Source organism: Salinispora pacifica DSM 45544, assembly GCF_000378845.1.
Lineage (GTDB): Bacteria > Actinomycetota > Actinomycetes > Mycobacteriales > Micromonosporaceae > Micromonospora > Micromonospora pacifica.
Genome location: NZ_KB905359.1, coordinates 4,535,956 through 4,651,298, shown reverse-complemented (window position 1 = coordinate 4,651,298; position 115,343 = coordinate 4,535,956). Strand labels below are relative to the sequence as shown.

100 protein-coding genes, 1 other RNA gene and 3 pseudogenes (2 of these 104 only partly in view) are annotated in these 115,343 nt (G+C 70.4%); 50 read left to right on the top strand and 54 right to left on the bottom strand.

Going from position 1 to position 115,343, the window contains the following annotated elements:
- Both SALPAC3_RS0121405 and SALPAC3_RS0121400 read right to left on the bottom strand, forming a co-directional pair.
- Positions 1–674, bottom strand: the 5' portion of a protein-coding gene (locus SALPAC3_RS0121405; protein WP_026185791.1) for a carbohydrate ABC transporter permease. It extends 223 nt beyond the left edge of the window; only the first 674 of its 897 coding nucleotides appear in the window; it begins with the start codon at positions 672–674; its stop codon lies off the left edge, out of view.
- Between the two features lie 103 nt (positions 675–777).
- The gene (locus SALPAC3_RS0121400; RefSeq protein WP_018223216.1) at positions 778–2,019 is read right to left on the bottom strand and encodes an ABC transporter substrate-binding protein; all 1,242 of its coding nucleotides are present in this window, start codon (positions 2,017–2,019) and stop codon (positions 778–780) included.
- A 305-nt stretch (positions 2,020–2,324) separates the two neighbouring features.
- Between SALPAC3_RS0121400 and SALPAC3_RS0121395 the strand changes: the two genes are divergently transcribed.
- The gene (locus SALPAC3_RS0121395; RefSeq protein WP_026185790.1) at positions 2,325–6,608 is read left to right on the top strand and encodes a GH92 family glycosyl hydrolase; all 4,284 of its coding nucleotides are present in this window, start codon (positions 2,325–2,327) and stop codon (positions 6,606–6,608) included.
- A gap of 80 nt (positions 6,609–6,688) precedes the next feature.
- Here SALPAC3_RS0121395 and proC read toward each other — a convergent pair whose 3' ends face one another.
- The 3 genes from proC to SALPAC3_RS0121380 form a co-directional block, all read right to left on the bottom strand.
- Positions 6,689–7,507: a pyrroline-5-carboxylate reductase gene (gene proC, locus SALPAC3_RS0121390; protein ID WP_018223214.1), complete on the bottom strand. Its 819-nt coding sequence runs from the start codon at positions 7,505–7,507 to the stop codon at positions 6,689–6,691.
- Positions 7,508–7,575: 68 nt separating this feature from the next.
- On the bottom strand, positions 7,576–8,604 hold the full coding sequence (locus tag SALPAC3_RS0121385) for a 6-phosphofructokinase (RefSeq protein WP_012014478.1): 1,029 nt from the start codon (positions 8,602–8,604) through the stop codon (positions 7,576–7,578).
- A gap of 189 nt (positions 8,605–8,793) precedes the next feature.
- Positions 8,794–9,315 (bottom strand): polyadenylate-specific 3'-exoribonuclease AS, encoded by a 522-nt coding sequence (locus SALPAC3_RS0121380; protein ID WP_026185789.1) that lies wholly within the window; start codon positions 9,313–9,315, stop codon positions 8,794–8,796.
- 260 nt (positions 9,316–9,575) lie between these two features.
- Here SALPAC3_RS0121380 and SALPAC3_RS0121375 point away from each other — a divergent pair, with 260 nt between their 5' ends.
- The 3 genes from SALPAC3_RS0121375 to SALPAC3_RS0121365 all read left to right on the top strand — a co-directional run bounded on the left by SALPAC3_RS0121375 (position 9,576) and on the right by SALPAC3_RS0121365 (position 12,968).
- A complete protein-coding gene (locus SALPAC3_RS0121375; RefSeq protein ID WP_018216422.1) occupies positions 9,576–10,268 on the top strand; it encodes a Crp/Fnr family transcriptional regulator in 693 nt (230 codons plus the stop codon).
- Positions 10,269–10,462: 194 nt separating this feature from the next.
- Positions 10,463–11,266, top strand: coding sequence for a hypothetical protein (locus SALPAC3_RS0121370; RefSeq protein ID WP_018223212.1), 804 nt, complete (start codon positions 10,463–10,465; stop codon positions 11,264–11,266).
- A 283-nt stretch (positions 11,267–11,549) separates the two neighbouring features.
- Positions 11,550–12,968 carry an alpha,alpha-trehalose-phosphate synthase (UDP-forming) gene (locus tag SALPAC3_RS0121365; RefSeq protein ID WP_018223211.1) on the top strand — a complete coding sequence of 473 codons (1,419 nt, stop codon included), beginning with the start codon at positions 11,550–11,552 and terminating at the stop codon, positions 12,966–12,968.
- An 11-nt stretch (positions 12,969–12,979) separates the two neighbouring features.
- On the opposite strand, the gene SALPAC3_RS0121360 is transcribed toward SALPAC3_RS0121365, so the two are convergent.
- From SALPAC3_RS0121360 to SALPAC3_RS0121340, 5 genes are all read right to left on the bottom strand, one after another.
- Positions 12,980–13,795, bottom strand: a complete 816-nt coding sequence (locus SALPAC3_RS0121360; protein WP_018223210.1) for an alpha/beta hydrolase — start codon at positions 13,793–13,795, stop codon at positions 12,980–12,982.
- Between the two features lie 108 nt (positions 13,796–13,903).
- Positions 13,904–15,310, bottom strand: a complete 1,407-nt coding sequence (locus SALPAC3_RS0121355; RefSeq protein ID WP_018223209.1) for a flavin-containing monooxygenase — start codon at positions 15,308–15,310, stop codon at positions 13,904–13,906.
- Between the two features lie 189 nt (positions 15,311–15,499).
- Complete coding sequence (locus SALPAC3_RS0121350) at positions 15,500–16,471, bottom strand: ROK family glucokinase (protein ID WP_018810860.1); 972 nt, start codon at positions 16,469–16,471, stop codon at positions 15,500–15,502.
- 58 nt (positions 16,472–16,529) lie between these two features.
- Complete coding sequence (locus SALPAC3_RS0121345) at positions 16,530–17,150, bottom strand: hypothetical protein (RefSeq protein WP_018223207.1); 621 nt, start codon at positions 17,148–17,150, stop codon at positions 16,530–16,532.
- A gap of 42 nt (positions 17,151–17,192) precedes the next feature.
- Complete coding sequence (locus SALPAC3_RS0121340; RefSeq protein WP_018223206.1) at positions 17,193–17,636, bottom strand: SRPBCC family protein; 444 nt, start codon at positions 17,634–17,636, stop codon at positions 17,193–17,195.
- 126 nt (positions 17,637–17,762) lie between these two features.
- Between SALPAC3_RS0121340 and SALPAC3_RS0121335 the strand changes: the two genes are divergently transcribed.
- The 5 genes from SALPAC3_RS0121335 to SALPAC3_RS0121315 all read left to right on the top strand — a co-directional run bounded on the left by SALPAC3_RS0121335 (position 17,763) and on the right by SALPAC3_RS0121315 (position 24,633).
- Complete coding sequence (locus SALPAC3_RS0121335) at positions 17,763–19,562, top strand: AMP-dependent synthetase/ligase (RefSeq protein WP_033671507.1); 1,800 nt, start codon at positions 17,763–17,765, stop codon at positions 19,560–19,562.
- Between the two features lie 14 nt (positions 19,563–19,576).
- Positions 19,577–21,268 (top strand): sensor histidine kinase, encoded by a 1,692-nt coding sequence (locus tag SALPAC3_RS0121330; protein WP_033660472.1) that lies wholly within the window; start codon positions 19,577–19,579, stop codon positions 21,266–21,268.
- Positions 21,269–21,275: 7 nt separating this feature from the next.
- On the top strand, positions 21,276–21,941 hold the full coding sequence (locus SALPAC3_RS0121325) for a response regulator transcription factor (protein ID WP_012014490.1): 666 nt from the start codon (positions 21,276–21,278) through the stop codon (positions 21,939–21,941).
- 132 nt (positions 21,942–22,073) lie between these two features.
- Positions 22,074–22,883, top strand: coding sequence for an SAM-dependent methyltransferase (locus SALPAC3_RS0121320; protein ID WP_018223202.1), 810 nt, complete (start codon positions 22,074–22,076; stop codon positions 22,881–22,883).
- 40 nt (positions 22,884–22,923) lie between these two features.
- On the top strand, positions 22,924–24,633 hold the full coding sequence (locus tag SALPAC3_RS0121315) for a putative bifunctional diguanylate cyclase/phosphodiesterase (protein ID WP_018810855.1): 1,710 nt from the start codon (positions 22,924–22,926) through the stop codon (positions 24,631–24,633).
- 89 nt (positions 24,634–24,722) lie between these two features.
- On the opposite strand, the gene SALPAC3_RS0121310 is transcribed toward SALPAC3_RS0121315, so the two are convergent.
- The 4 genes from SALPAC3_RS0121310 to SALPAC3_RS0121290 all read right to left on the bottom strand — a co-directional run bounded on the left by SALPAC3_RS0121310 (position 24,723) and on the right by SALPAC3_RS0121290 (position 29,363).
- The gene (locus SALPAC3_RS0121310) at positions 24,723–25,853 is read right to left on the bottom strand and encodes a glycosyltransferase family 4 protein (protein ID WP_026185788.1); all 1,131 of its coding nucleotides are present in this window, start codon (positions 25,851–25,853) and stop codon (positions 24,723–24,725) included.
- A complete protein-coding gene (locus SALPAC3_RS0121305; RefSeq protein ID WP_018223199.1) occupies positions 25,850–27,109 on the bottom strand; it encodes a M48 family metallopeptidase in 1,260 nt (419 codons plus the stop codon). Before SALPAC3_RS0121305 ends, SALPAC3_RS0121310 begins: the two co-directional genes overlap by 4 nt.
- 254 nt (positions 27,110–27,363) lie before the next feature.
- Positions 27,364–27,573 (bottom strand): hypothetical protein, encoded by a 210-nt coding sequence (locus SALPAC3_RS0121295; RefSeq protein ID WP_026185787.1) that lies wholly within the window; start codon positions 27,571–27,573, stop codon positions 27,364–27,366.
- A gap of 182 nt (positions 27,574–27,755) precedes the next feature.
- The gene (locus SALPAC3_RS0121290; RefSeq protein ID WP_018223196.1) at positions 27,756–29,363 is read right to left on the bottom strand and encodes an NYN domain-containing protein; all 1,608 of its coding nucleotides are present in this window, start codon (positions 29,361–29,363) and stop codon (positions 27,756–27,758) included.
- Between the two features lie 171 nt (positions 29,364–29,534).
- Between SALPAC3_RS0121290 and SALPAC3_RS0121285 the strand changes: the two genes are divergently transcribed.
- The 5 genes from SALPAC3_RS0121285 (at position 29,535) to SALPAC3_RS0121265 (ending at position 34,987) form a co-directional block, all read left to right on the top strand.
- Entirely contained in the window at positions 29,535–31,304 is a 1,770-nt protein-coding gene (locus SALPAC3_RS0121285; RefSeq protein WP_018223195.1) for a DEDD exonuclease domain-containing protein, read from the top strand.
- Positions 31,305–31,415: 111 nt separating this feature from the next.
- Positions 31,416–33,203, top strand: coding sequence for a RelA/SpoT family protein (locus SALPAC3_RS0121280; RefSeq protein ID WP_018223194.1), 1,788 nt, complete (start codon positions 31,416–31,418; stop codon positions 33,201–33,203).
- Positions 33,204–33,256: 53 nt separating this feature from the next.
- Entirely contained in the window at positions 33,257–33,799 is a 543-nt protein-coding gene (locus SALPAC3_RS0121275) for an NUDIX hydrolase (RefSeq protein WP_018223193.1), read from the top strand.
- Positions 33,796–34,668, top strand: coding sequence for a nucleotidyltransferase family protein (locus SALPAC3_RS0121270; protein WP_018223192.1), 873 nt, complete (start codon positions 33,796–33,798; stop codon positions 34,666–34,668). The genes SALPAC3_RS0121275 and SALPAC3_RS0121270 overlap by 4 nt, the downstream gene beginning before the upstream one ends.
- A gap of 31 nt (positions 34,669–34,699) precedes the next feature.
- Positions 34,700–34,987 carry an Lrp/AsnC family transcriptional regulator gene (locus SALPAC3_RS0121265; protein WP_018223191.1) on the top strand — a complete coding sequence of 96 codons (288 nt, stop codon included), beginning with the start codon at positions 34,700–34,702 and terminating at the stop codon, positions 34,985–34,987.
- A gap of 108 nt (positions 34,988–35,095) precedes the next feature.
- Here SALPAC3_RS0121265 and SALPAC3_RS26080 read toward each other — a convergent pair.
- The 5 genes and pseudogenes from SALPAC3_RS26080 to ctaE all read right to left on the bottom strand — a co-directional run bounded on the left by SALPAC3_RS26080 (position 35,096) and on the right by ctaE (position 40,175).
- Positions 35,096–35,774, bottom strand: a pseudogene (locus SALPAC3_RS26080) (DUF4142 domain-containing protein).
- 140 nt (positions 35,775–35,914) lie between these two features.
- The gene (gene qcrB, locus SALPAC3_RS0121255) at positions 35,915–37,522 is read right to left on the bottom strand and encodes a cytochrome bc1 complex cytochrome b subunit (protein WP_018223190.1); all 1,608 of its coding nucleotides are present in this window, start codon (positions 37,520–37,522) and stop codon (positions 35,915–35,917) included.
- Positions 37,519–38,604: a cytochrome bc1 complex Rieske iron-sulfur subunit gene (gene qcrA / locus SALPAC3_RS0121250; RefSeq protein WP_018223189.1), complete on the bottom strand. Its 1,086-nt coding sequence runs from the start codon at positions 38,602–38,604 to the stop codon at positions 37,519–37,521. Before qcrA ends, qcrB begins: the two co-directional genes overlap by 4 nt.
- A 67-nt stretch (positions 38,605–38,671) precedes the next feature.
- The gene (gene qcrC, locus SALPAC3_RS0121245; protein WP_018223188.1) at positions 38,672–39,505 is read right to left on the bottom strand and encodes a cytochrome bc1 complex diheme cytochrome c subunit; all 834 of its coding nucleotides are present in this window, start codon (positions 39,503–39,505) and stop codon (positions 38,672–38,674) included.
- Between the two features lie 70 nt (positions 39,506–39,575).
- Positions 39,576–40,175, bottom strand: coding sequence for an aa3-type cytochrome oxidase subunit III (gene ctaE, locus SALPAC3_RS0121240; protein WP_018223187.1), 600 nt, complete (start codon positions 40,173–40,175; stop codon positions 39,576–39,578).
- Between the two features lie 107 nt (positions 40,176–40,282).
- On the opposite strand from ctaE, the gene SALPAC3_RS0121235 reads away from it, so the two are divergent.
- The 3 genes from SALPAC3_RS0121235 to trpD all read left to right on the top strand — a co-directional run bounded on the left by SALPAC3_RS0121235 (position 40,283) and on the right by trpD (position 42,880).
- Positions 40,283–41,251: a cytochrome c oxidase assembly protein gene (locus SALPAC3_RS0121235; RefSeq protein WP_018223186.1), complete on the top strand. Its 969-nt coding sequence runs from the start codon at positions 40,283–40,285 to the stop codon at positions 41,249–41,251.
- A gap of 93 nt (positions 41,252–41,344) precedes the next feature.
- A complete protein-coding gene (locus tag SALPAC3_RS0121230) occupies positions 41,345–41,740 on the top strand; it encodes a response regulator (RefSeq protein WP_018223185.1) in 396 nt (131 codons plus the stop codon).
- A gap of 78 nt (positions 41,741–41,818) precedes the next feature.
- Positions 41,819–42,880, top strand: a complete 1,062-nt coding sequence (trpD, locus tag SALPAC3_RS0121225; protein WP_018223184.1) for an anthranilate phosphoribosyltransferase — start codon at positions 41,819–41,821, stop codon at positions 42,878–42,880.
- Positions 42,881–43,077: 197 nt separating this feature from the next.
- Here the strand turns inward: trpD and SALPAC3_RS0121220 are convergent, their stop codons facing one another.
- Both SALPAC3_RS0121220 and ctaC read right to left on the bottom strand, forming a co-directional pair.
- Positions 43,078–43,503, bottom strand: a complete 426-nt coding sequence (locus SALPAC3_RS0121220) for a cytochrome c oxidase subunit 4 (RefSeq protein WP_018223183.1) — start codon at positions 43,501–43,503, stop codon at positions 43,078–43,080.
- Positions 43,504–43,513: 10 nt separating this feature from the next.
- Complete coding sequence (gene ctaC, locus SALPAC3_RS0121215; RefSeq protein ID WP_026185786.1) at positions 43,514–44,485, bottom strand: aa3-type cytochrome oxidase subunit II; 972 nt, start codon at positions 44,483–44,485, stop codon at positions 43,514–43,516.
- Positions 44,486–44,679: 194 nt separating this feature from the next.
- On the opposite strand from ctaC, the gene SALPAC3_RS0121210 reads away from it, so the two are divergent.
- Both SALPAC3_RS0121210 and SALPAC3_RS0121205 read left to right on the top strand, forming a co-directional pair.
- A complete protein-coding gene (locus tag SALPAC3_RS0121210; RefSeq protein ID WP_018223181.1) occupies positions 44,680–45,831 on the top strand; it encodes a cysteine desulfurase family protein in 1,152 nt (383 codons plus the stop codon).
- On the top strand, positions 45,828–46,058 hold the full coding sequence (locus tag SALPAC3_RS0121205) for a sulfurtransferase TusA family protein (protein ID WP_018223180.1): 231 nt from the start codon (positions 45,828–45,830) through the stop codon (positions 46,056–46,058). Before SALPAC3_RS0121210 ends, SALPAC3_RS0121205 begins: the two co-directional genes overlap by 4 nt.
- Positions 46,059–46,094: 36 nt before the next feature.
- On the opposite strand, the gene SALPAC3_RS0121200 is transcribed toward SALPAC3_RS0121205, so the two are convergent.
- From SALPAC3_RS0121200 to SALPAC3_RS0121190, 3 genes are all read right to left on the bottom strand, one after another.
- Positions 46,095–47,072 carry a carbohydrate kinase family protein gene (locus tag SALPAC3_RS0121200; protein WP_018223179.1) on the bottom strand — a complete coding sequence of 326 codons (978 nt, stop codon included), beginning with the start codon at positions 47,070–47,072 and terminating at the stop codon, positions 46,095–46,097.
- A gap of 158 nt (positions 47,073–47,230) precedes the next feature.
- Positions 47,231–47,593, bottom strand: coding sequence for an iron-sulfur cluster insertion protein ErpA (gene erpA / locus SALPAC3_RS0121195; protein ID WP_018216456.1), 363 nt, complete (start codon positions 47,591–47,593; stop codon positions 47,231–47,233).
- Between the two features lie 137 nt (positions 47,594–47,730).
- On the bottom strand, positions 47,731–48,867 hold the full coding sequence (locus SALPAC3_RS0121190) for a glycerate kinase family protein (protein ID WP_033774895.1): 1,137 nt from the start codon (positions 48,865–48,867) through the stop codon (positions 47,731–47,733).
- 68 nt (positions 48,868–48,935) lie between these two features.
- Here SALPAC3_RS0121190 and nadA point away from each other — a divergent pair, with 68 nt between their 5' ends.
- The 5 genes from nadA (at position 48,936) to SALPAC3_RS0121160 (ending at position 57,351) form a co-directional block, all read left to right on the top strand.
- The gene (gene nadA, locus SALPAC3_RS0121185; RefSeq protein ID WP_018223177.1) at positions 48,936–50,135 is read left to right on the top strand and encodes a quinolinate synthase NadA; all 1,200 of its coding nucleotides are present in this window, start codon (positions 48,936–48,938) and stop codon (positions 50,133–50,135) included.
- A gap of 118 nt (positions 50,136–50,253) precedes the next feature.
- Positions 50,254–51,702: a UDP-N-acetylglucosamine 1-carboxyvinyltransferase gene (murA, locus tag SALPAC3_RS0121180; RefSeq protein ID WP_026185785.1), complete on the top strand. Its 1,449-nt coding sequence runs from the start codon at positions 50,254–50,256 to the stop codon at positions 51,700–51,702.
- Positions 51,703–51,797: 95 nt separating this feature from the next.
- On the top strand, positions 51,798–52,394 hold the full coding sequence (locus SALPAC3_RS0121175; protein WP_018223175.1) for a DUF3043 domain-containing protein: 597 nt from the start codon (positions 51,798–51,800) through the stop codon (positions 52,392–52,394).
- A gap of 451 nt (positions 52,395–52,845) precedes the next feature.
- Positions 52,846–56,238: a WG repeat-containing protein gene (locus SALPAC3_RS27460; RefSeq protein WP_080635213.1), complete on the top strand. Its 3,393-nt coding sequence runs from the start codon at positions 52,846–52,848 to the stop codon at positions 56,236–56,238.
- A 114-nt stretch (positions 56,239–56,352) separates the two neighbouring features.
- The gene (locus SALPAC3_RS0121160) at positions 56,353–57,351 is read left to right on the top strand and encodes an aldo/keto reductase family protein (RefSeq protein WP_018223172.1); all 999 of its coding nucleotides are present in this window, start codon (positions 56,353–56,355) and stop codon (positions 57,349–57,351) included.
- 142 nt (positions 57,352–57,493) lie between these two features.
- Here SALPAC3_RS0121160 and SALPAC3_RS0121155 read toward each other — a convergent pair whose 3' ends face one another.
- Together SALPAC3_RS0121155 and SALPAC3_RS0121150 are read right to left on the bottom strand one after the other, a co-directional pair.
- Entirely contained in the window at positions 57,494–58,291 is a 798-nt protein-coding gene (locus tag SALPAC3_RS0121155) for a site-2 protease family protein (protein ID WP_018223171.1), read from the bottom strand.
- Entirely contained in the window at positions 58,291–58,491 is a 201-nt protein-coding gene (locus SALPAC3_RS0121150; protein WP_018216464.1) for a hypothetical protein, read from the bottom strand. The genes SALPAC3_RS0121155 and SALPAC3_RS0121150 overlap by 1 nt, the downstream gene beginning before the upstream one ends.
- 163 nt (positions 58,492–58,654) lie before the next feature.
- On the opposite strand from SALPAC3_RS0121150, the gene SALPAC3_RS0121145 reads away from it, so the two are divergent.
- The 3 genes from SALPAC3_RS0121145 (at position 58,655) to SALPAC3_RS0121135 (ending at position 62,751) form a co-directional block, all read left to right on the top strand.
- Positions 58,655–60,628 carry a bifunctional adenosylcobinamide kinase/adenosylcobinamide-phosphate guanylyltransferase gene (locus SALPAC3_RS0121145; protein ID WP_018223170.1) on the top strand — a complete coding sequence of 658 codons (1,974 nt, stop codon included), beginning with the start codon at positions 58,655–58,657 and terminating at the stop codon, positions 60,626–60,628.
- Positions 60,618–61,391 (top strand): adenosylcobinamide-GDP ribazoletransferase, encoded by a 774-nt coding sequence (locus SALPAC3_RS0121140; protein ID WP_018223169.1) that lies wholly within the window; start codon positions 60,618–60,620, stop codon positions 61,389–61,391. Before SALPAC3_RS0121145 ends, SALPAC3_RS0121140 begins: the two co-directional genes overlap by 11 nt.
- 64 nt (positions 61,392–61,455) lie before the next feature.
- Positions 61,456–62,751 carry a hypothetical protein gene (locus SALPAC3_RS0121135; protein ID WP_018223168.1) on the top strand — a complete coding sequence of 432 codons (1,296 nt, stop codon included), beginning with the start codon at positions 61,456–61,458 and terminating at the stop codon, positions 62,749–62,751.
- Between the two features lie 59 nt (positions 62,752–62,810).
- On the opposite strand, the gene gcvT is transcribed toward SALPAC3_RS0121135, so the two are convergent.
- Positions 62,811–63,935 (bottom strand): glycine cleavage system aminomethyltransferase GcvT, encoded by a 1,125-nt coding sequence (gene gcvT / locus SALPAC3_RS0121130; RefSeq protein WP_018223167.1) that lies wholly within the window; start codon positions 63,933–63,935, stop codon positions 62,811–62,813.
- Positions 63,936–64,096: 161 nt separating this feature from the next.
- On the opposite strand from gcvT, the gene SALPAC3_RS0121125 reads away from it, so the two are divergent.
- Positions 64,097–65,662, top strand: coding sequence for a leucyl aminopeptidase (locus tag SALPAC3_RS0121125; RefSeq protein WP_018223166.1), 1,566 nt, complete (start codon positions 64,097–64,099; stop codon positions 65,660–65,662).
- A 79-nt stretch (positions 65,663–65,741) separates the two neighbouring features.
- On the opposite strand, the gene SALPAC3_RS0121120 is transcribed toward SALPAC3_RS0121125, so the two are convergent.
- Entirely contained in the window at positions 65,742–66,068 is a 327-nt protein-coding gene (locus SALPAC3_RS0121120) for a hypothetical protein (protein WP_018810838.1), read from the bottom strand.
- A 140-nt stretch (positions 66,069–66,208) separates the two neighbouring features.
- Between SALPAC3_RS0121120 and lpdA the strand changes: the two genes are divergently transcribed.
- Together lpdA and sucB are read left to right on the top strand one after the other, a co-directional pair.
- Positions 66,209–67,636: a dihydrolipoyl dehydrogenase gene (gene lpdA / locus SALPAC3_RS0121115; RefSeq protein WP_018223164.1), complete on the top strand. Its 1,428-nt coding sequence runs from the start codon at positions 66,209–66,211 to the stop codon at positions 67,634–67,636.
- Between the two features lie 66 nt (positions 67,637–67,702).
- Positions 67,703–69,520, top strand: a complete 1,818-nt coding sequence (gene sucB / locus SALPAC3_RS0121110; protein ID WP_018223163.1) for a 2-oxoglutarate dehydrogenase, E2 component, dihydrolipoamide succinyltransferase — start codon at positions 67,703–67,705, stop codon at positions 69,518–69,520.
- Positions 69,521–69,586: 66 nt separating this feature from the next.
- Here sucB and SALPAC3_RS0121105 read toward each other — a convergent pair whose 3' ends face one another.
- Both SALPAC3_RS0121105 and SALPAC3_RS0121100 read right to left on the bottom strand, forming a co-directional pair.
- Positions 69,587–69,808 carry a GntR family transcriptional regulator gene (locus SALPAC3_RS0121105; RefSeq protein ID WP_018223162.1) on the bottom strand — a complete coding sequence of 74 codons (222 nt, stop codon included), beginning with the start codon at positions 69,806–69,808 and terminating at the stop codon, positions 69,587–69,589.
- A 121-nt stretch (positions 69,809–69,929) separates the two neighbouring features.
- Positions 69,930–70,196 (bottom strand): winged helix-turn-helix domain-containing protein, encoded by a 267-nt coding sequence (locus SALPAC3_RS0121100; protein ID WP_018223161.1) that lies wholly within the window; start codon positions 70,194–70,196, stop codon positions 69,930–69,932.
- A gap of 620 nt (positions 70,197–70,816) precedes the next feature.
- Here SALPAC3_RS0121100 and SALPAC3_RS26075 point away from each other — a divergent pair.
- Both SALPAC3_RS26075 and SALPAC3_RS0121090 read left to right on the top strand, forming a co-directional pair.
- The gene (locus SALPAC3_RS26075; RefSeq protein WP_018223160.1) at positions 70,817–71,065 is read left to right on the top strand and encodes a hypothetical protein; all 249 of its coding nucleotides are present in this window, start codon (positions 70,817–70,819) and stop codon (positions 71,063–71,065) included.
- A gap of 21 nt (positions 71,066–71,086) precedes the next feature.
- Positions 71,087–73,276 carry an FUSC family protein gene (locus SALPAC3_RS0121090; RefSeq protein WP_018223159.1) on the top strand — a complete coding sequence of 730 codons (2,190 nt, stop codon included), beginning with the start codon at positions 71,087–71,089 and terminating at the stop codon, positions 73,274–73,276.
- Here the strand turns inward: SALPAC3_RS0121090 and SALPAC3_RS26070 are convergent.
- A pseudogene (locus tag SALPAC3_RS26070) lies at positions 73,273–73,640 on the bottom strand (MerR family transcriptional regulator). The gene SALPAC3_RS0121090 and the pseudogene SALPAC3_RS26070 overlap by 4 nt on opposite strands.
- A gap of 70 nt (positions 73,641–73,710) precedes the next feature.
- Entirely contained in the window at positions 73,711–74,832 is a 1,122-nt protein-coding gene (locus tag SALPAC3_RS0121080; RefSeq protein WP_018223157.1) for a CapA family protein, read from the bottom strand.
- A 267-nt stretch (positions 74,833–75,099) separates the two neighbouring features.
- Here SALPAC3_RS0121080 and SALPAC3_RS26065 point away from each other — a divergent pair.
- The 4 genes and pseudogenes from SALPAC3_RS26065 (at position 75,100) to lipB (ending at position 79,478) form a co-directional block, all read left to right on the top strand.
- Positions 75,100–75,842 (top strand): annotated as a pseudogene (locus SALPAC3_RS26065) (aldo/keto reductase).
- A 45-nt stretch (positions 75,843–75,887) separates the two neighbouring features.
- A complete protein-coding gene (locus SALPAC3_RS0121070) occupies positions 75,888–76,799 on the top strand; it encodes a TIGR01777 family oxidoreductase (protein ID WP_026185782.1) in 912 nt (303 codons plus the stop codon).
- Between the two features lie 126 nt (positions 76,800–76,925).
- On the top strand, positions 76,926–78,746 hold the full coding sequence (locus SALPAC3_RS0121065; protein ID WP_018223155.1) for a DUF6311 domain-containing protein: 1,821 nt from the start codon (positions 76,926–76,928) through the stop codon (positions 78,744–78,746).
- A gap of 90 nt (positions 78,747–78,836) precedes the next feature.
- On the top strand, positions 78,837–79,478 hold the full coding sequence (gene lipB, locus SALPAC3_RS0121060) for a lipoyl(octanoyl) transferase LipB (RefSeq protein WP_018223154.1): 642 nt from the start codon (positions 78,837–78,839) through the stop codon (positions 79,476–79,478).
- A 94-nt stretch (positions 79,479–79,572) separates the two neighbouring features.
- On the opposite strand, the gene SALPAC3_RS0121055 is transcribed toward lipB, so the two are convergent.
- The 3 genes from SALPAC3_RS0121055 to SALPAC3_RS0121045 are packed head-to-tail and all read right to left on the bottom strand — an operon-like array spanning position 79,573 to position 81,850.
- The gene (locus tag SALPAC3_RS0121055; protein WP_018223153.1) at positions 79,573–80,580 is read right to left on the bottom strand and encodes an ABC transporter permease subunit; all 1,008 of its coding nucleotides are present in this window, start codon (positions 80,578–80,580) and stop codon (positions 79,573–79,575) included.
- Positions 80,577–81,464 (bottom strand): ABC transporter ATP-binding protein, encoded by an 888-nt coding sequence (locus SALPAC3_RS0121050; RefSeq protein WP_018223152.1) that lies wholly within the window; start codon positions 81,462–81,464, stop codon positions 80,577–80,579. Before SALPAC3_RS0121050 ends, SALPAC3_RS0121055 begins: the two co-directional genes overlap by 4 nt.
- On the bottom strand, positions 81,461–81,850 hold the full coding sequence (locus SALPAC3_RS0121045) for a GntR family transcriptional regulator (RefSeq protein ID WP_018223151.1): 390 nt from the start codon (positions 81,848–81,850) through the stop codon (positions 81,461–81,463). The genes SALPAC3_RS0121050 and SALPAC3_RS0121045 overlap by 4 nt, the downstream gene beginning before the upstream one ends.
- A gap of 220 nt (positions 81,851–82,070) precedes the next feature.
- Between SALPAC3_RS0121045 and lipA the strand changes: the two genes are divergently transcribed.
- Together lipA and SALPAC3_RS0121035 are read left to right on the top strand one after the other, a co-directional pair.
- The gene (gene lipA, locus SALPAC3_RS0121040) at positions 82,071–83,120 is read left to right on the top strand and encodes a lipoyl synthase (RefSeq protein WP_018223150.1); all 1,050 of its coding nucleotides are present in this window, start codon (positions 82,071–82,073) and stop codon (positions 83,118–83,120) included.
- Positions 83,121–83,275: 155 nt separating this feature from the next.
- The gene (locus SALPAC3_RS0121035) at positions 83,276–83,965 is read left to right on the top strand and encodes a DUF4191 domain-containing protein (RefSeq protein WP_018223149.1); all 690 of its coding nucleotides are present in this window, start codon (positions 83,276–83,278) and stop codon (positions 83,963–83,965) included.
- 73 nt (positions 83,966–84,038) lie between these two features.
- Here the strand turns inward: SALPAC3_RS0121035 and SALPAC3_RS0121030 are convergent, their stop codons facing one another.
- Positions 84,039–84,434 carry an RDD family protein gene (locus tag SALPAC3_RS0121030; protein WP_018223148.1) on the bottom strand — a complete coding sequence of 132 codons (396 nt, stop codon included), beginning with the start codon at positions 84,432–84,434 and terminating at the stop codon, positions 84,039–84,041.
- A gap of 262 nt (positions 84,435–84,696) precedes the next feature.
- Here SALPAC3_RS0121030 and glnA (SALPAC3_RS0121025) point away from each other — a divergent pair, with 262 nt between their 5' ends.
- Positions 84,697–86,121: a type I glutamate--ammonia ligase gene (gene glnA, locus SALPAC3_RS0121025; protein WP_018223147.1), complete on the top strand. Its 1,425-nt coding sequence runs from the start codon at positions 84,697–84,699 to the stop codon at positions 86,119–86,121.
- 106 nt (positions 86,122–86,227) lie between these two features.
- On the opposite strand, the gene mptB is transcribed toward glnA (SALPAC3_RS0121025), so the two are convergent.
- A complete protein-coding gene (gene mptB / locus SALPAC3_RS0121020; protein WP_018223146.1) occupies positions 86,228–87,730 on the bottom strand; it encodes a polyprenol phosphomannose-dependent alpha 1,6 mannosyltransferase MptB in 1,503 nt (500 codons plus the stop codon).
- 108 nt (positions 87,731–87,838) lie between these two features.
- On the opposite strand from mptB, the gene SALPAC3_RS0121015 reads away from it, so the two are divergent.
- The gene (locus tag SALPAC3_RS0121015; protein ID WP_018223145.1) at positions 87,839–89,464 is read left to right on the top strand and encodes a hypothetical protein; all 1,626 of its coding nucleotides are present in this window, start codon (positions 87,839–87,841) and stop codon (positions 89,462–89,464) included.
- 82 nt (positions 89,465–89,546) lie between these two features.
- Here SALPAC3_RS0121015 and SALPAC3_RS0121010 read toward each other — a convergent pair whose 3' ends face one another.
- Positions 89,547–92,594: a bifunctional [glutamine synthetase] adenylyltransferase/[glutamine synthetase]-adenylyl-L-tyrosine phosphorylase gene (locus SALPAC3_RS0121010; protein WP_018223144.1), complete on the bottom strand. Its 3,048-nt coding sequence runs from the start codon at positions 92,592–92,594 to the stop codon at positions 89,547–89,549.
- Positions 92,591–93,382, bottom strand: a complete 792-nt coding sequence (locus SALPAC3_RS0121005) for a type 1 glutamine amidotransferase (protein ID WP_018223143.1) — start codon at positions 93,380–93,382, stop codon at positions 92,591–92,593. The genes SALPAC3_RS0121010 and SALPAC3_RS0121005 overlap by 4 nt, the downstream gene beginning before the upstream one ends.
- 29 nt (positions 93,383–93,411) lie before the next feature.
- Here SALPAC3_RS0121005 and SALPAC3_RS0121000 point away from each other — a divergent pair, with 29 nt between their 5' ends.
- Both SALPAC3_RS0121000 and SALPAC3_RS0120995 read left to right on the top strand, forming a co-directional pair.
- On the top strand, positions 93,412–94,344 hold the full coding sequence (locus SALPAC3_RS0121000; RefSeq protein ID WP_018223142.1) for a S66 peptidase family protein: 933 nt from the start codon (positions 93,412–93,414) through the stop codon (positions 94,342–94,344).
- A 176-nt stretch (positions 94,345–94,520) separates the two neighbouring features.
- Positions 94,521–95,024 carry a hypothetical protein gene (locus SALPAC3_RS0120995; RefSeq protein WP_018223141.1) on the top strand — a complete coding sequence of 168 codons (504 nt, stop codon included), beginning with the start codon at positions 94,521–94,523 and terminating at the stop codon, positions 95,022–95,024.
- A 224-nt stretch (positions 95,025–95,248) separates the two neighbouring features.
- Here the strand turns inward: SALPAC3_RS0120995 and glnA (SALPAC3_RS0120990) are convergent, their stop codons facing one another.
- Positions 95,249–96,598, bottom strand: coding sequence for a type I glutamate--ammonia ligase (glnA, locus tag SALPAC3_RS0120990; RefSeq protein ID WP_018223140.1), 1,350 nt, complete (start codon positions 96,596–96,598; stop codon positions 95,249–95,251).
- A 203-nt stretch (positions 96,599–96,801) separates the two neighbouring features.
- Between glnA (SALPAC3_RS0120990) and SALPAC3_RS0120985 the strand changes: the two genes are divergently transcribed.
- From SALPAC3_RS0120985 to SALPAC3_RS0120970, 4 genes are all read left to right on the top strand, one after another.
- Positions 96,802–98,595: an NAD+ synthase gene (locus SALPAC3_RS0120985; protein ID WP_018223139.1), complete on the top strand. Its 1,794-nt coding sequence runs from the start codon at positions 96,802–96,804 to the stop codon at positions 98,593–98,595.
- A 96-nt stretch (positions 98,596–98,691) separates the two neighbouring features.
- Complete coding sequence (panB, locus tag SALPAC3_RS0120980; protein ID WP_018223138.1) at positions 98,692–99,537, top strand: 3-methyl-2-oxobutanoate hydroxymethyltransferase; 846 nt, start codon at positions 98,692–98,694, stop codon at positions 99,535–99,537.
- A gap of 78 nt (positions 99,538–99,615) precedes the next feature.
- The gene (locus SALPAC3_RS0120975; protein ID WP_018223137.1) at positions 99,616–100,107 is read left to right on the top strand and encodes a hypothetical protein; all 492 of its coding nucleotides are present in this window, start codon (positions 99,616–99,618) and stop codon (positions 100,105–100,107) included.
- A gap of 236 nt (positions 100,108–100,343) precedes the next feature.
- Positions 100,344–100,829 carry a hypothetical protein gene (locus tag SALPAC3_RS0120970; protein WP_026185779.1) on the top strand — a complete coding sequence of 162 codons (486 nt, stop codon included), beginning with the start codon at positions 100,344–100,346 and terminating at the stop codon, positions 100,827–100,829.
- Positions 100,830–100,988: 159 nt separating this feature from the next.
- Here SALPAC3_RS0120970 and npdG read toward each other — a convergent pair whose 3' ends face one another.
- The 3 genes from npdG to SALPAC3_RS0120955 all read right to left on the bottom strand — a co-directional run bounded on the left by npdG (position 100,989) and on the right by SALPAC3_RS0120955 (position 103,134).
- Positions 100,989–101,687, bottom strand: a complete 699-nt coding sequence (gene npdG / locus SALPAC3_RS0120965) for an NADPH-dependent F420 reductase (RefSeq protein WP_018223135.1) — start codon at positions 101,685–101,687, stop codon at positions 100,989–100,991.
- Between the two features lie 65 nt (positions 101,688–101,752).
- Positions 101,753–102,613, bottom strand: a complete 861-nt coding sequence (locus SALPAC3_RS0120960; RefSeq protein ID WP_018223134.1) for an AraC family transcriptional regulator — start codon at positions 102,611–102,613, stop codon at positions 101,753–101,755.
- 101 nt (positions 102,614–102,714) lie between these two features.
- Positions 102,715–103,134, bottom strand: coding sequence for a VOC family protein (locus SALPAC3_RS0120955; protein WP_018223133.1), 420 nt, complete (start codon positions 103,132–103,134; stop codon positions 102,715–102,717).
- A gap of 86 nt (positions 103,135–103,220) precedes the next feature.
- Between SALPAC3_RS0120955 and SALPAC3_RS0120950 the strand changes: the two genes are divergently transcribed.
- Complete coding sequence (locus SALPAC3_RS0120950) at positions 103,221–103,997, top strand: TetR/AcrR family transcriptional regulator (protein WP_018223132.1); 777 nt, start codon at positions 103,221–103,223, stop codon at positions 103,995–103,997.
- Between the two features lie 54 nt (positions 103,998–104,051).
- Here SALPAC3_RS0120950 and SALPAC3_RS0120945 read toward each other — a convergent pair whose 3' ends face one another.
- The 6 genes from SALPAC3_RS0120945 to SALPAC3_RS0120920 all read right to left on the bottom strand — a co-directional run bounded on the left by SALPAC3_RS0120945 (position 104,052) and on the right by SALPAC3_RS0120920 (position 109,368).
- The gene (locus SALPAC3_RS0120945) at positions 104,052–104,657 is read right to left on the bottom strand and encodes a class I SAM-dependent methyltransferase (protein WP_018223131.1); all 606 of its coding nucleotides are present in this window, start codon (positions 104,655–104,657) and stop codon (positions 104,052–104,054) included.
- Positions 104,658–104,870: 213 nt separating this feature from the next.
- Complete coding sequence (locus SALPAC3_RS0120940; RefSeq protein WP_026185778.1) at positions 104,871–105,449, bottom strand: hypothetical protein; 579 nt, start codon at positions 105,447–105,449, stop codon at positions 104,871–104,873.
- 707 nt (positions 105,450–106,156) lie between these two features.
- Positions 106,157–106,687 carry a DUF6036 family nucleotidyltransferase gene (locus SALPAC3_RS0120935; protein WP_232430571.1) on the bottom strand — a complete coding sequence of 177 codons (531 nt, stop codon included), beginning with the start codon at positions 106,685–106,687 and terminating at the stop codon, positions 106,157–106,159.
- A gap of 20 nt (positions 106,688–106,707) precedes the next feature.
- A complete protein-coding gene (locus SALPAC3_RS0120930; RefSeq protein ID WP_232430530.1) occupies positions 106,708–107,286 on the bottom strand; it encodes a helix-turn-helix domain-containing protein in 579 nt (192 codons plus the stop codon).
- Between the two features lie 912 nt (positions 107,287–108,198).
- On the bottom strand, positions 108,199–108,549 hold the full coding sequence (locus tag SALPAC3_RS26060; protein ID WP_033660581.1) for a hypothetical protein: 351 nt from the start codon (positions 108,547–108,549) through the stop codon (positions 108,199–108,201).
- Positions 108,550–109,086: 537 nt separating this feature from the next.
- Positions 109,087–109,368 carry a hypothetical protein gene (locus SALPAC3_RS0120920; protein ID WP_080635212.1) on the bottom strand — a complete coding sequence of 94 codons (282 nt, stop codon included), beginning with the start codon at positions 109,366–109,368 and terminating at the stop codon, positions 109,087–109,089.
- 190 nt (positions 109,369–109,558) lie between these two features.
- On the opposite strand from SALPAC3_RS0120920, the gene SALPAC3_RS0120915 reads away from it, so the two are divergent.
- Together SALPAC3_RS0120915 and SALPAC3_RS0120910 are read left to right on the top strand one after the other, a co-directional pair.
- Complete coding sequence (locus SALPAC3_RS0120915; RefSeq protein WP_018223125.1) at positions 109,559–109,753, top strand: hypothetical protein; 195 nt, start codon at positions 109,559–109,561, stop codon at positions 109,751–109,753.
- 226 nt (positions 109,754–109,979) lie between these two features.
- Positions 109,980–110,276 (top strand): hypothetical protein, encoded by a 297-nt coding sequence (locus SALPAC3_RS0120910; protein WP_027658193.1) that lies wholly within the window; start codon positions 109,980–109,982, stop codon positions 110,274–110,276.
- On the opposite strand, the gene SALPAC3_RS0120905 is transcribed toward SALPAC3_RS0120910, so the two are convergent.
- Both SALPAC3_RS0120905 and rnpB read right to left on the bottom strand, forming a co-directional pair.
- On the bottom strand, positions 110,257–111,285 hold the full coding sequence (locus SALPAC3_RS0120905; RefSeq protein WP_080635265.1) for a CehA/McbA family metallohydrolase: 1,029 nt from the start codon (positions 111,283–111,285) through the stop codon (positions 110,257–110,259). The genes SALPAC3_RS0120910 and SALPAC3_RS0120905 overlap by 20 nt on opposite strands.
- Positions 111,286–111,650: 365 nt before the next feature.
- Positions 111,651–112,065, bottom strand: an RNA gene (gene rnpB, locus SALPAC3_RS26470) — RNase P RNA component class A.
- A gap of 134 nt (positions 112,066–112,199) precedes the next feature.
- Between rnpB and SALPAC3_RS0120900 the strand changes: the two genes are divergently transcribed.
- The gene (locus SALPAC3_RS0120900) at positions 112,200–112,961 is read left to right on the top strand and encodes a sulfite exporter TauE/SafE family protein (protein ID WP_018223122.1); all 762 of its coding nucleotides are present in this window, start codon (positions 112,200–112,202) and stop codon (positions 112,959–112,961) included.
- 68 nt (positions 112,962–113,029) lie between these two features.
- Here SALPAC3_RS0120900 and SALPAC3_RS0120895 read toward each other — a convergent pair whose 3' ends face one another.
- The 3 genes in view from SALPAC3_RS0120895 to SALPAC3_RS0120885 are tightly spaced (at most 2 nt apart) and all read right to left on the bottom strand, a layout consistent with a single transcriptional unit that may run on beyond the window.
- Entirely contained in the window at positions 113,030–114,238 is a 1,209-nt protein-coding gene (locus SALPAC3_RS0120895) for a bifunctional RNase H/acid phosphatase (protein ID WP_026185775.1), read from the bottom strand.
- A gap of 2 nt (positions 114,239–114,240) precedes the next feature.
- On the bottom strand, positions 114,241–114,978 hold the full coding sequence (locus tag SALPAC3_RS0120890) for a zinc ribbon domain-containing protein (RefSeq protein ID WP_018223120.1): 738 nt from the start codon (positions 114,976–114,978) through the stop codon (positions 114,241–114,243).
- A protein-coding gene (locus SALPAC3_RS0120885; protein WP_033660582.1) for a Nif3-like dinuclear metal center hexameric protein crosses the window boundary here: on the bottom strand, positions 114,968–115,343 show its final stretch. It continues 497 nt past the right edge of the window; the window shows 376 of its 873 coding nt (coding positions 498–873); its start codon lies beyond the right edge, outside the window; its stop codon occupies positions 114,968–114,970. Before SALPAC3_RS0120885 ends, SALPAC3_RS0120890 begins: the two co-directional genes overlap by 11 nt.

Below are 115,343 nucleotides of genomic sequence, written 5' to 3'. Positions count from 1 at the left end.
GCGGAGAGCGCCACCGGGGTCAGCTGCGGAAAGAGGACCCGCCGGTAGAGCTGGAAGGTGCTGGCTCCGTCGACCGCGGCCGCCTCGCGAAGCTCTGCCGGAATGCCACGAAAACCAGCGAGGAACAGCGCCATGACATAGCCGGAGAGCTGCCAGATCGCCGGGACCGCCATGGCGACCATGCCCCATTCCGGGTCGGTCCACCAAGGGTTTTGCAGAAAGTCAAGATGCAACTGCCCGAAGACCGCGTTCAGGCCGCCAGCGTCGTCACCCTGCCCGGAGTTCATCAGCCATCGCCAGACCACACCGGAGGCGACGAACGAGACTGCCATGGGGAACAGGTAGACGGTCCGGAACAGCCCCTCTGCCCGAACCCCGCGCTCCAGGAGGAACGCCCAGAGCAGGCCCAGCAGCATCGTGCCGAGCAGAAAGACGACGGTAAAAATCAGCAGATTCCGTAGGGAGTGCAGGAACCGGCCATTGATGTCGTTGGCAAACAGATCGACATAGTTACTCAGCCCGACGAAGCCGTCCGACTCAGCGGCGGTGTGCCGATCCGACATCGAGACCTTTATCGTCCAACCAATGAGACCGTAGACGAACACTCCAAGCAGGAGCAACGAGGGGGAAATCAGCAATAGGCCGGGTCCCCATCGCCGGACGCGAGTAAGCATGGCAGATTCCTGGTGGGTTCGGGCGGACGGGTGTCAACCGGGACCGGTAACCGCACGACGAGCGAGAGCGCCAGCCGTGCGGTTACCGAAACTGCGAGCCGTTCTAGTTCTTGCCGAGCGCGGCGGCGGCGGACATCGCCTGCTGCAGTCCCGCCAGGTCCTGATCGCTGGAGAACTTGCCGATCGCGGAGTTCGCCGCCTCCATGGCGCCCTGCGAGCAGGCGGCGCCGTGGGCGCAGGACGGGACCTGCGTGCCGGTCTTCCAGTCCTGGATGGCCGACTGCTGGTAGGCGGGGTAGTCGGCCTCGGTGACGTCGGTACGGGCGGGGATGGAGCCCTTCTTGATGTTGAACGCCTGCTGTCCCTCGGCGCTGCCGACGGCCTTCAGCCAGCACTTGGTGCCCTCAGGGCTATCGGCGCCCTGCGGCAACACGAAGGAGTCGGCGAGCCACTGGAAGGTGTCCCCGTTGCCGGGGAACGCGAGGTGGTCGAAGTCGGTGAAGCCCTTGGTCTCGAAGTCGCTTGGGGCCCAGTCCCCCATCAGGAAGAAGCCGGCCTTGCCGTCCATGAGGAGCTTGCCGGCGTCAGTCCAGTCGTAGGTGTCCCGGTCCGTGTTGGTGTAGCTGAGCAGCCGCTTGTAGTTCTCCAGACCCTGGGTGACCTCGGGGCTGTTCCAATCGGTCGCACCGGTCCAGAGGCCGGTGAAGCTCTCCGGGCCGAGGTCACTGATCAGGACCGCCTCCAGCAGCATCAGCTGGGTCCAGTCCTTGCCGATCGCGAGCGGCGCACTGACGCCCGCGGTCCGCAACGTGTCGAGCGCGGTGAAGAGCTCGGCCAGCGTCGTCGGCTCGGCCGTGACACCAGCGTCGACCAGGACCGACGTGTTCGTCCAGAGCACGTTTGACCGGTGGATGTTCACCGGCACCGAGTAGACCTTGCCGTCCACACTGAGGTTGTCGATCAGGCCCGGCGGCAGCGCCTCGGTGAGGCCCCACTCCTCGTACAGGGCGCTGAGATCCTCGATCTGGCCCGCCGCGATGTAGTCCGACAACTCGGCGCCGGCGTGCGCCTGGAAGGTGTCCGGCGCGTCGCCCTGCTGGAGCCGGGAGGCCAGCACCTGCTTGGCGTTCGAACCGGCGCCGCCCGCCACCGCCCCATTCACGAACGAGTAGTCACACTGCTCGTCAAAGGCAGCGACCAGACCGTCGAGGCCAGCTTTCTCGCCCCCGTCGGCCCACCAGGTGAAGACCTCCACCTCCTGGTCGGCCCCGCTGTCGGCACCACCGCAGGCGGCGGGCGACAGCAACGCGAGCGCCCCAACCGCGGCGACGGCCGCCCTACGCATCCTGCCCATGCTTCCTCCGCTAGGGATGACATCGTTGTCTAAGAGCCACCACACTTTCGCTGCGGCCAGTCTTCGTCAACGTCGACCAAGCTACGAAAAAGTAACGATGGCGTCACGATACGATCCGTCAAAACCCACTTAACTCCCCTATTACAGCCACTCTGGCGCGGCGATCATGAATCGCGCCACCGGAGGCCCACCCAAGACATTCACCAACCTATTGACAACGTTGTCTCCTGCCGACACGCTTTTTCCGACCCTCAAGCGTGACCCCCCGCACGCTTGACGACCCCCTGGAGGATCACGTGGGCAGACACCGGAGGGCGATAGCCACCGTGCTCGCGGTTGGCCTGGCGATACCGGGCACCCAACTGCCAGCAGCGGCGGCACCGTCGCTCGACACCGACTTCTTCTCCTCGTTCGATTCCGACGATTCGCATCCGACGTGGACCAACACCGTGGAAACCGACGCGGCCGGAAAACCCAAGATGTCCGGCGTAACCGGGAATCCAGATTCCGGCGGAATCCCCGGCAACATCAATGACACGATCGCCGAGGTAACCGCCAACGGCGACAACCCGCCCAACGAAACCGTCCGGCGGGTCATCGACAATGACGCGTCCACCAAGTGGCTGGTCTTCGAGCCCACCGGCTGGGTACGGGCCCAGCTCGAGACACCGGCGACGGTGGTGCACTACGCGCTCACCTCCGCCAACGACGTACCGGAGCGGGACCCGCAGGACTGGGAGCTGCAGGGGTCGACCGACGGCGACACCTGGGTCACCCTCGACACCCAGGCCGGGCAGGACTTCCCCGAACGGTTCCAGACCAAGGAGTACCGGTTCAGCAACGACACCGAGTACTCGCACTACCGCCTGGACATCACGGCCAACCACGGCGCGGACATCGTCCAGCTGGCGGATCTCCAGCTCTCCGACGGCGACACCACCCCAAAGCCGCCGACACCGATGTACAGCGTCGTTGACAACGGGCCCGCGGGAAGCCCCACCGCCAAGGCCAACGCCGGCTGGAGCGGCAAACACGCGCTGCGGTACTCGGGGGGACAAACCGTTGACGGACGCGGCTACGCCTACAACAAGATCTTTGATGTTGACATCGACGTCACCGCAACCAGCGAACTGTCGTACCTGATCTTCCCCGAGCTGACCCGGGGCGATCTCGACTATCCGAGCACCTACGCCGCGGTCGACCTGGCCTTCGACGACGGCACCTACCTCAGCGACCTAAACGCGGTTGACCAGTACGGCTTCGGTCTACACCCATCGAAGCAGGGGACCACCAAGTCGCTCTACGCCGACCAGTGGAACAGCAAACGATCGTCCCTCGGCGAGGTGGCCGCGGGAAAGCGGATCGATCGAATTCTGATCGGGTACGACAGCAGCACCGGCCCCGGCACCTTCCGGGGCTGGGTGGACGACATCCGAGTGACCGGGAGCCCCGAGCGCCCCACCTACGAGCGGCTCTCCGACTACGCTCTGACCACCCGGGGTACGAACTCCAGCTTCGACTTCTCCCGGGGAAACACCTTCCCGGCGACCGCGGTGCCACACGGCTTCAACTTCTGGACGCCGATGACCGACGCCGGCTCGAACAGCTGGGTCTACCAATACCAACGGGACAACAACGCCGACAACCGGCCGACGATCCAGGCGTTCACCGCCAGCCACGAGCCCAGCCCGTGGATCGGTGACCGGCAGACCTTCCAGGTCATGCCCGCGGCAACCAGCGACAAACCAAACGCCGACAGAACGGCGCGGGCACTGGCCTTCCAACATGTCAACGAGACCGCCAAGCCCCACTACTACGGCGTGACCTTCGACAACGGGCTCAAGACGGAGATCACTCCCACCGACCACGCCGCCATGTTCCGATTCACCTTCACCGGGGACCGCGGCAACCTGATCTTCGACAACCTCAACAACCAGGGCGGCCTGACCCTCAACCCCGACGGAACCGTGACCGGCTACTCCGACACCCGGCTGGGCAGCGGCGCCACCCGGATGTTCGTCTATGGCACGGTGGACCGCCCCGTCGTCGCCCACGGTGGGTTGACCGGTGGCGGTGGCGACAACGTGACCGGCTACCTCGCCTTCGACACGTCGACGGCAAAGGTCGTGACACTACGGATCGCGACCTCGCTGATCTCTCTCGACCAGGCTCGGAAGAACCTGGCACTGGAGATCGCCGAAAACGACACCTTCGACACCATCCGTGCCCGCGCCCAGGACCTCTGGGATGACAAGCTCGATGTCATCGAGGTCGAGGGCGCCACCGACGAGCAACTCGTGACCCTGTACTCCAACCTCTACCGGCTCTTCCTCTACCCAAACTCCGCACATGAGAACGTCGGAACGGCAACCGCTCCGGTGTGGAAGCACGCGGTGCAGTCGTCCACCTCGAGCACCCTGCCACCCGGGACCACACCAACCGAGACCGGCGCGGACGTGGTAGCGGGAAAGGTGTACGTCAACAACGGCTTCTGGGACACCTACCGCACCACCTGGCCGGCGTACGCGCTGTTCAGCCCCACCACCGCCGGTGAACTCGTCGACGGCTTCGTCCAGCAGTACCGGGACGGTGGTTGGGTGTCGCGGTGGTCGGCCCCCGGCTACCGGAACCTGATGACCGGCACCAGCTCGGACGTCTCGTTCGCCGACGCGTACGTCAAGGGGGTGCGCAACTTCGACGTAAGGGCCGCGTACGACGCGGCGGTGCGCAACGCCACCGTCGTGCCACCCGGGAACGCCAACAACAGCAGCGTCGGCCGGAAGGGCCTACCGGAATCGATCTTCCACGGGTACACCTCGACCGCGGTCTCCGAAGGCGTCTCCTGGGCGCTGGAGGGCTACATCAACGACTTCGGCATCGCGAACATGGCCGCCGAGCTGGCCGAGGACCCGGAGACCCCGGAGGCCGACCGGTCCCGCTACCGGGAGGAGGCGGAGTACTTCCGCAGCCGGGCGCTGAACTACACGCACACCTTCGACCCGGCGATCGAGTTCTTCCAGGGGCGCGACGCGTCCGGGCAGTGGAAGTCGACGCCAGAGACGTACGAGCCGCACGTGTGGGGGCACGAGCACGACTACACCGAGACCAACGGGTGGAACTTCGCCTTCCACGTCCCGCACGACGGCGCCGGCCTCGCCAGCCTGTACGGAGGGCGGGAGGCGCTGGCCGAGAAGCTGGACGAGTTCTTCGCCACGCCGGAGACGGGGACCTTCCCCGGCTCGTACGGCGGGATCATCCACGAGATGCGGGAGGCCCGGGACGTCCGGATGGGCATGTGGGGCTTCAGCAACCAGGTGTCGCACCACATTCCCTGGATGTACAACTACGCCGGCCAGCCGGCCAAGACGCAGAAGATCGTACGAGAGGTGCTGTCCCGGCTGTACATCGGCAGTGAGATCGGCCAGGGGTACGCCGGCGACGAGGACAACGGCGAGACCTCGGCGTGGTATCTGTTCAGCGCGCTGGGCCTCTACCCGCTCCAGGTGGGTAGCGAGAACTATGTGATCGGCTCACCGCTGTTCACGAAGGCCACCGTGCACCTGGACAACGGTAAGAAGATCGTCGTCAACGCGCCGAACAACAGCGCCGACAACGTCTACGTGCAGGGCCTCAAGGTCAACGGGAAGCCGTACCAGCAGACCTCGATCTCACACGAGGTGCTGGCCGGCGGCGCGGTGCTGGACTTCACCATGGGCTCGCAGCCGTCTTCCTGGGGCAGCGGCGAAGCGGACCTCCCCCCGTCCCTCACCCCCTCCGGTGCGGCCCCCCGACCGATGTCCGACATCGCGGTGACCGGTGGTCCCGCGGCGCTGGCCGACAACACCTCCACCACCTCGGCTTCGGTGGCGGCGCCGGTGCGGTGGGCGGTAGCGGGCGCCCCGGAGCGGGTCACGCACTACACCCTCACGTCGGGGCCGGACACCGGGACCGACCCGGTGGGCTGGCAGCTGCAGGGCTCCTACGACGGAGACACCTGGACCACCATCGACAGTCGTGCCGGTGCGGAGTTCACCTGGCGACTGCAGACCCGGTCCTTCGCCGTAGACCGGCCCGGGCGGTACCTGCACTACCGGCTCACGCCCGAGGGCGGCGACTCCGTCCCCGTCCTCGCCGAGGTCGAGTTGCTCGCCACAACCTCCCCCTCGTGTACGAAGACGGTGAGCGGCACCGTCAAGGGGCCGCTGAAGGTCGAGTCCGGGGTGACGTGCCTGTCCGAGGCAACCATCGACGGGCCGGTGACGGTGCGATCCGGTGCCGCGCTCCACGCGGTTGACTCGACCATCTCCGGTCCGGTCGCCGCCAACCGGGCCGAGGCGGTGGTACTTCGGGAGGTCCAGCTCGGAGGGCCGCTGGCGGTGTCCCACGTGACCGGCGAGGTGAGCATCGAACGCACCACCGTCGCCGGACCGGTGGTTCTGACGCAGAACCAGGCGCCGGTGATCGCGGCGGCGTCGGTCGACGGGCCCCTGTCGTGCTCCCGCAACACTGTCGCGCCCACCGACAACGGGGTGCCGAACTCGGTGCGGGGACCTACCTCCGGGCAGTGTAAGGACCTGTAACGATTTCGGGGCCGGCCGCTGGCACGGTGGTCGGCCCCGGCCTGCTCCCGGTGCGGCATCCCACCGGTGTCCGTTGCCGCTCAGTCGGCTTGCGCGGCCAGTTCCCCGGCCCGGTCCCGGGCCGCCTCCAGGGCGGCCAACAGCGCCGCCCGCACCCCGTGCCTCTCCAACTCGCGAACGGCGGAGATGGTGGTGCCGGCGGGCGAGGTCACCGCCTCCCGCAGCTTCACCGGGTGCTCGCCGGAGTCGCGCAGCATGACCGCCGACCCGATCGCGGTCTGCACGATCAACTCGTGGGCGACCTGCCGGGGCAGGCCGAGCAGGATGCCCGCGTCAACCATCGCCTCAACCAGCAGGTAGAAGTACGCCGGCCCGGAACCCGACAACGCGGTCACCGCGTCCTGCTGCGACTCGGGGACCCGCAGGGTTCCGCCGAGCGGGGTGAACATCTCCTCGGCCAGGGCCAGGTGCGCGGCGGTGGCGTGTTCTCCGGCGGAGATCGCCGACATCGCCTCGTCAACCAGAGCCGGAGTGTTGGTCATCACCCGCACCACCGGGGTACCCGTGGCCAACCGCCGACCGAAGAAACTGGTGGGTAGGCCGGCGCAGAGCGAGATAACCAGCTTTTCGGCCGGAATCTTCGGGCCGATCTCGTCCAGCAACGCGGCCGCATCCTGCGGCTTGACCGCGATCGCGAGCACCTCGGCCTCGGCCACCGCGGTGTGGTTGTCGACCACCCGCACGCCGTAGCGGAGGGCCAGCTCCTCGGCCCGCGCCTGCCGCCGGGTGGTGGCCAACAGCCGCTCCGCTGGCCAGCCCGAGCGCAGCAGGCCGGAGAGCACCAGCTCGCCGATCTTGCCAGCCCCAATGACCGCGACCGGGTGCACGGTTTCCGCCATCGGCCGTACCTCTTCCCGCGTAGGCCGGTGCGCGGTGGCCCGTGGGCCGACCGCGCACCGGTTGACGATCAGCTACCGAAGAAGACCTCGGCCTCGGCGTACCGCTCCAGCGGCACGGTCTTCAGCTCGCGGGTGGCCTCGGCCAGCGGCACGCGAACGATGTCCGTGCTCTGCATCGCCACCATCTTGCCCCAGTCGCCCTCGTGCACGGCATCGATCGCCTGGAGACCGAGCCGGGTGGCGAGCACCCGATCGAAGGCGGTCGGGGTGCCGCCGCGCTGGATGTGACCGAGCACGACGGTACGGGCCTCCTTGCCGGTCTTGGCTTCGAGCTGCTCGGCGAGCCACTGGCCGACGCCACCGAGGCGGACGTGGCCGAAGGCGTCCAGCTCCTGGTTGTGCAGGACCATCTGCCCCTCGAGCGGGTGGGCGCCCTCGGCGACCACGACGATCGGGGCGTACTGGTGCTGGAAACGCTTCTCGACGTAGCCGGCGACCTGGTTCACGTCGAACTGCCGCTCCGGCAGCAGGATCACGTTGGCACCCCCGGCGAGCCCGGCGTGCAGGGCGATCCAGCCAGCGTGCCGGCCCATCACCTCAACGACCAGGGTGCGGTGGTGGCTCTCGGCGGTGGTGTGCAGCCGATCGATGGCCTCCATCGCGATGTTGACCGCGGTGTCGAAACCGAAGGTGTAGTCGGTGGCGCCCAGGTCGTTGTCGATCGTCTTCGGCACGCCGATGACGTTGACGCCGAGTTCGTGCAGCTTGGTGGCGACACCGAGAGTGTCCTCGCCGCCGATCGCGATCAGCGCGTCAACGCCCTGCGTGGCGAGGTTCTCCTTGATCCGCTCAACGCCGTTCTCAATCTTGAACGGGTTGGTCCGGGAGGAGCCCAGGATCGTACCGCCACGTGGCAGGATACCCCGCACCTCCGCGATCCCCAACGGGCGAGAAAGCCCCTCGAGCGGGCCCTTCCAGCCATCCCGGAAGCCCACGAACTCGTGGCCGTAGTTGGCCACGCCCTTCCGAACCACCGCCCGGATGACCGCGTTGAGACCGGGGCAGTCGCCGCCGCCGGTGAGCACGCCGATACGCATGATCTGCTCATCCTCCTGGGAACAATTGGGTAAAGCCCGGTTAAGCCCCAGGATATGTGTCGAAACAGACCATCGGCGCCATTGCCGGCCCGGGGCGGGCCGTCATTGCGAACTGTAGTCCCGTCCGGAGTGCGCCGACACCGCGCCCCTGGGAACCAGGCGGCAGACCAGCCCCGAAGCGAGATCTGATCAACGGTGACCCGGTCCCGTCCGACCCGATCCGGTCATGGCCTGCCACCGAGCCAGGTTGTGTCGTGCGTCCACCAGCGCGTTGTGCCGCGCCGCGTCCGCGTCCGGCAACGGCGGACGACCCCGGTCGTCCCAGAGCTGGCGCAGGTCCTTGGTGAAGCGCGGGATCTGCCGAGGCAGTGCCAGCATCGCCCCCCACAGCTGCGCCAGCGACACGTGGTCGTACGCCGCGTACCACGCCCACAGCTCCAGCTGCTCGCCGGGACGGCCCCGGACCGGCTCCAACAGAAACTCCTCCAGCTCGTCCCGGATTCGCGCGCGGGACCGCCAGGCCCGATCCGCTGGCGACGGCAACTGACTCAACACGTTACGACGCACCCAGGGCACCGCCCGAGAGTCGTCGAACTCGGTGGAGACGGCGTAGAAGTCACGGCCGTACTCATCGACGACGCCGATCGACACCAGATCGATGGTGCGGCCATCCTCGATGAACTCGCAGTCATAAAAGTAGCGATAAACCATCACCGCCATCTTGGCGTACGCCGCCACGACCGGGCCGGGGTGGGTGCCGCCGGCCGGAATGCTCCGCGTCCTCGCAGGTCAGAACTGGTATCGGATAGGTCTCGAAGGTCACGCAAACGAATTGAGGGGTGTACAGCAAGCAACCAGGCCGTCATGATCTGATGTGTACCGCTACCGGAGGCGTCGGAGCATCTTGGCAGTCCCTGTCAGGTTCACCCGGGAGCGAGTCAGGGGTCCTTGACCGGGGGAGGGGTTGGGCCGTGGAGGTGCGCCTACCGGAGCCAGGTGACGCGCTCACGGGCGTCGAGATGTTCGCCGGGCTCGAGCCAGAAGCCCGGCAACGGGTGATCTCGGCGGCGGTGCCACGCACCTACCGCAAGGGGCAGCTGCTCTTCGTCGAGAACGACCCGGGCGAGTCCCTGATCGTGCTGCGCCGCGGCGCGGTGGCCGTCTTTCGCACGGCTCCCACCGGGGAGCGGGCGGTGCTGTCGGTGATCCGGCCGCCGGAGGTGCTGGGCGAGGTCTCCCTGCTGGATGCCTCCACCCGATCTGCGTCCGCCGAGGCGATCGAGGACTGCGCAGCCCTCGCCCTGTCCCGGGGGGCGTTCATGGAGTTGGTGCACTCCAATCCACGCATCCTCGACGCGGTGATGCGCTCCCTCGGCAGCCTGATCCGCCGGCTTACCGAGCAGAACGCCGACCATGTCTTCCTCGATCTGCCCGGACGGGTGGCAAAGACGCTGGTCCGCCTGGCCGGGGAGAGCCAGGCCCCGATGATCACCATCGAGCTCAACCAGAGCCAGCTCGCCGAGATGGCCGGCGGCTCCCGACAGAGCGTCAACCAGGCGATCGGCTCCTTCGCCAACCGGGGCTGGCTGCGCACCGAGGGCCGCCGGATCGTGGTGACCGACGTGGCGTCGCTGCGCCGCCGCGCCGGCATGAGCGAGCGCTGACGGCACGTACGATCGGGGCCGGGGTAGGCGGGCGGGCCCCGGCCGGGCCCGCCCGCGATTGCTCCGATCGCAAGACGCGAGCGAACGCACTCCCGCAACCGGTCCCCGGCGTGTCACGATTCAAGGCACGGCGGGCAGAGACGCCGAGAGGGCTTCGGGAGCGCGCCCCCGGCGCGCGAAGAGGAGGTTGTCCGGTGTCAGCGGGTGGGGCCCGCCGGGGACGGCGGGACAACGGGATCGACGCAAGCGAATACGCGGTCGCTGGCGATGTGGATCCCCGCGTCGGTGAGCATCTTCTGGACGTGCTCGCCGCCGGGGGCATCGCCGCCTATCTACAACCCTCGGCCGACCTCAACCCGGTCACCCGCACCACCACCGTCCCACCCCGGCCGACCGACCGGCTGTACGTCGACCGCTCCCACCTGCGTACCGCCCGGGACTACCTCACCCAGCTCGCCGACGAGGGTGCCACCGACCGCGCCCGGGACAACGAACCCGACATCGAGGCCGAATGGGCACGGATAGTCGCCGGATTCCACACCACCTCCGCCAGCGGCGGTGACAACCGGTGGCCCGCCGCCGAGGACGTGGACGACGACCGGGCCGGCCGGACCTCCACCGACACGCGGCGACTGCCCTACGCGGCGGATGTCTCCGGCGTCACCGTCAGCCAAGGGCGGGAGGAGGAGCCATCGCTCCTCGACGGGTTGGACACCTTCGGCGCGGACCTGCCCGACGACGAGCAGGAGGAGGCAGAGCGGTACACGCCGCCCCCACCCCCACCGCTGCCCCGCATCTCCAAGTACGCCGCGCTCGGCACCCTGGCCATCGTGGCCGGCTTCCTGCTCTTCCTGTACCCCGAGCTACTCCCGGTGGACCCGGGGATTGTCACCCTGCTCGGCTTCACCGGCATCCTCGCCGGCTTCGTCACCCTGATCAGCCGGCTCCGCCCCGGTGACCGGGACGAACACGACCCGGACGACGGCGCCGTCGTCTGAGCTCGGCCTCCTGGCCCGAACCGCGCAGCCACCACCCCCGTCAGCCCACCCACCGCGGTCCCCGCATCGACATCACGGCCCGCCCCACCGATCACGGCCCGCCCCACCAGCTGCGGCCCGCCGCACCGATTGCGGGCCGACCGGGCACCCACTCCAAAGCTGGGACGTAACAGTGGTGTAACTTACGGTTAGTAGGAATACTGCTGTCCGTCATTCCCCCTCCGCCGGCTGCCGGCCCTATCCCCCTGTTGCGGCGGTCACCGGCAGATCGGAAACGTCCGAGGTGCGACAGAGTTCCCTGGTGGTGGTCGCCAACCGCCTTCCCATCGACGACAGTACGGCGCCGGACGGTGCCTGCGAGTGGCGCCGCCGCCCCGGCGGGCTGGTGAGCGCCCTGCACTCGCCACTACGGCAGACACCCGCCACCTGGGTGGGTTGGGCGGGTGGCACCGGACCGGCACCGGCGCTGCCCGACGTTGACGGTGTCCGGATGCACACGGTGCCGCTCACCGCTGACGATCTGCGTGACCACTACGAGGGCTTCGTCAACTCCACGCTCTGGCCGCTCTACCACGACGCCGTTGAACAGCCGGAGCACCACCGCCGCTGGTGGGAGGCGTACCAGCGAGTCAACCAACGGTTCGCGGCGGCCGTCGCCGAGGTGGCCGAGCCCGGGGCCGTGGTCTGGGTGCAGGACTACCACCTACAGCTCGTACCCGGCCTGCTCCGGGCACTCCGCCCGGACCTGCGAATCGGCTTCTTCCTCCACGTGGCGTTCCCACCGCCGGAGCTGTTCATGCAGCTCCCCCGGCGAGCCGAGCTACTGCGGGGAATGCTCGGCGCCGACCTCGTCGGCTTCCAGCGGGCCCAAGCCGCACACAACTTCGCCCAGCTCGCCGACCGGGTGCTCGGGCTGCCGGCCACCGACCATCGAATCGCCGTTGACGGCCGGATCGTCCGCATCGGTTCGTTCCCGGTCTCCATTGACACCGCTGAAATGGCCGCACTGGCCGACCAGCCCGACGTCGCCGACCGCGCCAGCCGGCTCCGCCGTGACCTTGGCAGCCCGGAGCGCGTAATCCTCAGCGTGGACCGGATGGACTACACCAAGGGCATCGAGCAGCGGCTGAAGGCGTACAGCGAACTGATCGCCGACGGGCACGTCAAGGTACAGGACACGGTCCTGGTTCAGGTCGCGGTGCCCAGCCGGGAGCGAGTGGGGCAATACCAGATCCTCCGCAAACGGGTGGAGCGCGAAGTCGGTCGGATCAACGGCGAATTCGGCCGCGTCGGCGAGCCGGCCATCCACTACCTGACCCAGCCCTTCGGCCGCGCCGAGTTGGCAGCGCTCTACCGGATCGCAGATGTGATGGCGGTGACCCCGCTTCGAGACGGCATGAACCTGGTCGCCAAAGAGTACGTGGCCGCCCGGGTGAACGACACCGGCGCGCTGCTGCTCAGTGAGTTCGCCGGCGCTGCCGCCGAGCTGGCCCAGGCGTACCTGGTGAACCCACATGACCTGGAAGGCCTCAAGCAGGGCCTGCTCGCGGCGCTACGGGCCCAGCCGGAGCAGGTCCGCGAGCGGATGCGAGCGATGCGGACGCACCTGCGCCAGCACGACATCCACGCCTGGGCTCGCTCCTACCTGACCGCGCTGGACCAGGACAGCGCCCTGCTCAGCCGACTCGGCACGACCCGCTGACCCACCCGGGCTCAGCCGCCGGACGGCTCCTTCTCCAGCCAGTCGAGGATCCCGTCGATCGGTTCCCGCCACCGGGCGTCCAGCATCAGGTCGTGGCTCATGCCGGGGAAGAGCAGCGGGGCCGAGCCGTACCGTCTGGCAGCCCGGATGAGCACCGAGTGCGGCACGACCCGGTCCTCCGGGCTGCCGAGCACCAACACCGGTGGGTCGCCCACAGCCGGCTCGGGCTCGCGCCCGAGCAGTAGCTGCCACTGGGCACGCCGGGCGGGGCGGCCCAGCCGGGACAGGTGCCGCCGCACCTCGTCCCGGGGCAGTTCCCGACCGAACAACTGGGCGCGGTTGCACTGCAGCCGGCCGCCAACGAGCGCGGGTAGCGTACCCAGGGGGTTACGGCGCAGCGCCGTGAACGCCGTTGCCCAACCACCGAAGACCGGGGCCACCATCACGGCGGCCCGGGCCGGGTAGCGGGCCAGGGCGTGCGCGACCACCAGCGCCCCAGCCCCATGCCCCACCAGCACCGCCCGGCGGGACAGGCCCGCGGCCACCTGCACCACGTCGTGGGCGTACGCCCGCAGCGTGGCTTCCGGCGCCGGTCCACTGCCAGCCTGCCCACGCAGACTCAACGCGTACCCAGAGAAGCCGCGCTCGGCGGCGTGCCCCAACCAGTGCTCAGCGAACGCCCACGCACCGTGCCCGAAACCAGGGACGAACAACAACGGCGGTCGGCCCTCATCCAGCCCGGGGATGGCCTCGAGCACCTCGCGTCGCACCGGACGGACCGGGCGAGCCCACTCCCGCCCCCGCATGATCCGCACCTGCTGGCTCACCGAATGAACCCTCCGCTCGCGACTGCGGGGCTCGCAAGCTCACTCCTCGCACTCACCACGCCCACCCTCCGCTCGCGACTGCGGGGCTCGCAAGCTCACTCCTCGCACTTACTTGGCCTCCAGGTCGTGCAGGGCGCGCTGCAGGGCGCGCAGGTAGTCGGCGTGACCGACCTCGAACCAGTGTCGGCTGCTCTCCTTGACCGGCCCCGAGTAGCGCTCCCCCGCCCGGGTGGTCACCGTGGCGGCGAAGGCTGCCGCCTTGTTGGGCCGGGTCTCCCGCAGCCGCAGCAACCGGGCGAAGAGCACGCTCTGCCAGTGGGACAGCGGGAAGATGCCGGAATCGGGCTGCACCAGGCCGGCCACGGCGAGGGTCGGATGATTCGGCACAAAGGCGTTGAGCCACAGCACCGGACGTCCGGTCGTGCCATCGTCGCCAAGGATCTTCGGGTCGAGAAACTCGAACCGGGGCAGGTAGCCGGTGGCGAAGACGACCAGCTCCGGATCGACCTGCCGGCCATCCGCCAGCTCGACGGAGTCCGGGTGGAAACGGACGACCTCCGGCACCGGAGTGACTCGGCCATGGCCCAGATAGTAGACAAGCTGACTGTTCACGATCGGATGCGTCTCCAGCATCCGGTGGTCTGGTCGCGGCAGACCGAAACGGGTCAGATCCCCCACACTCGCCTGGAGGAGACGGTGAAAGAGCCACTGCCGGAGCCGCCGGGGCACCCGCAGCGCCAGCATCAGGTCGTTGAGCTGGTCAGCCGGACGGCCAAGGAGATACTTCGGCGCGTACCAGTAGCCACGGCGGGTGGAGTGCCAGCAGTGGGCGGCCTGCTGAGCTGCCTCGGTAGCGATGTCGCAGCCGGTGTTGCCGGCTCCGACCACCAGCACCCGTCTGCCCCGCAACTGCGCCGGATCCTGGTAGGCCGAGGCGTGCATGACCTCGCCGCGGAACTCGGCAAGGCCCTCGTGGGTGGGTAGTTTCGGCGACCAGTTGTGGCCGTTGGCGACCACAACCGCGGCGTACCGGGAGGTCCGTTCCGGGCCGTAGCCGCCGGTGCTGCGGGTCGTGACGTCCCACCGGTCGCCCTCAGCCGGCTCGACCCGCACCACCTCCGTACCGAACCAGACGTGCCGGCGCAGGTCGAAATGGTCCGCGTACCGCTCGAGGTAGGTCAGCAACTGACTGTGGTGCGGGTAGTCCGGCCAGTCGTCCGGCATCGGGAAGTCGGGAAACTGGGTTAACGGACGCGACGAGATCAGGTGCGTGCTGGCGTAGACCGGGCTGCGGTCGTGCCGCCAGTTCCACACCCCGCCGACTCCGGTCTCCCGCTCGTAGCAGTCGACACCGAACCCGTGCTCGGTCAAATTCTTGATCGCGGTCAGCCCGGTCGGGCCCGCCCCGATCACGCAGACGGTCTCACCGCGGTAGGAGACGGAGCGGGCCCCCCGGGCCAGGTCGAGGGTGCTCAACTCCGGGTCGGGCCGGCCGTGATCGGTGGAGGTGGTCACCGAGGCATCTCCTTAGGTGCGGCACGGATGCCAGGTCGCGCAGCATCCTGCCCACATCGGATGCCCAATGTCCAGCCCGACGACCCGCCGGCCGTCGGGCACCACCGCCAGCGGCGCTGCCGCATCGTCCCGCTGGCGGTGGGTACGGTACGACCCGGACCCGCGACGGCACTGAGCCGCCCGGCGTCGCTACCGGCCCGCGTCCGGGATTCGACGGGCGAGGTCGGCAGCGCCGATAAGACCGGCGTCGTTGCCGAGCTTGGCGGGGCAGACCTGCGCCACCGGCAGCCGGCCCCGCTGCGCGAGCGCCTCGGTGTAGGCGGAGCGGGCCGGTCCCAGCAGCAGATCACCGGCTTCGACGACGCCACCGCCGACCACCAACACCTGCGGGTCCAGGATCTGCGCCAGGTCGGCGAGACCGCTGCCGAGCCAGTGGCCGACCTGGGCGAAAGCCTCGGTGGAGACCGGGTCGCCGTCCCGCGCCGCGACCGTGACCATCCGGCCGGTGATCGCATCGACGTCGCCACCGGCATGGGCCAGCAGGGCGGCAGCGCGGTGCGGTTCCTGGCGGGCTGCGGCGCGGGCGAAGCGCACCAAGGCGCTCCCACTGGCGTACTGCTCGATGCAGCCCAGCCGACCGCAGCCGCACTGGTGCCCGTCCGGCACGCTGAGCATGTGTCCCAGCTCGGCGGCGATGCCGTGCGCGCCACGCACCAGCTCGCCACCGAGCACGATGCCGCCGCCGACCCCGGTGCCGATGGTGAACATGACCATCGAGTCCTCGGCGTCGCGGGCCGCACCGTAGCGGAACTCCGCCCAGGCGGCCACGTTGGCGTCGTTCTCCACGATCACCGGCAGGTCGGTGGCGCCGTTGACGAACTCGCGTAGCGGCTCGTCCCGCCAGGCGAGGTTCGGGGCGAAGAGCACCGTCGAACGACTGGCGTCGATCCAGCCGGCCGCACCGATGCCGACCCCCTCGACCGCCCGCCCCTCGGCCAGTTCTCGGATCACCTCGACGATGACGTCACAGGTCTTACCGACGTCGTCCGCGGGAGTGTCCCGTCGGGTCTGCACGAGCACCGTGCCCGTGTCGTCCACGACACCGGCTGCGACCTTCGTGCCACCGACGTCCACTCCGATGGTCAGCGTCACCGCTGCCACTCCCCTCTGCTGTACTGCCCGGCCCGAGGCGTTACGCCGGTTGGGTCGGGGTGCTGGGTCAGGCCCCGCGGGCGTCCTCGCCCATGTCGCCGGGCACCCGAGCGGCGGGCACCACGGGACGGTCAGCCGTCGCCGGTATCTTCTCTGTCGCGGTCGGCCCGGCGCCGTTGACGGGCGGTGCGGCGGCCGGGACGGGGTCCTCCTCCGCCCGAGTTGCGGCGGACCAGACATCCCCCTCGGGCGCCGACGGAGAATCATGCCTGCTCTGGGTGGCTGCCTGCCACACCGGGGTTGGCCTCCCCGGTGCCGCGGTTTCCGCGGTGGGGTCCGCCGCGGCGGGGTCCGGCTGTGCCGAGGCGAATGCCCGGAGCAGGCTCGCCACTCCGGCAGCCAGGTCACCGGCTCCGGTGGCGAGCCGCTCGGCGAATTCCGGACTCGGGTCTCGTAAGGCGACAATCGCTCGGCAGAGCGGGCAGATACAGCACTCCGCCGTACCGGTCGACAGACCGGCACCGGTCGAACTTTCAGCGTGACCGAGAACACTCGAGACGATCCCACCGAGCGGGCCCCACGAGGTGCCGCCCTCCGTGCCGGCCGCGGCGAGCCGCGCCCCGGCCAACAGGGTCGCGACCAGCCGTTCCGCCTCTTCCCGGGCCGAACCCGGATCCGTTGCCCCCATGGGCGGCTCCCCCTACCGAAACGGCCGCGTCAACACGGCGCGTCAGATGCCTTCTACCCGGCGCTTGAGCTGCTTCAACGCAGCTTCCATGATCATTCTCTCAGCCTTGCGGCGAAACATCCCAAGCATCCCAACCGACAGCTCGACCTCCAGTGTGTAGGTCACCGTGGTCGTGCCATCCGCGTTGCCCACCAGGTCGTACGAACCGTGCTGGGAGCGCTGCATTCGGGAGGGCGCCGCCAGGTGCCACTCGATCCGGCTGCGGTCCGCTGCGTACTCGTAGACCAGCACATACTCGTCCATCAGAACGCCGGCGTCGAGGGTGAACCGGACCTGACGGGCGTAGCCGTCGGCGTCCTCCTCAAGCACCTCCACCTGCCGCAACGCCTCGGTCCATTCGGGGTAGCGGGCCAGGTCGCAGATGACCGCCGCCACCTGCTCCGGTGCCGCGCCGATCGTGATCGACTGGGTGGAGGAGTCCGCCATGGGGGGAGGCTACCCGGCCGTGTGACGAACCTGTCTGCACCACCCACGGCGCTGGACGGGTAGGTTGCGACAGAGCCGACCGTGAGGGCGGCCTGCCCGGCCAGCGTGAACACGAGGAGAGTGCAGGTGCGCGAGTTCTCCGTCCCACCGATCGTCACCGTCGGCGACTCGGCCAACCTAACCGATCCGGTCTGGGAAAACGCTGAGGTAGCCCCAGACGTGGTGCAGTTCATCCGTGCGGGTGCCGGCGACTCCTGGGTCGACGTGACCTGCCGCCAGTTCCGCGACGAGGTGGTCGCGACGGCACGCGGCCTGGTCGCAGCCGGGGTTCAGCCCGGCGACCGGGTCGGGCTGATGAGTCGCACCCGGTACGAGTGGACGCTCTTCGACTACGCGGTCTGGGCTGCCGGTGCGGTCACTGTGCCGATCTACGAGACCTCCAGCGCCGAGCAGACCGCCTGGATCCTGTCCGACTCGGGGGCGGTCGGCGTCCTGGTGGAGACGGACGCGCACGCCGCGCTGGTCGCCAGGGTCCGCGACGGGGTGCCCGAGCTGACGCACGTCTGGCAGATCGACCGCGGCGGAATGGACGAGTTGGTCACCGCCGGTGAGTCGGTTGACCCGACCGAGATCGAGCAGCGCCGCGCGGCCGTGCGGGCCGATGACCTCGCCACCCTCGTCTACACCAGCGGCACCACCGGCCGCCCCAAGGGGTGCATGCTGACCCACCGCAGCATGTTCGCCGACATCGCCAACGCCGTGCCCGTGCTACCCAACCTGTTCGGTCCGGGCGCCTCCACCCTGCTGTTCCTGCCGCTCGCCCACGCCTTCGCCCGGCTAATCCAGGTCGGTGTGGTGCAGGCCCGCGCCACCATGGCCCACTGCCCGGACACCAGCGACCTGCTCCCCCGGTTGCAGGCGGTTCGCCCCACCTTCGTACTCTCCGTCCCCCGGGTCTTCGAGAAGGTCTACAACAGCGCCAAGCAGAAGGCCGACGCCTCCGGCAAGGGCCGGATCTTCGCCCGTGCCGAGGCAGTCGCGATCGCGTACAGCGAGGCGCTGGAGACCTCGACCGGGCCGGGCCTGGCGCTCCGGGTGCAGCACGCGCTCTTCGACCGACTGGTCTACCGCAAGCTGCGGGCCGCGCTCGGCGGACGGTGTAACGATGCAATCTCCGGCGGAGCGCCACTCGGCGCGCGACTTGGGCACTTCTTCCGCGGCGTGGGGGTGACCATCTACGAGGGGTACGGGCTGACCGAGACGTCCCCCGCCGCCTCCACCAACCTGCCCGATGCCATCCGGATTGGCAGTGTCGGCCGCCCGCTGCCCGGGGTGACCATCCGGATTGACGACGACGGCGAGGTCCTCGTCGCCGGAGACCTGGTCTTCCGGGGCTACTGGCGCAACGAGGCCGCCAGCGCGGATGTGCTCACCGCCGACGGCTGGTTCCGCACCGGCGATCTGGGCCAGCTCGACAGCGACGGCTACCTGCGGATCACCGGCCGGAAGAAGGAGATCATCGTGACCGCGGGCGGCAAGAACGTCGCTCCGGCGGTCCTTGAGGATCAGGTCCGGGCGCACCCGCTGGTCAGCCAGTGCGTGGTGGTCGGCGACCGGCAGCCCTTTGTCGCGGCGCTGGTCACCGTGGATGAGGAGGCGCTGCCGGCGTGGTTGGAGGAGGCCGGCCTGCCGGCGAACACCCCGGTCGAGCAGCTCCGCGATCATGAGGGGCTGCGGTCCGAGATCCAGTCCGCGATCGACACGGCCAACCGCGCCGTGTCCCGGGCCGAGGCCATCAGGGTCTTCCGAATCCTGCCCCGGGACTTCGCCGAGACGACCGGCGAGCTGACCCCCTCCCTCAAAGTAAAGCGACAAATCGTGCACAGGTCATACGCGGCAGAAATCGCCGAAATCTACCGAAGCTGACTACCATCCGTCAGGTGCCCGCCTCCACTCCGAGACTGCCCCGACCGCATCCCCTCGCTGCTGCCGCGCGCGTGGTGATGCTGGCCTTGGTGGCGGTACTGAGCCTGCTCGCCACGCACGACCTCGCCCAGCTGTGGTGGATCGCACTCCTGGCGGCGGCGGGCCTGCCGGCACTGCTCGCGCCGACACACGACCGGCTCGGGCCGCTGAGCCGGGGCGCCGAGGTGGTGGTGCTGGGGCTCGCCACCAGCCACGTCGCCTCGGTGGCGACGATCGGCGCGCAGAACGCCGGGCTGGGCGCCTCGGCGGTGCTGCCATACCTGACCGTCCCGGTCACCGTCACCGCCCTGCGCCGACGCTTCCGCGAGGGCGCAGGGCTGCTGACGGTCATCGGCCTCACCCTCTTGCTGGCCGGAGCGCTGACCGAGATCGACGGCCAGCGGCAACTCTTCCAGGTCGGCTACCTGGCAGTCAGCGTCCAGTGGCTGACCCTCTCCGGCCTCGGGCTCTATGCGGCGCGAACCCTGCACCGGGTGATCCGGGCGCGCAGCGACAGCAAGCCCCAGCCGTACGCGGAGGCGACCCGCCTCCTTACCCAGCTACGCACAGTCGCTCGGAAGCTACCTGGCGCCACACTGGACCCGGGTGGCATCTCCGAGCACCTGCTGGAGGAGCTGCGGACGCTGGCCCGGACAGACCGGGGGGCCGTCCTGTCGGCCAGTGGTGGTGGCCGGTTGGTCGTCCTGGCCCAGTGCGGCGCCGACCGGGTGGACTGGGAAACCACACTGGACGCGGACTCGGCGATCGCCGACGCGTGGGCCAGCCAGCAGCCACAGACCGCCGCGCACTCGCAAGCCCGATCACCCGTCGGTGGGGAGGTCTCCGCGCTGATCGTGCCACTGGTCGCCGGGGTGCGTACGGTCGGGTTGGTGGTGCTGGAGGCGGATGTCGCGCAGGCGTACCCGCCCGCGGTGGTGGCCCGGGCGACCGGACTGACCTCCCCCGCCGCGCTGCGCCTGGAGGCAGCCCTGCTCTTCGACGAGGTGCGCTCCCTGGCCACGAACGAGGAGCGACAACGACTCGCCCGGGAGATCCACGACGGGGTGGCCCAGGAGCTGGTGATGGTCGGCTACGGCATCGACAACGCCCTGGCCACGGTGCACGAGGACACCGAGGAGACCGCTGGGTCGCTGCGTGGGCTACGTCAGGAGGTCACCCGGGTCATCACCGAGCTGCGGCTCAGCCTCTTCGAGCTGCGCAGCGAGGTGGACCGGCACGGTGGCCTCGCCGCCGCCATCGCCGAATACGCGCGCACGGTCGGGGTCTCCGGCGGCCTGCGGGTACACCTGTCGCTGGACGAGTCGACCGCCCGGCTGCCCGCCGCCACCGAGGCCGAGCTCCTGCGGATCGCCCAGGAGGCGGTGGCCAACGCCCGCAAGCACGCTGGCGCCTCGAACCTCTGGGTCACCTGTGCGGTGGATCCGCCGTACGCCCAGATCGAGGTGTCGGATGACGGTCACGGAATCTCCGACCACCCTGCGGACGGGCACTACGGTCTTGCGATCATGGCAGAGAGGGCGGAACGTATCCGAGGTCGACTGGAGATCCGGCCGCGGCAACCGAGCGGCACAACGGTGGCCGTGGTGGTTGGTTCGTCGTCCCAGCGCGATAGCGTGCGTGGCAGTACCACAGCAGAAGGGGAGTAACCCGAGGATGACCACACCGACACCCGCCACTCGCACCAAGGTCCTCCTTGTGGACGATCACGACCTGATCCGTAAGGGGCTGCGGCATGCCTTCGAGCGCGACCGGCAGTTCGAGGTCGTCGGCGAGGCTGCCACCGCGGCCGAGGGGGTCCGCCAAGCCGGCGCCCTCCAACCAGACGTGGTCATCATGGACCTGCGACTGCCCGACGGCAGCGGCCTCGAGGCCACCCGCGCACTACGCAAGTCCAGCGCCACGATGGGCATCGTCGTGCTGACCATGTACGCCGGCGACGACCAGCTCTTCGGCGCGCTCGAGGCGGGCGCGAGCGCCTTCGTCCCGAAGACCGCCCCGGCGGATGAGGTGGTCGCTGCGGCCCGGCACGCCGCCTCCTCACCCAGCGCCTTCACCGCTGCCGACCTGGCTGAGGCGATGAAGCGCCGGCTGGCCCCGTCCGGGCCGCAGCTCTCCCCACGCGAAGGGCAGGTGCTGCGCCTACTCGCCGATGGAATGAGCGTGGCTGGCATCGCCAAGCAACTCTTCGTCAGTGAGTCCACTGCCAAGACGCACATTTCCAAACTGTACGAGAAGCTCGGCGCCGCCAATCGTGCCCAGGCATTGATGACTGCGCTCCGACTCGGTCTGCTCGAGGCTCCCGACGCGCCCAAATTCTGACCCACCGCTCAGCTAACGAGCGGACAACTTCTCACCTACGGCGGTGTTGGTCGGCGCGATGTCGCGCTATGGTCTCCCCCGGCGGAGGGGCAGTTTGCAGGGACGGTCCCCGTGCGCACGAAGAGGTGAGGCATGCGACGGCCGGACTGGGCACCCGACGACATCGACATCGAGCGTCCCAGTGTCGCCCGCATGTACGACTACTACCTTGGCGGCTCCCACAACTTTGCGGTGGACCGAGCAGCAGCACAGGCCATGGTCGCAGCCGTTCCCGAGGCCCCGCTGATGGCTCAGGCAAACCGCGCCTTCCTGCGCCGGGCGGCGCACTTCCTGGTCGATGCCGGGGTCCGGCAGTTCCTCGACATCGGCTCCGGAATCCCCACGGTCGGCAACGTGCACGAGATCGTCCAGCAGGTCGCGCCCAGTTCCCGGGTCGTCTACGTCGACACCGACCCGGTGGCGGTGGCGCACGGCCAGGAGATTCTCTCCGACAACAACCAGGCAACCGTGGTGCAGGAGGACCTGCGGCACCCCGACCGCATCCTCAGCCATCCCGAGCTCCGTCGGCTGCTCGACCTCAACGAGCCGACGGCGGTGCTCATCGTCGCCGTCCTGCACTTCGTCTCCGACGACGACCGCCCCGCCGAGCTGCTGCGGACCCTGCGCGAGGCCCTCGCTCCCGGAAGCTGGCTGGTGCTCTCGCAGGCCAGCGACGAGGGGCGGCGGGACACCGAGCGGAGCGACGCCGAGGCGGTGTACCAACGCACCGGCAGTCCACTGTGGTTCCGCGACCGCTCCGAACTGACCACGCTCTTCGACGGTTTCGAGCTGGTCGAGCCCGGAGTGGTGTGGGTCCCGCAGTGGCGACCGGAGACACCGGAAAGCAGCGTGAACGCCGAGGCGTCGGCGTTCCTCGGTGGCGTGGGGCGGATCGGTGGCTAGCCCAGCCACCGCGGCTCACCCAAACGGCGCCAGCCCCGGCATGGCGGCCTTTACCCAGGAGTGGGCGAACGCGATCACCGGGACGAGCTACCTGCCGATGACCCAGGCACAGCTCAAGCGACTACTTGACCGCCTCGCCCGGCAGCTGGCGGCAGCCCTGCTCGCCGAGCCGTTCGACCTGCGAGCCGGGCAGCGCGTCGGCGCCGAGCTGGTGGCCGCACACATCGCCTCCGCCGAGGCGCTGGGCCGTACCGTTGAGGTCGTTCAACTTCGCCTGGTGCGCGACCTGGGCTTGGTCGCCGAGGACGTGGCGGACCGGCTGGCCCGGCTGCTCGCCGCCGTGACCACCGGGTACGCCCGCGCGCTGCGCGACCGCACGCTGGACGAGCAGGAGACGATCCGGCGGGCCGCGATGGCGCAGCGAACGAAGGCCGAGCGGGCGCTCCGGGCCAGTGAGGCCCGCTTTCGGCACCAGGCCACCCACGACTCGCTCACCGACCTGCCAAACCGGAATCTCTTCACCGAACGGCTCACCGCGGCGCTGAAGGCGCCGCAGCGGGACACGGACCGGGTCGGCCTCTGCTTTCTCGACCTGGACGGGTTCAAGCGGGTCAACGACCAGCACGGACACCAGGCCGGAGACCGGGTGCTGACGGAAGTGGCCAACCGGCTGCGCCAGGCTCTCACCGGGCATCTGGTCGCCCGGCTCGGCGGCGACGCGTTCGTCATCCTGATCGAACGCACCGGCGGCACCCGGGACGTGATCGCCGTGGCGGAGGCGGCCCTGGCCGCCGTGCACAAACCGGCCGAGGTGGCGGGCCGCGAGGTGACGGTTCGGACCAGCATCGGCATTGTGGAGCGGCAGGTTGCCGGCGCCACCGCGAACGAGCTGATGCGGGCCGCCGACTGCACCCTGCACTGGGCCAAGGCAGCCGGCGGCGGTCGGTGGATGCTCTATGATGCCGAGCGCGACCGCCGAGAGCTAACCAGCCAGGCACTGACCGCGGCGATCCCGGCCGGGCTGGACCGGGGGGAGTTCTACCTCGACTACCAACCACTCGCCTCCCTACGCGACGGCCGCGTGCTGGGTGTGGAGGCACTGGTGCGCTGGCGGCATCCGGAGCTGGGTGTCCTGCGGCCGGGCCAGTTTATCGGCCTCGCCGAGGAGACCGGATTGATCATCCCGCTCGGCGGCTGGGTGCTCGCCGAAGCGTGCCGGGCCGCCGGCAGTTGGTCGACGACCGCCGGGACGCCGTTCGTAAGCGTGAACCTGGCCGTCCGGCAGGTGCACCGACCGGGCCTGGTGCAGGAGGTCCGCAGCATCCTGCGGCACACCGGACTACCGCCGGAACGTCTCCAGTTGGAGATCACCGAGAGCGCCATGATGAGCCCCGCCGAGGAACCGGTGCGGGCGCTGCGCCACCTCGCAGACCTCGGTGTCCGCATCGCCATCGACGACTTCGGCACCGGCTACAGCAACCTGGCGTACCTGCGCGACCTACCGGTAACCGAACTGAAGGTGGCCGGGGAGTTCGTTGCCGGGCTGCGTGCCCAGGAGCCCCAGGCAGACGAGAGGATCGTCGCGTCGTTGGTCTCGCTGGCCCACGCGCTCAACCTGACCGTCACCGCGGAGGGGGTGGAGACAGCCGGGCAGGCCGAACGGCTGCGGGCCATCGGCTGCGACGCCGGCCAGGGCTGGCACTTCGGCCGCCCAGAACCCGCCGACCGGATTCTGGCCCGACTGGGCTGACAGCCGCCGGGGCCGAACACCGCTCCGCCCGGCCCACCGCGTGTACTCCGGGCCCCTGCTCCTCCCGGGCCACCCGCCCACCGCGTCGCTCAGGGCTGCAGGAGGGTGGTCATCCGGGCGGCCTGGGTCTCCCACCGCCACTCGCGTTCGACCCAGGCCCGACCGGCGGCACCAAACTGGCGGGCCAGATCCCGGTCGGCGAGCAGGGTCGCCACCCGGTCGGCAAGCTGGGCCACGTCCCGCCCCCGCACCACGAAACCCGTCTCGCCGTCGCGCACCGCATCCGGTGCGCCGCCGGAGTCACCGGCCACCACGGGGAGCCCGGTCGCGGAGGCCTCCAGGTAGACGATGCCCAGCCCCTCTACGTCCAAGCCCCGGTTCCGGGTACGGCACGGCATCGCGTACACGTCACCGGCCGCGTAGTGCGCGGGCAACTCCGCCGCCGGCACCGTACCGGTGAAGACCACGTCTCGCTCGACACCGACCTGCCGGGCCAGTTTCCCCAGCCCGTTCCGGTACGGACCACCCCCAACGATCAGCAGTGCGGTGTCCGGGACCCGGCGGCGGATCTCCGGCAACGCCCGGATCAGGGTGTCCTGCCCCTTTCGCGGCACCAGCCGGGACACACAGACCACGACCGGTCGGTCAACCAGCCCGAGCCGGGCCCGCACCGAGTCGCCCCGCACGGTCGGATGGTAGGTGTCAAGGTCGACACCGGGCGCGAGCCGACGCAGCTCGGTCGCCCCGCGCAACGCCCGGTCCAGCCGGAGCCGGGTGTACTCCCCCAGGTATGTGGTCACATCAACGTCCCGGCCGATCCGGCGTAGCGCGGAACGGGCACCGGGCAGCGCTGCCCAGCCAATCTCATGCCCGTGGGTCTGTGCCACCACCCGCCGGACGCCGGCCCGGCGCCGCAGACCCGCGGCGAGCAGCCCGAGGGGTGCCGCCGCACCGAACCAGACCGTGTCGCAGCCGTTCTCCCGGGCAAGCTGGGTAACCCGCCGCGCCACCAGTGGGGTGGGCAGCAGCACCTTGGTGTCTTCCCGCACCACCTCGAAGGGCTGTTGGGTGTCGAACGTCTCGGCGCCGCGCCAACTCGAGGCGTAGACCACCACCGAGCCCGCGGGCTGGCGCACCGCGAGGCCATGCACGAAAGACTGGATCCCCCCGGGCCGAGGTGGGAAGTCGTTCGTGACAAGCAACGTTCGGCTCTCGCTCATCGACTGGTCTTCCTGGCGTAGGCGCGGGCGGCGGCGATCCGCTCCACGGTGGATGGATGGCTGGCGGAGTAGAGGTATCCCAGCCGGGGCGGGTCGGGGTCGGCGAGGTTGATGCCGGCGAGTCGGCGCTGCATCGCCACAAAGGCGCCCGGGTCCTTGGTCAGTGCCAGCGCGTGTGCGTCGGCCCGCGCCTCGACCCGACGGGAAATCAACGCCTGCGCCGGCGTGGCGACCAGGCCGGCCACCGTCACCAGCGCCAACAGCAACGGGAAGGCCCGCGGCTGGTCGATCGAGTCAACACCGGCCATCCGGAGCAACGGAGCGACAAACCCGAGCAGGTAGAGCGTCACCACCAGTATCGCCGCGCCCAGCGCGCCGGTCAGCGTGCCGACCACCACGTCGCGGTCCTTGGCGTGCCCCAACTCGTGGGCCACCACCGCGGTCACCTCCTCCGCGGTGGCTTCGCGTAGCAGCGTGTCGTAGACGACGATCCGGCGGGTTGGCCCCAGCCCGGAGACGTAGGCGTTGACGGCACGGGTGCGCCGGGAGGCGTCCGCCACCAGCACGTCCCGGACCGGTACGCCGTCGCGCTCCGCCAGCTCCATCAACTCTGTCCGCAGTGGGCTCGGCTCCAACGGGGTGAACCGATTGAACACCGGCTCCACCAGCACCGGGAACACGAACGACAGGAGCATCACCAGGCCGGCTGCCCCGGCCGCGCCGAACGCCCACCACCAGCGCGGCGCCAGCCGGATCACGGTGTAGAAGCCACCCAGGGCCACCGCCCCGATGACGGCGCTGACCGCGTACGACCGGAGCAGGTCAACGGTCCAGCCACCCCAGCCGTTGGTGGCCAGCCCGTAGCGGGTGAGCACGGTGTGTCGCCAGACGGCGAACGGCAGGGTCATGAGGTCGGCGACGAGCACCACGGTGAGCCCGCCGAGCACCGCCTGCGCGGCCCAGTGCCCACCGAACGGGCGGCCGACCAGCTCCACCAAGCGGCTGCCCAGCGGGGTGAGCCCCAGCGCGAGCGCCACCAACAGGCCGACGCCGAGCGCCGCCCAGCCGCCGGGCCGCAGTGCCGCCCGGAACTCCCGCCCCCTACGCACCTGCTCTCCGGGCAGCTCATCCAGGGCGGCGAGCTGGTCGGCTCGCGGGGCCGGCGGGCGCTGCCACGGGATCAGCACAGCGGCGGTGACGGCCAGCGCAGCGACCAGCCCGACCAGCGTGAGCAGGGCCCAGCCGCGCGGACTCACTGGATCGCCTCCCGGCCCCCGATGCCGGCGATCGCGATGGACCTGCCCGCAGCGCGCCATTCCCGCGTCATGCCACTCCTCCCGCTGTGCGCGCCCATCGTAGTGGCCACCCGGTCCCGACGGACGGGGTGCACACACCATCGACGACCACCGGACGATCGCGGCCGACCGCGGCGGGTGTGTCGAGGCTCCGCGGGCACCACGCAGCTCCCGCCCCACGGCACCACGTGGCCCGACCCGCTCCCACGGGCAGGTCAGGCCACCCGATGGTGGCGATGACCGGGCCGGTGTACCGGAGGCCGGGGCTCCGGCAGCACCTGCACGTCAAACCCGGCCCGAGCGAACACCTCGATCGCCCGCGCCTCGGCCGCGCCGAACTCCACGGTCTCGTTGAGCAGAACGGTCAGCAGGCAACCCGAACAGCCGTCTGTCCGGCCCACGCACCCGTCACAGTCGATCACCATCACGCCTCCCGCCGCGCCGACGGTGACCCATCCCACCTCTGCGAGGTCTTCCCAGCACCGTCAGTCACATCGACGCTAGCCAAAGCGTATGACAGATCCGGGACAACTCGATCAACTCGCCACCGGGATCCCCGGGAGTCAAACCGACTGCCGTGTCCCGCTCGGGCCGGTCACCCGGCCGGTCAGGAACGGGCCAGCCGGCGCAGCAGCGCGTCGGCGCCCAACGGGTAGGCGCCGTGCCGACGTACGCCATCGGCCACCTCCCGGTCCGCCGAGACCACCACCACCGGCCGCCCCGACGGCTCGGCCCGGACCAGCCGCCGGATCAACTCGTCGGCCGTCTCGCCCTTACGGGAAAAGAGCACCCGGACGCCGCGAGGACTCGGCGGCAGGCCATGCATCCGCTCGGCGCCGTCGAAGACCACGGTCACCTCGTCGCCGGTCTGCGCGGCGATCCCCCCCAGCCCGGTAATCAGCCGTTTGCGCTGCTGCTCCAGTGACATCTCGCCGAAGCCCCGTTTGGTGACGTTGTAGCCATCCACCACCAGATGAGCCCGGGGCAGGGCGAGTAGTTGGTCCAACCGGGCCGGATCGTCGGAGTCCCGGGCTCGGGTGGCGACGCCCGTGGCGGGAGCGTTGGACTGGTCGGCGAAGGCGTCGGCGACGAAGTCGGCCGGCAACCTGTCCGCCGGATCCAACGCCAGCTCCCGCCGCAGGCCCACCGCGGCCTGACCGATCGTCTCCAGCAGCAGCCACAACCGGGCGTCGTCAACCGACCTGGATTCCTTGGCACTGGCCCGGGCCACCCCGGCCGCCGCTTCCGCCTCGGCCAGCCGGGCCCGGGCCCGGCGCAGCTCCGAATCGGCGTCCGCCGTCGCGCGCGCCGACCGGCCCCGCTCGGTGGCGAGCAGCTCGCTCGCCCGGCGCTCTCGGGCCTGCGTCTCCCGCAACGACCGGCCAAGCTGCCGCGACTCCTCCCGGAGTTGGCCGAGTTCCTCGCGGACCCGGGCCAGCTCGTCGCGGAGTTTGTCCGCCTCCACCCGAGCCACCGCACGGTCGTGTTCTGCCCGGGTAGCCCGCTGCTCGGCCTCTCGGACCAGCTCGGCGACGACTGCGCTGTCAGCCTCGGCCCGGACCGCCGCGCCGCTGGACTCGATGAGGTCCCGCCACCCCCGCGGGCGCGCCAGGTACGCCAGGGCCGCAACCTCCACCGGCTCGGCGGCGGCCGGCGCGGTGCCCCCGAGTACCGCCGCGCCAAGGTCACCGGCGTCGGCAAGCACCCGCGCGGCTACCCGCTGACGAAACAGTGGGTCGCCGGTCAACTGGGTCGCGATCATCGGCGCGCCGAGCCGCGCCCGCCGGTTGGGGGCGAACTTGGCCACCCGGCGCAGCGGGACCGGCACCTCGTCCGCGGGCAGGCTGGGCAACACCGCGGCGGCCAGCACCACGATCCGCTGCCGGACCGGCTCCGGCAGCACCGGTTCCGGACCGTCCTCCGCTGCGGGGTCCTCGTCGCCCGACGGTGCGGGACCGTCAGCGGACGGCACGACACCGTCGCCCGGCGAGGCGGGACCGTCAGCGGACGGCACGGGATCGGCCCCGCTGCCGGGTCCGGAGCCGGACGCACCGGCGATGCCGGTGCTGGCCGGGTTGGCGGTGGACGCGGTGGCGCCGGCGGCGACCGGATCATCGAGGGTGCCCCCCGTACCCTCGATGCCCGGCTCCGGCGCAGCGGCGACCGACTCCTCCGCGGGGCGGTGGTCGTCGTCGTACGGCTCGGCGAGGGGCATATGGTAAGTCTCCCACTGTCACCCGACCCACCGCCGAGCGAGTGAGCCAATATCTCATCGCAGGACTGTTGTCAACGCTACGCCACCCGCCGAAGTCGGCGATGCTCCGGACGACGCGATGGCGAAGGCCGCAGGAAGCGGTGTCGGACCGGGCCGTTAGCGTGCCCGCCGATGGCACCACAGAAATATGTCCAGGAGTTGTTAGCCGGTCTCGACCCCGCTGTCGGCGGCGTTGACCCGGCGCTGCCGCTCTACGCGACCACCTTTGTCGTGGTCGACCTCGAAACCACGGGCGGCGCGCCGGACGGCGGCGGCATCACCGAGATCGGTGCGGTGAAGGTCCGCGGCGGTGAGCAGCTCGGTGTGCTCGGCACCCTGGTCAATCCCGGCACTCCGGTCCCGCCCTTCGTCACTGTGCTCACCGGCATCACCCAGGCGATGCTGCTGCCCGCCCCACCGATCACCGAGGTCCTGCCGAGCTTCCTCGAGTTCCTCTCCGCCGACGCGGTCCTGGTCGCCCACAACGCCCCGTACGACGTGGGGTTTCTCAAGGCGGCCTGCGCGGCGCACGGCTATCGCTGGCCGAGCCCGCGGGTGCTGGACACCGCGGCGCTGGCCCGACGGGTGCTGACCCGCGACGAGGTGCCCAACCGCCGACTCGGCACCCTCGCGGCATACTTTCGCACCGCCACCCGGCCCACCCACCGGGCGTTGGACGACGCGTTGGCCACCGTTGACGTGCTCCACGGCCTGATCGCCCGGCTCGGTGGTCACCGGGTGCACACTGTCGGCGAGGCGATCGAGTTCGCCCGGGCGGTCACCCCGACGCAGCGCCGCAAGCGGCACCTCGCCGAGGGCCTGCCCCACTCGCCGGGGGTCTACCTGTTCCGGGGCACCGACGAACGCCCGCTCTACGTCGGCACCTCGGTCGACATCGCCACCCGGGTCCGCAGCTACTTCACGGCCGGGGAGAAGCGGGCCCGCATCTCGGAGATGCTCGCCGCCGCCGAGCGGGTGGAGGCGGTGGAGTGCGCCCACTCGCTCGAGGCGGAGGTGCGGGAGTTGCGCCTGATCGGGACGCACGCCCCGCCGTACAACCGACGGTCGAAGTTCCCCGAGCGGGTGGTCTGGCTGAAGCTGACCGACGAGGCGTACCCACGATTGTCGGTGGTGCGAAACCTGGCCCCGGGGGACGAGGCCTACCTCGGGCCCTTCGCCTCCCGCCGCGCCGCGGAGCTCGCCGCGGCCGGCTTCCACGACGCGATACCGCTGCGGCAGTGCACGCACCGGCTGTCGCTGCGGAAGGTCACGCCGGCCTGCGCCGTAGCCGAGCTGGGTCGCTGCCTGGCACCCTGCGAGCACCGGATCACCCCGGCGGAGTACGCGGACCGCGCGACGACGCCCTTCCGTACGGCGTGTGACGGCGACCCGCAGGGCGTGGTGGACGCCTTGCTTGACCGAATCGAGACGCTCTCGGCGGGACAACGCTACGAGGAGGCCGCGGTGGTGCGGTCCCGGCTCACCGCCGTGCTCCGCGCGATCACCCGGATGCAGCGACTCGCCGCGCTCACCGGGATTGCCGAGGTGGTGGCTGCCCGGCCGGCGCCGGATGGAGGTTGGGAGTTGGCGCTGGTACGGCATGGACGGCTGGCCGGCGCCGCGGTGTCCCCGCCCGGGATCCACCCACGACCAACGATCGCCACGATCCGGGCGACCGCGGAGACCGTCGCCCCGGGGCACGGACCTACTCCGGCTACCAGCGCCGAGGAGACCGAGCGCATCCTGTCCTGGTTGGAGCGTCCGGAGACGCGGTTGGTGGAGATGTCGTCCGCCTGGGCCTCCCCGGCTGCCGGTGCGGGCCGGTTCCGAGCCCTGCTTACGAAGGCGGCAAACGCGGCTTCCCACCAATTCTCGACCGAAAGCCCAGGACCAACCAGCTGATCGGATGACGCTGACTCGCATAAGCTGTTAACAAGTGCAGTCCCGCCCGTTTCTGGGCCGGCTCCCGGCACCGGCACGGTGACCTGGGGTCGGGGTGAGGAGGTATCCCTCGTGGATGTCGACGCCGGACACGGCGCCGCCCTGGAGGGCGCGCTTCCGCCCCAACCGGCGGAGCTGCCGCTGACCCGCCGACTGCGGACGTTGTTGGCGTGGTCCACCGCCGAGGCCGAGCCGGTTGGTGAGCTGGTCCGCACCCACCGGAACATCCACTCCGGAACGGACCCGTCGGTGCTGCGTCGGGCGTACACGATCGCCGAGACGATGCACCGCGGGCAGTTCCGCAAGAGCGGCGAGCCCTACATCACCCACCCGCTCGCGGTCGCCCAGATCTGCGCCGGCCTCGGCATGGACGCGACCACCCTGGTCGCAGCGCTGCTGCACGACACCGTCGAGGACACCCGCTACACGCTCCAAGCCCTCGCCGACGATTTCGGGCCCGAGGTCGCCCACCTGGTGGACGGAGTGACCAAGTTCGACAAGGCGTTCTACGGTAAGGCCGCCGAGGCCGAGACGACCCGAAAGATGATCATCGCGGCCGGCAAGGACGTCCGCGTGTTGATCATCAAACTGGCGGACCGGCTGCACAACATGCGCACGCTCGGGGTTCGCTCCGCCGCGTCCCGGGAACGCATCGCCCGCAAGACCCAGGAGGTACTCGTTCCGCTCTGCGATCGGCTGGGCATCCAGAAGCTCAAGCGAGAACTGGATGACATTGTCCTGATGCACCTGGAGCCAGAGGAGCACGATCGCATCTCCCGGCACCTGCACGACCGACCCGGCTGGGACGCATACCTGACGGAAATCGTCTCCCGGGCGAAGACGGCGCTCCGCCGCAGCCGGGTCAACGCCGACGTGACCCCTCGGCCGCGCCACCTCTACTCAATCTGGAAGGACACCGTGGCCGGCGACCACGCCAGCCCGTACGACCTGCCCCGGGTCGTCGTCGTCGTGAACGGTCCGGACACCGACTGCTACGCGGCTCTGGGCGCCATCCACGGCACGTGGCCCCCGGTACCCGGCCGGTTCAAGGACTACATCGCCTCCCCGAAGAACAACCTCTACCGCTCCCTACACACCAGCGTCCGCGGGCTAAGAGATCGCACGGTGGAGGTGTTGATCCGCACCGAAGAGATGCACCGCTGTGCGGAGTACGGCATCGCCGCCAGCTATCGTTTCCCCCGCGCCCGCGTTGACCAGGCCGTCCGGGACGAACGGCTGGACTGGCTGCGACGCGTGCTGGACTGGGAACAGGAGACCGCCGACCCGGCGCAGTTCCTGGAGTCACTGCGCAGCGACCTCGCCGAGGCGCAGATCCAGGTCTTCGCCGACGGGCGACAGGTGGTGCTGCCCGCCGGTGCCACCCCGGTCGACCTCGCGTACGAACTCGGCACCGAGCGCGGCGACCACTGCCTGGCGACCCGGATCAACGGTCGACTCGCCCCGCTCTCCTCCTGCCTCGAAGACGGCGACGTCGTGGAGATATTCACCGAGACTGAGCAGACGCCCAGCGACTTCGACGGGGCTCCGCGGGGTCCCCGCCGGGAGTGGCTCGGCTTCGTCAAGTCCCCGCAAGCCCAGATGCAGATCAACCGCTGGTTCGCCGACCACACCGAACCCGGAATCTCCATCGCCGACAAGGTCCGCCTCGGCCGGGCCGCCGTCGGGCTGGCCCTACGCAAGCACGATCGCGGTCTGGCCAGCGACCTACCCCTGCTCCGACTCTCCGAGGAGCTCGGCTACCCCGACCTGGAGACGATGCTCGTCGCGGTCTTCGACCGGGCGATCGCACCGGACGCGGTGGTACAGCAACTCATCGACCTGGTCGACCACCGACGGTGACCCGACCGGCCCCAGGCCGGCAGAGATTCACCCGACGGCATTAGCCTGAACGCATGATCTGCCGCCTGCGGGTAACCGGACGCGCCGTCGCATACCAGGTCTTCTACCGGCTCCCGCTGCCCGTGCGACGTCGCCTGGTCCGGCTGACCGTGCCCAAGTACATCGTCGGTGCGGTCACCCTCGTCCGTGACAGCGAGGCCACGGGAGCCGGCCGGCTGCTCCTGCTGCGCCAACCGCCCGGCCGGGGGTGGACGCTGCCAGCGGGGCTGTTGCAGAAGCGGGAGGCGCCGGTGCTCGGGGCGTGCCGCGAACTATACGAAGAGACGGGCATCCGGCTCTCCCCCCACGAGCTGACCCCGGCGGTACCGAACGCAGTCGTCCACGACAAGGGTTGGGTGGACGTGGTGTTCACCGCCGAGGTTCCGGCGTCAACCACGACCCTGCGGGTTGACGGTGCGGAGGTCTTCGAGGCCGCCTGGCACCCGCTGGACGCCCTGCCGAAGTTGACCTGGCCCACGGCCCGCCTGCTCGGCTACTTCGACATCGGGCCGCTGGCCGGGCAGTTCCCGCCTAAGCTCCCCGACCACCAGCCGTGACCGCCGTCGAGATCTGCGCGGTGGCCCTCGCCGCCGGCGAGGGCAGCCGGCTGCGTCCGCTGACCGAGCGGGTACCCAAAGCGCTCTGTCCGGTCGGGAACGTCCCGCTACTCGACCGGGTGCTCGCGCGGCTCGCCGGGATCGGTCTGGCGGGGACGAGCCGGGTGGCGGTCAACGCCAGCTACCTCGCCGAGCGGGTAGTCGCGCACGTCGGCGACCGCGCCCACCGGTCAGTGGAGCCCGACGGCCCGCTCGGCACCGCCGGCGGCTTGGCGAAGCTACGCGACTGGATCAACGGGCGGGGCGTGCTGGTCGGAAACGCCGACGCGTACCTCGCCGACCCGGACCGTCCACCTGGGCTGGATATTGCCGCGCTCCTGCAGGACTGGGATGGCGAGACCGTACGACTGCTGGGTCAGCCCGCCGTGGACCCAACGGCACCCGGCACCTTCGACGGCCACGCCTTCACCGGTTTCTCCCTGCTGCCCTGGTGGCGAGTTCGGGACCTACCACTGGAGTTCGGCGATCTGGTCCGGACGGTCTGGCGGCCGGCGGAGGCGGCCGGCGAGCTGACCGTGGTCCCCTATCCCGGCACGTTCTATGACACCGGCACACCCGCCGACTACCTCACCGCCAACCTGCACGCCGCGGGCGGCGGCACCCTGGTTCACCCCACGGCGCTGGTCACCGGCCGGTGCCGGTCGGCAGTGGTCGGGGCGGGTGCCCGGGTACACGGGGCTGTCACCAGGGCCGTGGTCTGGCCGGGCGCCACCGTAGCAGCGGAGGAGCATGTTCAGAACGCGATCCGGGTGGGGACCGATCTCACCGTCGTCGTCAGCGAACCGCCACTACCGGAGCGTCTAGCATGAGCGGGGAAGCCGACGAACGGAGCGAACTCCCGTGATCACCGCGATTGTCCTGATCGACTGCGCCACCGACTCGATCCCCGAGGTGGCGGAGGCACTCGCCGCCCTGCCCGGTGTCAGCGAGGTCTACTCAGTGGCCGGGCAGGTCGACCTGGTCGCGATAGTCCGGGTCCGCGAGTTCGAGCAGATCGCTGAGGTGATCGCGGGGCGCATCTCCAAGGTGTCGGGGGTGCTGAACACCGACTCCCACATCGCGTTCCGCGCGTACTCGCAGCACGACCTCGAGCAGACGTTCGCGATCGGCCTCGGCACCGCCGACTGACGGGGCGGCAGGGCGTAGCCCCTGCGCCAGCAGACGGCTGGTCCACCCCATCCGGGGCGGACCAGCCGTCGACCTACCTCATCATGGTCCAGACCTACCTCATCGTGGTCAGCTCGTACCCGGAGCCGGGGTCTCCGTACCGGTACCGCCACCCGGAGCCGGCGCCTCGGTGGTGCTACCCGGAGCCGGGCTCTCGGTGGTGCCAGGGCCCGGAGTGGTCATACCCGGGCTCGGGGTGCCGGTGCCGGTGCTCTGCGGGACCGGGACACCCATCTGGTTGGCCAGCTCGACCAACTCGTCGTAGTGGGTCTGCAGGGTCGGCAGCGCGGTCTGCGCAAGCTCGATCACCGACGGGTCGGAGCCCTGCGAGATCTCCGTCTGGGTGGCCTGGATGGCCTGGACGTGGGCGGTCAGGTTACTGGTCACCCAGAGCTGGTCGAATTCCTGGCCACTGGCGTTGTTCATCTGGTCGGTGAGGTCCTGCTGGTCGGCGGTCAGCTCACTCGACAGCTCGACACCGAGCTGGTTGGCGACCTGTTGGACCGTCTCGTCCAGTTGGGTGTGGTCAGTCCCGATCTGTTGGCCCAAGTTCTTGACCCCCTGGTCCTGGGCCTTCTGTCCGGCCAGCTCCCCCTTGCTGATCTCAAAACTGATTCACCTGGTGAATGGCCTGCAGGTACTGGGTGTCCTGCTGTGACGGCTGCGCCGCGGCGTGGGCAGCCGCGGCGGGTGCGATACCCACCAGCACCAGCGCGGCCAGCAGGCCCAGGCGTTTGAATCCCAACATTCGTCCTCCCCTAGAGACGTTGGACCGCACGGATACCCGGCTGGCCGGGGTTATACCTCGGTCCCGGCCCAGGTATGCCAACAGGCGTGGCGCCCGCCGAAACTCCGGCGGGCGCCACGTGCGGTTACGTCGCGGTGAGGTCAGCGGCGCTCGCCGCTGGTGATCTCCGAACGCTCGGTGTCCGAATCGACCGGGGGCGCCGGCGATACCGGCGCCTCGGCGGGCTTCTCGATCGGGTAGAAGAAGCCCCGGATCGCCGGGCCGAGCGCGCCGAGCCGGTTCATCTTCTTCGGCACCACCCAGCCGACGTACTCCAGTTCGCCGTCCTCGCGGTGAAGCGGCTGGTGCACCTCGACGAACCGACCGTCCGGCAGCCGCCGGATGATGCCGGTCTCGACCCCGTGCGCCAGAACCTCCCGGTCATGCTGCTGGAGCCCCAGACAGATCCGGTAGGTGACGAAGTACGCCAGCGGCGGGAGAAGCAGCAGACCGATCCGGCCACCCCAGGTCATCGCGTTCAGGCTGATATTGAACTTGTCGGCGATGACATCGTTCGCCCCGGAGAGCGCCAGCACCAGGTAGAAGGTGACGGCCATGGCGCCCAGCCCGCTCCGCGCCGGAACGTCCCGCGGCCGCTGGAGCAGGTTGTGGTGACGGTAGTCCTTGAGGCGCCGGGCTTCGATGAACGGATAGAGCACGGACATACCCACCAACACCCCGGGCAACACGACCGTTGGCCAGAACAACGGCGGGATGACGTACCCATCGCCGATCGGAATGTAGATCTCCCAGGCGGGCATCAGCCGGGTAGAGCCGTCGAGGAACATGACGTACCAGTCGGGCTGGCTGGCGGCCGACACCACCCACGCCTCGTACGGCCCGAACAGCCAGATCGGGTTGATCTGGAACAGGCCAGCCATCAGCGCGATCACGCCAAAGACGACCATGAAGAAGCCGCCCTGCTTCAACGCGTAGCGGGGGAACATCCGCTCGCCGACCACGTTGTCGTTGGTCCGGCCGGGGCCGGGCCACTGGGTGTGCTTCTGCTTGAAGACCAGCCCCAGGTGGGCGCCGATCAGGGCGAGCAGCAAGCCGGGGATGAGCAGCACGTGCGCGATGTAGAACCGGCTGACGATGATTGTTCCGGGGAACTCGCCGTCGAAGATCGAGGACGTGAGCCAGGAGCCAATCACCGGAATCGACAACATGATGCCGGAGGCGATCCGGAGCCCGGTGCCGGAGAGGCCGTCGTCCGGCAGGGAGTAGCCGGTGAAGCCGGCCAGGAAGCCGACCCAGAACAGCAGCGAGCCGATGATCCAGTTGGCCTCCCGCGGCTTGCGGAACGCGCCGGTGAAGAAGACCCGCAGCATGTGCACCACGATCGCGGCCATGAACAGCAGGGCCGCCCAGTGGTGCATCTGCCGCATGATCAGGCCGCCCCGGACGTCGAACGAAATGTCCAGACTGGAGGCGTACGCGGCGGACATCGGCGTGCCCCGCAGCGGGGCGTAGCTGCCGTTGTAGATCACCTCGGTCATCGCCGGCTCGAAGAAGAAGGTCAGGAAGACCCCGGTGAGCAGCAGCACGATGAACGAGAAGAGCGCGATCTCACCCAGCAGGAAGGACCAGTGGTCCGGGAAGACCTTGTTCAGCAGCCGACGGAGCGGGGTGGCCATCTGAAAGCGGTCGTCCACTCCCCGGGCCACGTTCCCCGGGACGGCTGCCATCTCAAACTTGCGCCGCTTCACGGCCGCTCCCAGAAGTCGGGCCCGACGGTCTCGGTGTAGTCGGACGTGGCCACGAAGTAACCCTCGTCGTCAACGACGATCGGCAACTGCGGCAGCCGGCGGCTGGCGGGACCGAAGATGGGCTTCGCGTTGTCGGTGATCAGGAACTGCGACTGGTGACACGGGCAGAGCAGCCGGTTGGTCTGCTGTTCGTAGAGGCTGGCGGGGCAGCCAGCGTGCGTGCAGATCTTGGAGTAGGCGGCGAAGTTGCCCCACATGAAGTCGTCGTGACCGATCCGCGCGTTGGCCTCGCGGGCCTCCTGCGCATCCGCGTCCCGAAGGTGGATCAACAACGCCGGCGAGTCCGCGTACTTGTTACTCACCCCGTGTTCGATGCCGGGGAAGACAGTGATCTGGCCACCAGTGCTGATGTCCGCCGGGCGGATCGGTCGGCCGTCCTCACGGACCAGCCGGACCTTCTGGCCGCCCTCGGTGGGCGCGAAACCCGTGGTGAACATCTGGTTGTTCTTGTGTGGCTGCGAGATCAGGCCACCCACCAGCGGCGCCGCGGCAACCGCCCCGACCGGCGCGAGACCCGCCAGCAACGAGACTCCCAGCAACGGCCGGCGCTTCACGCCCAGTTCGTCCGCCATGTAGAGCATCGTCTGCGCGGTGATCTTGCGGTCCCGCTCGTTGACCTCGCCCTCATGCCGGTCCTGAACCGACACCTCCTTGGGCAGCAGCTTCTTGCCCCAGGTGAGGATGCCGAAGCCGATACCGAGCAGGGAGATACCCAGGGTGACACCGAGTAGCGGCGTATACCACTTGTCGCCGCCGTAGCCCAGCTCGTACTCCCAGGGCCACCAGATGTAGATCGCCAGGAAGGCGGTCGCAGAGACGCCGGTCAGCAGAAAGAACAGGGCGACCGTACGACTCAGTCGCCGCTCGGCCTTACTACCCGGCACGACCTGCGGCTCGTAGTGCACGATCTGGATGTCGTCCGCACGGGCGCCCGCGCGGACGATGTCGAAGCGACTGAGATCCGGATCATCCAGGTCGACCGGCTGGTCGCCGCCCGCGTGTCCAGGGTGAGTGGTGGTCATGCCGTCACCTCGCTGTGGGCGGTGCCGACCCGCGACACCGGCGCAATGTTGGTCAGGAACCGCCCGGTCACGACTTACCCGCAATCCACAGGGTGGTAAAGACCAGCGCGACGATGCCGACCAGGAAGATCGCCAAGCCCTCGGTCGAGGGGCCGTAGCGGCCGAGGTTGAAGCCACCCGGGTCCTGGTTGTGGTTCAGGTTCGCCTGGATGTAGGCGATGATGTCCGCCTTCTGCTCGGGCGTGATCTGGTTGTCCCCGAACACCGGCATGTTCTGCGGGCCACTGAGCATCGCGGCGTAGATCTGACGGTCGCTGGCCGGCTTCAGGCTCGGCGCGTACTTACCCGACGAGAGGGCTCCGCCGCCACCGCCGAAGGCGTGGCACTGCGCGCAGTTGATCCGGAACAGCTCACCACCGGCGGCGAGGTTGCCGTCCTGGTGGAGGTTCTCGCCGGCCGGCAACTCCGGGCCGCCACCAAGCTCCTGGATGTACTGCCCGAGCTGACGGATCTCATCGGGGTTGAAGACCGGAGGCTTGCGGGGCGCCTGGGCCTCCTGCCGGACCATCGGCATGCGACCCGTGCCCACCTGGAACTCAACCGAGGCGGAGCCAACACCGACCAGACTCGGGCCGCGCCCCTCGACGCCCTGCGCGTTGCGACCGTGGCAGCTCACACAGCTTTCGTTGAACAGCGCCTTGCCGTCCGCGGCGGCGCTGGACATCGGTGTGTCCTGCGCCTGCACGCTGGGGGCGAAGGCCGTGTAGGCGCCGCCGGCCAACATCAGCGCTGCCAGCAGCCGGACCGCGGCACCCAGCCGGCGGCGGCCCCGGCTGCGCGCCGCGGGCCGCCCGCGCAGCCGCGCGAACAGACCGCGTCGGCGGTCGTTGTCAGAAGTCATGACCTGTGTCCTTAACCGGTTGGACCTTGCCTGAGGGGACGAAGCAGCGGCGCGATTCGGGGCGCCAAGATCACTGAAGCCAGTAGATCATGCCGTAGAGCGCGATCCACACCACATCGACGAAGTGCCAGTAGTACGACACCACGATCGCCGACGTCGCCTGCGCCGGCGTGAATCGGCCCATGGTGGTGCGGATCATGAAGATGACGAAGGCGACCAGACCACCCGCCACGTGGAGGCCGTGGAAGCCGGTGGTGAGGTAGAACATCGACCCGTAGCCATCTTCGTTGATCTTGACGCCCTCGTGGATCAGCTCCCGGTACTCGTTCAGCTGGCCGAGTACGAAGATCAGTCCCATCACGAAGGTGATCGTGAACCAGCGCCGCAGGGCGTGCACGTCCCCCTTCTCCGCGGCGAACACGCCGATCTGGCAGGTCACCGACGAGAGCACCAAAATCACCGTGAACGTCGTCGCGTACGGAACATTCAGGTGCGGAGTGTGCTCCGCCCACTGCTCCGGCGCCGCGGCACGGATCGAGAAGTACATCGCGAACAGCGCCGCGAAGAACATGAGTTCGCTGGAGAGCCACACGATCGTCCCGACGCTGACCATGTTGGGTCGCGTCAGGGAGTGGATCCGGCTCTTGTCAATCGCTGGGGCCGCAGTCACGCGGTCATTATTGCCGTTAAGCGAGGCCGGCGATCAGCGGGGGCCCAAACCGGTGCTCCGGGCAGCCCGATCGGGGGGGTCCGATTAGCCTCACCTAGGGTAAAAACGTGCAGCGCGTCGATCCAATCTCCATTGCCACCGAAGTCGCCGCACCCGCCGCGACCTCGGTCGCCGCACCGGCGGCGCCCGCGACCGTCCCACCGCCATTCAGCCTCACGTCGATCTTCACCGAGGTGCAGCCAGTCAGCTGGATCGCCGTCGGCTTGGCGCTCGCAGCTGGACTCTACCTCTACGGCGTACGTCGGCTCCGGGTGCGCGGCCACCGATGGCCGGTGGCCCGAACGCTGCTCTTCCTCGGCCCCGGCCTCGGTGGCATCGCCACGGTGACCCTCAGCGGGCTGGCGGCCTACGACACGACGCTGCTGTCGGTGTACCTGACGCAGCATCTGGTGCTCTCCATGGTGGCACCGATCTTCCTGGCCCTGGGCGCCCCGGTCACGCTGGCGCTACAGGCGTTGCCACCACACCCGCGCGAGCGGCTGCGAACGCTCGTGCACAGCCGGACCGCCCGGCTCTGCAGCCACCCCCTGGTCGCCTTCGCGATCTTCATGGCCACCCCGTTCGCCCTCTACTTCACCGACCTGTACCGCTACACGCTCGAACACGCGTGGGCGCACGAGGTGGTCCACGCACACGTACTCCTGATCGGATGCGTCCTCTTCTGGCCGCTACTCGGGCTCGACCCGCTGCCCAACCGCTGGCCCTACCCGGGCCGGGCGCTGCTGATGCTGCTCTCCGTGCCGTTCTACACCGTGCTCGGACTCACCGTCATGCAGTCAACCGCCCTCTTCGGTGGCGACTGGCACTCCTCGCTCGGCCTGACCTGGGCCGACCCGTGGGAGGACCAGGTGATCGCCGGCGGCATCCTCTGGGCGGGCGGCGAGTTCGTCAGCGTCACCATGCTGGCGGTGCTGGTCGTGCGCTGGATGCGCCAGGCCGAACAGGAGGCCCGCCGGATCGACCGCGAGCTGGACCGCCAGGATGCCGAACAGCGGGCCAGCCCGGCGATGGGCTGACTGCCGGGGATCGGGGAGCACCGCCCGCGGAAGCCCTGCTGGGTACGCCCGGTACGATCGGCGGATAGCTACGAGGTGGGAGCCAGTTAAGCAATGAGCGATCGTCGGTGCACTGTCCTGCTCTACAGTGACGACCCACAGGTCCGGGATCGGATGCGACTCGCCGTCGGCACCCGGCCCGCCCCCGGCCTCCTGGTTGAGTTCGTCGACGCGTCCGACTACGCCGAGTGCATCCGGCTGGTCGACGACTACGAAATTGATCTCCTGCTCCTGGACGGCGAGGCCCACCCCGGCGGCGGCCTCGGCATCGCCCGGCAGATCAAGGACGACCGGGCCGACGCCCCGCCCACCTGCGTGGTGCTCGCTCGCGCCGCCGACCGATGGCTCGCCGCCTACGCCGAGGTTGACGCCACCCTGGTGCATCCACTCGATCCGGTGACCACCGGCACGACCGTTGCCGAAGTGCTGCGGACCCACGCACCGACCTGACGTCCCCACTCCGGCACCGCCTCGGCGCCGGATCCGCCGGCGCCGGATCCCAACCCCTGGACCGCTCGGGAGGCCCTGATGGGCGAACGGACCTGGCCGCACCTGCTCGCCGCGCTGCTGCGCGGCGACGAGCTATCCACCGCCGACACCGCGTGGGCGATGGGTGAGATCATGTCCGGATCGGCGGGCCCGGCGCAGATCGCCGGCTTCGCCGTCGCGCTGCGGGCCAAGGGCGAGACCCCCGCCGAGCTCTCCGGCCTGGTCGAGGCGATGCTCACGCACGCCGTTCGAGTCGATCTACCCGCGGAGCTACGCGCGACCGCAGTGGATGTGGTGGGCACCGGCGGCGATCTCGCGCACACCGTGAACATCTCCACCATGGCCTCTCTGGTAGTCGCCGGCGCCGGCGTACGGGTCGTCAAGCACGGCAACCGGGCCGCCTCCTCGTCCTGCGGTACCGCGGACGTTCTGGAGTTCCTCGGTCTGCCGCTGGACCTGGGCCCCGAGGCGGTGGCGACCTGCGTCGCCGAGGCGGGGATCGGCTTCTGCTTCGCCGCCCGGTTCCACCCCGGGATGCGCCACGCCGGCCCGGTCCGTCGGGAGTTGGGCGTACCGACCGCCTTCAACTTCCTCGGCCCGCTCACCAACCCGGCTCGTCCCCGAGCCGGCGCGGTCGGCTGCTTCGACGCTCGGATGGCGCCGGTCATGGCCGCGGTCTTCGCCGCCCGCGGTGACTCGGCGCTCGTCCTGCGCGGCGAGGACGGGCTCGACGAGTTCACCACCGCTGCCCCCACCCGCGTCTGGGCGGCACAGAACGGCACGGTCTCCGAGGCAGTGCTCGACGCGACCGACCTTGGGATACCCCGGGCCACCCTCGCCGACCTCCGCGGTGGTGACGTCGCCTACAACGCCGACGCGGTACGCCGCCTGCTGGCTGGAGAGACCGGGCCGGTACGAGACGCGGTGCTGGTCAACGCCGCCGCCGCACTTGCCACCCAGGGACCTCTGAACACAGACCTCACCGAGGCGCTCCGGGCCGGCCTACTCCGCGCCGCCGATTCGATCGACTCCGGCGCCGCGGCCCGGACTCTGGACCGTTGGATCGAGGTCGCCCAGGCCGTCCGGCCGGCGTCCGTCTGAGCCAACGCCAGGCCGGCCCAGACGGACGGCGGACCAGCTCAGCCAACGCCAGACCGCCGGAAGGGGCCGGCGGCCAGGTTGGGCCGGCCGGGAGACGATCAACCGACCCGGCCGATCTCCCGTGTCCAGCTGCGAGCGCCATCCACACGGCGAACGGCCCGCTCCCTGCCGGGAACGGGCCGTTCGACTGGTGGTAATCAGTGCTCGGCGGTGCGCCGGGTACCGCTGTAGTACTCGAAGAGCAGGCCACAGGCGGCGAAGACGACCGCTACCAGGCCGACAGCCAGCAGCCAGAGCTGCCAGAACACGAGGCCGAGACCGGCGACCGTGGCTGCCAGCGCGATCCCGAACGGCCAGTAGCTGCCCGGGCTGAAGAAGCCCACTTCACCCGCGCCATCAGCGATCTCCGCATCAGCCCGGTCCTCGGGGCGCAGATCGATCCGCCGGGCGACAAACCAGAAGAAGCCACCGCACATCAGACAGAGCGCGAAGCTCAACAACAGGGCGATGGTGCCAACCCACTCGATCTGGCCGCCGTCGCCATAGGTCCAGCCCCCATAGAGCGCCGCGGCGAAGAGCAGGAACCCGGCGATGATGAGGAAGATGCGCCACTCGGTCTTCATGCCTGCTCCCTCAGTTACCCGCGCCGCTGGCCGACTTGTCGGGGTTGAAGTTCGACTCGGTGCGTCGGGTGTCGAACGGCTCCGTGGTCATCGCGTACGGATCCTCACCGATCGCGATCAGCGCCTCCTGCGTGGACTGTCCATCCTGCTTGGCGGCGAGGAACTGGTCGTACTTCTCCGGCGTGACAACCCGCAGTTCGAAGTTCATGAAGGCGTGATAGGTGCCGCACAGCTCGGCGCAGCGGCCCACGTACGCACCCTCGCCCTCAAGCTTGGAGACCTCGAAGACGTTGCGAATGCTGCCGGGGAAGACATCGCGCTTGAACAGCATCTCCGGCACCCAGAACGAGTGGATGACGTCGCGGCTGGTCTCCTCGAAGCGGATCGACCGGTCCGAGGGCAACACCAGGATCGGGATGACCTCGCTGGTGCCGAGGACCGAAGCGACCGTGTTGGCCTCCACGCCCTGGCCGTCGCGGTAGTTGAACTGCCAGTTCCACTTGAAGGCGACCACCTCGACGGTGACGTCCGGGTCCCGGGAGGTCTTCCCCACATCGGTCTGCACGATCGCCGTGTAGTAGAAGAGCACGGCGACGATCAGGATCGGGGCGATGGTGTAGAGGAACTCCATCGGCAGGTTGTAGCGAGTCTGCACCGGCAGCTCGTTGCCCCGCTTCCGGTAGCGCACCACGCACCAGAAGATGAGGCCCCACACGAACACACCGACCGCGAGCGCCGCGATGCACGAGGCGATCCACAGGTCGTACATCCGGTTCGCCTCGGGGGTGATGCCGCCCTGCGGCCAGCCGAAGCCGCCGAACGCGGCGCCGACATCGCAGCCCGTGAGCAGGACCAACAGTGCCGCTCCGCCGAGACCGAGCCCAGCCACCCGGCCGGCACCCCGCACCCGGCGCCCACCGGCTCCCGGGTAGGCGCTGTGCCGTACGGCCGACGGCCGTACCTCCGAACTCCTTGCGACCACCTGGTCCTGCCTCCCTAGCGCGCCGCCGTGTCATCTGGTCTGCCGGCCTCCGCCGGTGGAGCTACAACACCGGCGGCAAAGGGGTCACCGACGGTCGCAGATTACTCGACCAGGACCGGCTGGACCCGATTGGGGTGGTTGTCCGCCCCCATCGGGGTGATCACGGAACAGCGGAGGCGATATCGTGGAACTCCGTGAACGCCTCTCCGGTCTACCTGGACGCCGCCTCCGCCGCGCCGCTGCACCCCGTCGCCCGACAGGCGCTACTTGCCGCCCTTGACGACGGCTGGGCCGACCCACAACGGCTCTACGCCCCGGCACGGCGGGCGCGTCAACTCCTGGACGCGGCGCGGGAAGCCGCCGCGGCCACGCTCGGCGTCCGACCAGACGAACTCTCCTTCACCCCAAGCGGTACGGCGGCTGCGCACTCGGCCGTCCTCGGCGGGCTCGCCGGACGACGCCGGGCCGGATCCGGCCTGGTGCACTCCGCGATCGAACACTCGGCGGTCCTGCACGCCGCCGAGCGACACGTGGCTGACGGCGGCACGGCGACATCGGTCCCGGTCGACCGGGTGGGCCGAATCGATCTGGACGCCTGGTCAACGGCGGTCGGGGCGCCCGGCACCGCGCTCGCGGCCCTGATCGCCGCGAGCCACGAGGTGGGCACCGTGCAGCCGGTCGCCGCTGCCGGTGCCGTCTGCGCCGCCGCCGGAGTACCGCTCTACGTTGACGCGGCACAGGTGGTCGGGCACGCGCCGGTGCCGGCGGGCTGGTCGGTGCTGACCGCGAGCGCCCACAAGTGGGGCGGACCGCCGGGGGTCGGGCTGCTGGTGGTCCGCAAGGGCACCCGCTGGGAGTCGCCGTGGCCGATGGACGAACGCGAGGCAGGGCGCACCCCGGGGGTGGTGAACCTACCGGCGGTCGTCGCGGCGGCGGCGAGTCTGCGCGCGGCGGCGGCCGACGCGGCGGCGCGGTCGGTCCGACTCGCCCGCCTGGTGGACCGGATCCGGGCTCGGGTGGCGACCGAGGTGCCGGATGTGGAGGTGGTCGGTGATCCAGAAGATCGACTTCCGCACCTGGTGACCTTCTCCTGCCTGTACGTGGATGGTGAGGCGCTGCTACACGCGTTGGACCGGCGCGGCTTCGCCGTCTCCTCCGGGTCGTCGTGCACCTCGTCAACGCTGCGCCCGTCGCACGTGCTGGCGGCGATGGGGGTGTTGTCGCACGGCAACGTTCGGGTCTCGCTGCACCGGGACACGACCGAGGCCGAGGTGGAGCGGTTCCTGACCGAACTGCCGGAGATCGTGGGCGCGTTGCGGGCCGAAGCCGGGGTGGTGGGGCTGTGACGGCGCCCGAGGTGGTCGACTGCCGGGGGCAGCGCTGTCCGCTACCGGTGATCGCGCTGGCCCGCCGCCTGCCCGAGCTGCCGGTTGGCGCCCTCGTCCGGGTACTGGCCGACGATCCGGCGGCCGCGGTGGACCTGCCCGCCTGGTGCCGGCTTCGAGGTCAGGAGTTCGTGGGCCGGGTGGACGGCCCCGACGGCCCGGGATTCGACGTTCGCCGCCGGCACTGAGCCCCGAGGGCCCCGGGGCTCAGTGTCGGCGTGGGACTACGGCACCAGGTGCGAACGGACCTCTTCGGCAGCAGCGTCGCCGTACGAGTCGGCGAGCCGCTTGACGAAGAGATCCCGGTGGAGCTGGTACTCCTGGGTGCCGACAGCTTCCAGCACGAGGGTGGCCAGCAACGAGCCGACCTGGGCGGCCCGCTCCAACCCCAGCCCCCAGGAGAGCGCGGCGAAGAAGCCAGCCCGGAATCCGTCGCCGACCCCCGTCGGGTCGACGGCGCGGATCTCGCGGGCGATCGGCACATGGATCGGGTCGATGTCCCGTCCGGCGATCTCCACACCCTGCTTGCCCAGGGTGGTCACCCGTACCTTGACCAGATCGAGCAGCTGCTCGTCGTTGAGGCCGGCCTTGCTCTGCAGCAGCGACTTCTCGTACTCGTTGGTCATCAGGTACTCGGCGCCCTCAACCAGCGCGACGACGTCCTCGCCGGGCATCCGAGCAAGCTGCTGGGAGGGGTCGGCCGCGAACGCGTACCCCCGCTCCCGGCACTCGGCGGAGTGGCGCAGCATCGCCTCTGGGTCGTTGGCGCCGACCAGCACCAGGTCGAGACCGCCGGCCCGGTGGGCGATCGGCTTCAGCTCGATGTTACGCGCCTCGCTCATCGCCCCCGCGTAGAAGGAGGCGATCTGGCACATCTCGGTGTCGGTGGTGCAGACAAAGCGGGCGGTGTGGGCGATCTCGCTCACATGCACCGAGTCGCAGTCGACGCCGTGCCGCTCCAGCCAGGAACGGTAGTCGGCGAAGTCGGCGCCCACCGCGCCCACCAGAACCGGGCGCAGGCCGAGCTGGCCCATCCCGAAGGCGATGTTGGCGGCCACCCCGCCCCGTCGTAGCACAAGGTCGTCCACCAGGAAGGAGAGCGACACCTTGTCGAGCTGGTCGGCGATGAACTGCTCGGCGAATCGGCCGGGGAAGCTCATCAGGTGGTCAGTCGCGATCGAGCCGGTCACGGCGATCTTCATGTCATCCCTTGGGGTGTCGGGAGCGGGGCGTCGGTCAGCCTACCGCTCCGGCTACCCCGAGGTAACCGTTCAGATGCACCATCGACAACTCCCGTAACGACCACCGGGGGCCGGTCCGGTCCCATGCTGAAGAACCGGGGCCGGCCCGCCGAAAGCGGTCAGCTGAACGAGTCGCCGCAGGCGCAGGAGTTCCCCGCGTTCGGGTTGTCGATCGTGAAGCCCTGCGCGTCGATGCGGTCGGCGAAGTCGATGGTGGCGCCGCCCAGGTAGGGGGCGCTCATCCGGTCAACGACGACCTCCACGCCGTCGAAGTCGGTGACGACGTCGCCGTCGAGCGACCGCTCGTCGAAGAAGAGCTGGTACCGCAGGCCGGAGCAGCCGCCCGGCTGCACCGCGACCCGGAGCCGCAGGTCGTCACGGCCCTCCTGCTCGATCAGAGCCTTGACCTTCTGGGCCGCGACGTCGGTGAGGATGACGGTCGTGGGGGCCTCGGTCGACTCGGTCTGCGCTGGCGTGGTCACGTGGAATCTCCCTGCACACGTAAGGTGTGGTCGTCGTGGCCAACACGTCGGTCAACGATTCCCACTGCGGTCCGGCTTTCGATTGTAGGCCGCCTGCTGCCGGGCCACCCAGGTGACGGGGGCCGCACCCGGGCCGGTCAACGACTCCACTGCCGCGCCAACCGGGCCGCCAGGGCCCGCAGCCCGTCCGCCGGCTGGCCGATCGCCGCCTCCACCCCGCCGCGTTCCGCCCCGCCGTAGTGCTCGACGAGGCTGTGCGCCTCGGTGACACCCGCCGCGGCCGCCTCGCGCCGGCCCGCGCCCACCCGCCCCGCCAGCACCACGCACGGCACGCCCCGGTCCCGGGCCGCACCGGCGACTCCAGCGACCACCTTGCCGCGCAGGGACTGCTGATCAAACGAGCCCTCGCCGGTGATCACCAGGTCGACGTTATCCAGCGCGGTGTCCAGCCCGACGGCGCGGGCGACCAGGCCGATCCCCGAGGAGCGCCGACCGCCGAGGGCGAGCACCGCCGCGCCCAGCCCACCGGCCGCCCCGCCGCCGGGCAGAGCGCCCAGATCACCAGGGCAGCCGGGCAGGTCCCGTTCGAGGACCGCGACGAACCGCTCCAGCGCCGCGTCGAGCAGCAGCACGTCCGCCCGGTCGGCGCCCTTCTGCGGTCCGAAGACATTGCTCGCCCCGTGTACCCCGAGCAACGGGTTGTCCACGTCCGTGGCCGCGACCAGCCGGGCGTCCCGCAACCGCGGCGCCCCGTCCAGCGCCGCGACAGCGGCCAGCGCCGCTCCCCCGTACGGCAGGGCCGTGCCGACGCCATCCAGCGAGGTCACGCCGAGGGCGGCGAGCAGGCCCGCACCAGCGTCGTTGGTGGCCGAGCCACCGAGACCGATCACCACCTCGGAAGCGCCGCACTCGACGGCAGCGGCCACCAAGAGCCCGACTCCGTACGAGGTGGTGCGCCTCGGGTCACGCTCGGCCGGGGCGAGTAGGTGCAGCCCGCAGGCCTGGGCGCTCTCCACGTACCCGGTGCCGGCCTGGGTGAGCAGGATCTCACCGGCCGCTGGACGGCCAAGGGGGTCAACGGTTGGTACCGGCACCCGGCGCGCGTCCACCGCCCCGGCCAACGCGTCCAGGAACCCCGGGCCACCGTCGGCGAGGGGGTGCACCAACAGGTCGTCGTTCGGTGCCACCGATCGCCAGCCGGCGGCCACGGCGGCGGCCACCGCCGACGCCGACAGGGTGCCGGCGAACTTGTCCGGACAGAGCAGCACACGCATGCCGAGCAGTGTGGCAGCACACACCGGCGACAGTCGCAACGCCGTCGTACTGTGGAACCATAGGGGGCGTGACGTCGACCTGGGTTGAACCTTCCGCCACCGCCACCGCGCTCCTGCTGCTCGGTCGGGGCAGCGATCCGGCCTCCGAACGGGGAGTCGAGTGTCCTGGCGACCTGCCGGCACCGAGCGACCCCGAGTTGGTGGCCCGGGCGGCGGCAGCGAAGGCACAGCTGGGTGACCGGGTCTTCGTGCTGGGCCACCACTACCAGCGCGACGAGGTGATCCAGTTCGCCGACGTGACCGGCGACTCGTTCAAGCTGGCCCGGGAGGCCGCCGCCCGGCCAAACGCGGAGTACGTCGTCTTCTGCGGCGTGCATTTCATGGCCGAGAGCGCCGACATCCTCACCACGGACCAGCAGCGGGTCGTCCTGCCCGACCTGGCCGCCGGTTGTTCGATGGCGGACATGGCGGCGCTTCCGCAGGTCGAGGCAGCCTGGGAGACCCTGGCCGACCTCGGTCTCACCGAAGGCACCGTCCCGGTCACCTACATGAACTCCTCGGCGGACATCAAGGGTTTCGTCGGGCGCAACGGCGGTGTCGTCTGCACCTCGTCGAACGCCAAGCGGGCGCTGGAGTGGGCGTACCAGCAGGGCCAGCGGGTCCTCTTCCTCCCCGACCAGCATCTGGGCCGGAACACCGCCGTACTGGAGTTGGGCTTCTCGCTGGACGACTGCGTGCTGTACGACCCACACAAGCCAAACGGCGGGCTCACCGCTGAGCAGCTACGTGACGCTCGGATGGTTCTCTGGCGGGGGCACTGCTCGGTCCACGGCCGGTTCACCCTCGACAGCGTCAACGACGTACGCGAGCGGGTGCCGGGCGTCAACGTGCTGGTGCACCCGGAGTGCCGGCACGAGGTGGTCCGCGCCGCCGACTTCGTCGGATCCACGGAGTACATCATCAAGATGATCGAGGCGGCGCCGGCCGGCTCGGCGTGGGCGGTCGGCACGGAGCTGAACCTGGTCCGCCGGCTGGCGCTGGCCAACCCGGACAAGCAGATCATGTTCCTGGACCGGGCGGTCTGCTACTGCTCGACGATGAACCGCATCGACCTACCCCATCTGGTGTGGGCGCTGGAGGAACTGGTCGCCGGCCGGGTGGTGAACCAGATCACGGTGGACGCGGAGACCGCGCACCAGGCGCGGGTGGCGCTGGACCAGATGCTGGCCCTACCAGGAACGGCGAACCGGCCGCCAAGCCGAGTGTGATAACTGTCCGTATCGACTCTGGCGCAAAAAGTGCCAGAACGCCGATAGCTGCCGCCAAGCGCGATCTGACCGACTCCGCCTTCGTCACAGAGGGCTATGCTGCCCTGGGCGACGACTCGTGGGTGTCCCGGTCCCCGACCCCTGTCATCGCAGATCGCAGGACATCCAACCCCACCGATACCCGGCACCACTCGACGCGCTGGAGGTTGCGTTGACCGACGACGTCCTGGTCGTACACGGAGGCACTCCGCTGGAAGGGCGAATTCGCGTACGCGGCGCGAAGAACCTCGTCTCCAAGGCGATGGTCGCCGCGCTGCTTGGTGACAGCCCAAGCCGGCTCTACGACCTACCGAAGATCCGTGACGTCGAGGTCGTCCGTGGCCTGCTCGGCGTACACGGGGTCAAGGTCACTGATGGCGACGAGGACGGCGCACTGATCCTCGACCCCGCCAACGTGGAGAGCGCCAGCACCGACCAGATCAACGTGCACGCCGGTTCCAGCCGGATCCCGATCCTGTTCTGCGGGCCGCTGCTGCACCGGCTTGGCCACGCCTTCATCCCCGACCTCGGCGGTTGCCACATCGGCCCCCGACCGATCGACTTCCACCTCCAGGCGCTGCGCGAGTTCGGGGCGACCGTCGAAAAGCAGCCGGAGGGCCTACACCTGTCGGCGCCGGACGGCCTGCACGGCACGAAATTCGCGCTCCCCTACCCGAGCGTCGGCGCCACCGAGCAGGTGCTGCTGACCGCGGTGATGGCCGAGGGCGTCACCGAGCTGCGCAACGCCGCGGTCGAGCCGGAGATCGTCGACCTGATCTGCGTCCTCCAGAAGATGGGCGCGATCATCAAGGTGCACACCGACCGGGTGATCGAGATCCAGGGTGTGCCGAAGCTCCACGGCTACTCGCACCGCCCGATCCCGGACCGGATCGAGGCGGCCAGCTGGGCCGCCGCCGCGCTGGCGACCCGCGGCCACGTCGAGGTGCTGGGCGCGGAGCAGGCCGACATGATGACGTTTTTGAACATCTTCCGCTCGGTTGGCGGCGAGTACGAGGTCACCGACGCCCGCCCACCCCGGCTGAACGACCCGGGCCAGGAGGGCGGTATCCGATTCTGGCACCCGGGCGGGGAGCTGAAGTCGGTCGCACTGGAGACCGACGTACACCCGGGTTTCATGACCGACTGGCAGCAGCCCCTGGTCGTGGCGCTGACCCAGGCCCGTGGCCTCTCGATCGTGCACGAGACGGTGTACGAACAGCGACTCGGCTACACCTCGGCGCTGAACTCGATGGGTGCGAACATCCAGGTGTACCGGGACTGCCTGGGCGGCACGCCGTGTCGCTTCGGCCGGCGCAATTTCAAGCACTCGGCAGTCATCGCCGGGCCGAGTAAGCTGCACGCCGCCGATCTGGTCATCCCCGACCTACGGGCCGGGTTCAGCCACCTGATCGCGGCGCTCGCCGCCGAAGGCACCTCCCGGGTGTACGGCGTCGATCTCATCAACCGTGGTTACGAGGACTTCGAGGCGAAGCTCTCCGACCTGGGCGCACATATCGAACGCCCGTGACCCGTACCACCCCGGGCGGCACCGCCCGCTCCTGACGCCCGCGCCCGGCGCACCGCGATGTGCACCGGGCGCGGGCGTTTGGCTACGCTTGTTACGTGCCCCTGTTTCGTCGCAAAGCCACTGACCTGCTCGACGAGTCCACCACACCGGTGACGCCCGAGGAGGAGCCCGCCGCCGCCCAGCCCCGGGGCTACACGCCGGCGAAGGGGCGCGAGACGCCCAAGCGGCCGAGCATCGGGCGGCGCCCCACCACGGCGGTCAAGTCGCTGAGCAAAGACGAGCGACGCGCGGAGCGCCGCCGGATACGCGCCGAGACGGCCGCGGAGTTCCGCCGCGAGGGCGGCCCCCGCGACCGGGGGCCGGAGCGGCTGCTCGTCCGCAACGTGGTCGACTCCCGACGCACGGTGGGCACCTGGTTCTTCGGTGGCGCACTGATCGTGCTGCTCGGGTCGAACCAGGCGATGCCGCCGGAGGTCCGACTCGGGGCCAACATCCTGTGGGTGGCGCTCGCGTTCGCCCTGATCATCGACTCGGTCCTGATCTCACGGAAGGTCAAGAAGCTGGTCCGGGAGCGTTTCCCGAACACCGGGCAACGGCTGGGCTCGCTCTACCGCTACGCGATCATGCGGTCGATCACCTTCCGCCGGATGCGGACCCCCGTACCCCGCGTCGCCATCGGCGACCCGGTCTGACGGCACCCGCCGGCGAGCACCCGCTCGCCCCCTTCCGACACCTCGGCCCGATGCCGCACGGCACGCGGCGGGGCGCTGACGCCACCGGAGTCGAACCCGGGCAGCTACCAAGCGGCGGTTAGCTGCCCGGAACCAAACTCTGGTCCGGATATGACCCAAATTTCCGGAACATGGGATAACGTTTGGGTCCCGCGCGGGCGCCACAGTGGCGGCAACCGAGCCCGCGCCGCTACCCTCCTTCCGCAGCTACGCCTTGCGGGACGGGAGACGCTACCGGCCGGCGGGTGCCCAGCGCGACAAGGTGCAACGAGGTGACAATCGCCGTGAGCGAGCGGACGCGAGCCGGTCATCGGGGCGCGCCCGAAAGCAGACCGACGCCCCCGACAGATCCTGCCCAACCCCCACCCGCGGGACGGGGTCGCCCCCTCGTCCACACCGACGGGTCGCACGGATGAGTCGCGGCGGGTACGACCCGTGGCACCGCACCACCGAGCCGTCCTGGATGGTCGAGCCGACGAACGAGTGGCATCCGCAGTTCCCCGGCCAGCGCTACCCCGGTGACATCGACGTTGAGCACAACCAACCGCCCGCCCCGCGCGGACGAGCTGCCGTCGTCGGTCGGGCCACGGTACCCCCGCTGGCGCCGACCCGACCCGACGGGACCTACACCGGCCGCTCCTGGAATGAACCGGACGACCACCGCGCCCACCACGACGAGGAGCCGCGCCGCCGATGGCCGGGTGAGACACCCCGGGTAGCGGACCGAGGCCGGCGACCGGCGCCGGGCGGTTTCCGGGAGGGCAACCCCGGCCGGGAACGGGAAAGCCAGCGCACCGACTCCGGGCGGGCTCCGTACGCCCGCCCGGACCGGCACGACGGCCCGGCTCCGTGGCACGAGCCCGTCGGACGGAGTCAGCCGGTCTCCCCCGCCCGGCACCCGGAGCCGGGCTGGATACCCGAACCGGACGAGGAGCGACCCCGGGGGCGCGACCGCCACGCCTTCGGTCGGGAGGCAGGAGAGCCGCCACCTCGGACCCGCCACCCGTGGGAGCGGTCAACCAATACCGATCATGGTCGGCGCGGCGCACCGTCGGAGAGCGACGAAGGGCGCCCGCGGCCGGACGGGCCCCGGGCGCACCGGGACGGACGGGTTGATCCATACCCACGACGACATTCCGCTGGCCCTGGTAACCCGGCCGGCCCCGGTCCCTCGGCAGAGCACGGCACCGTCCATCCGCACCGTGATGGGGCACCCGGACCGGTCCGCCATCCCGACCGGCACCCCGGCCAGCAGCAGCCGCACGCCAACCCTCGGCCCGGTATCGGACGCCCTTGGCACCCAGCACAGCCGGGCCCGAACCAGGAGAACCCCCAACACGGCAAACCACCCGGACCGTACCTCCCGCCACCCCACCGACCGGCGCAGGCTGGTCCCCCGACAAGCACGTCGGCACCCCCATACGGCCGACCGGTATCCGGCACGCCCAGCCGACCGGTATCCGGCGGCGCCGGGACGGTCCCGCCGCCTCATCCGGACCCGGACCGCCCGGTCACCGGCGTACCTCCCGGACCGACGCCGCCGCCCAAGGCGGCCGGACCGACACCAGTCATCAAGGAACCGCCGCCGCAGCGGTACGTTCCGCCGCCGCCCACCGCGGAGCCCGTCCGGCCTGCACCCGGGCCAGGTGGGCCAAGCGCCTGGTTCGGGGTGGCCACCCCCGCCGAGCCAACCGCCCCCGCCGAGCCGCTCACCCCCGCCGCAGACCCGTCCAGCCCAGACGCACCACCGTCGACGGCCACATCCGACCAGCCCGACGACGCGTCACCGCCCTCGGCGACAGCGGCCAGCGCCACGCCTGAGCACGCGGAACCTGTCAGCATCCCCGAGGAGGAGACGGAATCCGCCTACCCCGCACCGGAGGAGACCGAGCCGGCCGATGCCGCACCGGCCGACTCCGCTGACATCCTCGGCAGCAACGACGAAGCCCCGAACGAGGATCCAGCCCCGTCCGCAGACGCTGCCCCAACGGAAGACCCAGACCCGGCGCACGCCGACGCTGACCTGGAACGGGCACCAGCGGCGGGACTCGCTCCCACCGCCGAGCCGACCTCGTCGGATTCGGAGACCGCGTTGCCCCCAGTCGGGACGGACCGGAAGCCAGAGCCGGAACCCGAGCCGGAGCCAGAACTGGAGCCCGAGCCGGAGCCCGAGCCGGAACCGGAACCAACACCAGAACCAGAACCAGAACCAGAACCAGAACCGGAGACTGTAGCGACCTCGGTGCCGGTAGCCCCGGCCGTGACGACCACGGCGGCGGTTGCGCCGGAACCGGCCCAGGTGCTCCCCGCGCCCCCCACACCGCGACCGGAGGCCGGCTCAGCGGAGGCGGACCCAACGGAGGCGGACCAAACGGAGGCGACGGAAGTCCCCGCGCCGGAGGCAGAAACCGCTCCCCCGCCGGAGACGGCTGCCACTCCCGCGACGGTTCCGCCCACCACGGACCGGAGTGACCCACCGGAGGCCGCGGACGTCAACGACGCTGCCCCACCGGGCGACCCCGAACGGGTGCTGGCCAACCTTCCCTGGCGGCTGGACCCGGCCACGCTCCGCGAGGTCATCCCCGACCCCAAGCAGTTCCGGAATATCCGACACCGGCTGACCGAGAAGCTCGGCACGGCCCTGGACAACCGATCCCGGGCCCGGCTGCTCAGTCTGCGGGCCGTGGCGTCCCGGGCAGCTGGTGATCTGGACGACGCGCTGGCAGACGGCCGACTGGCCCTGACCTACGCGGAGGCCACCGGCGAGTTGCGACGGTCCGCTCTCGCGCAGGCCCGGCTTGCGCACGTGCTGCGGTGGCGGGGCGAGTACGACGAAGCCGACCGCCTCTTCGCCCAGGCGAACTCGCCGGAGCTACCCGACCGGCTGCGGGTGGCGCTGCACGAACACGCGGGACGGTGTTGCGTTGACCAAGGTCGACTGATCGAGGCCTGCCTGCATTTCGAGCGGGCTTTGGACCTACGCGGCACCGCCGATCCGGAACTGCTGGACCGGGTACGGGTGAGTCTGGACGCTGTCGCCGATCGCGCCGCCAAGAGCGGCTTCGGGCCGTACCCCCGCAGCAGGGCGGAGTTGCTGGAGCCGGACCAGCCGCCGGTGCCGACGCGTGACGGCGATCTCTGGGGGTACGCCGACCCGGACGGTGATCTGGTCATCGTGGCGGAGTACGCGGAGGCGCAGCCGTTCCGGGAGGGCCTGGCCTGGGTTCGCCGCCCGGATGACCAACAGTGGTCGCTACTCGATCAGGCTGGCAGCACCGTGATGACAGCGTCCTGGTCGGCGGTCCGCCCGTTCGCCGACGGACTGGCCTGGGTGTCCCCGGGCGAACCCGGTGGCTGGCGTGCGATTGACCGGCAGGGCGAGGTCGTGGTGCCACCTGGCTTCACCGACGTGCGCCCGTTCCGACACGGTATCGCCGTGGTCCGGCGCGACAGGTGGGGCGCGGTGGACCGCGCCGGCCGGCTGGTGGTACCGACCCGGTACCACGGGTTCGCCACCATGCTCGCTGCCGGCGGACAGGTGGATGGCTTCACCGAGGAGGGGTTGGCCGTCGTTGACCTGGCCGGACGGTACGGCGTGGTGGACCGGACGGGCCGGGTGGTCGTGCCGCCGGTGCACCCGGCGTTGGTGGTGCACCCCGTGGCCTACCTGGTAGCCACCCCCGCCGGCCGATGGGGAGCATTGGATCGGCAGGGCAGACCGCTGATCGAGCCGACGCAGCTCGACCAGGCCAGGGTGCTCGCCGAGATCGAACAGCTGCTCACCGATGCGGTGCCACTACTCTGACCTGGCCGGAGCGGAAGGTCGGCCGGCGACTCCGCCGCGGCCGGCCCAGCTGGTGCACCGATTCGGCGAGCGGGGCCGCGCCCTTCGTGGGCCCCACCGAGTTAGGGTCAGGGAATGGAATTCCGACACCTGGGCCGTTCCGGCCTGATAGTCAGCGAGATCTCGTACGGAAACTGGATCACCCACGGCTCCCAGGTTGAGGAGGAGTCGGCCTTCGCCTGTGTCCGGGCCGCCCTGGACGCCGGTATCACCACCTTCGACACCGCGGACGCGTACGCGGGCACCCTGGCGGAGGAGGTTCTCGGCCGGGCGCTGCGAACCGAACGGCGTGCCGGAATCGAGCTGTTCACGAAGGTGTTCTGGCCGACCGGTCCGGGTCGCAACGACCGGGGCCTGTCCCGCAAGCACATCATGGAGTCGATCGACGGTTCGCTGCGCCGGCTGGGCACCGACTACGTCGACCTCTACCAGGCGCACCGGTACGACCACAGCACCCCGATCGAAGAGACGATGGAGGCGTTCGCCGATGTTGTCCGCGCCGGGAAAGCCCTCTACATCGGGGTCTCGGAGTGGACGGCGACGGAGCTGCGCCAGGCCCACCAGCTCGCCCGGGAGCTGCGGATCCCGCTGATCTCCAACCAACCGCAGTACTCGATGCTCTGGCGGGTCATCGAGGCTGAGGTGGTGCCGGCCAGCGAGGAGTTGGGCGTCGGTCAGATCGTCTGGTCCCCGATGGCCCAGGGTGTGCTGACCGGTAAGTACCAGCCCGGTCACCCCCCGCCCGCGGGCTCCCGGGCCACCGACGAGAAGTCCGGCGCGCGCTTCATCGCCAAGTGGCTCAGCGACGACGTGCTGACCCGGGTGCAGCAGCTCAAGCCGCTCGCCGACCAGGCGGGGCTGAGCATGGCCCAGCTCGCCATCGCCTGGGTCCTGCAGAACCCGAACGTCTCCTCGGCGATCATCGGCGCCTCCCGCCCCGAGCAGGTGCACGACAACGTCAAGGCGGCCGGGGTACGGCTCGACGCCGACCTACTCAAGGCCATCGATGACATCATCGAGCCGGTCGTCGAGCGGGACCCGGCCCGGACCGAGTCCCCCGCGCAGCGGCCCTGACCTGACCACCGCGGTGGGCTGGCCGAATCGACCGGCCCACCGCCGTGCGGGCTGCCCGTCCCACCGCCGTGCGAGCTGACCCAGCGGCGTGCGGAGTAGCCGTCTCACCGCCGGCCGGAGTGACCGGCGGCACCCGCGGGGCTCAGCCCTGCCAGAAGCGGACCAGATCCAGGCCGAGCCCGTACAGGCCCGGCGGTAGGCCCAGCGCGTCGCCGACGGCGAAGACCGTCCCGAAGAACCAGCCGTTGATCCGGGGGTTCCACAGCAGCGCGAAGAGCAGGAGAAAGCCGTACGGCGCGAAGAGGTCGTACATCCGCCGGTACGGCGGGGAGAGCCAGGGCTGGATCATGTTGCCACCGTCCAAGCCCGGCACCGGAAGCAGGTTGAGCAGGCTCGCCGTGAGTTGGAGGAAGGCGAGCAGCGCCACCGCGGCCCAGAACTGCACCGGCCCGTCGCCACCCGCTGCCAGCCGGACCGCGATCACCAGCACCAGCGTGAACACCACGTTGGTGGCCGGGCCGGCGAGGCTGACCAGGGTGTGCCGGAGCCGCCCCGGAATGGCGTGCCGGTCCACCCAGACCGCGCCACCGGGCAGGCCGATACCACCGAGCAGCACCACCAACACCGGCAGCGCGATCGACAGCAGCGGATGGCTGTACTTCAGTGGGTTGAGAGTGAGGTAGCCCTGATGCGCGACGCTACGGTCCCCGGCCCGGAACGCCACCAGTGCGTGCGCGTACTCGTGCAGGCAGAGTGAGACCAGCCACCCGGAGACGACGAAGAGGAACACGTTGACGCGGATGTTGCCGGTTCCCTGCCAGGTCAGGACTCCACTGAGCACGAAGAGGGCCACCAGCCCGAGGAAGACCGGGCTGGGGCGGAACGCTGCCCGGGGCACGCCGAGCACCAGCGGCCCACCTCCAGCACGATCTCCGGCCATCACTCCGCCGGGGGCTGCAGACTCATCCGGTACTCCACGCGGTCGTCCTCGACAAGCAGGACCGCGATCACGCCGGCCGCCGCGAGTTCCCGCCAGGTCTGGCCGATCCAGGACTCGGCGTCCGCCTGGCTACTGAACGACTCGGCCGGCCCCGACGCCGGTTCGCCGTTCTCGCCCTCGTACTGCCAGCTCCACGCCATCTGCGTGTCTCCCCTCGCCGCTGATCTCCCGTCAGCCTAGTCCGCCGCGCCGCCGACGGCTGCACGTCCAGCCCCGTCATGATCGTTACGAGGCGAATGTGAGCAGCCCCGGGAGGAGCGGGGCGGGAGGCGGGCGGGCACCGGGCGGCCTTAAGGTACGGACATGTCCATTGACGGGTGGAACACGGTCCTGGTGCTCGGCGGAATCCGGTCGGGAAAGTCCGAGTTCGCCGAGGCCCTGGTAGCCGACGCGCCGACGGTCCGGTATGTGGCCACCGCCGCCGACACCAGCGCCGACGACGAGGAGTGGGCGACCCGCCTCGACGCTCACCGCGCTCGCCGGCCGACGACGTGGACCACGGAGGAGACCGCGGGGCAGCCACGCCGGCTGGCGGAGCTGCTGGCCGCCGCGCAGCCCGCCGAGACGCTACTCGTTGATGATCTCGGTGGCTGGGTGACGGCTCTCCTCGACCCCGCCCACCAACCCCTCGACGCCACGGCCGCCATCGCCGAGCTGGTCGCGGCGGTCCGCTCCTGCCCCGCGCGGCTGGTGCTGGTCAGCGCCGAGGTTGGCCTCTCGCTGGTACCGACGACCCCGCTCGGCCGTGCCTTCACCGACGCGCTCGGCACCGCCAACCGGGCGATCGCCGACGCGGTTGACACGGTCGTGCTGGTGATCGCCGGCCAGCCCAGCTGGCTCAAACCGCCCCCACCGCCCCGCCCAGCCGCCGTCCCGGCGCAGATCACGCCGGCTGCCGCCCGAAGCAGAGCCGCTACCGGCCCGGTCCTCGCACCGCCGCCGCTACCGGAGGTGCTGGCCCCGAGCGCCCCGCCCGCACCGGCCGCACTCGCCACCGGCGCCTCCTGGTTGACGCCGCCGGTGGCCGCGACCGGCCTGGCCATCGAGCCGGGCCTGGAGTTGCCCATGCCGGACGAGGACGCCGGCGCGCAGGCCGGGCAGCGGGTGGCCACCCGGGACCTGCCCGGCGCCGGCTTCGGCGGGCTCACCCAGCTGGTCGAGTTCGCCGCCGCCACCCAAGGCACCTCGCAGCCCGTCCCCTGGGGCAGCACCCGGGTGCTGCTGGTGCATGGTGACCACACGGGCGGTGCCGCCGCCGGTACCGCCCCGGGCGACTCCGCCCGCCGAGCCCAGGAGGCCCGGAACGGCCAGGGTGCGTGGGCCCGCCTCGCCGCTGAGGCCGGGGCTGAGCTGCAGGTGGTTGACGCCCCCACCGCGGACCCGATCGAGACCGACCCGGCGCTCCCCCTCAATCAGGTCGAGGCGGCGTTGCAACTCGGCTGGCGGCTCGCCGACCAGGCCGCCGACGCGGGCGTACGGCTGCTGGTGCTGGGCGCCTGCGGCGCCGGCGCCGAGGCCGCCGCGGCAGCGGTGCTCGCGACCACGGCCGGCGCCGAACCACCCGCCGTACTCGCCCGGGTCCGCACCGGGGCCGGCGAGTACGACGACGCCGCGTGGATGGTCCGCTGCGCGGCCGTCCGGGATGGGCTGCACCGCAGCCGCCACTCGTCCCGCGAGCCCAGGGAGGTCCTCGCCGAGGTGGGCGGCGGCGACATCGCGGTCGCCACCGGCGTGCTGCTCGGCGCTGCCGCGCGGCGGCTGCCGGTACTCCTGGACGGGCCGGTCGGAGTTGCGGCCGGTCTGGTCAGCCGCGACCTGGCCGGGCCGGCCCGGCACTGGTGCCTGCTCGCCGACCATGGCGGGCACCCCGGTGTCCAATTCGCCGCCGACGTGCTCGGCCTCACCCCCCTGCTTGACCTGCGGCTGGACCTGGGCGAGGGCGGGAACGCACTGGTGGCGCTGCCGCTGCTGCGGTCGGCGCTGGCCTTGGCCGCGGCGCTGCCGGCGCACCCGTCGCTACGGGCCGCGCCGGACGAGGCCGCGCCGGACGAGGCCGAGTTGACGACGGAACCGGCAGCCGCCGGGTCGACGACGAGCGAGCCAGACGAGGCCAAGCCGCCGACGGAGGAGTCGAAACCGGCGACGGAGCAACCGGAGCCGGCGAACCCGATGGACGACGAGCCGGACTTCCGCGAGCCAGAACCGGCCGGACCGGGGCCCACCAGCACCGATCCGGAGTCCACCCCGCTGGATTCATCCGGCTGGCGTGCCGGCTGAACCGCGGCTCGCTGCCGGTGCCCGGCTGGCGCTGACCACGTTCACCACGTTGCCGGTGCGGGCCGGCCGGATCGACCGGGCCGTGGCCGGCACCGCGATGGCCCTGGCCCCGGCCGTCGGCGCGCTGCTCGGCGCCCTCCTCACCGGAGTGCTGCTACTCACCGGCGGCTTCGCGCCGCCACTGGTAGCCGCCGGCGTCACGGTCGGTGCCGGTGCGCTGCTCACCCGAGGGCTGCACCTCGACGGGCTCGCCGACACCGTGGACGCACTCGGCTCGTACCGGCGCGGGCCGGCCGCGCTGGAGATCATGAGGAAGCCGGATGTCGGCCCGTTCGGGGTCACCGCACTGGTGGTCGTCCTCCTGGTGCAGGCGGCGGTGCTGGCGGAGCTGGCCGAATGGTCAACGTCGACCGCGCTGGCGGCGGTGATAACCGCCACCGCCGCCGGTCGGCTCGGGGTCGCGTTGGCCTGCCGGCGCGGGCTGCCGGCAGCCCGACCGGACGGGCTGGGAGCCCTGGTCGCCGGGACCGTCGGGCCCGGCGCCCTCGCCGCCGGGACCACCGCGGTGGCGCTGCTGGCGCTCGCCGCCGTGCCGGACCGTCCCTGGCAGGGACCACTGGTCGTCATCGCCGCCCTCGCCACCGCGGTCTGGCTGCTCCGGCACGTGGTACGCCGTCTCGGTGGGATCACCGGCGACGTGCTCGGTGCCACCACCGAGGTGGTCACCACCCTGGTCTACCTGGGACTGGTCTTGTCCGGCTGAACTCCGCCCACCCCGGCGGGTAGCGTTATGCACGACAACACCGGCACGGCCATCCGGGAGACCCATGCTCATCACGGACGACTTCCTGCCCGTACCGGTCCCGGAATCACTGAACGCCACCTACCTGGTGCCGATGGCCGGGCTTCCGAAGGTGGGCACGAAGACCGCGGTACGGCAGCTCACCGGACGGCTCGCCGAGCCGGTGCACGACCTCGCCCGGCAGATGCTGGACAGCCCGCTGATGAGCGTGGACACCCGGCCGATCCACGAGTTCCCCGAGCTGCCGCCGGACCTGCTCACCGCCTTCGGCGCGACCGAGGCCCAGCTGTCCCGGCTGGCGGCGGCGACCCACCTGGTCGTGGTGCAGGCCGAGTACCGCCCCGGCTGGCCGCCGGCGCACGAGTGGGCGGCGCGGGCGGTGGCGGCGGCGGTCGCCGACACCACCGGCGGCGACGTGGTGGATGTCTTCGGGCTCCAGTTCCTCGACCCGACGACCGCGCTGCGGTCCCTGCCGGACGAGCAGGGCCGGATCCGGCTGGTTGACTGGGTACTGGTGCCGTACTCGTCCGACGCCGACGGGCTCTGGTTCACCACCAAGGGGCTGCGCCGGTTCGGGCTGCTGGAACTACAGGCACAGGGCGTGCCGGACCACCTGACCCGGGCCTGGGGCGCGGTGATGACCGGCACGGCGCGGCGGCTGCTGCGGGTGTGGACCGACGGCCTGGCCGGTGAGGAGCTACCGGCGTTCGTGCAGCTACCCGTACTGGCCACGGTCACCGGGGGAGACATCGCGGTGGCGTACGGCAACCCGGAACAGCATGGGGCCACCGCCCCGGTGCTGCTTCGGCTGGAACTGGACCCGGCGACGGACCCGGAGGCGGATTCGTTCCTCACCCTGCGACCGCCGGCTGGCTACTCTGGGCCGGACGGCCGCTACTACGCCGCGGCCTGTGGAACCCTCTTCACCGGCATCGCCCCGGACGTGCGCTACACCCGCTCCGGCGACGCGATGAGCCAGGCGGTCGCCACCGCCCGGGCCGCACTGGGCGAGATCCGCGCCCGCTTCCTCGCCGGGGCGCTACCGCCCGAGACGCAACTGGTGGTGAAGTACGGACTACCCGGAGAGGACGGCCCGGAATACGTGTGGGCCGGGGTGACCTCCTGGCCGACGCCGGAGCAGATCGAGGGTGCCAGCGCCAGCGACGCCAACACGGATCCGGCCGTACGGATCGGCTCCGCGGTGGTGGTGGAGGCGACCGACGTGGTCGACTGGGCGGTCCTGGACGGCACCGGGGTCCGTGAGGGCGGCTGGACCCAGGCCGTCCTGGATGCCGGTGAACGCCCCGCCCCGCCGGTCTGACCCGCGGCCCCCGCCCCCACCGATCGGCGGGGGCGGCGCGGGCGCCGACCGGAGGCGAGCTACCGAACCGAGGGGTTGACGAACGGCGGGCGGACCAGGCTCACCGCTGCCCGGCGTCCCCGGATGTCGACCTCGAGTTCGGCCCCGTCGGCCAGGGCCGGCTCGGTGTCGATCAGGGCCAGGGCGATGCCCTGTTTCCGGGTCGGGCTGAAGGTGCCGCTGGTGACCGTGCCGACCGGCGTCTCACCGTGGTAGACGACCATGCCGGGGCGTGGGATGGCCCGATCGACCGCCACCAGCCCGCGCAGCCGGCGCCGAGGGCCGGCGGCCTTCTCCGCGAGCAGCGCCGCCCGCCCCCAGAAGGCGGGCTTGTCCCAGCCGACCGCCCAGCCCGAACGGCCCTGCACCGGGGTGATCTCCAGCGACAGGTCCTGCCCGTGCAGCGGGTAGCCCATCTCGGTACGCAGGGTGTCCCGGGCGGCCAGGCCGCACGCCTGCAGCTGCTCCTCGGCGGCGAAGAGCGCGTCCCAGACTCCGCCAGCATCCCCGGCCGGCAGGATCAGTTCATAGCCCAGTTCGCCGGTGTAGCCGGTGCGGCACACGGTCAGGTTGGCCCCCGCCAGCGTGCCCTCCGCGAAGCTCATATAGCCGTGCTGCGTGGGCAGGCCCAGCGCGCCGAGCAGGTCGGCCGAGCGCGGCCCCTGCACCGCGAGGATCGCGTACGCCTCGTGCTCGTCAGTGATCGTGACCGTTGGTGGCGCGGCGGCCCGCAGCCGGCGCACCACCTCGGCGGTGTTCGCGGCGTTGGGGATCAGGAAGACGTGGTCCTCGGCGTACAGGTAGGCGATGATGTCGTCGACCACACCACCGGTGGCATCGTCGCAGCAGAGGGTGTACTGCGCCCGGCCCGGCCCGATCCGGGCCAGGTCGTTGCTGAGGCAGGCGTTGACGAACTCCGCCGCCCCCGCGCCGGTGACCCGCACCTTGCCCAGGTGCGACACGTCGAAGACACCCACCGCGTCGCGCACCGCCGAGTGCTCCTTGCGCACCCCGCCCCCCGCGTACTCAAGCGGCATCTCCCATCCGCCGAAGAGGGCAAACTTGGCGCCGGCAGCGACATGCCGGTCGTGCAGCGGGGAGCGGCGCAGCCGGGTTTCGGCGGAGCCGGAGGTCACGTCGGTCATGGGTGGCAACTTACCGGCACCACCCCGGCTGGTTAGCATCGGCGGGACCCGCCAACACCACTGGCGGGACAGCCCTGGTCAACGGCGGGTACGGTCCGCCGAAGACCTTCATCGCTGGTACGCGACGGCGCGACCAGCCCGGCCCGCCCGGAGTAGCTTCAGTGACATCGCCCACCATCTCCCTCAGCCTCGTCGACACCGACCCCGCCGAACTCGCCGTTGACGCGATCGTCATCGGCGTGCACAGCCAGCCCGGAGAGCGGGCCGGCGACCTCGTCGGCACCCTGCTGCTGGCCAGCGGCGCGGAGAGCATCGCCGCGGCCTTCGATGGAAAACTTACCGAGACGCTGGCGTTGCTCGGCGCAACCGGAGGCCCGGGCGAGGTGATCAAGCTCGCCACGCTCGGCACGGTTACCGCTCCGGTGATCGCCGCGGTGGGTCTCGGTCCGGAGCCGACCGGCGCCGCCCCCACCCCGGAGACGCTGCGCCGGGCGGCCGGTGCCGCGGTGCGGGCGCTGGCCGGCTCCGCCCGAGTCGCGCTGGCCCTGCCGCTGCCGGACGACGCCGACGCGCCGGCCGCGCTACGCGCGGTCGCCGAGGGCGGCCTGCTGGGCGGCTACCGGTTCGCCGGTTACAAGACCCGCCCGCAGCCGGCCCGGCGGGAGCCGGTCGCGGAGGTGCTGGTCGCGGTCCCGGACGCGGGTGACGCCACCGCCACGGCCGAGGTAGCCCGGGCGCAGGCGGTGGCCAACGCGGTCCGCTCCTCCCGGGACTGGGTCAACGCCGCCCCCAATGAGCTGCGTCCGCCGGCCTTCGCCGACTCGGTGGCGACCGCCGCCCGCGCGGCTGGCATGGAGGTCGAGGTACTCGACGAGGTCGCCCTGCGCGAGGGCGGCTACGGGGGTATCACCGCTGTCGGCCAGGGGTCGCAGGCCCCGCCGCGACTGGTGCGGATCAGCTACACCCCGGCCGGCGGCGGCAACGGCAAGCGGGTCGCCCTGGTCGGCAAGGGCATCACCTTCGACAGCGGCGGCGTCTCGATCAAGCCGTCGCAGGGTATGTGGGAGATGAAGGCCGACATGGCCGGCGCCGGCGCCGTCGCCGCCGCGATGTTGGCGGTCGCGGAGCTCGCGCCCGCCGTGTCGGTGACCGCGTACGTGCCGATGGCGGAGAACATGCCCTCCGGTACGGCGTACCGGCCGGGCGACGTCATCACGATGTTCGACGGCAAGCGCGTCGAGGTGCTCAACACCGACGCCGAGGGGCGGATGATCCTCGCCGACGCGATCGCCCGGGCCTGCGCGGACGGCTGCGACTACCTGCTGGAGACCTCCACCCTCACCGGCGGCCAGGTGGTCGCGCTGGGCAAGAAGGTCGCCGGTGTGATGGGCACGCCGGAGCTGTGCGAGCGGGTACGGACCGCCGGCGAGGCGGTCGGCGAGCCAACCTGGCCGATGCCGCTGCCGGAGGACGTGCGCAAGGGCATGGACTCCGAGGTCGCCGACATCTCCCAGGTCAACGCCGGGATGGACCGGGCGGGTCACATGCTCCAGGGCGGTGTGTTCCTGCGTGAGTTCGTCACCGAGGAGGTCGCCTGGGCGCACATCGACATCGCCGGCCCCGGCTACCACTCGGGTGAGCCGACGGGCTACTGGACCAAGGGCGGCACCGGGGTGCCCGTCCGCACCCTGCTGCACCTGATCGAGGACATCGCCAGCCAGGGCTGACCGGTCAGCGGAGGCCCTCGTACCCGCCCGGGCGGGTACGAGGGCCTCCGCGCACCCACCCGCCGGGTCGGTGCCGGTTTCAGAACAACTCGGGGCGACGCTTACGGCGTTCGTTGTAGTCCCGCATCCGCTGCGGGTAGCCCATCAGGCTCACGTCGTAGACCGGAATGCCCAGCCGGTGGGCGAAGCGCCGGGCGCCGTCCGGGCCGTCGATCCGGCGGCGGGTCCACTCGCCGTCGTCGGCGATCAGCATGACCGTGGTCTCGGTCATGGTCGTCCGGGGCTCGATGTACGCCTCGACTCCCCGCCGGGTCCGCACGAAATTCTCCAGGTGGCCCAGATCGCCCCGGTCCGCCCCGCGATCCTGACTGACCGGACGCGCCTTCTTCCGTCGGAACAGTCCCACCGGCCGTCTCCCCACACCCGCACCATCGAAGCTGATGCCAAGGGTACGTGTCTCGGACGTGTCGTTGGGCACCTCGTTACCCGTGCCGGGCGTGGTGGTGACAAGATGACCGAGGTGGGGTGTGTCCGCATTACCCCACCGTGACCCCCCGATGCAGCCAGGCGACCTGGGAGTTGGACGTGAGCGAGCCGAACGAGACCTTCGACATCGTCATCCTCGGAGGTGGCAGCGGTGGCTACGCGGCGGCGCTGCGCGCCGCTGAGCTGGGCCTCTCCGTTGCGTTGGTCGAGAAGGGCAAGCTCGGCGGCACCTGCCTGCACAACGGCTGCATCCCGACCAAGGCGTTGCTGCACGCCGCCGAGATCGCCGACCAGACCCGCGAGTCGGAGCAGTTCGGTGTCAAGGCCGAGCTGGTCGGCATCGACATGGCGGCGGTCAACTCGTACAAGGACGGGGTGGTCGCTCGGCTGTACAAGGGCCTGCAGGGCATGCTGCGCGGCGCGAAGAACATCACCATCGTGGCCGGCGCTGGCCGGCTGGTCGCGCCGAACACCGTCGAGGTCGACGGGAAGCGGTACACCGGCCGTAACATCATTCTGGCCTCCGGTTCGTACGCGAAGAGCCTGCCCGGCCTGGAGGTCGACGGCGAGCGGATCATCACGAGCGACCACGCGCTGGTGATGGACCGGGTCCCCGCGTCGGTGATCGTGCTCGGTGGCGGCGTCATCGGGGTGGAGTTCGCCAGCGTGTGGAAGTCCTTCGGGGTGGACGTCACGATCATTGAGGCGCTGCCCCGGCTGGTCGCCGCCGAGGACGCGGAGTCATCGAAGGCGCTGGAGCGGGCCTTCCGGAAGCGGAAGATCAACTTTAGGGTCGGCAAGCCGTTCGAGAAGGTCGAGAAGACCGACAGCGGCGTTCGCGTGACCATCGCCGGCGGCGAGACCGTTGAGGCCGAGCTGCTGCTGGTCGCCGTCGGTCGGGGACCGAACACCGCCGGCCTCGGCTACGAGGAGCAGGGCGTCCGGATGGACCGGGGCTACGTGCTGACCGACGAGCGGCAGCGCACGAGCGTGCCGAACGTCTACGCGGTCGGCGACATCGTGCCCGGCCTCCAGCTGGCACACCGCGGCTTCCAGCAGGGCATCTTCGTCGCCGAGGAGATCGCCGGAGAGAATCCGGCCGTCATCGACGAGGCCGGCATTCCTCGGGTCACCTACTCTGACCCCGAGCTGGCGTCGGTCGGCCTGACCGAGGCGAAGGCCAAGGAGCAGTACGGCACCGACAAGATCAAGACCTACAACTACAACCTGGGCGGCAACGGCAAGAGCCAGATCCTCAAGACGTCCGGCTTCGTCAAGCTGGTCCGGGTCGAGGACGGCCCGGTCGTCGGCTTGCACATGGTGGGTGCTCGGGTCGGTGAGCTGATCGGTGAGGCCCAGCTCATCTATAACTGGGAGGCGTACCCCGCCGAGGTGGCACAGCTCGTGCACGCCCACCCGACCCAGAGTGAGGCGCTGGGTGAGGCACACCTGGCCCTCGCCGGCAAGCCGCTGCACGCGCACGCCTGACACGACAACCACGGCGTCCGGCGACGGGCGACGATCCCATCAGGGGAATGAAGGAGTCTGGAGAAAATGCCGGTATCGGTCACCATGCCCCGGCTCGGTGAGAGCGTCACCGAGGGCACCGTCACGCGCTGGCTCAAGCAGGAGGGCGACACCGTCGAGGTTGACGAGCCGCTGCTCGAGGTGTCGACCGACAAGGTGGACACCGAGATCCCGTCCCCCGCGGCCGGTGTGCTGACCCGCATCGTGGTCGGCGAGGACGAGACCGCCGAGGTCGGCAGCGAGCTGGCGACGATCGGCGATGAGGCGTCGGGCGGCAGCGGGGCGGCGGGCGGCGGCGAGGCCGAGCCGCGGCAGTCGGCGCCCGAGCCGACCGCCGCCGCCGAGGGCACCGGCCCGGAGCCGGAGCAGGAGCAGCCGGCTCCCGCGCCCTCCGACGAGGGCAGCTCGTCGGGCGACGGCAGCCCGGTGACGATGCCGGCCCTCGGCGAGAGTGTCACCGAGGGCACCGTCACCCGCTGGCTCAAGCAGGTCGGCGACACCGTCGAGGTTGACGAGCCGCTGCTCGAGGTGTCGACCGACAAGGTGGACACCGAGATCCCCTCGCCGGTCGCCGGGACCGTCCTGGAGATCACCGTGGCGGAGGACGAGACCGCCGATGTCGGCGCGACGCTGGCGATCGTCGGCACGGCCGGTGCGGCGGCGAAGCCCGAGCCCAAGCCGGCGCCCAAGCCCGAGGCGAAGCCGGAACCCAAGCCCGAGGCGAAGCCGGAACCCAAGCCGAAGCCGGAGCCGAAGCCGGAGCCGGAGGTCACCGAGCCGACCCCGGGCGCCTCCTACAACGAGCCGGCGGCCGAAGCCGAGAGCGCCCCCGATCCGGCGAAGGCGGAGCAGGCCTCCGCCCCGTCCGCGCCCGCCCCCCGGCCGGCGACGACCGGTGGCACGGAGAACGCCGGCTACGTCACCCCGCTGGTCCGCAAGCTCGCCGGCGAGCACGGGGTTGACCTCGCCACGGTCAACGGCACCGGCGTGGGTGGCCGGATCCGCAAGCAGGACGTGCTCGACGCGGCCGAGCAGGCCCGCGCCGCCAAGGCGGCTCCGGCCCCGGCGGCGCAGCCCGCCGCCCCCGCGGCGAAGCCAGCGGCCCGGCCCACGCCCAGCAGCAAGCGGGGTAGCACCGAGAAGCTGCCGCGGATCCGTACGACCATCGCGAAGCGGATGCACGAGTCGCTGCACGAGATGGCGCAGCTCACCACCGTGGTCGAGGTCGACGTCACCCGGATCGCCAAGCTGCGGGCGCAGGCGAAGGACGCCTTCCAGCAGCGACACGGCGTAAAGCTCTCCTTCCTGCCCTTCTTCGCCCTGGCGGCCGTCGAGGCGTTGCAGGCGTTCCCGATCGTCAACGCCCAGATGGACCTGGGGGCCGGGACGATCACCTACCCGGAGGCGGAGCACCTCGGCGTCGCCGTGGACACCGAGCGGGGCCTGATGGTGCCGGTCATCCACAACGCCGGCGACCTCAACCTGGGCGGTATCGCCAAGCGGGTCGCCGACCTGGCCGAGCGCACCCGGACCAGCAAGATCAGCCCGGATGAGCTCGCTGGCGCGACCTTCACGCTGACCAACACCGGCAGCCGGGGTGCCCTCTTCGACACCCCGATCGTGCCGTCGCCGCAGTCGGCGATGCTCGGCACGGGTGCCGTGGTCAAGCGTCCGGTCGTGGTCAACGACCCGGAACTGGGCGAGGTCGTGGCCGTCCGGTCGATGATCTACCTGGCCCTGTCGTACGACCACCGGCTGATCGACGGCGCCGACGCGGCCCGTTTCCTTGGCGCGGTCAAGGAGCGGCTGGAGGCCGGCAACTTCGAGGCCGAACTGGGCCGGTAACACCCGACCCGACGACGGTGGGCTGCCCGGTGATCCGGGCAGCCCACCGTCGTCTCACGGGTCCGGCTACTCGGCGACGAAGACACCGACGCCGTGGACTCCCTCGACGAACCCTTGCGTCTGAAGGACCAGGATCGCCTGGCGCACGACCGTCTGCGACACGCCGTGCTCCTGCTTGAGCTGCGCCGTTGACGGCAACTTCTCCCCCGGCGCCCACTCCCCGGACTCGATCCGCGCACGGATATGGTCCGCGAGGAGCACCCACTTCGCTTTGGCGGGCATCCACACTCCCAGGTCTGCACCGCCATTCGACCATGAACAAACTTGGTGCCCGCGAAACGCAGGACGCACGGTCCGCCCCGTTACGCGACCGGGTGCAGGTGCAGCAATGGACAGGTCACGAGCGGCGCTAGCCGCTGCTGTCACCCTCCGGCGGTTCTGCGACGAACACGCCGACTCCCTGCACGCCTTCTACCAAGCCTTCGGTACGCAACGCGAAGATGGCCTGACGCACGACGATGGCGGAGACGCCATGCTCCTCGCAGAGCTGCCGTGTTGATGGGAGTTTGTCTCCCGGAGCGAGCTCACCGGACGCAACCTGCTCACGGATGTGGTCAACGAGCTTCGCCCACTTGGGTTTGGCGGGCATCTTAATCTCCCTGGTCTGCACCGCCATTTGATCACGCGACTACTTGTGATCGCAACCAATGCCCACCGATGCCTTGCTTTATATAGCGGTCGGGTGCCACGCCCTGCCCGAGCCTCCAACGCAGAGAAGGACCTCAGACCCCCGGGGACAGTTCCGGGCGTCAACCGTCCTGGCCCGGGCCCTCCGCGCGCCGGTCCTCCGGTGCCGCGACCCGAGAGGAGACGCCATGCCACGAGCCGTACCTCGACCGACCGGCGCGGAGCGCAACTCGCCGAGGCGAAACACACCGCGCGTACTCCCCCGGTGGTGGCGACCCGACCCGCCGGTGCCACTCGCTCCCCGCCACCGGCGGACCTGGCGGGGCTACGGCGCTGGTGCTCGTGCAGCCTACGCTGGACCGCCTGCCCGGACCGGCACACGCCCATCCCGACCGAGCCGCCGACTCCGAGGCCGAGGCCGCGAAACACCCGTTGGCACGACGAGCCGACCCAGGCCAACCCACAGGTGGGGCGGGCCGGGCGGTTGACCTTCGCGCAGGCCTGGCGGGCGAACGGTGGGCACTAGTGACGAAACGTCCGCACACGCCCCTGCGGCCGGTCTGGCTGTGTCGACGATGCGGCGCATCGTGGCCGTGCGGCTCCGCACGTTTGACGCTGCTGCGGGAGTACGCCCACGATCAGATTGCGTTGATCATCTACCTCGGCGGGCTGCTGTACGAGGCGACCGAACAACTGCACGCGCTCAACCCGCGGGAGATGCCGGACGCGGGTCAGCTCTTCGACCGGTTCCTCGGCTGGCACCGAAGCCGGACGTCCGGCCCCTACCCACCGGCGAACCTGACGAACGGCGGTGGGTGCCGCGCCGAACACGTCGTCAACGAGGTCCGGAGCGAGTAGTCGTTTCGATACGCTACGCAGGTGTGGTCGCGACACGTCCGTGCCCTGGAGTGGCTTCGGCAACGGGATCCGGACTACTGCGCCATCCGCCATGCGGCCCGGGTGACCCTCGTCGCGTGCCTCCTCTTCTACGGCTTCCGGTACGGCCTGAACAGCACGATCATGGCCACATACGCGCTCTTCGGCACCATCGCCGCCGGCATCTTCGCCCAGCTGCCGGGCGGGCCGGCGCACCGGGCCCGGACGCTGCTCGCCGCCCTGCCGGTCATCTGGGTCCTGATCGCCGTCGGGACCGTGCTGGCGGTGAGCACCTGGGCCGCCACGATCGGCATGCTCGTGATCGGGTTCGCCGTGGCGTTCGCCGGTGTCGGCGGACCTCGCCTGATCGGCCTCGTCGGCGCGTTTCAGATCTCCTACATCCTGGCCAGCTTTCCCCCGTACCAGCCCGACACCCTGCCGGAACGGCTGGCCGGCGTGACGCTCGCCGTCGTACTGATCGCGGCAGCGGAGGTGTGGCTCTGGCCCGGGCCGGCGCCGGCAACCAGCGCGCAGCGCCTGGGCTGGGCCGCGCGGAGTATCGCCTCGTTCGTCGCCGCGCTCGCGGACCTGCTGGATGGGCAGCCGGCCGCGGGCGAAGCGGCCCGACGGCGCCGGGCCACGGCGGCCGACGCGGTCACGCAGACCCAGATGTGGCGGCTGCCGCCGTCCGAGCGGGCATCGTCGGCGAGCCGGCGAGACCACGCGCTGCGGGACGCGGCTACCGACCTACATCAGACATTCCGGCACGCCGACTGGCTCCTGCAGGCCCACCCCACGACCACCGACGTGGGCGCGGCGAGGTCACTACGGCGCTGCGCGGCGTCCCTGCGCCACTCCGGCGACGCGCTGTTGGGAACGGAGCGGGCGTCCCCCGACCGGGCCGTTTCCAGCGAGCACCAGCAGCCGGACGGCGGACGATCAGCCACTACTGAGAAGCTCCGCGTGGCCGTGATCGTCCGGTCGCTGGCCCGGCACACGGATTTCGTCGCGACAGCCGTCCGAATCGCCGGAGGCCACCCTGGCAACACCCCCCACCAACCGGGCGGACCGCACAGCTTCTGGTATCTCCGGCGGAGCACCCCGTCGCTGTACTGGCAACGGCTGCGGATACACCTCACCCCACGTTCCGTGTTCTTCCAGCGGGCCCTGCGACTCGCCGTCGCTCTGGCCGCCGCCCGGTTCGTCGCCGGTGCGCTGGATCTGGAGCACGGCTTCTGGGTGCTCCTGGCCACCCTCAGCCTCCTCCGGACCTCCGCGGCGGAGACGTGGACCACGTTCCGCCGGGCCATGGCGGGCACCCTCGTCGGCGCCGCTGCCGGGGCACTGCTGCTGCTGGCCGCTCCCGGGCAGGAGACGTACGTGGTGATCCTGCCCCTGGCGCTGGGGCTGACCCTGGGGGTGGGCCCACTACTCGGGCTCGCCTGGGCGCAGGCGTTTCTCACGCTGGTGCTGATCGCCGCCTTCGCTCAGCTCACCCCGACCGACTGGCATCTGGCCGGTGTCCGCCTGCTGGACGTCCTGATCGGCGCGGCGATCGGCGTCGTCGCCGGCGTGCTCATGTGGCCGAAGGGTGGCGGTGGTGAGCTCCGCCGGTACACGTCGGCCTATCTCGACGCGGGCGCCGAGGCGATCGAGGAGACGGTTCTGAAGGTAGCGGGACGAGCCCGGGGCCAGCAGGCGCTTGCGGCCGCGCACCGAGCGCAGATCCTCACCGACGCATCGTTCTGCCAGTATCACCTGGAGCACACCGCTCCGCGCCCCACCGATGTGGACTGGGAGGCGGCCCTGGCCGCGGGGCATCGCATTGTGCGCGGTGCGGAGCGACTCGGTACCGGTGACCAGGCTGGGACGCTGGCGCACCGGTGGCCCGGGCCCACCGGCCAGCTCGTACGCCGGGCTCAACGGCTGCGGTCCGACTACGCCGACCTGGCCAGCCGCATGGCGCGGGGTCGCCTGCACGGTGCGACTCCCGTCACGCAACCAACGACGGGTGTCGCCGACCAGGTCCGCGAGATCATTCAGGGTGACAATCGAGAGGGCGACGTCCTGCACCTGATCGAGGTCGACCACTGGCTGGCCGACCTCGGTCGAAACCTCAACCGAATTCCCACCCCCGCCCAGCCGGGCCAGGGGAAGGGTCGACCCGAACCGTCGAACCCGTCGGGCAGCTAGCGCGGACGCCCATGGCTGTCGTAGGCGCGAATCTTCGCCAGCAAATGAACGTACTGACGTTCGAGCAGGTGCATTCGCTCCTGGACCCGCCCAGCGTGCCGTTCCAGCAACGCCTGACGCTCCCCCACGGTGTGGTCGCCCTCCCTGACCAAGTCGGCGTACCGGCACATCTCGGTGATCGGCATGCCGGTGTCGCGCAGGCAGCGGAACAACATCAGCCAGTCCAGTCGTCGTCAGTGAAGACGCGCCGCCCACCGGAGGTGCGGCCGACCTCGCTAAGCAGGCCAATCTTCTCGTAGTACCGAAGCGTGTCGCGGCTGAAGCCGCTGCGCCGCGCGGCCTCCGACGGTGCGTACCCGGGCAGGTCGGCAGCCTAGAGGAGCGGTGGGTGGCGGGGAGGTCAACTACCGTGACCTGCCCCTCGCCAACAATGATCAAACGCGGACCAGAACCTCCTCGCCGACCACGTCGAAGGTGGTGTCGATTTCCGCCTCAGCGGTGATCTGCGCCAGGTAGGTACGAACCGCGCGCCCGTCCGCGGTGTCCGCCCGGTACGGCACCGGCTCGCGCGCCTCATTGATCACTACGGGCACGAAGCCAACCCGGTCGATTTGACCGTCGACGATGTGCAGCCGGACGATCATCGATTTTCGGCCCTCCTCGTGCAGATCCTGGCCGGGGGCGAGTGCCTGATAGAACCGCACCGCTTTCTCGAACCACTCCCGGCTGAACGACTGCCACCAGCGCTCGTTGATCTCGAGGGCGAAGTCACCCAAGCTGTAGAAGATGACCTTGCCTCGGTAGACCTCGACCGGCTTCAGGATATGCGGGTGGTGCCCGATCACCACATCGGCACCGGCGTCGATCGCCGCATGCGCCACCACCGGCTGGTACTCCGCGAGCCGTGAGCGCTGAAAGAGCAGGCCCCAGTGAAGTGACACGATCAACACGTCCACCTGGTCGCGCAACTCGCCGATGTCCGCGACGAGCGCCGCCAGATCGGAGTCGTCCGGCAGGGATCTGACCGAGGGTGGAGCACCGGGCTGGTCGAACTGAAACGGTTCATAGAACGTTCTCGCCCGCATCGGTGCCACACCATGCTGACCCGGCCCGGCATAGTAACCCTCCGGCGCGACCGAACAGTAGGCCAAGAATCCGACCCGGGTACCGTCGCGTTCGATGACCCCGGGCCGGCGTGCCTGGTCAATGTTCGCACCCGCACCCACCACGGTGATCCCGTCGCAGCGGCACCGCTCGATGCAGTCGAGCAGCGCTTCGGCCCCCCAGTCGCCGGCGTGGTTGCTCGCCATCGAGATGACATTGAAACCCGCGTGCGGGATCGCCGCGTAGTTCGCCGGATCGTTCGGGACCGCGCCGCGCGCCCCGCATGAGCTCCGGGACCCCTGGTCGGAGTACGGCGTCTCCAACTGGCCGAAGGTGATGTCAGCCTCCGTCAACTGGTCCCGTACGTGCTGAAACATATCGTTTGGGCGGTCGCGCACGATGAGCAGGTCACCGGTGGCGGCGACGACAATCCCCCGACCTTTTTCGCCCATGGATGGACGCTAACACCCGTTCGGTAGAAGCTTAGTCCGTTTGGTGATTAGCCAGAAAATTGTTCCAAAGTGCGGTCGATGTATGCCGCAGTAACCACCACCATTCGCGAGGACCTCCCACCAGCCGATTTCGGAGTTCACGAAGGTGTCAGTCCCTGCGGCACAACACGAGTGTGGTCCCCTCCAGGACCACCCATCACCCCTGGCATCGGCGGCACCCTCGAAGTACTTGACCTGGAGTGCACTCCAGGTCCCAGGCTGGCCCGCATGACGACGACACGGACACTGGGCCACAGCGGAATCGAGGTCAACGCGATCGGAATGGACTGCTGGGCGATCGGCGGGCCGCTCTGGGCGACGGTGGGCTACGCCGCCTCGGCACCGACCACGTCGACCTCTACCAGTTACACCTCAACGACCTCTCGACGTCCGCCGCGCTCGACCTGATCGACACGCTGGAGGACCTGGTGAGCGAGGGCAAAATCCGAGCGTACGGCTGGAGCACCGACCATCCGCGATCGGCGGCGGCGGTCGCGGCGGCCGGAGCGCACTGTGCCACCGTTCAACACGACCAGTCGGTGTTGAGGGACAACGCCGCGATGCTCGCCGTCTGCGACACCTACGACCTGGCGAGCATCAACAAGGGTCCACTGGCGATGGGTCTGCTCACCGGCGCGACCCGGGCGGTCGGCTCCGACGATATTCGCGGCGAGGCTGCGCCGTGGCTGGTCTGGTTCACCGACGGCCGCCCCACCCCAAAGTGGGCCCAGCGGGTGACGCGGATCCGGGCGGCGCTCACCGCCGACGGTCGCACCCTGGCGCAGGGCGCGCTGGGCTGGCTGCTGGCCCGCAGCCCACGGACCGTACCGATCCCAGGCTGCCGCACCGTCGCCCAGGCAGCGGAGAATATCGGCACCCTCGCCCGTGGTCCGCTCCCGGCGGACGCGTACGCCGAAGTCGAGCGTCTGCTGGCGGGTCTTCGGCAAACCCCAGTCGAAACGGTCGGGTGACCAACTCAACGCATCTATTGGTCACCCGTGTCCGAGAATATAGGCATGCGGATTCTGATGGCCGGCGCGTCCGGCTTCCTCGGCACCCGACTTGCCGACCGACTCAGCGCGGACGGGCACCATGTGACCCGGCTGGTCCGTCGGCCGCCGCACGGCGCCGACGAACGGCAGTGGAACCCGACCGCGGCCCAGCTCGACCCGGCGGTGGTGGCGGAGGCTGACGCCGTGGTCAACCTGGCCGGTGCGGGGGTCGGTGACCGCCGGTGGAACGACGCGTACCGGCGGGTCATCCGCTCCAGTCGGGTGGACACCACCACCACACTGGCGATCACGATCGCCGGGCTGCCGGCCGCCGACCGTCCGAAGGTACTGGTCAACTCGTCGGCCGTGGGGTGGTACGGCAACACCGGTGACCGGGCCGTCGACGAGGAGGCGGGGCCCGGCAAGGGCTTCCTGGCCGATGTCTGCCGGGGCTGGGAGGCCGCGACCCGGCCGGCCGAGGACGCCGGGGTACGCGTGGTCCGGCTGCGGACCGGGTTGCCGCTGCACCGCGAGGGCGGGCTACTCAAGCCGCAGTTGCTACCGTTCCGGCTCGGTATCGCGGGCCGGTTGGGCAGCGGCCGGCAGTGGCTGCCGTGGATCGCGATGGTGGACTGGCTGGACGCCGCCGCCCTCGCCATTGACCGCGCCGACCTCACCGGCCCGGTCAACGCGGTCGGGCCAGCACCGGTGACCAACGCCGAGTTCACCCGGGAACTGGCCCGGCAGCTGCACCGTCCGGCGATCATCCCGATCCCGGCGCTGGCGCTCAGGGTGGCTCTCGGGGGCTTCGCACAGGAGGCGCTGACCAGCGCTCGGGTCCTGCCGGGGGCGCTGACCCGAGCGGGGTTCACTTACCGTCATCCGGATCTGGCCAGCGCCCTGCACGCCGCGCTCGCGGCGGAACCGGACCGATGAACAGTGAGCCGGTGCCGGGCGCGGCGACAGCGACAGCGACAGCGACAGCGACAGCGACCGGCTTTAACGAACTCTTCCGCGCAGGTCTGACCGGCGCGTCCAGCTCCGGTTGGTAACGTCCGCTCCGTGCCGACCTCGCCGTCCGTGTCCACGCCGACCCCGCCCGCCCGCGTGCGCCGTAGCCGCCGGGCAGATCTGCTCGTGACGCTCATCGCGCTCGCCCTCGCAGTCTGGGTGACCAGCGGGCTCTGGCGGGACCCAAACGGTCGCACAATCATGGTCAACTCCAGCGACCAGGCGCTGTTCGAATGGCTGTTGGCCTTCGGCGGGCACTCCCTCACCCACGGGCAGAACCCGCTCTTCACCCACATGATCAACGTGCCCGACGGGGTCAACCTCGCGGTCAACACGTCGATCACCGTGTACGCGGCGCTCTTCGCGCCCCTGACGTACCTGATCGGGCCGCCGGCCACCTTCCTGGTGATCCTCACGCTCAACCTCGCCGCCACCGCGATCGCCTGGTACTGGCTATTCAACCGCCAGTTCGCCCGCAGCCCGCTCGCCGCCGGGCTCGGTGGCCTCTTCATCGGCTTCTCCCCCGGCATGGTCTCGCACGCCAACGCCCACCTGAACTGGACCGCCGGCTGGCTGGTCCCGCTGCTGATCTGGCGCGTCTTCGCGCTACGTCGCAGCGGCCACCGGATCCGTGACGGCGTCATCCTCGGTGTGCTGGTCGCGGTGGCGTTCTCCATCGCCGCTGAGGGGCTCTTCTTCACCGCGATCGCCCTCGGCCTCTTCGTCGTCGTCTGGGCGCTGCACCCGGCCAGCCGCGCCGAGGCCCGCGCGGTGCTGCCGGGCTTCCTCGGCGGGCTCGCGGTGACCGCGCTGGTGGCGGGGGTGCTGCTGGCGTACCCGCTGTGGCTGCACTTCGCCGGCCCACAACGCTTCGACGGCACCGGCTTCGACGCGGTGATCCACTCCGAGAACATCGCCGCGTACGGCGCGTACCCTCGGCGCTCGATCGCCGGCGAGGTCGGGCTCCGGACCGGTCTCGCCCCGAACCCCACCGAGGAGAACTCGTTCTTCGGGCTACCGCTGCTGCTGCTCACCATCGCCGCCTTCGTGCTGCTGTGGCGACGCGTCAAGCAGGCGCCCCAGCGGGCCACACTCTGGGCACTCGGGGCGGTGGCGGTGGTCTTCACCGTACTGTCATTCGGGCCGCAGGCCACGTTCGCCGGCCGCCGCTTCGACCTGCCGATGCCCTTCGACCTGCTGGCTCACCTACCGGTGGTGAACGCCGCGCTGCCCGCCCGGTTGGCGCTGGTCGTGGCGCCGGTGATCGGGGTGCTGCTCGCGTACACCGTGGATGCGCTCCGGGCCGAACCACCGCGCTCCCGGCCGGCCCGGCTCGCCTGGCTGGCGGCGTTCGCCGTGGCGCTGGTTCCGCTGACACCGTCCCCGCTGATCACTATCGAGCGGGAGCCGATCCCACGCTTCTTCACCTCCGGCACCTGGCGGGACTACGTCTCACCGGGCGGCGTTCTCACGCCGATCCCGCTGGCCGTGGACGTGTACCCGGACGGGCAGCGGTGGCAGGCGCACGTTCTCGCCGACCGGCAGGGCGAGTTCCGGATCCCGGCCGGGTTCTTCCTCGGCCCGGGCGGCCCGGACGGGCGCGGCCGGATCGGTCCGGTGCCCCGGCCACTGAGCGCCATCCTCGACGAGGCCGCCCGCCTGGGTGTGGTGCCGATCGTCACCGAGGGCACCCGGGCGGATGTCGAAGCCGACCTGCGGTATTGGCAGATCGAGGCGGTGGTACTCCCGGACCAGGTACACGGGGCGAAGTGGGCCGTCGACGAGGAGGCGCTCCTGCAGACCGCCACCGCGCTGTTCGGTGAGCCGGAGCGCGTCGAGGACGTCTGGCTCTGGCGGATCCCGCCAGGATGAGCCCCGGGGACGACGCACCGTGCCCCGGCACACCGGTGAGCCGGATCACGAGCCGGAGTGACTGGCGGGTACGGGACTAGGCTGGTCGTCGTGAGCACGACTACCCCGGACCTGACCATTGTCCACGCCGGCACTCTCGGCTACGAGGCCGCGTGGGAGGAGCAGCGCCGGCTGCACGACTCGGTGGTCGCCGACGAACGTGGCGACGCCGTGCTGCTGTTGGAGCACCCCAGCGTCTACACCGCGGGCAAACGCACCGAGCCGTGGGACCGGCCGATCGACGGCACGCCGGTCATCGACGTCGACCGGGGGGGAAAAATCACCTGGCACGGTCCGGGTCAGCTCGTCGGCTATCCGATCCTGCGCCTGCCCAACCCGGTCGACGTGGTCGCGTACGTGCGCCGGGTGGAGCAGATGCTGATCGACGTCTGCGCCGAGTTCGGGCTGACGGCCGGCCGGATCGAGGGGCGCAGCGGGGTCTGGGTGCCGGCGGACGACCGCGGGCCCGCACGCAAGGTCGCCGCCATCGGCATCCGCGTCGCCCGCGGCGTCACCCTGCACGGCTTCTCGCTGAACTGTGACTGCGACCTGACGTACTACGACCGGATCGTGCCGTGCGGCATCAGCGACGCCGGGGTGACCTCGCTCGCCGCCGAGTTGGGCCGACCGGTGACCGTGGCGGACGCCCTTCCGGTGGTCGAGCGGCACCTGCCCACCCTCATCGAGCCCTGAGCCGCGAGGGCCCGGGCCCTGCCGAGGCCCGCCAGACCCGGGCCGGCGTCGATTGCCGACACCGGCCCGCTGGGTGGGCCGCACACCGGGTCGCTCAGGCTGGCCGACGCCGGATCCACCAGAGCGAAATGAGCGACAGGGCGGCGGTCAGAGCGAGCAACACCCCGAGTTCCCGCCACTGCACCAGCCAGAACCGCCTTGCCGGCACGTAGCGCTCCTCCTGCAGCAGCCCCTGTGCGCCCAGCCACTCCCGGCAATCCGGTGTGCACTTTTCCTGGTCGGTCGGCCCGCGATACTCCGGACCGCCGGGCGTGGTCACGATGGCGTTCGACAGCTCCCACGAATCAGTTTCGCTCGGCCAGCCCTCGACCCTGGTCACCACGTCGTTCATTCTCGCGACCATGTTGGCACGCTCGGCGGTCAGCGCGGTGACGCGATGCACGGGGTCGGCGATCAGCGGGCGTAGTTCGACGGCGCCGATTTGTGTCGCCACGACGAGTGCCAGGGTCACCGCCATCGCGGCCAGGGTCTGGCGCAGCATCAGTCCGGCGGTCACCCCGATCGCGAAGGCGAGGGTGGCGTAGCCGATCGGGACCACGCCGCGGGTGGGAAAGACCAACGGGGTGATCAGATTGGCGTGGGCCAGGGTGGCGTGGGCGTCGTCGATGGGTTGCGCCCAGCTGGTCAGGGCGAGGCTGAGCGCACCCGCGACGAGTGCGGCTGCCAGGCCACCGACCGACAGCTTGACGAGCAGCCAGCGGCGTCGGGAGACGGTTTGGCTCCAGGCGATCCGGTACGTTCCGGTTTCGAGTTCCCGTGCCACCGTCGGGGCGCCCCAGAACACGCCGACCAGGGCGGGCAGCCCGAAGGACGCGCCGACGCCGGCGAGCTGGACCCGGCCGGCCAGGCTCTGCTCTATCTCGTCCAGGAAGGAGTCTGCCGCCTTCTGGCAGTCGTTGCCGGTGCAGCCGGTGTATCCGGTGCTCACCGCCAGACCGCGGACCTGCCACCAGGTGAAAAGGAGAGCACCGAACAGCACGGCCAGGCAGGCTGCGCCGACGATGGCCTGGGTCCGGAACTGCCGCCAGGCCAACCAGGTCATCGCTGTGCCTCCAGCACTCGTTCCGGCGCGGCCGCCGGGGCCGACTCACTCAGGTAGGCGAGCAGGATGTCCTCCAGATCGAGCTGGTCGGCCTGCCACGACGGGTCGTCGATCGGGGCGGTGCTGCGTACCACCAGGGTCGACTGCGCGGCGGTGTGCCGGTCCTCGATGAGAGTCCAGCCGTACGATGCGACGTCCACGGACTCACGCCGAGGGCCGATCAGGCGATGGTGGCTGGCGAGCAGGTCGTCGACGTCGCCGGCCAGCCGCACCTGGGAGCCGACCAGCACGATCAGGTGGTCACAGATTCGTTGTAGGTCGGAGACCAGATGCGAGGACATGATGACGGTCATCTCCTGCTCCGCCACCAGTTCCATCAGTGCCTGCAGGAACAGGCGGCGGGCGAGCGGGTCGAGCGCCGCCACCGGCTCGTCGAGCAGCAGCAGCTCGGGCCGTTTGGCGGCGGCGACGGTCAGCGCCAGATTGGCCCGCTGGCCGCCGGAGAGCTTGCCGGCCTTCTGACTCGGATCGAGCCCGGCCTGGGCGATTCGCCGCTGGGCGAGCGCGCTGTCCCAGGACGGGTTCAGGCGGGCGCCCAGCCGTAGGTGCTCGGCGACAGTCAGTCCGGCGTAGACCGGGGCGTCCTGGGCGACGAAGCCGACCCGAGCCGAGCCACTGACCGGGCGCTCCCCGAGCACCTCGATCATTCCGGCGGTCGGTTCGAGCAGTCCGCAGGCCAGTTGCAGCAGGGTCGACTTACCCGCACCGTTCGGGCCGACCAGGCCGACGACCTGGCCCACCGGCACGTCGAGCGTGCAACCGGAGAGCGCGGTGCGGCGACCGTACCGTTTGGTCAGATTTTCCGACCGAAGCACGTTGGTCATGCCCTCGCCTCCGCGAAGGCGCGGAACGTGCTCAGGAACAGCGCCTCGACGCCTTCGTCGTCGAGGCCCGCCTCGCGGGCCTCGACCAGCCACTGTTCCAGCTTCTGCCGCAGCAGCTCCTGTGCCGCGACCGCCGGGCCGTCGAGCGTCTTCGCGATGAAGGTGCCCCGCCCCTGCCGGGCCGTGACCAGACCTTCGTACTCCAGCTCGCGGTACGCCTTCGACACCGTGTTCGGGTTGATCGCGAGCTGGGCCACCACCTCCCGGACAGTGGGCAGTCGGTCGCCCTCATGGAGCACGCCGAGCCGAAGCGCGTGCCGCACCTGCTGGATGAGCTGCATGTACGGCGCGACCCCCGACTTTGCGTTCAAGTAGAAATCGATCATCCGTCCACCCCCGTTCTACTAGTTCTCTAGCAGAATAACTTATTCTGGCCACGCGTCAAGATCGCCAAACCGAGCGCTGGGTACGGCACGGGTGAGTGGTGCTGTCGGTCAGGTTCCACCGCTCCGCGGGGAACTCCCCGCAGCACCGTGGCGGCACGGCGCCACGGCGGTGGGGCGTCGGGGGCGGCGCGGTGTCCGGCGTCACCGCTGCAGCGGCGTGATGCCCGTCGCCCAACACGCATCGACGGTGGGCGACGGGCGTAGGCTCGACTTCGTGACGATCGAGCACTCTGCGCCGACGGCCGGTCAGGCAGCGCGTACCGCGACGCCCGCTCCCGAGGGGCGGCGCCTCCTGCGGATCGAGGCGCGCAACGCTGAGACGCCGATCGAGCGGAAACCACCCTGGATCAAGGTCAAGGCCAAGATGGGCCCGGAGTACACCCAGCTGCGCGGGCTCGTCACGCGCGAGGGGCTGCACACCGTCTGTCAGGAAGCCGGCTGCCCCAACATTTACGAATGTTGGGAGGACCGGGAGGCCACCTTCCTCATCGGCGGCGACCAGTGCACCCGCCGCTGCGACTTCTGCCAGATCGACACCGGCAAGCCGGCCGAGTTTGACGCCGACGAGCCCCGCCGCGTCGGCGAGTCGGTGGTCTCGATGGGGCTGCGCTACGCGACCGTCACCGGAGTCGCCCGCGATGACCTGCCCGACGGCGGCGCCTGGCTCTACGCGGAGACCGTGCGGCAGATTCACGCCCTCCGGCCGGGCTGCGGTGTCGAGCTGTTGATCCCCGACTTCAACGCCGTCCCCGAGCAGCTCGCCGAGGTCTTCGGAGCCCGGCCGGAGGTGCTCGGACACAACGTCGAGACCGTGCCGCGGATCTTCAAGCGGATCCGGCCGGCCTTCCGCTACGAGCGGTCCCTGGACGTGATCCGGCAGGCCCGCGCCGCCGGCCTGGTAACCAAGAGCAATCTGATCCTCGGCATGGGCGAAGAGCGCGCCGAGATCTCGCAAGCCCTCCGGGACCTGCACGATGCGGGCTGCGAGCTGATCACCATCACGCAGTATCTGCGCCCCTCCCCCCGCCACCACCCCGTCGAACGCTGGGTCAAGCCGGAGGAGTTCGTCGAGCTTCAGAAGGAGGCCGAGGAGATCGGCTACGCCGGCGTGATGAGCGGCCCGCTGGTCCGCTCGTCGTACCGCGCCGGCCGCCTCTACCGGCAGGCCCTCGCGGCCCGTGGCGACGCCCCGGTTGACCGCGACAGCTGACCGTTTCCGGGTGGGGGCCGCCGCCGTGGTCGCGGCCGCCCTCTCCCTGCCCCACCGGCAGGGAGGGACCTGCTCAGCGCCACAGGGGCGGCCGGCGCCCGGCATGACCAGTACGCCCAGGCCGCGCGAGATTCGCCGACCACTAGACTCGGGGCATGGCAAAGCCCCAGGAGAAGGTCTCGTTCGGCCAGCGGCTGAAGCAGATCGGGATGGTGTTTCGGTTCACCGCCAAGCAGGACCGGTGGTTCGCGCCCCTGGCCTTCGCCGCGGTGGTCATTCCACTCGCGCTGACCGTGGTGGCGTTCTTCGTGTGGGGCTGGCTCTGGATCCCGCTGGGCATCCTGTTGACGCTGCTCTCCCTGCTGATCGTGCTCAACCTGCGCTCCAACCGGGCGATGATGAACGCCGCCGAGGGACAGCCGGGCGCGGCCGCGCAGATCATCGAGAACATGCGCGGCGACTGGCGGGTCACCCCGGCGGTCAGCTCGACCACGCAGATGGACATGGTGCACCTGGTCATCGGCCGTTCGGGAGTGATCCTGCTGGCCGAGGGGAACCCGCAGCGGGTGCGCGGCCTGCTCGGCCAGGAGAAGCGTCGGTTGGCCAAGGTGATCGGCTCGGCGCCGCTCTACGACTACGTGATCGGCCAGGAGGAGGGCGAGCTGCCGGTCCGCAAGCTGCGAATGACGCTGATGCGGTTGCCACGCAAGCTCAGTGGCCGGGATGTCAACGCGCTGGACAAGCGCCTCAAGGCGCTCAGCGCCCGCCCACAGCTACCCAAGGGCGCCATCCCGAAGAACATGCGTCCGCCGAAGGGCGCCTTCCGCCAGGCCCGCGGTCGCTGACCTGCCGCGACCACGGCGGATCGCCCCGCTGACCTGCCCGCGACCGCGGATCGCCCGCTGACCCCGAGCTGGGTCAGCGGGCGACGGGGGCGATGACCGAGCCCGCTGCTCGGTCATGCAGGCCACGGCGGTCGGCATCCATGATCAGGGCAGGTATCACGAGCGCGAGCAGGACACCGCGGAGTAGCGCGCGAAGCACCCCGATCCGACCACCGCTGGTCCAGGAGACACAGCGGACTCGGGTGAGGTACATCCCGGGGGTCTGGGCGAAGAGACCGATGAAGAAGCCGTACTCGACGACGAGCACGAGCACGGGAGCCCACCCGTCGTGGAACGGATCGGCGAAGATGCTGGCGACCAGTATGCAGAGCACCCAGTCGATCACTAATGCGCCGAAGCGCGGCCCCAGGCCCGGACTGGCGGAGACGTCGGAGCGGGGCGGTACGGGCTGGTCAGCCGAGGTCGTCACAGCGCTCAAGACTAGCCAGTGCCGCAGCCGGCTACACGCCGACCTACGCCCAAAAAACGGACCAAGCCTCGCAAGTTTCACTACACTGGCACACTGGCCCCTCCCGGGAGCATCAGGACTGACCGCTCCACGCAGCGAAGGCTTCACGGAGCCTCCGCGGAGGACGTAACACGGCAGAAACATTGAAGACATGGCCGGGCAACCGCTCGGCCATAGCGTCGCCAGAAGCCTAGCCACTTCAGTGGACGAGCCAGGAGGACGAGTGTTCGCCAATCCCGAGGAACTCCTGCGTTACCTCAAGAACGAGGACGTGAAGTTCGTCGACGTACGTTTCTGTGATCTGCCCGGCGTGATGCAGCACTTCAATCTGCCCGCCGAGTCGATTGACGACCAGCTCCTCACCGACGGCCTAGCATTCGACGGGTCGTCCATCCGCGGCTTCCAGGCGATCCACGAGTCGGACATGCTCCTGCTCCCGGACGTCGCCACCGCGTTCATCGACCCGTTCCGCGCGCAGAAGACCCTCGCGCTCAACTTCTTCATTCACGACCCGTTCACCCGCGAGGCGTACACCCGCGACCCCCGGAACGTGGCGAAGAAGGCCGAGGCGTACCTGGCGGCCAGCGGCATCGCCGACACCGCCTACTTCGGCGCGGAGGCCGAGTTCTACATCTTCGACTCGATCCGCCACGAGACCTCGGCCCACCAGTCGTACTACTACATCGACTCGGTCGAGGGCTGGTGGAACACCGGCCGTGACGAGGAGGGTGGCAACCGCGGCTACAAGACCGCGTACAAGGGCGGCTACTTCCCGGTGCCGCCGGTTGACCACCACGCCGACCTGCGCGACAAGATCGTCCGTCGGCTGATCGACGCCGGCTACACCGTGGAGCGCTCGCACCACGAGGTCGGCACCGCCGGTCAGGCTGAGATCAACTACAAGTTCTCGACCCTGCTGCACGCCGCGGACCAACTCCAGCTCTTCAAGTACATCGTGAAGAACGAGACCTGGGTCAACGGCAAGACCGCCACCTTCATGCCGAAGCCGCTCTTCGGGGACAACGGCTCAGGCATGCACACCCACCAGAGCCTGTGGCTGAACGGTGATCCGCTCTTCTACGACGAGACCGGCTACGCCGGCCTCTCCGACACCGCGCGCTGGTACATCGGCGGTCTGCTGCAGCACGCGCCGTCGCTGCTGGCCTTCACCAACCCGACGGTGAACTCGTACCGCCGGCTGGTGCCCGGCTTCGAGGCGCCGGTCAACCTGGTCTACTCGCAGCGCAACCGCTCCGCCTGCACCCGCATCCCGGTCACCGGGAGCAACCCGAAGGCCAAGCGGGTCGAGTTCCGCGTGCCGGACCCGTCGGCCAACGTCTACCTGGCCTTCTCGGCGATGCTGATGGCCGGCCTCGACGGCATCAAGAACAAGACCGAGCCGCCGACCCCGATCGACAAGGACCTGTACGACCTGCCGCCGGAGGAGTGGGGCGACGTCAAGCAGGTGCCGGGCTCGCTGCCGGCGGTGCTCGACTCCCTCGAGGCCGACCACGACTACCTGCTCGACGGCGGCGTCTTCACGCCGGACCTGATCTCCACCTGGATCGACTGGAAGCGGACCAACGAGGTCGACCCGGTGCGGCTGCGCCCGACCCCGCACGAGTTCGCGATGTACTTCGACTGCTGAACCCCTGCAGCAACCGGCCGGGTTGCCTCCACAACGTTGTGGAGGCAACCCGGCCGGTTTCGGTTTCACGCCGAGATAGGCGTTGTCGCGGTACTCCCACACGTCGTCAGCCCGGCGGGAACGGGGACCGACCGGCCCGGGACCGCCACAGCCGCGGCACCCCCCACCCGGCAGCCACCACCACCAACCCGGTCATCACCAGCGCCCCCGGCGCCTTCACCAGCCGGGCCAGATTGGTGCCATCCGGCAAGGTGAGAAAGGCCGCCGCCGCGCAGGGCAACACGAACCAGGTCGTCCGCGTCGCGGCCGCCGCCAGCAGGACCAACGGCCAGGTCGCATACCAGGGGTGGAAGACGGGGGCGAGCACCACCGTCGCGGCAAGCGCCAGGCCGGCGCCGAGCAGGGCCACCCGAGGCCGCGCCGCCTCCAGCCGGACCACCCGTTGCCGGACATCACCCAACGCGCGCAGGGCCGACCAGGCCCGCCACCACAGCACCACCAGGACCAGCGCCAACAACGCCAACGCCAACGCCCGGACCACCGGCACCGCCACGGGACGCCCACCAACGAGTTCACCGGCATAATCCAGGACCATGCCGACCGCCGTGGGAGGCGATGTCCACTGCTCCAGATCGCCGCTGTGGCGCAGCCCGGCCACCCAGCCCAGGCCCAGGCCGGAGAAGACCGAGACGCCCCCCAGGGCGATCAGAGCGCCCGCGGCCAGCCAGCCGCCATCGCGCAGCACCGACCGCACGGTGAACCGACCGAGCACCGCGGCGAGCGCCGCGAACGGCAGCACCACCACCGCAGTCGCCTTAACCCCCACCGCCAGCCCGAGTAGCGCCCCCGCCACCAGCAGCGGCCATGGTCGGCCCGGGAACCGCACCACCACCAGCAGGCCGAGCAGCAGCAGCCCGAGCATCACCGCGTCGTTGTGCGCGCCCGCCACCAGATGCACCCCCAGCAAGGGGCAGGCCAGCGCCAGCCAGACCGCCCGCCGAGTCGGCACCCCCGCTGCCCGCGCCAACCCGAGCAGACACACCGCGACGAGCAGCACCCCGGCCACCGCGATCAGCCGCAAGACCACCACCACGCCGACCAGCCCACCACCGAGCGCCACCGCCAGCGCGGCGAGGAGCACAAAACCCGGCCCGTACGGCGCGGGCGTATCCCGCCAGATCGGCGAGACCGCATCCGCCCAGGGGCAGCCCGCCACCGCCACCCCGACCGCGTACGGGTCAACGCCCTGCCCGTACGCCCAGCCCTGACAGGCGTACGAGTAGACATCCCGGCTGCCCAGCGGCGGCGCGACGAGCAGCGGCACCGACCACAGCCCGGCAGTGCGGTACGCCCACCCGGTTGACGGCGTACCGTGCCGTAGCGCCCACCACGCACCGGTCAACAGGCCGGTGCCGACCAGCCAGAGCAGGACGGTCAGCGGGCCATCGGCGGCGCGCCACACCCGCTCGTCGGTCGCGTCGGGCAGCGCTCCCCCGAGGTACCCGGCGACGGCCAGCAGCACCGCGCCGACGAGACCGAGGTAGCGGACCGCTCCCGCCCGGACCGGGATCCGCCCGGCCCCGCGCGGAGGCACGCCTGCGCCGGTCACCGGGGTACCTCGGCGGTGGGGAGGGTTGTCGCGCCGGTCCGGCCGACGAGGTGGATGGGCACGGAAGAACATGTTGCCAGTACCGTGGGCGCGGACACGGAGGTAGGCATGCGGGGCACACGGACGGTGGTGGCGATGGCCGCCACGTTGGCCGTGGTGCTCGGCGGCACGTATCTGCTGCTGCCGCCGATGGGCTCGGACCTCGCCGCCCAGGTGGCCCGGGCCGACTTCTTCGCCGCCCACGGTGCCACCCCGGTCGACCTGCGGTGGTACGGCGGGGTCAACCAGTTCGGCTACAGCCTGCTCTCCCCGCCGGTGATGGCGCTGCTCGGCGTCCGGGTGACGGGGGTGCTCGCCCTGGTGGCGTCAACCGTCGCCTTCGCTGCCCTGCTGTGCCGCGTCGACGTCCCCCGGCCGTTGACCGGCGCCCTGGTGGGGGTGGTCACCTTCGCCGGCAACCTGGTCGCCGGCCGGGTCACGTTCGGGCTCGGGGTGGCCTTCGGCCTCGCCGCCCTCCTCGCCCTCACGCTGCCGGCCGGGCGACGACGACTCGTGCCGGCCACCGCCGGGGCGCTGCTGGCCGCCGCGACCAGCCCGGTGGCCGGGCTCTTCGTCGGGCTGGCCGGTGCCGCGCTGCTGCTCGGCCGCCGCTACGTTGACGGCCTCGCCCTGGGGCTGGCGGCAGCGCTGCCGCTCGGGTTCACCGCCCTGCTCTTCGGCGACGGCGGCTGGATGAACATCAGCCGCACCGACACCGTACGGGCGGTGGGGAGCAGCCTGCTGGTGGCGGCGCTGGTGGCGTACCGGCCGGTGCGGGTCGGCGCGCTGCTCGCCGCGGCCGGGGTACTCGGGGCGGCGCTGCTGCACACCCCGGTCGGCCTGAACGCGACCCGGTTGTCGGCGATGTTCGCGCTCCCTCTGCTGGCCGCCGCCGCGACCATCGGCACCGGCCGCTGGTTGCCGCGGCACACCGGCGAGCGAACGCACCCCCGCTGGCCGGCCCGACTCGTTCCCGCCGGCGGCACCGGGCTACGCCGGCTACGGGCCGGCGGCGGACTCACCCTGGTCGTCCTGCTCGCCGCCGGGTTCTGGTGGCAGCCACCGGTGGTCCCGGCGGACCTGCGCAGCGCCACCGACCCAGCCGCCCGGCCCGCCTACTTCGCGCCCCTGCGCGACTTCCTCGCCACCCAACAACTCACCGGGCGGGTGGAGATCCCACCGACGCGCACCTATCGGGAGTCGGCGGCGCTGGGCGAGGTTCCGCTGGCGCGGGGCTGGCTACGCCAGGCGGACATCGACCGCAATCCGCTCTTCTTCACCACGGTGCCGGGTGCCACCGGCACCGGGGTTCCGCTGACCGCCCAGACCTACCACAGCTGGCTGCGGACGAACGCGGTGCAGTACGTGGCCGTACCCGACGCGCCCCTGTCCTGGGTCGGCCGGGCCGAGGCGGAGCTGGTCCGCGACGGCCTGCCCTACCTGCGCGAGGTGTGGTCCGACCCGCACTGGCGGGTCTGGGCCATGGTCGAGCCGACCCCCCTGGTCGGTGCCCCCGGCACGATCCTGCGGGCCGACGGCGCGACCGTGACGTTCCAGACCGACGGGCCCGCCACGGTCCCGGTACGGGTCCGGCACAGCCGTTGGTTGACCGCCACCGGCGGCACCGTCACGGCAGCCGGCGAGTGGACCGCTGTCACCGTGCCACGGGCCGGGGTCTGGACCCTCGGCAGTTAACGACACTCACCGCTCGCCGACCCGCTCGGCCCAGCGCCGAGGCCGCCGGGTCTGCTACGCCCCGGCGTGCCCGAGGCCGTCCTCAGAGCTCGAAGACGCGTTGCATGGCGGCGCGGGAACGGCGACCGGTGCGCAGATAGTCGTCGAGGAACTCGCCCGGATCGTCGCGGCCCAGGAGCCGAACCACCCCCGCCAGGTCCACCCCGTGCCGGGGCAGCTGATCAGTAGCCCGGCCGCGCACCAGCATCAGGGCGTTGCGGACCTGCGCGGTGAGGGTCCAGCCGGCCGTCATCGCCGCGGCGTCGTCCGGGTCCACCAGGCCCGCGTCCCGGGCCGCAGCGAGGGCGTTCAGGGTACGCGTGCCGCGCAGCTGCGGCAGCTGCCCGGCGTGCCGGAGCTGGAGCAGCTGCACCGCCCACTCGACATCGGCCAGCCCGCCCCGGCCCAGCTTGGTGTGGGTAGCCGGGTCGGCGCCCCGGGGCATCCGCTCGGTCTCCACCCGTGCCTTGATCCGCCGGATCTCGACCACCTGCTCCCAGGTCAGGCCCGCCGCCGGATAACGTAGCGGCTCGACCATCGCCAGGAACTCGGCGCCCAGATCCTCGTCACCGCAGACGAACCGGGCCCGCAGCAGTGCCTGCGCCTCCCACACCCGCGACCAGCGGGCGTAGTACTGCTGGTACGCGGCGAGGCTGCGGACCAGCGGCCCCTGCCGCCCCTCGGGGCGTAGGTCGGCGTCAACGCCGAGTGCCGGGTCGGGCGCGGGCATCCCGAGCAGTCGACGTAGCTCCTCGGCGACCGCCCGCGCGGCAGCGCTCGCCGTGCTCTCCGCCATCCCGGCCGGCGGATCGTGGACGAAGAGCACATCGGCATCGGAGAGATAGTTGGACTCGTATCCGCCGAGCCGGCCCATGCCGATCACGGCGAAGCGCAGACCGGGCACCAGCGGCTGGGACGCCCGGGCGGCAGCCAGGGCGGCGGCCAGGGTGGCGTCGGTGACATCCGCCAGTGCGGTGCCGACCGCGCCCACGTCGGTCAGGGCCAGCGCGGCCCGCCCCGGCGCAGCGGGCGGCGACGGCGCCAACGAACCGGCCCGACTCAGCACGTCGGCACAGGCGAGGCGGAGTAACTCCCGACGGCGGAGCGCGCGGACTGCCCGGATCGCCTCCACCGGGTCGCCGGCGTGTCGCGCCGCCGCCGCCGCGAAGCCCTCGCCGAGCACCGGCCGGGGCCGCGCGGCCAGTTCACTCTCCTGCGCGAGCAGACGCAGCGCCTCCGGCTCGCGGGCGAGCAGGTCGGTCACGTACCGAGAGGAGGAGAGCACGCGCGCCAGCCGGCGGGCCACCGGCCCCTCGTCGCGCAGCAGCCGCAGGTACCAGGGGGTGCTGCCGAGCTTCTCGGAGACCTTCCGGTAGCTGAGCAGCCCGCGGTCCGGCTCGGGAGCGTCGGCGAACTCGCTGAGCAGCACCGGCAGCAGGGTGCGCTGGATGGCCGCGGTGCGGCTTACCCCACCGGTGAGGGCCTGCAGGTGGCGCAGCGCCCCGGCCGGGTCCTCGAAGCCGAGGATCTCCAGCCGGTTGCGGGCCGCCGCCGGGGTCAGTCGCAGCCCGTCGGCGGGCACCCGGGCGACCGACTCCAGCAACGGCCGGTAGAACAGCTTGGCGTGCAGCCGGCGTACCTCGGCGGCGTGGGTGACCCGCTCGATTCGAAACGCCTCGACGGCGCTGCGTCCCGGTGCCGCCGAGTAGCCGAGCGCCCCCGCCAACCAGCGCAACGCGTCCGGGTCGGTGGGTACGGTGTGGGTCCGGCGCAGCCCCTGCAACTGCAGCCGGTGCTCGACGGCGCGCAGGAAGTGGTAGCCGCGCAGCAACGCCTCCCCGTCCACCCGCCCGACGTAACCACCGCTGACCAACGCGCGCAGGGCGGGAATGGTGCCCGGCACCCGCAGCGCCTCGTCGCCCCGGCCATGCACCAGTTGCAGCAACTGCACCGCGAACTCGATGTCGCGCAGCCCTCCCGGACCGCGCTTGATCTCGCGCTCCTGCTCCGCCGGCGGAATGTGATCGATGATTTTGCGCCGCATGGCCCGAACATCCTCGACCGCCTCCGGGCGCTCCGCGGCCCGCCAGAGCAGCGGCGCGAGCTGCTGAATCCACTCCTGGCCCAGCGCCAGGTCGCCGGCGGCCGGCCGCGCCTTGAGCAGCGCCTGGAACTCCCAGGTCCGGGCCCACCGCCGGTAGTAGGCGAGATGGCTGGCGAGGGTGCGCACCAGCGGGCCCCGCTTCCCCTCGGGGCGCAGCGCGGCGTCTACCGGCCAGGCGACCAGGCCACAGATGTGAATCAGGCGGGTGGCGATCGCGGTCGCCGCGGGAAGGTCGTCGTCCTCGGCCGCGACGAAGATCACGTCAACGTCGGAGACATAGTTCAACTCGTCACCGCCGCACTTGCCCATGGCCACCACGGCCAGCCGGGGCCGGGGCGTACCCTCCGGCAGCTCACCCTGCGCGAGGTCGTAGGCAGCGGTGAGAGTCACGTCGGCCAACGCGGAGAGCGCGGCCATCGTCTGCTCCAGACCCTGGTTGCCGGTCAGGTCGGCCGCGGCGATCCGGAGCAACGCCAGCCGGTACGCCGACCGCAGCTGGGCGATCGAACCGTCCGCGCCGGTCAGCTGGAGCCGACCGTCGGCGGTGGGCGCCAGTCCGTCCGCGGTGCTCCGGAGGTCAGCCCACTGGCCCGGGTTGGCGACCAGGTGGTCGCCGAGCGCCGAGGAGGCGCCGAGGACGGCGACCAGGCGCCGCCGCAGCCCCGGATCGTCGTACAAGTCGGCGAGGAGCCTGGACGCGGCTCCCATCCCCACCGGGTCAGCGCCACTGGCCGTTTCACCGGCTCCCGCGGCCCGATATTCGGCCTCCACCAGCCGGTGCAGCTGGCGCAGCGCCAGATCCGGATCGGCGGCCCGGGACAGCGCGGCTAGTAGCTCCGCCGCCCGCTGGTCCGCGGGTTCCTGCGTCTCCGGCTGCCAGAGCGCCAGGCCCGCCGGGCCGAGCAGGTCGCCCGCGCGGACGCTGTTGTCGCTGGTGCCGAAGCCGTAGCGGGCGAGCCGTCCCGCGGCCCGGGTCGGCCGTTTCATTCGTGCCCGAGCAGCGGCAGGCTACGGCGGGCCCCCTCGTCCAGCTCGCCGCAGGCCAGGGCGGCGAACCGCGCCGCGAAGGGCTGCCAGACCTCCTCGACATCGACCATCACCGCGGCGCAGGCGGCGACGACCAGCTCCGGGTCATAGTCCAGCTCGGCGAGCAGGTCCGAATCCGCCGCCCAGTCGGCGACCATCGCGGTGTCGCACTCGATGTGGAACTGCAGGCCCCAGGCGCGGTCACCGAGGCGGAAGGCCTGATGCGGGTAGCGGGTGGAGGCGGCCAGCAGGGTCGCCCCGACCGGCAGCTCAATGATCTCGTCGGCGTGCCACTGGAACACGTCCGGGATCAACGGCACGTACTTGAAGAGCGGATCCGTCTCGGCGGCGTCCCGGCGGCCCACCACCGCGGGACCGACCTCCGGCCCGGACTGGCTGCGCTCGACCGTTCCGGCGTGCGCGGTCGCGAGCAGTTGCGCGCCCAGGCCGATCGCCAGGGTCGGCACCCGGTGCCGGACCGCCTTGCGCGACAACGCCTCCACCCGCGGGAGCCAGGACGCCGACGGCTCACCATCGGGCAGTGGGTACGCCTGCTGCCCACCGCCGAGGACAACCAGCGCCGCGTATCCGTCCAGGTCGGCCGGGAGCTCGTCGCCGACGTGCGGCCGGGCGAGGTGCAGCCGCAGCCCGGCTTCGGTCAGCCACTCCCCGAGCCGACGCGCGTCTTCGGCCGGGTCATTTTCGATCACCAACGCGGTTGCCACGCCGTCGAGGCTATCCCGTGCCACCGGCGGGGGGCTGGTTAGGCTCGATTGTTGTGATCACCGATGAGGTACTCCGTCCGCCCGCGCTGCGTCCGGGCGACACCGTACTCCTGGTGTCGCCGTCCGGGCCCACCCGGCCGGAGCGGGTCGCCCGCGGCATCGAGTTGCTGACCAGCTGGGGTCTGCGGCCGGTGCCGGCCCCCAACGCGTACGCCCGCCAGGGCTACCTCGCCGGCGCGGACGAACTGCGGGCGGCGGACCTGAACGCCGCGTTCACCGACCCCGCCGTGCGGGGGATCATCTGCACCCGGGGCGGGTACGGTGCGCAGCGCATGGTGGACGCGATCGACATGGCAGCCGTCCGCCGGGATCCGAAGGTGGTGGCCGGCTTCTCCGACATCACCGCCCTCCAGTTCGCGCTCTGGCGGGGGGCCCGGTTGGCCGGGCTACACGGCCCCGGCGCGGCCTGGCGGGACGAACGGACGGCGTTGAGCTCCGCGCAGTCACTACACGCCGCGCTGACCACCACCGAACCGGTGACGGTGGCCGCCCGGGAGGGCGAGGAGACCTTCGGCGTCCGGGTCCCGGGTCGGGCCGGCGGCCGGCTGCTCGGCGGCAACCTCTGCCTGATCGTGGCGTCGATCGGCACGGTGGACCTGCCGGACCTGACCGGGGCGGTGCTGCTGCTCGAGGAGATACAGGAACCCCCCTACAAGATCGACCGGATGCTCACCCAACTTCGCCGGGCCGGGGTGCTGGCCGGGCTGGCCGCGGTGGCGGTCGGGCAGTTCACCGACTGCGCCGACGGGTGGGCGGTGGACGTCGCCGATGTGCTCACCGACCGCCTGGGGGACCTCGGCGTCCCCGTCCTCGGTGGATTGCCGATCGGGCACGGGGTGGGTCAGCTCACTGTTCCGGTCGGCACCGAGGCGGTGCTGGACGCGGACGCCGGCACTCTCACCGTCGCCCCGGCTGTCCGCGGCTGACCCGGCCGTCCGGCGCACCGGCTGTCCGGTGAGCCGCCGGAGCAGTGGTCGGTTCACCGGCTACCCCGGGCATTGCCCAGATTGCCAGCTGGCACATAGCTTCGCCACGGTGTTCCTCCAGCGGGAGCGGTCACTGTCGGTCGGGTAGTGCATCACCGACGAGTTGGAGGATCACCATGTCCCGCACGATTCGTAAAAAGCACCTACTGGCCGGGCTCGCCGCGGCCGGCGTGCTCGGCGTCGGCGTGGCCGCACCGGCCGTGGCCGCTGACAACACCTCGCCCTCCCCGAGCGCCAGCGCCGTCGCCGAGAAGGGCGCAGACAAGGAGCAGCAGCGCTCCGACCGGCAGGCCGCGTTCGCCGAGGCGCTCGCCGAGAAGCTTGGCGTTGACGTGAACAAGGTAACCACGGCGTTGGAGGAACTGCGCGAACAGCGGGCGGCCGACCGGCCCGACCGGCCCGAGCGGGGCGAGCGGCCCGAGCGGCCCGAGCGGCCCGAGCGGGGCGAGCGCCCGGACGCCGCTGACCGGCAGGAGGCGCTCGCGCAGCGCCTGGCCCAAGCGGTCGAGGAGGGCACGCTCACCCAGGAGCAGGCCGACGCGATCACCGCGGCGGCCGAGGCCGGCATCCTCCGGGGCCCGGGCGGGCCGGGCGGGCACGACGACTCCGTGGGTAAGTAGTTCGCCCCGCCGGCGGACTTCCCGGGCGGCGCGCCGGTAGCCCGGCGCGCCGCCCTTCGCGGGACCGAGCTGCGGCACCTCGCCCGCACCACGGTCCTCGTCGGTCCCGGTCGGATCCGAACCAACCACCGGCAGCCCGACGGTGGTGCTGGAGTCGATGGGCAAGGTCGGCCCGGCCGGCACGCAGTCCGACGCCAGGAGCAGGACCGGCCGGGGCCGGCGGATCAGAGCGAGAGGTAGTGCTGCCGCTCGTACGGCGTGACCTCGCGGCGGTACTGCTCCCACTCGGACCGCTTGTTGCGCAGGAAGAAGTCGAAGACGTGCTCGCCGAGCACCTCGGCGACCAGTTCGGAGCCGGCCATCACGTCGATCGCCTCGGCGAGGTTCTCCGGCAGCGGCTCGTACCCCATCGCCCGGCGCTCGGCGCTGGTCAGCGACCACACGTCGTCCTCGGCGCCCGGCGGCAGCTCGTACCCCTCCTCGATACCCTTGAGGCCGGCGCCGAGCATCACCGCAAAGGCCAGGTACGGGTTGGTCGCCGAGTCGGGCGATCGGACCTCGACCCGGGCCGAGTTCGGCTTGCCGTACGCCGGGACCCGGACCAGCGCGGAGCGGTTCAGATGCCCCCAGCAGACGTACGCGGGGCTCTCGGTGACCCGGTTCGGCAGGGCCTGCGGGAAGAGCCGTTTGTACGAGTTGACCCACTGGTTGGTGACGGCCGTGTACTCCCGGGCGTGCACCAGCAGGCCGGCGATGAACGCGCGGGCGACCTTGGAGAGCTTCCTCGGGTCACCGGCGTCGTGGAACGCGTTGCGCTCCCCCTCGAACAGCGAGAGGTGGGTGTGCATGCCGCTGCCCGGCTGGTCGGTGAAGGGCTTCGGCATGAAGGTGGCCTGCACGCCGGTGGAGAGCGCCACCTCCTTGACCACGTGCCGGAACGTCATGATGTTGTCGGCGGTGTTGAGCGCGTCGGCGTAGCGCAGGTCGATCTCCTGCTGACCGGGGGCGACCTCGTGGTGGCTGAACTCGACGGAGATTCCGATCCGTTCCAGCGCGAGTACCGCCTGTCGGCGGAAGTCCCGCGCGACCGCGTGGGTGGTGTGCTCGAAGTAGCCACCGGTGTCGACCGGGGTCGGCACCGAGCCGTCGGGCGCCCCATCCTCCAGCAGGTAGAACTCGATCTCTGGATGGGTGTAGTAGGTGAAGCCCTTCTCCGCTGCCCGGGACAGCGCCCGACGCAGCACGTGACGCGGGTCGGCCCAGGACGGGCTGCCGTCGGGGAGCAGGATGTCGCAGAACATCCGGGCGCTCTCGCCGCTGACCCCGCCCTCGAAGGGGAAGACCTGGAAGGTGGTCGGGTCCGGCATCGCCACCATGTCAGATTCGACGACCCGGGCGAAGCCCTCGATCGCCGAGCCGTCGAACCCGATGCCCTCCTCGAAGGCGGACTCCAACTCCGCGGGGGCCACCGACACGCTCTTCAGCGTGCCCAGCACATCGGTGAACCACAGCCGGACGAACCGGATGTCCCGCTCTTCCAGCGTACGGAGGACAAACTCCTGCTGACGGTCCACTTCCACCCCTTACTACCCTATTGTCCACTTTCGGCCCGCCAACGACCGGCCTGGCCGATCAGTTTCCACCGGCCTCGTTACGCCGACGTTACGCGACCTTCCCACGCCCGCACCGGCCTGTCCCACCCCCGCCACAACCAGCTGGGAGCCCCTCTCCCCGCACGCGCCATACCCCGCTCGGACCGCTGCGGCAAGATAGGGACATGACCACCCTGCGTCTCGCACTCTGCCAGGTCAACCCGATCGTCGGTGACCTCGTCGGCAACGCCACGATCATCCGGGAATGGGCCCGACGCGCCGCCGACGCCGGCGCCCAACTGGTTGCCTTCCCGGAGTTGACCCTGACTGGTTACCCGGTCGAGGACCTGGTTTTCCGCCGCTCCTTCATGGAAGCGTCGAAGGCGGCGCTGGGCCGGCTCGCCGCCGACCTCGCCGCGGATGGGTTGGGCGACCTGCCGGTGGTGGTCGGCTACCTGGACGCGGACGGCCCACCACAGGTCAGCGGCGACGCCGAGCCGGGGCACGGGGCGCGTAACGCGGCGGCCCTGCTGCACGGCGGGAAGACCGTGGCCACCTACTTCAAACACCACCTGCCCAACTACGGCGTCTTCGACGAGGACCGCTACTTCGTGCCCGGCGAGACGCTGTCTGTGGTACGAGTCGGCGGGGTGGATGTCACGCTGACCATCTGTGAGGACCTGTGGCAGGTCGGGGGGCCGTTCGCCGCCGCCCGGCAGGCCGGCGTCGGCCTCGTTATCAACATCAACGGCTCGCCGTACGAGCTGAAGAAGGACGACGTCCGGCTACCGCTGGTCCGCCGCCGGGCCGCCGAGGCCAGGGCCACCATCGCGTACGTCAACATGATCGGCGGCCAGGACGAGCTGGTGTACGAGGGCGACTCCATGATCGTGACGGCGGAGGGGGAACTGCTCGCCCGGGCGCCGCAGTTCGTCGAGCACCTGCTGGTACACGACGTGGATCTCCCTGCCGCCACCGACGGCCCACCCGCCGACATCGAACTGGCCGACGGGATGCGGGTGCTCCACCGCCACATTGAATCGCTGCCGGCCACGCCCACCGAGAAGTCGGCGGCCGGGGAGCTCCTCGAACCGGCGGCCGACGAGGCGGAGGTGTGGCAGGCGCTCGTGCTGGGCCTGCGTGACTACGTCGACAAGAACCGCTTTCCCACCGTGGTGCTCGGCCTCTCCGGCGGCATCGACTCGTCGGTCGTGGCGGCCCTGGCCGTTGACGCGCTCGGCGCGGACCGGGTGGTCGGGGTGTCACTGCCGAGCCAGCACTCCTCCGAGCACTCCCGGGAAGACGCAGCGGAGTTGGCCCAACGCACCGGACTGGACTACCGGGTCGAGCCGATCCAGCCGATCGTCGACACGTTCCTGGCCAACCTGTCACTCTCCGGCCTCTCGGTGGAGAATCTCCAAGCCCGGGTCCGCGGGGTGATCCTGATGGCGCTGTCGAACCAGGAGGGCCACCTGGTGCTGACCACCGGCAACAAGAGCGAACTGGCGGTCGGCTACTCCACCCTGTACGGCGACTCGGTCGGCGGTTTCAACCCGGTCAAGGACGTCTGGAAGACCCTGATCTGGCAACTCGCTCGGTGGCGAAACGCCGAGGCGGTCCGCCGCGGCGAGACCCCGCCGATCCCGGAGAGCTCGATCAACAAGCCCCCGTCGGCCGAGCTCAGCCCCGGCCAGCTGGACTCCGACACGCTGCCGGAGTACGACCTGCTCGACCCGATCCTCATCGGCTACATCGACGGCGATCTGGGCCGGGACGGGTTGATCGAGGCCGGCCACGACCCGGCGCTCGTTGAGCAGGTGCTGCGGATGGTGGATACCGCCGAGTACAAGCGGCGTCAGTCCGCCCCCGGCACGAAAATATCGATGAAGGCCTTCGGGCGGGACCGCCGCCTACCGATCACCAACCGCTGGCGCGAGGACGGCGGAGCGGCCGAAGCAGCCGCGCGCCTCGGGGAGTGACATCTTGCACTGCCCCCTGCCGCGACCCGCGGTGCGGTGCGACGATCGCGGCAGAGCCCGGGGACCGCGTACGCGGCCTCGAGGAAGGAGAGAACCATGCTCGAATCCAGCCCAGCCGAGGTGACCGCCCTCTACGGCGGACCGGCGACCCGACGGGTCCGCGCCCGCGACCTGCTCGCCGCGAAGGAGCGTGGCGAGCGGTGGGCGATGCTCACCTCGTACGACCAGTACACGGCGGGGATCTTCGACGCCGCCGGCATCCCGGTGCTGCTGGTCGGTGACTCGGCCGCGAACAACGTCTACGGCTACGACACGACACTACCGGTGACCCCCGACGAGCTGCTTCCCCTGGTCCGGGCCGTGGTCCGGGCCACCCGGCAGACGCTGGTCGTCGGCGACCTGCCGTTCGGCTCCTACGAGGAGGGACCAACCGCGGCCCTGCGCACCGCCGTACGGTTCATGAAGGAAGGCCGCTGCCACGCGGTCAAACTGGAGGGTGGCCGCCACTACGCCGAGCAGATCGCCGCGATCGTTCGAGCCGGCATTCCGGTGATGGCGCACATCGGCTTCACCCCGCAACGGGAACACACCCTCGGTGGTTACCGAGTCCAGGGCCGGGGTGACACCGCCGAGGAGGTGCTCGCCGACGCCCACGCGGTCGCCGAGGCGGGGGCCTTCGCGGTGGTACTGGAGATGGTCCCCGGCGATGTGGCGAAACGGGTAACCGCCGAGCTGACCATCCCGACCGTGGGCATCGGCGCTGGCCCGGACACCGACGCCCAGGTGCTGGTCTGGCAGGACATGGCGGGTCTCCGTACCGGTCGGACACCCCGCTTCGTCAAGCGCTACGCCAACCTCGCCGACACCCTGGGCGAGGCGACCCGTCGGTTCGCCGACGAGGTCCGCGACGGTGGGTTCCCCAGCACCGAACACACCTTCTGACCGGGCTGGCGGTGGCCCGGCCAACACCGGGCCGCCGCCGACCGGCCGCTCAGGAGGAAAGAGGTAAGATCCTCGATCGTGCTTAAAACAAGTTTCTTCCGGGCCCTGCTGATCCCTACCGCCATCCTCGCCCTCACCGCCTGCGGCGGCGAAGACGACTCGGAGCCAGCCGCCTCCGAGTCGAACTCCCCCTCCGCGGCTTCCTCGTCGGCCCCAGCCGCAGCTGCCGCCAAGAGCGACGAGGAGGTTTGCGAAGCGGTGGCGGCAAACCTGAAATCCGTCCAAGAAAACATGATGCAGGCCTTCACGCCTGCCGATGGCCAAACGGACGAAGCACTGACTGAAGCACTGACTGAGGTCTTCAGCGAGCTGGCGACGGGAATGACCGAGATCGCCGCCACCGGCAGCGCCGACAGCGAGGTCACCGTCGCCGTGCAGGCGCTGAGCGCGGAGGCCGAGAAGATGGTTGCCGACCCCAACCTGATCGAGGGCGCGGACAACCCCGCCTACGAATCGGCTGCCGAAGCCGTCACCGAAGCTTGCCAGAAGGTCGGCGTCGAAATCGAATGACGCCGATCTGATCGATAGGTCCGGGTGGCCGTGGGCTGACCAGGGTAGTGCCGCTCGTGTGCTCCGCCGGGATTCCGGCGGAGCACACACCCTCCGCCCACGTCCACCCACAACCCCACGGCGGCAGCGCATCATGATCCGCTGCGAGCCGGGGCTGCCCGGGCAGCAGGCTCCCACCCGGAGCGCACGCCCCGACGGGTCTCCAATGGGGATCAATCCGGGTAGCATTACCTTCCGTGCGTAAGACAACTCTCTTCCAAGCTCTGCTGGTCCCCGCCGCGGTCCTTGCCCTCACCGCTTGCGGAGGGGACGACCCGGAGCCGACGGCATCCGGGACACCGACGACCGATCCCACGACGGCCTCCTCCTCGGCGCCACCTGCGGATGCCGCCGGCAAGGGCGACAAGGAGCTCTGCGAAGCCGCCAACAAGGCCAATATGGAGCTCCGGCAGACCCTGCTCGACGCCGTCTCCGGAGGCGAGGAGCCGGATACGGAGCTGTACCAGGAGATCTTCACCGGGTTGGCGACCGAGTTCGGCGCCATCGCCGCCACCGGAGACGCCGACAGCGAGGTTGCCTCCGCGCTGTCCGCGTACAGCGCGGAGGCCGGCAAGGCAGCTACCGCCGGCAGCCCGGAAGCTGCCGACAACCCCGCCTTCAACAAGGCCACCGACGCGGCCGTCGAGGCCTGCCAGGCGGTCGGGGTTTCCCTCGACCTCTGACCCGCACAGCGGTTTGGGCTAACCGACGAACATCTGCCGGCTAGCTGTGGCTCGGTAGGACAATGGTGCGGCCCGCTGGAAGCCCAGCGGGCCGCAGCACGTTTCGCCCCACCTCCGAACGCCGCCCCGATGGCGGGGCGCACCCGGCCCCCACCACCTTCAGAGGTCGGTGACCCGGATGCCGGCGTGGGCCTTGTAACGCTTGTTGATAGCGATCAGGTTCGCCGTGAAAGCCTCGATCTGGTGGGCGTTCCGCAGGCGACCGGCGTAGATGCCACGCATGCCGGGGATCCGGGCGGCGAGGGCACCGACGATGCCGGCCAATTCCCGCTCCTCGGTGCAGATCAGCACGTCCAGCTCGATCCGATCAATCTGCGGATCCGCCAGCAACGGAGCACTGACGTGGTTGAACGCCGCGCAGACCCGGGACTGCGGCAGTAGCGCGGCGGCCTGCTGGACGGCGCTACCCTCCGCCACGGTGAGGGCGTAGGGGCCCTGCTTGTCGAAGCCGAGCGGGTTGACGCAGTCGATCACGATCTTCCCCGCGAGGGGCTCGGCGAGCGCGCCGACGATGCTGGCGTGGCCGTCCCACGGCACCGCGACTACCACCACATCGCTGCGCCGCGCGACCTCCTCGTTGTCGGCCCCGGTGACGCTCGCGCCGGCAGGCACCCCGGGCAGGGCCGCGATCTCCGCAGCGGACTGGGCAGCGCGCTCGGCCGAGCGGGAACCGATCAGCACGGTCTGGCCAGCACGGGCGAACCGGTAGGCGAGACCACGCCCCTGGTCGCCCGTGCCGCCGACGATACCGACAGTGAGCCCGGACACATCGGGTAGGTTGCTCGCGTCGTAAGCCATGCGAACATCCTCGCAAACCGCCGATGCACGAGCAGCAGTCGATGCTGTGACAATCCCCGCTGGGGTCAGGCCCGCTCCACCGGAATCCACAGTTCGGACTCCGCGGTCGCGCCGTCCGCCGCGACACTGGTGCGGGATATCTCCGGACCCGGACGACTGCGGTACGGGTTAGCCGGGAACCACAGGGTGAAGACGTCCCGCCACAGATACTGGACGGTCTGCGGGAACGGACCGGAAGTGGTGAAGACCGCCCACCTGCCGGCGGGGACCGCCATCGCGTCGAGCCCCTCCGGGGCACTCGCGCCGGTGACCACACCGTGCCAGTAGTCCAGCTCACCGCCCTCCGCCCGGCCATCAGCGATCTTGGTGCTGACGTTGACGATGCCCTTTGGTTCCTGGTCGGACAGCGCCGCCATCCGGTTGACTGTCTCCTGATCAATACTCCGGACGAACTCAACGATCGCGGGGTTCATCCCCTCGTGCACCAGGGGCACCCGGGCTCGCCGGCCCACCAGGCGGAAACCGTCCTTGTCAACGATCCGGTACTCCATACTGCTACTCCCGTCGATGGTGAGACGGAAGGAGATCCGGGGCTGGGCACGCAGAGTCGCCCCCGTACGGCGGGCCTCGCCCGGACTGACGCCGTGCACGGCCTGAAACGCCCGGCCAAACGCCTCGGCGGAGCCATAGCCGTACCGCACCGCGACGTCGAGCAGCGACTGCTCCCCCGACAGCACCTCCGCCGCGGCGACGGTCAGTCGCCGACGGCGGACGTACTCGGACAGTCCGATCCCCGCCAGTGCGGAGAACAGCCGCCGCAGGTGGTACTCCGACGTCGCGGCGATCCGCGCCAGTTCGGCCACGTCGACCGGCTGGTCGAGTCGCTGCTCGAGGTGGGCCATGACATCGTTGAGCCGCTTCAGCACCCGGACCTCCTTCCCTTGTGCCCACGACGCTAGGGCCACGCGGGCAGCACCAACCCGACAAGCTGTGCCAGATTCGATCAGGTCATCCCAGCCTGGGGTGGCTACCTGGCGGCGGTGCCACGCGTTGCGGGACCAGGCTCCGGTGCACCGTTCCAGTCGACGAGTTGGACGATGACCCCGTTCGGTTCGCGGACCTGGAAGGCGCGCTCACCCCACTCCTCGGTGGTCAGCGGCATGGTGATCTTGACGCCCTCGGCCTGTAGCCGCGCCAGCTCGCCCTCCAGGTCGTCGACCACGAACGCCAGAATCACACCACGGGCGTGGTCGTCACGCTGGTCATCGGGGAGGGTGGCGAGTCCACGCTGCAGGAAGACAACGTGGGCACCGGCGTCGTCGCGGGTCAGCGAGGCAAACCCGTCCGCGGCCATCTCCTGACGAAACCCGAAGTGCTTGGTCAGGAAGGCGGCAGCGGCGGGGACATCCTCGACATTGAGTGATACGGCAGTGGAGGTGATCTTCATGGAAGAGTCCTTCTCGCGATGATCCGAATACGTCATACGTCGTACGTTGTACATTATACAGCGTACGGAGAAATTGGGAGATGACTATGCGTGCACCTGACGTAACCGGCGGCGGAGACCCCGCGCGTACGCTCGCTCTGCTCTGGCGAGAGCCGTCGACGGCGGCGCGCCGAGGCCCGCAACGCGGCCTCAACCTGGACGCGGTGATCGAAGCGGCGACCGCCGTCACCGACACCGAAGGACTGACCGGTCTGACTATGCGTCGCGTCGCCCAGGAACTGCGGGTCTCCCCCATGACCCTCTACACGTACGTGCCCGGCAAGGCGGAGCTACTCGACGTGATGCTCGACGCCGCGTACGGCCGGATGTCGCGCGCCGACACCACCGGACAACCCTGGCGAGTACGGCTGACCGCAGTGGCCGAGGAGAACCGGACGCTCTTCGAGACCCATCCGTGGACCGCGACGGTCTCCACGCTTCGGCCCCCGCTCGGCCCGGGCGCGATCGCCAAATACGAGCACGAGCTGACCGCCCTGGACGGCTTGGGCCTCGACGACATCGAGATGGACGACTGCCTGACCCTTCTGCTGAGCTTCGTCCAGGCAAACGCCCGAGTCGCCGCCGAGGCCCGGGCCACTGCCCAGCTCACCACCATGACCGACGAACAGTGGTGGGCGGCCGCCGGGCCGCTGCTGGCCCGGGTCCTCGACCCCGCCGCCTACCCGCTGGCCACCCGGGTTGGCAGCGCCGCCGGCACGGCGCACGGCAGCGCCCACGACCCCGCCCACGCCTACGAATTCGGCCTCCGCCGCCTCCTGGACGGGCTCGCCACCCTCATCGAACGCGCAACACCCGCGGCATGAGGGAACTCCTGATCCCGATCCAGGACGATCAGCGACTGGTGAGGTTCCGAATGTTCACTCGGCGGGGCGACGGAGCAGAGTGACGGCGAAGTCGCTCTCCTCCCGCCACGGACGCAGATCCCAGGTGGCGAAACGCTGCTCCCGGCGTAGCCCGGCAGCAGCCGAATCGTCGTCGAAAGCCGACAGCGGGTAGCCCCGGTCCGTGCCGAAACCAACCGCCACGATGCCGTCGGGACGCAGGTGGGCCGCGATCCGGCGGAGGACGTCGGCCTCGGTGCCCGCAGCGACGAAGGTCATCACATTGCCGGCGACCACGGCGGCGTCGAAGGGTTCCGGCTCGTCGGCGGCGGCCAGATCGAGTTCAGCCAGGTCAGCTACGAGCCAGCGCGGACCGGGATAGGCGGCCCCCGCCGCCTCGACCAAGACGGGATCGGCGTCAACACCCACCACGGTGTGCCCCCGCAAGGCCAGCGCGGCCCCGACCCGACCAGTGCCGCAGCCGGCATCGAGGACCCGAGAACCTGGCGCTACCAGGGCATCGATCAGCCGGGCTTCGCCGGCGAGGTCCGCCCCCTCCGCCGCCAACCGACGGAATCGGTCGATGTACCACTGGGAGTGCTCTGGGCCGGTGTCGGTCACCCATCGGGTCGGCTTTGCCATGACGACAACCGTATCCCCTCGGATCTTCGGTCAGTCCGGCGCCGGTCACCGCTGGCCCCAGCCCCAACCAGCGGTTTCCCACCCGCGGCGGGGCTGGTATTCGCCCGGACATGGCTGTTGGCCGGCACCCGGTTCGGGTGCCGGCCAACAGTTTCGTTCCCCCTTGTGTGGGTCAGGTCTGCGGGGGTTTGTTTGTGGGTGGTGCGGGTGGGGTCAGCTGGTCCAGTGCTCGGCCACCAGGTCGGCGGCCTGGGTCTCCCACTGGGCGTAGTGGAACGGGTACGCCGACACCTGCACCTTCTGGGCGGCCTCGGTCAACGGCATGTCCTGCCAGCCCTCGACCTGCTTGAGGCCGTTGAGGAAGGCGGTGGTGGAGTAGGCGGGGTCGGTGATCTGCTCCACCGTGCCCCAACCAGACGACGGACGCTGCTGGAACAGGCCCTGCGAGTCGTGGTCGTTACGCGCGCCCAGGTGTCCCAGGTTCTCCAGCTTCGACTCCTGCAGGCTGGTGCCGATCGCCACCACGGCGGCACGTTCGTCCATGCCGGCCTTCTTGGTGGCCTCGATGATGGCCTTGACGTTGGCGACCTGCTCGTCGCCCAGGTCGATGCGTGACTGCTTGCCCTGGGTGCCGTGCGGGATCAGCGTGTCCCTGTCCGGCTTCGCGACCTGAACGGCCGCAGCAGCGGCCGGGGTGGTGTCGGTGAGGGTGGCCAGGGGGCCGGCGACGACACCGGTGGACAGGGCCAGACCAGCGATACCAAGGACGCTACGACGCAGAATCGTGTTCATCATGAGGGTTGCTCCATTCGGGGGTCGACACCCACACGCACGCCCGAAGGAAAGGGGGGCCTTCAGGCGGCAAAAGGCGGGTGCAAGCACCGTCCGGCGCTCAACAAAACAGAGAAGAAAAAGGGGGGTTCGGCGACCGCGGGTCTCACAAGGGGGACACGCACGGCGCCGGGTCCAGATGTAACGACCGGCCGGCCACCGTCATTCCCGGCAACCCACACCCGGTGTCACCCGCCCACGCGGGGCACCTCCACGGCCGTACGCATGGTGTAACGCCCCGACGGCCGCCGGGATTCCGCCACCACCGTGCCCCCGACCACACCCCAACCCGGCATTCCCCGAATACCAACGGCAAATGGCATCATACCGTCACAACGCCCTCTCCTCCGCGGCGGAGCTGGACAGCGCAGTGTTCTGCTACCGGAGACCGCGCTGTCGGCTCCACTTAAAAGTGACCGTGGTTCCGGGCGTTCTGTCGCCGGCTGGGCGTCCCGCAGCATACGGCGCATAAGGCCTTGGCCAGTCATGAGCCGCCCCGTTATCAGCGGGGCGGTGAAGGGTTCGATCTGGGCGCGGTGGAGCCGCAGATCCGGGCGTTGTTGGCGGAGCTCCTATAAGCCGGGATCAAATCCTCGCGCCGCGGCTGACCAGGAGTGAAACGTGGCAACAGCGTTGCAGGCCGCCAGGACGCCGCCCGTCGGCCTGCCTCAGCCGATGTGAGACTTCGGCAGATAAGTGGCGATCCAACCCCTCAGGCGCTTCATCACCAGAGGATGCACGTCAACCAGGAGTTCAATCCGCTCGGCGACCGTATCCGGCCGGACCAAGCCCGCCCGGAGCAGCGCGTCAGCGAAAAGGGCGTCCTTCTCCCTGCCGGCCACAAGCTTCGACACCACGCAGTCGTGCGGGTCCAGCGCATAGCCACGTCCCGGCTGGGTGTTCTCCGACTCCACCAGCACCAACCGATCGCGCCAGCCCTCGGGCAGCACAGCAGTCGACACACTCACACCCTGGGCGTAATAGCCAAAGGTCTCGTGGAACGGCGAAAACTCGCCGATGAAAGCGTCAACCTGGTCGGCCTTCTGATCGTCGGGATCGTCGAAGAACGCCACGTCTACCTCCATTGAGGCAGTGGCTTCCAACGGCAGATCATCATCTGGAATCGTCCCCAGCACCGACTGACTGCCGACGATGAGGACGTTCCGATCAACGACAATCCGACCCGTCGATCTCAGCACGTGCTCCAACTCTGCACGCCTCACGCTGCCCGCTCCCAGCCCCGGCGCTTGAAGGACTCCAGAACCTTCCCGCGCTGCGCCTGCGAGAGCACACCAGCGAAGGGCGAATTCTGCCGCATCTCGACAGCCTCCGGATCTTCCGATGTCAACACCCGAAGAACGGAGCCAACTCCTTCGTTGATCTTGTCTTGCCAGCGCCTCAACCAGACCTCGGCCATGGTCCCCCGGTGCTGCCGAAGGAGCCGATCGAGATTCTCCCCAGCCTTACTCAGCACGCCATCCGGATCGGCGACCAGGCCGCCTGCCACGGCTTGGTGCAGCCACAGCGACTTGAGCTGATCACGGGTCAGCGGCTGTCTGGGGCGCAACAGCGCCTCGACGTGCTCCCGTCGGACCTTGCGGTGCGCACCCACCCGCACGAACGGCAGATCACCACGCTCGCACAGGTTGACCACCTGCTGGCGCGAAGAACCCAGCAGCTTGGCCGCCTGACCAGTGCTTAGTAGTTCCCCACCCACCGTCGCCATACTTGCCAGCATCGGCCAGAAACGCCAAAAACGCAACTCGACAGAGCATGCGCTGCTCAGAGCCTTGATCACGGCTCTGACCTGGTGGGCGACGGACGAGTCGACCTGTACGCCGGATTCTCCCCTTGAAACGCACCCTGACCTGCGCGAACACTTGCCACTACCACGTTCAGGCCGTCAGGACCGACGCGGGTGCCCTCGAACAGGTCATCAATCGCCCGGCGGGTGCGCTCCTCACTCGTCGGCATGAGGTGCGTGTAGACCGAAGCGTGAAGCCGGGGTCAGCGTGGCCGAGGTACGCCGCCAACGCCTTGATGCTCTCCCCCGCATCGAGCAAGGCCGAGGCATAGAAGTGGCGTAGCGCGTGCATGCCCGTCGCCCTGGTCGGCACGAGCCCTACGGCAGTCACCGCAGGCTTCCAAGCCTTGGCATCGAAAGTGCCCTCGATTGATCGCACCCTTACGCGGAGTGGTCAACACGAGTGGCACAGTGACCCGTTCGTCACTGAATGGATCCTCCCACGGCAGGGTAAGTTCTACTGGCTTGCACCAGGCGAGGTGCTCCCGCAGAGCGTCCACCACCGTCACAGGCAACGGGATACGCCGGTCCCGATCATTCTTCGGTAGCCCAAAGACCAGACGCGACCGCACGAGCTTGAGCTGCCGAACCACAGGGACCCAGCCCGAATCAAGGGCGGGCCTTCGGCCCGCCGCCGCGTCAGCGCCGGGCCGCGCGTGCGGCCTGGCGGCCGGTCACGTCCCGGCGCACGCGGCGCACCAGCAGCGACAGCCGGCCACCCGGCCTACACCACCGCATCCGGCTACCGCTGGGAGAGTGACCGCCTGTGGCCAGCCGTCCGCTCCGCCGGAAGCGGCTGTGGGCCCTGCTGCGCGACAACCACTGCTTCCAACTCCAGCCGCAGTCACAGCCCCAGCTGAACCCGCGCACGTTCCCCAGATCGGACACTGTCGTAGCCGGCGAAGGTCAGCTCGGGAACGAGGTGTCCATCTCGTCGGCTTGACGCCCAAGTTCTTCGGCGTGATCGTCCCAGTCCGGCCCGTGGGAGTAGAGGTCCACGCCCGCCGCACGAAGCACTTCAGCATCGTGGGGCCGCTGAAGGCATGCCAGACGATAGGCGAGGTTCCGCGCCCATACCGGAAGATCCCCGGTGAGGTCCGGGATCGTCTCGTTGATCATCGCCATGATCGCGTCAGCGTCTGCGAAGGTCAGCACCTCGATGAAGTCCCGAGCGGCCTCGTTGAGGTGACCACCCGGTCGCTCCGGATATTGAGGGTCAAGACAGAGATCTAGAGCGAGTTCAGTAAGACTCTTCACGAACGGATCATCCCTCCACCCACCCTCAGCGGGGCGTTGCCCCCGCACCCCCACCCTCCTCGGAGACGGCGACAGGTCTCCTCGCTCGGGTACCACAAGGGCTGCCCGAGAACCCCGGCCAGGTCAAAGCTGCTACGCGGTCGCCTCCGGCGAACCTTGACCCGACCGAGAACCCCGGGCAGAAACACGCCTGCCGACCGAGGAAACCTGCCCAACCACACAGTCCGCTTGACAGCCGCCATTTGAGACTCGTCCGTGGAACGCTCCCACCAGTCCATGCCGAAAATCACGCGCCAGCGCAACACCCGCAAGAAACCTGGCAAGGGGACGGCGTCCGCCGTGCGCGGGTCGATACCCCCCGTGCCCGGTGGGAACTGCGGTTCGGTTGGGTCAAACCCTGGCATCTGGGAGGGAGGCGGTGGCCGTCGTGGACCGGGTAGACCCTCCAGGGGCCGGGCCCGTCGTCGGGTGCGGTTGAGGTCAACTGCGCCACTGTGGCGGCGGCCGCGGGATGCCGGGCTCGTGACACGCGGCCGACTACGACCTCAGCCGCGCGTCAGAGCGAGAAGCCCGACGTAGACCGGCGAGCCGGACGTAGATCTCCCGGCGGGCGACAGCGTGGCCCTGGCCGTCGAGCTGGTAGCCGGTCAGCCACACCCAGCCCGGGTACGTGGGCTGCGGACACACCGAGATCACCCGGAACACGAAGCTCGGCTGCCGCGCGAACTGCACCGAGGCGTTACGGGTGATCCACACTTCGTGGCCAGGCTCCGGCGGGCGTGATTGCAGCCATGTGCGGCCGTGCTCCTCGGCAGGCATACGGGCTCCTCTTCTTGAAGGATGCCCTGCCCGGCAGGGTTCGGAGGTTACCGACCGGGCAGGGCATTCGCCGTACCGGCGGCGGGTTCGGGTCCTCCACCACCGGCACAGCGGCTAGCCTCCACCTTACAGGTGTCAAGCCCGTCAACTTGACAGGGTTGCTGCTCGGCAAGTCCGTACGGTCGGATTTATGCGGCTCGCGGGCATGTCGGAAATCCAACAACTGTTGGGCGGTGTCAGCCGGCAGCGTGCCTCGGAGATCGTGGCGCGCCCCGGATTCCCGGCACCGCTGGACACCTTGGCGACTGGGCGGATCTGGGAGCGGGATGCGGTAGTGGCGTGGATCGCCGAGAAGCGGCCGACCCAGCGAACCGACGAGCAGTAGCTCAGCGCATACGGGGCGACACGGCAGCACATGCCTGGCTCTGGAATGAATCGGGAGATGATCTCCCCTAACCGCCTCGCACACCTCGCGGCGGAGTAGAGACCGACGACACCAGCGACATCCGAATGATCGGTGTCCGGTCCGCTCGAAGTTGGCCAGTCCGCTTGAGGATGGCCAACGACGTGGCCACGTCCGGCTGAAGGTGGCCAGCCGGTACGGCGCTAGGGTGCTGCGCGCGGTGCAGGGCCTGGGTGGTCCGCTGACGGCTGAGTTTGAGGTCGGCTTCGTCGGCGAGGGAGCGGAGGCCCACGCTTCCTTGATCAACTCTGCTGGAGTGAGGTTCGAGCAGGTCAAGCCTGTACGAACATTCTCGTCGCACAAGCGGCAGCGGCACTTTCCGGGCTTGTGGTGGTCGTCGACGACCGGCCGGCATGTCGGGTACGAGTCCTGGCTTGAACGGGACCACCTGATGCTGCTGGACTTCGATCGGAGAACGCAGCGCCTCAGAGACCGGCCAAAATGACGGGGTTGGTGAGCGCCGCCATGTGCCCTCCGAGGTGGCGTAGCTCGACGCGGACGAACGCCGATTCTGCCTCGCTGGTGCGCCATTCCACGGCACCGGATCCGTCGCTCGGCAAGGATTCGCGGTGCACCGTGCCTCGATCGGTGTGGAAGCTGACGATGCCGGATGGCACGCCGCTTACGTCCACCCGTACTACAACCGGCTCGTCGCAGGTCTTCAGCCGCTGACCGATCCCGGCGCTACGATCACCAGCAGCGGCGGTGAGCGACAGCTCAATGGCGGCTGATTCGGCGATCCAGCTCCGGCCGGCCCGGATGCCGGCGAGGACCGCCTCAGTGCTCAGCTCCTCGGCCAACACGACTGTGTGCGGTACACCGATCTGGCCCTCCAGATGCGCGTCGCTGTTGCCCAACGCTGGCCGCCATCGCCCACCTCGGATGTCGTCAGCCAGGCTGCGACCCCATTCGGCCAGTGCCGCCTCATTGTTAGCGTTCCAGGGCAGGTCCGAACTCCACAGCCCGTTCCACACCTCTACCACGTCAAACCCGTGGAACGGGTACATGAAAACGCCAGAGGGATACGGCGCGTGCGGGTGGGCCGCTACGCACAGCCCACCGGCTTGATGCACCTGGTCCACATGTCGGTCGATCGCATCGTCGCGAATGCCGTACCGCCAGTCGACCACCTGTCCCGGGTCGATGCCAAGCGCCAGCCAGTGCCCGGTCCAGGTGGTGACCTCCTGGCCGAGCATCACCAGCAGATCGTCACCGGCGAGTGGACCCCAGACGCCATGCGTGTCGGACGTGTTGTGCTCGGTAATGGCGATGAAGTCCAGTCTGACCTTACGGGCACCGGCCGCGAGCTGCTCCGGCGTCAGCTCTCCACCATTCGAGCGCGCCGAATGCACATGGCAGTCACCTCGGTACCAGCCGCGCCCCCGACCGGTCACCCGCCCCGGTGGGAACCACGACTGCGGAACCCGCTCCGCCATGTCGTCATCCGTAGTCATGCCCGGCAGGGTACTCACCACCCGCAGACAACGAGTCACAAGATCCGGCTGGATCGGCACCGCAGGCTCCAATAATCGGCCAGCTAGCACCGGACGATCACAGTCCGCCTGTCCACTCCAACCTGTCCTGGCGCTGGCCACCACCTTGCCGGCTGGCCAGGTTTACGTGGACCGGACAATCGGCACCATAGATCGAAATGCGTGATCACAGGTGAGCCTCGCCGCCTCCAAGATCAGGCCGTCTCCAGGCCGTCAGGCCGTCGTCAGGCCGTCAAAAGCTGGCCAATCTTGACCGAGGACGACCATTGACGCCCGGATATAGAGCCAGCTCAGAGCCTTGATCGGGTCTCTGAGCTGGTGGGCGACGGACGAGTCGACCTGTACGCCGGATTCTGTGCGCGACGCGGACCCGAGGGCACGCGCCGGCGGCGGTCATCCATCTCGGCCTGCCGTCACCGACAGGCTCCAGCGGCCTACCCGCAGACATCGGGCGGGCCGCCCTCGATCGCCTGCGCGGGTCGTCGTCTCAGCTGATGACGCCCCTTCTTGGCCTTGCTCCGGGTGGGGTTTACCGAGCCACCCCGGTCACCCGGGGTGCTGGTGGGCTCTTACCCCACCGTTTCACCCTTACCGTCCCCGTCCGGAGACGGCGGTCTGTTTTCTGTGGCACTGTCCCGCGGGTCACCCCGGGTTGCCGTTAGCAACCACCCTGCCCTGTGGAGTCCGGACGTTCCTCGACGGCGGGCCGGAGCCCTCCGACGCGACCGCCCGGTCGACTCGTCCGTCGCGCACCTATCCTAACGACCCTGTCGCCGCACCCATTTCCGCCCCAACCACCACACCAGCACCCGCCAACGCGTCGGACCGGTCCTGCGGGGTGGACGGGGCACCACGGCGTACTAACCTGCCTCACCATGCACATCGCCGACGCCGCGCTGCTCGTCCCCGCCGGCCTCGCCGCCGGCATGCTCAACGCGGTAGCCGGTGGGGGTTCGCTGATCACCTTTCCGGCGATGATCGCCGCCGGGTTGCCACCGGTATCGGCGAACGTGAGCAACTCGGTGTCGGCCTTCCCCGGGTACGCGGCGAGCGTCGCGGGCAGTCGCGCGGAGCTGCCGCGTGGTCGGGAGCTGTTGGCTCTGCTGCCCACCACCGTCCTCGGTACGGTCGCCGGCACCGTGCTCCTGTTGGCTACGCCGGCCCGGGCGTTCGAGTTGGTCGTACCGTTTCTGGTGCTCGGGGCGACGGCGGTGCTGGCCTTCCAGGGGCCGCTGCGCCGGTTTGTCGGACACCCCCGTGACCGGTCGAGGCGGCACCGTAGCGTCTCGGTGCAGGCCATGGTCGCGCTCGCCGCGGTGTACGGCGGATACTTCGGCGCGGCGCTGGGGGTGATGTTGGTGGCGGGCCTGGCGCTGATGCTGGACGCGTCGCTGGTCCGGGTCAGCGCCGTCAAGAACCTACTCTCGGCGGTGGTCGGACTCACCACGCTGGTGGTGTTCGCGCTGTTCGGGCCGGTGAACTGGGCGGCGGTTGCCGTGGTCGCACCGGCGACGCTGGTGGGTGGGTACGCGGGCGCGCGGCTGCTCCCCCGGCTGCCACCGATGGTGCTCAGAACGGTGATCGTGGCCTTCGGGACAATCATCGGCCTGTACCTGCTCTGGCGGACCGGAAGCTGAACGAACCGGAAGCTGAACAGACCAGCCGGCTGGGGGCCGGAGGCTGAGGGGGCCAGCAGCCGGGTCGATCAGCTGGACGGGAGGTGAGCGGTGTCGTTGACGGAGCGGACGGCCACTCCGCCGTCGGGCCACAGGTCCACCACGGAGATGCCGGCCGCATCGAGGAACAGCCGATGCAGCAGCGTGTCTCCGCCGCCGAGAGCCTCCCGCAGGATCAGTTTGATCGGCGAGACGTGCGAGACCACCACGACGGTCTCCCCCGGGTAGGCCTTCCGCAGCTCATCAACCGCCCGCCGGCTGCGCGTGGCGACTTCGGCGAATGACTCTCCGCCGGGCGGCGCGACCGTCGTGGCGGCGAGCCAGGCGTCCATCTCGCCGGCCCAGCGCTCCCGCACCTCTGCGAAGGTGCGGCCGTCCCAGGCCCCGAAGTCACACTCGACGAGGTCGTTGTTGTCGCGGACCGGCTTTCCCCCGAGCGCCGCGGCGATGGCCTCGGCGGTGTCCCGACACCGGCTCAGTGGGGAGCTGACCACGGCCGCGGCCGACGGGGCCAGCGCGGCCACCCGGTCGGCGGTGGCTTCGGCCTGGGCCCGACCGTGGTCGGAGAGGGGCACGTCCACCCGGCCGGAGTAGCGGCGCTGTTCGGTGTACTCGGTCGCCCCGTGCCGCACGAGAACCAGCCGGGTCGCGGTGAAGCTGGGCCGCGGCTCCCAGGAGGCGGGGGCGGTGGCCGGGTCGGTGCCGCTGGTACGGGCGGTGGCGGCGCGGGCCGCGGCCTCGCGAGCCGCCGCGCGGGCGGGCGAGTCGACGGCGGCCACCGGCCGTGGTTCCTCGACTACCCGGTTCGCTGGCTGGGCTGGTGCTCCGGCGGCGGCGTCCATGGCGGCGTTGGCCAGCGCGTCGGCGTGCCGGTTGCGGTTCCGCGGAATCCAGGTGAACCGGACGGCGGCGAATTGGCCGACCAGCCCGGCTGCCTGCGCGGCGAGCGGACGCAGGCCGGGGTTTTTGATCTGCCACCGGCCGCACATCTGCTCGACCACGAGCTTGGAGTCCAACCGGGCTTCCACCTCGGCGGCCCCCAGCTCCGCTGCGGCCTCCAGGCCGGCGATCAGGCCACGGTACTCGGCGACGTTGTTGGTGGCGGTGCCGATCGCCGCTGAGCGTTCGGCGAGCACCTCGCCGGTGCCGGGGTCACGGAGCACCGCGCCGTATCCGGCCGGACCGGGGTTCCCCCGAGATCCGCCGTCGGCCTCGACGACAACCACGCGCGGCGCCACGACTACAGCCCGGACTCGTTGGTACGGATCATGATCCGGCGGCACTCCTCACAGCGCACCACGTCGTCCGGATCCGCCGCGCGGATTCGGGCCCGGTCCGCGCCGGAGAGCTCAAGCCGGCATCCGCCGCACCGGCCGCCGGTGAGCAGGGCTGCGCCGAGTCCGCTCTCCGCCCGAATCCGGTCGTAGAGCGCGACCAGTTCGCCGGGAAGGTCGGCGGCGAGGGGCTGGCGGGCGCCGCGTTTGAACTCCTCCTCCTTGGTGATCTCGCTCAGGCTGTCATCGCGGCGCTGCTCGACGGCGTCCCGCTTCTCCCGGGCCTCGGTAATCCGCTTCTCGACCCCGGTCAGGACGCCCTGCGCTGTCTCCCGCTGCTCCATCAGCTCCAGTTCGGCGTCCTCGAGGTCGCCCTGGCGGCGGTTGAGGGAGGCCAACTCGTGTTGGAGCGCCTCCAACTCTCGGGCCGGGCCCACGCCGGCGGCGAGGCGGTCCTCGTCCTTGCGCTTGCGGGCTCGCACCTGGTCAACGTCCTGTTCCAGCCGGTCGATGTCCCGGTCCAGGTCATCGATGGCCACCTGGGCGCGGGCGCGCTCGTCCTCCAGCGCGGAGAGCTCCCGGGCGAGGGCGTCCAGTTCGGCCCGCTCGGGCAGCGTCCGGCGGCGGTGGGCGAGTTGGGCGAGGGTGGTGTCGATCCCGGCCAGGTCGAGCAGGCGGCGCTGGACTAACGGTTCAGCCTTCACAGTCGGGCTCCTTGTTGTCCGCCGCGGGCAGGGCGGCGTGTACGGTCCACGGGTCAGTCTCCAGGTCGGACACGAGCGTATCGACGCCCGTCGTCTCCCGCAGGGCGGCGGCCAGGTCGTCCAGCCACGGGCGTTCGGTCGCCCAGTGCGCGGCGTCGAGCAGCGCCGGCCCGCCGGTGGCCAGGTGCTCGCTGGTGGGGTGGTGCCGCAGGTCAGCGGTGAGGTACGCGTCCACCCCGGCGCCTGTCGCGGCAGTGAGGAAGCTGTCGCCCGATCCGCCGCTGACGGCGAGCGTACGCACCGTGCGGTGCGGGTCCCCGGCGGCGCGTACGCCCCAGGTGGTGGCCGGGAGCACGGCGGCGGCG

Excerpts from the sequence above, each read along its gene's own strand:
- SALPAC3_RS0121380 (WP_026185789.1), bottom strand. The coding sequence starts at position 9,315 with ATGGTTTATCGCTACTTTTATGACTGCGAGTTCATCGAGGATGGCCGC.
- SALPAC3_RS0121100 (WP_018223161.1), bottom strand. The coding sequence starts at position 70,196 with ATGGCGGTGCAGACCAGGGAGATTAAGATGCCCGCCAAACCCAAGTGG.
- SALPAC3_RS0120900 (WP_018223122.1), top strand. The coding sequence starts at position 112,200 with ATGCACATCGCCGACGCCGCGCTGCTCGTCCCCGCCGGCCTCGCCGCC.
- SALPAC3_RS0120985 (WP_018223139.1), top strand. The coding sequence starts at position 96,802 with ATGACCACCCTGCGTCTCGCACTCTGCCAGGTCAACCCGATCGTCGGT.
- SALPAC3_RS0121150 (WP_018216464.1), bottom strand. The coding sequence starts at position 58,491 with ATGGCGTGGAGCTGGCAGTACGAGGGCGAGAACGGCGAACCGGCGTCG.
- SALPAC3_RS0121015 (WP_018223145.1), top strand. The coding sequence starts at position 87,839 with ATGCGGGGCACACGGACGGTGGTGGCGATGGCCGCCACGTTGGCCGTG.
- SALPAC3_RS0121290 (WP_018223196.1), bottom strand. The coding sequence starts at position 29,363 with ATGCCCCTCGCCGAGCCGTACGACGACGACCACCGCCCCGCGGAGGAG.
- proC (WP_018223214.1), bottom strand. The coding sequence starts at position 7,507 with ATGGCGGAAACCGTGCACCCGGTCGCGGTCATTGGGGCTGGCAAGATC.
- SALPAC3_RS0120950 (WP_018223132.1), top strand. The coding sequence starts at position 103,221 with ATGCGTGCACCTGACGTAACCGGCGGCGGAGACCCCGCGCGTACGCTC.
- SALPAC3_RS0120955 (WP_018223133.1), bottom strand. The coding sequence starts at position 103,134 with ATGAAGATCACCTCCACTGCCGTATCACTCAATGTCGAGGATGTCCCC.
- SALPAC3_RS0121230 (WP_018223185.1), top strand. The coding sequence starts at position 41,345 with ATGAGCGATCGTCGGTGCACTGTCCTGCTCTACAGTGACGACCCACAG.
- SALPAC3_RS0120995 (WP_018223141.1), top strand. The coding sequence starts at position 94,521 with ATGTCCCGCACGATTCGTAAAAAGCACCTACTGGCCGGGCTCGCCGCG.
- SALPAC3_RS0121325 (WP_012014490.1), top strand. The coding sequence starts at position 21,276 with ATGACCACACCGACACCCGCCACTCGCACCAAGGTCCTCCTTGTGGAC.
- SALPAC3_RS0120920 (WP_080635212.1), bottom strand. The coding sequence starts at position 109,368 with ATGCCTGCCGAGGAGCACGGCCGCACATGGCTGCAATCACGCCCGCCG.
- npdG (WP_018223135.1), bottom strand. The coding sequence starts at position 101,687 with ATGGCTTACGACGCGAGCAACCTACCCGATGTGTCCGGGCTCACTGTC.
- lipA (WP_018223150.1), top strand. The coding sequence starts at position 82,071 with ATGCCCGTCGCCCAACACGCATCGACGGTGGGCGACGGGCGTAGGCTC.
- SALPAC3_RS0121010 (WP_018223144.1), bottom strand. The coding sequence starts at position 92,594 with ATGAAACGGCCGACCCGGGCCGCGGGACGGCTCGCCCGCTACGGCTTC.
- SALPAC3_RS0121340 (WP_018223206.1), bottom strand. The coding sequence starts at position 17,636 with ATGGCGGACTCCTCCACCCAGTCGATCACGATCGGCGCGGCACCGGAG.
- SALPAC3_RS0121160 (WP_018223172.1), top strand. The coding sequence starts at position 56,353 with ATGGAATTCCGACACCTGGGCCGTTCCGGCCTGATAGTCAGCGAGATC.
- SALPAC3_RS0120940 (WP_026185778.1), bottom strand. The coding sequence starts at position 105,449 with ATGAACACGATTCTGCGTCGTAGCGTCCTTGGTATCGCTGGTCTGGCC.
- SALPAC3_RS0121055 (WP_018223153.1), bottom strand. The coding sequence starts at position 80,580 with ATGACCTGGTTGGCCTGGCGGCAGTTCCGGACCCAGGCCATCGTCGGC.
- SALPAC3_RS0121400 (WP_018223216.1), bottom strand. The coding sequence starts at position 2,019 with ATGCGTAGGGCGGCCGTCGCCGCGGTTGGGGCGCTCGCGTTGCTGTCG.
- SALPAC3_RS0121310 (WP_026185788.1), bottom strand. The coding sequence starts at position 25,853 with ATGAGCGAGAGCCGAACGTTGCTTGTCACGAACGACTTCCCACCTCGG.
- qcrC (WP_018223188.1), bottom strand. The coding sequence starts at position 39,505 with ATGACTTCTGACAACGACCGCCGACGCGGTCTGTTCGCGCGGCTGCGC.
- SALPAC3_RS0121070 (WP_026185782.1), top strand. The coding sequence starts at position 75,888 with ATGCGGATTCTGATGGCCGGCGCGTCCGGCTTCCTCGGCACCCGACTT.
- SALPAC3_RS0121155 (WP_018223171.1), bottom strand. The coding sequence starts at position 58,291 with ATGGCCGGAGATCGTGCTGGAGGTGGGCCGCTGGTGCTCGGCGTGCCC.
- SALPAC3_RS0121050 (WP_018223152.1), bottom strand. The coding sequence starts at position 81,464 with ATGACCAACGTGCTTCGGTCGGAAAATCTGACCAAACGGTACGGTCGC.
- SALPAC3_RS0121045 (WP_018223151.1), bottom strand. The coding sequence starts at position 81,850 with ATGATCGATTTCTACTTGAACGCAAAGTCGGGGGTCGCGCCGTACATG.
- SALPAC3_RS0120905 (WP_080635265.1), bottom strand. The coding sequence starts at position 111,285 with ATGACTACGGATGACGACATGGCGGAGCGGGTTCCGCAGTCGTGGTTC.
- SALPAC3_RS0120915 (WP_018223125.1), top strand. The coding sequence starts at position 109,559 with ATGCGGCTCGCGGGCATGTCGGAAATCCAACAACTGTTGGGCGGTGTC.
- SALPAC3_RS0120945 (WP_018223131.1), bottom strand. The coding sequence starts at position 104,657 with ATGGCAAAGCCGACCCGATGGGTGACCGACACCGGCCCAGAGCACTCC.
- panB (WP_018223138.1), top strand. The coding sequence starts at position 98,692 with ATGCTCGAATCCAGCCCAGCCGAGGTGACCGCCCTCTACGGCGGACCG.
- SALPAC3_RS0121345 (WP_018223207.1), bottom strand. The coding sequence starts at position 17,150 with ATGGGGGCAACGGATCCGGGTTCGGCCCGGGAAGAGGCGGAACGGCTG.
- sucB (WP_018223163.1), top strand. The coding sequence starts at position 67,703 with ATGCCGGTATCGGTCACCATGCCCCGGCTCGGTGAGAGCGTCACCGAG.
- SALPAC3_RS0121080 (WP_018223157.1), bottom strand. The coding sequence starts at position 74,832 with ATGGGCGAAAAAGGTCGGGGGATTGTCGTCGCCGCCACCGGTGACCTG.
- SALPAC3_RS0121275 (WP_018223193.1), top strand. The coding sequence starts at position 33,257 with ATGATCTGCCGCCTGCGGGTAACCGGACGCGCCGTCGCATACCAGGTC.
- SALPAC3_RS0121385 (WP_012014478.1), bottom strand. The coding sequence starts at position 8,604 with ATGCGTATCGGCGTGCTCACCGGCGGCGGCGACTGCCCCGGTCTCAAC.
- trpD (WP_018223184.1), top strand. The coding sequence starts at position 41,819 with ATGGGCGAACGGACCTGGCCGCACCTGCTCGCCGCGCTGCTGCGCGGC.
- SALPAC3_RS0121200 (WP_018223179.1), bottom strand. The coding sequence starts at position 47,072 with ATGAAGATCGCCGTGACCGGCTCGATCGCGACTGACCACCTGATGAGC.
- SALPAC3_RS0121145 (WP_018223170.1), top strand. The coding sequence starts at position 58,655 with ATGTCCATTGACGGGTGGAACACGGTCCTGGTGCTCGGCGGAATCCGG.
- SALPAC3_RS0121135 (WP_018223168.1), top strand. The coding sequence starts at position 61,456 with ATGCTCATCACGGACGACTTCCTGCCCGTACCGGTCCCGGAATCACTG.
- gcvT (WP_018223167.1), bottom strand. The coding sequence starts at position 63,935 with ATGACCGACGTGACCTCCGGCTCCGCCGAAACCCGGCTGCGCCGCTCC.
- SALPAC3_RS0121190 (WP_033774895.1), bottom strand. The coding sequence starts at position 48,867 with ATGCGTGTGCTGCTCTGTCCGGACAAGTTCGCCGGCACCCTGTCGGCG.
- SALPAC3_RS0121285 (WP_018223195.1), top strand. The coding sequence starts at position 29,535 with ATGGCACCACAGAAATATGTCCAGGAGTTGTTAGCCGGTCTCGACCCC.
- SALPAC3_RS0121035 (WP_018223149.1), top strand. The coding sequence starts at position 83,276 with ATGGCAAAGCCCCAGGAGAAGGTCTCGTTCGGCCAGCGGCTGAAGCAG.
- SALPAC3_RS0121320 (WP_018223202.1), top strand. The coding sequence starts at position 22,074 with ATGCGACGGCCGGACTGGGCACCCGACGACATCGACATCGAGCGTCCC.
- SALPAC3_RS27460 (WP_080635213.1), top strand. The coding sequence starts at position 52,846 with ATGAGTCGCGGCGGGTACGACCCGTGGCACCGCACCACCGAGCCGTCC.
- qcrA (WP_018223189.1), bottom strand. The coding sequence starts at position 38,604 with ATGACCACCACTCACCCTGGACACGCGGGCGGCGACCAGCCGGTCGAC.
- SALPAC3_RS0121295 (WP_026185787.1), bottom strand. The coding sequence starts at position 27,573 with ATGGTGATCGACTGTGACGGGTGCGTGGGCCGGACAGACGGCTGTTCG.
- SALPAC3_RS0121220 (WP_018223183.1), bottom strand. The coding sequence starts at position 43,503 with ATGAAGACCGAGTGGCGCATCTTCCTCATCATCGCCGGGTTCCTGCTC.
- SALPAC3_RS0121315 (WP_018810855.1), top strand. The coding sequence starts at position 22,924 with ATGGCGGCCTTTACCCAGGAGTGGGCGAACGCGATCACCGGGACGAGC.